This window comes from Paraburkholderia sp. AV2, assembly GCF_054968425.1.
The window spans coordinates 1-115,343 of the sequence record NZ_JBANLK010000002.1; the positions used below are offsets into that span (position 1 = coordinate 1).

Below are 115,343 nucleotides of genomic sequence, written 5' to 3' on the forward strand. Positions count from 1 at the left end.
TGCGCTGCCAGCCGCAGGTAATGGGCGCGTGCCTCGACCAGATGCGCCACGCGGCGCAGGTGCTGCTCGTGGAAGCGAACGCCGTCTCCGACAATCCGCTGATCTTCCCGGACACCGGCGAAGTGCTCTCGGGCGGCAACTTCCACGCCGAGCCGGTAGCGTTCGCCGCCGACAACCTGGCGCTTGCCGCCGCTGAAATCGGCGCGCTGGCCGAACGCCGTATCGCACTGCTGATCGACGCGACGCTCTCGGGCCTGCCGCCGTTCCTCGTGAAGGATGGCGGTGTGAACTCGGGCTTCATGATCGCGCACGTGACGGCGGCCGCGCTCGCCTCGGAAAACAAGACGCTCGCGCATCCGGCTTCGGTCGACTCGCTGCCCACGTCGGCGAACCAGGAGGACCACGTATCCATGGCGACCTTCGCCGCGCGCAAGCTTGCCGACATCGCGGACAACACGGCGAACATCCTCGCGATCGAGTTGCTCGCCGCCGCCCAGGGCGTGGACCTGCGCGCGCCGCACCAGACGAGCCCGGCGCTCGCGCACGTGATGCAGACAGTACGCAGCGAGGTGCCGCATTACGACCTCGACCGCTATTTCGCCCCGGACATCGCGGCCATGACGCGTCTCGTGCAGAACGGCGTGATTGCGGCGCACAGCCCGCTGGCGTTCGAGTCCGAAGCCGCAGCGTGATGGTCGCCGCCATGAAGCAGGCGACGAGGCAACGCGCCGCGCACTTGCCGGGTCATGGTGCCTGAGCGATGAACGCACCCGCGTACCAGGGCATCAAGGACTTCATCCTCACGCGCATCGATGCGGGCGAGTGGAGGGAGGGCGACCAGGTGCCTTCGGAGAACGAACTGGCGCGCGAGTTCAAGGTCGCGCGCATGACCGTGAACCGCGCGCTGCGCGAGCTGACTGCCGAGCAGGTGCTCACGCGCGTGCAGGGCGCGGGCACCTTCGTCGCACGGCCGAAATACGAGTCGACGCTCGTGGCCATCCGCAGTATCTCGGACGAAATTCTCGCGCGTGGCCACCGCTATCGCGCCGAGGTGCTGGAGATCGGCGTGCTGCCCGCCGACGCGGCGCTCGCGGTCGAAACCGGCCTTGCCATGAACGACAGGCTGTACTACTCGCGCGTGCTCCACTTCGAGAACGACGTGGCCGTGCAACTGGAGGAGCGCTGGGTCAATCCAGCGGCGGCGCCCGAGTATGCCGGCCAGGACTTCACGCACATCACGCCGAACCAGTACCTCATGCGCGAGGCGCCGCTGCAGCGCGTGGAGTACCGCATCGAGGCGCTGGTGCCCGACGGCGAAACGCGCACCCGCCTCGCGATGGGCGAGTCCGAGCCCTGCCTCGTGCTGCACCGGCGCACGTGGTCGCGCGGACTGGTGGCGTCGGTGGCGGATCTCTGGCATCCCGGCAGCCGCTACCGGTTCACCGGGCATTTCTAGCCCGGCCGTCGCGCCGCGGCGTTTTTTCCGTCTTTGCGCATTTTCCGTCCCGCTTTCCAGCCTATAAAGCGTGGCATCTTCCTCTTTCTCCGTTTTCCGTGTTTTGCCCCCCCCGGGCACGCAGGTTGCGCGCGGCCTCCTGGAGCGACTAACCTTCAGTCACTGGTCCGGCCGGTCACGCCGGGCCGCACGGCGCGCGTGCGAGAGAGGGAGCGCACGGCTCGCGTGCGAGAGAAGGAACGCACGGCCCGCGTGCGAGAGAGGGAGGATTCGAGCGATGGAAGATACCGGCGCAACGCTCACGCCCATATGGCGTGCGAATCTCGCGCTGCTGACCCGTGAAGTGGGCGCGGCCACGCGGCTTGCGCGAATGATGACGTTTTCCGCCAGTTACATGAAGCTGATCCTGTCGGGACAGCGCGATTTCAGCGGCGAGTTCGTGCGCGGCGTCGAAGCCGTCACGGGCTTGCCCGAGGGATGGATGGACGTGCCGCACGGCGCCGACGAGGTGCCGGAAGTCGCCCGCGAGGCTATCGGCAACGAGACGCCGCACGCCCGTTTTCGCGGCACGGCGCATCCCGTGCGCAAGCCGCCGGTGCTGCGCGCCGAGCCGATCTTCGGCCAGAAGGCGGCGCAGCGGGGCGACGAGCGCGCGGCCGCCGGCCAGCAGCAGGCCGGACGCATGGCGGGCCTGCGCAAGATGCGCGATCTGGCCGCGCAGGACGTGCGCAAGCTCGAACGCTATCTGGGCGCGCCGCCCGTCGAGCCGGCCGTGCTGCGCGCGCGCATCGAGGAAGTGATCGCGGTGATCGAGGCCGACGAGCGCGTGCGCGCCGATCTCGCCGGGCGTCTCGAACAGATCGAAAAGCATCGCGAACTGCTGCTGCGTCACGTGACGAAGCTTTACGCCTTGCTCGTGCGGCTCGGCGAGGATCCGGGAGGCAACCGGCCCTAGCGGTCCTGGGCGCGCACGCCATCCATGCCGTCCACGCTGTCCACGCGCAGTTCGGCGAGGATCTGCCGATGTGCTACAAAGGCAGACATCGCTACCGTTCCCGTGAGGTTGTCTTGCACCTGCGCGCCGCGGCCTTTGCGCTCTGTCTGCTGCTGGCGGGAGGGGCCGCGTATGCCCAGCCGCCGGGCAGCACCGGGCCCGCTCCCACGCCCGGGTCGGCGGAACCTGCCGCCGATGCTGCGGACGTCGCGCCCGCCACGCTCGAGCGCGACGTCCACTTGTTCATCGTGCAAAAGGACGGCTCGGTCGTCGAGCGGGACGACTCGACGATGCGCGCGAACACGACGGCGGGCGTCGACCAGGTGGCGCAGCGCTACGTCTGGTTCAATAAGGATATCGAAACGATTACCGCGCTTTCGGCCGAAACCGTCGATCCGGACGGCACGGCGCATCCGGTTGGCCCCGAGGGCATGCGCGACGTGCAGGAGTCGCGCTCGGCCGGTGCGCCGACCTTCGAGGACGGCGTGCTGCGCACGGTCATCTTCCCCGGCGTGCAGCCGGGCTCGCGCGTGCGCCTCGTCTTCGGCAAGCGGCGCGCGAGGCCGCTGCAGGCGGGCACGTTCTCGTATTTCGTCGAGCCGACGGGCGAGCCCGTGGAATTCCAGCGCCTCGTCTTCGACCTGCCGGCCGACGTGCCACTCTACGCCGACGCGCGCGGCTACGTCGCGCTCCCGCCGGTCACGTCGAACGGGCGCACCCGCTATACGTTCGATTACCGGCACGGAGCCTATGCGCCGCTGGAACCCGGCGCGGTCGCCTATGTGAACTGGGGCGATCGCCTGATGGTTTCGACGGTGCCGGACTTCACGGCCTTCGCCGCGCGTTACCGCGACGCGGCGGCCGACCCCAGCGCGACCGACCCGTCCGTCGCGGCGCTGGCCGCTGCGCTGACGGCGGGCGCGGGCGACGAACGCGAGAAGGCGCGGCGCCTCTACGACTGGGTGCGCTTCAATATCCGCTACGTGGCGCTGTTTCTCGGCGAGACCGAGGCGGTGCCGCATCGCGTAGTGGACATCCTGCGCAACCGTTACGGCGACTGCAAGGACCACGTCGCGGTCTTCACGGCGTTGCTCGCGGCGGCGGGCATACGTTCGGAGGCGGCGCTGCTCAATCTCGGCCCGGTCTATTCGCTGCCCGACGTGCCGGGGTATGGCGCCGATGCGATCAATCACGTGATTACCTGGTTGCCGGACCTTGGCCTTTTTGCGGATACGACCGCGGGCGGGGTCGCGTTCGGCTATCTGCCGGCGGGCGTGATGGACCGTCCGGCGCTGCTCGTGGACGACGGCGTGCTCGTGCGCACGCCCGCGACGCAGTTGCGCGCGCGCAGCGCGAAGCTCGCCGTCGAGGTGGGGCGCGACGGCGACGCCGGGTATCGCTATTACGTCGAGGACGAAGGCGCGGGGGCGGAGCCCGAGCGCAACACGTTTCGCCGCTCGACGCGCCAGACGGCGCAGCAGTTGGCTGCGCAGCGCTTGCGGGCAACAGGCCTTTCCGGCACGGCCCGCATCGGGACCGGACCGCTCGACGCGACGTTTGGCCCGTTTGCGACCACCATCACGGGCACCCTCGATCACGTTGTCTGGCCCGATGGCACGACGGCGCTGCCCGCGCTATCGAGCCTCTCGGGCGGCATCGCCACCCAGGTGGACTACTGGCTCGCCCAGCCGCGCAGAACGCAGCCCTGGGCCTGCGTCGGCGGGGATTTCGACGAAGCGGGGCAGATCGTGCTGCCGGCGACCGTGCGCGTGACCGACGTGCCGGAAGACGTGAGCGTGACGGGCGGCCCGCTCGCCTATACGGCGCATTACCTGTTCGATCCGGGTTCGCGCACGGTGCAGGTCGTGCGCCGTCTTTCGGCGCACTTCGGCCATCAGATGTGCTCGGTCGCCGAGTTCGAGCAGATGCGCGATACGCTGTTGCGCATCGAGCGCGATACGCATGCGCAGATCGTCGTGCGCGCGCGGGACGGCGGGGCGGGGGCCTAACCGCCCTGGGTCGTTACCGGCACCCAGACGCCTTTCTTCACGAGATAAAGCGTGGACGCGCCATTGCGCAGCGAGCCGTCGCGCTCGAAGGCGACATGGCCGGTGACGCCGTCGAAGGCGATCATCTTCAGCGCGCTGCGGTACACGTCGGGCTGTGCCGACCTGGCGAGGACCATGGCATGGATCGCCGCCCACGCGGCATCGTAGCCGAAGGGCGCATAGGCGAGCACGTCGGTGCCGTAGCGGCTCCGGTATTTCTGGGCGAAACGCGGGCCGTCGGGTAACTGCGCGAGCGGCCGGCCGTACTCCCATGACATCGCGCCTTCGGCCGCGGCGCCCGCGTCCTGGATGAAGGCCGAGTTGACCACGCCGCCGCCGCCCACGAACTGCGGCGTCATGCCCAGGGTTTTCATCTGCCGGACGATGGCGGCCGCCTGGTGCGCGAGGCCGCCGAAGTAGACGAGGTCGGCGTCGGTGCGTCGAATCCTTGCGAGCTGCGTCGCGAAGTCGTCGGTATTGCTGGTCGCGAATTCGCGCGCGACGACATTGCCGCCATGCGCGCGCACGGTGCGCTCGAACACGTCGGCCTCGCCCTGACCGAAGGCGCTGCGGTCGTCGATGATGGCGATACGCTTGACCTTCATCGTGTCGACGGCCCATGCGCCCGCAATGCCCGCGTTCTGCGCATCGTTCGAGATCACCATGAACACGTTCGCAAAGCCCTGCGAGGTAAGCGTGGGATTGGTGGCGGCGGGATCGATCATCGGAATGCCCGCGGTCTCGTAGATGCGCGAAGCGGGAATCGCCGTGCCCGAGTTGAAGTGGCCGACCACGGCCGAAACGCCCAGGTTCACGAACTGCGCCGCGGCTTGCATGCCGAGGCGCGGATCGCCCTGGTCGTCGAGCGGCACGAGTTCGAAGTGCGCGGTCTGGTCGCCGATCTTGATACCCTGCGCGTTCGCCTCGTCGAGCGCGAGCTGCACGCCGTTCTCGAGGTCGTGGCCGTAGTTCGCATCGTCGCCTGTCAGTGGCGCGACGAAGCCGATGCGTACGGTGAGCGGCGTAGCCGCGAGGGCGTTGGATATCGCGCCGGGGGCCGTGATCCCTACCGCGACGGATACCGCGGTCGATACCAGGCCGGCGACCACGGCCGCGAGCAGGGTAGCGGCGAGAGTCGGCGGGGCCAGCGGTCTCATCGTGACTCCTTGCGCCGCGAAGGCGCGGTGTGCCCGCACAGGCAGGCCGAACGCCGCGCGGCGCTCAATGGCCGCCCTGCATCTCCAGCAGCGTTTCGCGCAGTTGCATGAGCGGCGCCTTCGTTGCTGCGTCGGCCCAGTCTTCGAGGTCGTCGAGCGCGCGATTGCAGCCGTCGAGCACCACGTCGAGATCGACCGCCACGCCGTTGGCGAGCGCGAAGCGCAGCGTTTCTTCAAACCGCTCGCACTCGTCCTCGCCATAGGCGATGTCGAGGTTGTCGGCGATCGTCTGCGCGATGTCGCTGCGGGCGCGGTCTTCTTCGTCCACGAAATCGATGATGCCGCGCGCCACCTCGGGCGCGTGATAGAGCGCGATGTCGAGCCATTGGGCGGCGTCGAAGTCGCTCTCGTGGCTCTGCGTTTCGAAGTACTCGATCGCTTCCTGTTCGTGCGTTTCGCCGGCGTCGACGGCCAGACAAAGCTGTTCGAAATACTCTTCCTGTTCGCTGCGGATCGGATGGGACATCGGCCATTCTCTTCAATCAATCTGCGCAACGTGCGCGGCCCGCATTATAGGCTGCGCCGGACGTCCTTTCGGGGCATTTCAGGGGGCATCCGCCGCCCAGGCGTCGAACCATTCGCGCGGCCGCGCAATCTGGTCCTGCGCGGCGACGATCTCCAGCTCGTAGCGGCCGGCGTCCCACGTCGCCTTCACGACGGCGTTCACGGCCGCGAGCGTGTGCTCGAAAGCGGGGCGCAGGGTGTCGCCCAGCATCTGCCGCGCGACGAACACGGCGCTCGTCACGTCGCCCACGCCCACGGGCTGGCGCGCGAACGGGTAGAGCGGGCGCTGCGCGACCCATGCTTCGCGCTCGGTCACGACGAGCATGTTGAAGCGGTCGGCGGGGCTGTTGCGGTCCAGCAGATGCTTGACGAGGATCACCTTCGGGCCGCGGCGCAGCAACTGGCGGCACGCCGCGACGGCTTCCTCGACGGTTTCGATCTCGCGGCCCACAAGCCGCTGCAGCTCGCCGTGGTTCGGCATCATCGCGTCGGCCACCCCGGGCATGTGCTTGACAAGAAACTCTTCGATGCCGGGCTCCACGCGGCAGCCGTTGGCCGTGCCCATCACCGGGTCGCAGAAGTAGCGCGCATGCGGATTGGCGGCTTTCACGACGCGCACGATATCGATCACGGCCTCGGCCTGCTCCGGCGTGCCGAGGTAGCCCGAGAGCACGGCGTCGCAGCGCGGCAGCACGCCGATCGCGCCCATGCCCTCCACGAGTTCGACCATCTGCCCGGGGGCGATGGCGCTGCCGGTCCAGTGGCCGTACTGCGTGTGATTGGAGAACTGCACGGTGTCGAGCGGCCAGACATTCACGCCGAGCCGCCGCATCGGGAACACGGCCGCGCTGTTGCCGGCGTGGCCGAACACGACGTGGGACTGGATGCTCAAGACGTTTTTCATGGATCGATCCGCGGTTTCTTATGGCGTCGGGCTGGGTCCGGCGGGATACGGGGCGGGGCATGGGGCAGGGGCATGGGGCGCGCCTCCGCGTGCTCGCACGTGCCCGTGAGGGCGCTGCAGCAACGATAACCGAATTCGGTTCCCCCGGTCGATCACCGCGCGTAGGCGGTGTTGCGCGAAATCGCCAGTCTGCGGGGCGTGCGGGCCCGTCAGGCCAGCTCGCGATAGAGCGCCATGTAGCGCTGTGCGGAGGCGGCCCAGCCGAAGTCCTGCTCCATGCCGCGGCGGCGCGTCTCGCGCCAGTCGCGGCTTCGCGCATAGAGCGCGAAGGCGCGGCGGATCGCGGCCGCCAGCGCGTCGGGCTCGAAGCGCTCGAACACGAAGCCGGTTGCGAGGCCGTCGGCGAGGTTTTCGAGCGAGGCGTCCACGACCGTGTCCGCGAGGCCGCCCACGCGATGCACGAGCGGCAGTGCGCCGTAGGCGAGCGCGTAGAGCTGGGTGAGCCCGCAGGGCTCGAAGCGCGACGGCACGGCCATCACGTCGGCGCCCGCGACGATCGCGTGCGCGAGCGTCTCGTCGAAGCCGAGCTCGACGGCGACGGCATCGGGGTGCTGGCGCGCCGCGCGCGTATAGCCTTGTTCCAGACTCGCGTCGCCGGTGCCGAGCACCACGATCTGGCCGCCGCGCGAGACGATCTCGGGCAGGGCGGCGAGCAGCAGGTCGAGGCCTTTTTGCTCGGTCAGGCGGCTCACCACGCCGAACACGGGTGCGTCGTGCTTCTGCGCGAGCTTCATGCGCACCTGCAGCTCCGCCTTGCAGCGCAGCTTGCCGCTCATGCGCGTGGCCGAGTAGCGTGCCGCGATCGCAGCATCGCTGGCGGGATTCCAGACGGCATAGTCCACCCCGTTGAGGATGCCGACAAGGTCGTGCGCCCGGCCGCGCAGGAGTGCTTCGAGTCCGCCGCCCTGGGCGACGGTCTGGATCTCGCGCGCATAGGTGGGGCTCACGGTCGTGATCTTGTCGGCGTAGTAGAGCCCCGCCTTCAGGAACGAGAGCTGGCCGTAGAACTCCACGCCATGCATGTCGAAGAAGTCCGCCGGCAGGCCGAGGCTGGCGAACTGCTGCGCGGGAAAGATGCCTTGATAGGCGAGGTTGTGAATCGTGAACACCGAGCGCGCCGGCGCCGCCTCGGGCGCAAGGCCGCGCGCGAGCGCCGCCGCCCGCAGGTAGGCCGGCGCGAGGCCCGCATGCCAGTCGTGCGCCTGCACGACACGCGGCGCCCAGTCCGGATCGGCGTGCTGCGCGAGCTGCGCGGCCGCCCAGCCGAGCAGCGCGAAACGCTGGGCGTTGTCGCCCCAGGGAACGTGTTCGCCGTCCAGATACGGGTTGCCGGGCCGTGAGTAGAAGTCGTCGGCGCGGATCATGTAGACGGGCAGGCCGTTCTCCGGCAGGCGTCCCAGTTCCAGTGTCGCTTCGCGGGCGCCGAAGGTGCGGCCAAGGCGCGCGACGGGCCGCAGATCGGCGAGGCCCGCCGCGACCGGCACGAAGCCTGGCAGGAGGAGGCGCGCATCGGCGCCTTGCTCGATCAGCGCAGCCGGCAGCGCGGCCGTCACGTCGGCGAGGCCGCCCGTCTTCAGGAGCGGATAGAGTTCGCTGGCTACATGCAGGACGCGGATGGTCATCGCTCGGGGAACCTCAGGGTGTTGGTCAGCCGTGCACGCGCTCCAGCGCCTCGCGCGTGACGAGCACGACGCCGTTTTCGGTCCGGTAGAAGCGCTCGCCGTCGCGCACCGGGTCTTCGCCGATCACGGTGCCGTCGGGGATCTCGCAGCCGCGGTCCACCACGACCTTGCGCAGGCGGCAGCTCGTGCCCACCGTGACCTGCGGCAACAAGACTGCCTCGGCAATGTTGCAGAAAGACTTCACGACGACATTCGAGGAGAGCACCGAGCGCGAAAGCTGCGATCCCGAGATGACGCTGCCGCCGCAGACGATGAGATTCGTGCCGGAGCCCTGCAGGCCGTTGAGGTCGCGCACGAACTTGGCGGGCGGCAACTGCTCCTGGTAGGTCCAGATGGGCCAGTTGCGGTCGTAGAGGTCGAGCGCGGGGATGGTCGAGGCGAGGTCGAGATTGGCGGCCCAGTAGGCGTCGATCGTGCCCACGTCGCGCCAGTAGGGCTCGGCGGACGGGTCCGAGGTGACGCACGAGAGGCTGAACGGATGGGCGACCGCGAGCCCTTCCGTGACCACGCGCGGAATGATGTCCTTGCCGAAGTCGTGGTCGGTCGCGGACATGGCGATATTTTCTTCGAGCAGCTTGATGAGGTAGGCCGTGTCGAACACATAGATGCCCATGCTGGCGAGGGCGACGTCGGGGTGCCCCGGCATGGCGGGCGGATCGTCGGGTTTCTCGACGAAGCCGATCACGCGGCGCGACTCGTCCACGGCCATCACGCCGAACGCGCGCGCGTCGAGCCGGGGCACCTCGATGCAGCCTACCGTGCACTCGGCGCCGCTTGCCGCGTGGTCGGCCACCATGCGCGTGTAGTCCATCTTGTAGATGTGGTCGCCGGCCAGCACGACCACGTACTTCGGCGAGATCGAGCGGATGATGTCGAGGTTCTGGTAGACGGCGTCGGCCGTGCCGCGGTACCAGTGCGCGCCTTCCACGCGCTGCTGCGCGGGCCACAGGTCGAGGAACTCGTTGAACTCGCCGCGCAGGAAACCCCAGCCGCGCTGCAGATGGCGCAACAGCGAGTGCGCCTTGTACTGAGTGACGACGGCGATGCGCCGTATGCCCGAATTCAGGCAGTTGGAGAGGGCGAAGTCGATGATGCGGTATTTGCCGCCGAAGTGGACGGCCGGTTTGACGCGCTTGTTCGTGAGCGGGCCGAGCCGCGTACCGCGCCCGCCCGCGAGCACGATGGCAAGCGTGGTGCGCTGCAGATCGTTGAGGGTTGCCGGAGTTTCCATGAATGTCTCCATGTCTCTTTGTTTTGCCCCCCGAAAGGGCCGGCCCGGCGCATGGTTTATGAGGTTTGTGACTGCTTGCGCGGCCGGCGTTCTCGTTCGCCTGCATAGACTGTTCTAGCACCGAATCGCGCGCAGTGCGAATGTGGTGCGAATCGCCGCGCGTGCGCGGGTGCAGCAAATGGGCCGTGCGGAGGAGGGGCAGCGTGGCGGCGAGCGTGCCGCATCGCGGCTAGAATCGGCGGCTGGCGTGCTGGCGTGCTGGCGTGCTGGCGTGCTGGCCTGCCCGCGCCGTGTTGACCGATTCGAAGACCGACTGCCTCCCTCGCTCATGATCTTGACCCTCACCCGCAAGCTTTCCCTCTTCGCCATCGCCTGCTGCGCCGCCGCGCTATGCCAAACCGCGCGGGCCGGCGACGAGCCGGCCTTCGGGCCGGAGCTGCAGGGCTTTGCCTACCCGTATACGGTGCAGGACTTCGCGTTCACGTCGCAGGGCCAGGCGTTGCACATGGCCTACATGGACGTGCATCCGGCCACGCCCAACGGCCGCACGGTCGTGCTGCTGCATGGCAAGAACTTTTGCGGCGCGACGTGGGAGCAGACGATCGGCGAGCTCGCGGCCGCCGGCTACCGCGTGATCGCGCCCGACCAGATCGGTTTCTGCAAGTCGAGCAAGCCCGTCGCCTACCAGTTCAGCTTCCAGCAGCTCGCACGCAATACGCATGCGTTGCTCGCTTCGCTCGGCGTCGGGCGGGCGACGATCATCGGCCATTCGACGGGCGGCATGCTGGCGGTGCGCTACGCGCTGATGTACCCGCAGGAGACCGAGCAGCTCGTGCTCGTGAACCCGATCGGCCTCGAAGACTGGAAGGCGCTGGGCGTGCCCGCGCTCTCCGTCGACGACTGGTACGGCCGCGAGCTGAAGACTACCGCCGAAGGCATCCGCCGCTACGAACAGGCCACGTACTACGCGGGACAGTGGCGCCCCGCGTACGAGCCCTGGGTGCAGATGCTGGCGGGCATGTACCGCGGTCCGGGCAAGGCGCAGGTGGCGTGGGATTCGGCGCTGCTCTACGACATGATCTACACGCAGCCGGTGGTCTACGAGTTCGGCCAGTTGCGCATGCCCACGCTGCTTCTCATCGGCGACAAGGACACGACGGCCATCGGCAAGGACGTCGCGCCGCCCGAGGTGCGCGCGAAGATCGGCCACTATCCGGCGCTGGCGAAGGCGGCGCAGCGGGCGATACCGCATGCCACGCTGGTCGAGTTTCCGGATCTGGGCCATGCGCCGCAGATGCAGGACCCGCAGGCTTTCCATGCGGCCTTGCTCGAAGGGCTCGCCGCGTTGCCCGAGCAGCACTGAACGTCGTGCCGGGGGAGGCGGCTGCACGCCCCCGGGCGCTTACTGCGCTGCCGAGAGCGCCTCGCGCACTTCGGCGGCGATCTCGAACGAGCGCAGCCGCGCCGCGTGATCGTACATCTGCGCCGTGACGATGAGCTCGTCCGCGGCGGTCTGCTCGATGACCGAGGCGAGCTGGGCTCGCACGGTCTCGGGCGAGCCCACCGCCGAACAGGCGAGCGCGTGCGCGACGCCCGCGAGTTCGAATTCGGTGGCCTGGATCTTCGTCACGGGCGGCGGCAACTGCCCCGGCGTGCCGCGCCGCAGGTTCACGAACTGCTGCTTGAGCGACGTGAAGAGAAAGCGGGCTTCGTCGTCGGTATCGGCGGCGAAGACATTGACGCCCACGATCGCGTGCGGCCGCGCCAATTGGGCCGAGGGACGGAACTGCGAGCGGTAGACCCGGAGCGCGGTGAGCAGGTGATCGGGGGCGAAATGCGAGGCGAAGGCGAACGGCAGGCCCATGGCCGCCGCCATCTGCGCGCCGAACAGGCTCGATCCGAGGATGTAGAGCGGCACATTCAGCCCCGCCCCGGGCACCGCGCGCACGCGCTGACCCTCCACCGGCGCGGCGAAGTAGCGCTGCAGCTCGGCGACGTCGTCGGGGAACGCATCGGCGCTCGACTGAAGGTCGCGCCGCAGCGCGCGGGCCGTCGTCTGGTCGGTGCCCGGCGCGCGGCCGAGCCCGAGGTCGATGCGGCCCGGATACAACGATTCCAGCGTGCCGAACTGTTCGGCGATCACGAGCGGCGCGTGATTGGGCAGCATGATCCCGCCCGAGCCCACGCGGATCGTTCGCGTGCCGCCCGCCACGTGACCGATCACGACCGAGGTCGCCGCGCTGGCGATGCCCGTCATGTTGTGATGCTCGGCGAGCCAGTAGCGGCGGTAGCCGAGGCGTTCCGCGTGGCGGGCGAGGTCGAGCGTGTTGCGCAGGGCGACGCCGGCGTCGGAACCGGCCGGAACGGGGGAAAGATCGAGAACCGAGAAAGGGATCATGGCGCGTTGGAGGGGGCGGATGGGCTGCAAGCCGGGTGCAAGGTGGGGCCATTGTGCCCATGCGCGCGGCTTTCTGCTGGCGGCGAACCCGAATCCCTGGCGGCCGTGGGGCTATGCCGGCAAGCCTTTGCGGAGCGGCGGAACCGGGATGCATTGCGATATGCATTCTTTTAATCTGCTAAATGCTGACATAAACCTTTAATTCGCTTTCATTAAATTGCGATTGCGTTTTGCTTACCGGGTATTTCGAAACGTAAATCGTGAAGGCAAGCCGCTAAATGCCTGAAATAATGACGGTTCCCGCATTGTCGGAGAGGGCGAAAAGCAGTGTTGCAGTTCGGTTCAAGCAGTTTCAGGAACGAACTGTTACAATTTTACGCGTTCAGGCGGTTGTGCAGTGAAACCGAATGAGCGTCAGTTATTGTCGAAAATGATGCAGCCGGGTTTTGTGCCGCATCATGTCGCGTGGCATTCAGGGTTGATCTTCTGGCGAGGAATCTGCGCTGCAGTTACGATGCGCGGTTGCCATTTTTCCGAACTTCATGGTTGTGCAAATGTTACGAGGCGATCCGGCCGGGCAGGCCGTCGCAGGGATCGGCGCCGGCGCCCGGCAGTCGTGCCGGCAGTTGCGTGCGCGGCGCGGCGCCTCGCCGGAGGTGAGGGCATGACGACGTCGCTCCCGCTGGCCTCCTGGTTCGTCGTCGCGCTGTGCTGCGTGGTCGCGTTTTACGCGGTCTGCGCGGCGCTGACCATGCCGCGTCTTGGTTCGGCCTCGCTCGTGCGCGAGGCGGCGCGGCGCGCGCGCGCGCGCCGGCCTTCCGGCGTGAGCGTGCTCAAGCCGCTGTGCGGCGCCGAACCCCGTCTGTACGAAAACCTCGCCACCTTCTGCGAGCAGCGTCATCCGCGCTTTCAACTGCTGTTCGGCGTCTCGTCGCCCGCCGATCCGGCCATCGCCGTCGTGCAGCGCCTGCAGGCGGCGTATCCGCATTGCGACATCGAACTCGTGATCGACGCGCGCGTCTACGGCAGCAATCTCAAGGTCAGCAACCTGATGAACCTTGCGGCGCGCTCGCGTTACGACGCGCTGATCGTCGCGGACAGCGACATCGCCGTCGAGCCCGACTATCTGGATATCGTCACGGCGCCGCTCGCCGATCCGAAAGTCGGCGTCGTGACCTGCCTTTACCATGCACGCAGCGTCGGCGGCTTCTGGCCGCGTGTGGGCGCGCTCTTCATCAACGAGTGGTTCGCACCCTCGGTGCGCGTCGCGCACACCACGGGCTCGCGCGCGTTCGGTTTCGGCGCGACGCTCGCGCTCTCGCGCGCCACGCTCGAGCGCATTGGCGGCTTCGCGGCGCTCAAGGACTGCCTCGCCGACGACTACATGCTTGCCCGCTACGCGCGCGACCACGGGCTCGCCACGGTGCTCGCGCCGGTCGTGGTCGAAACCGACGTCGTCGAGCCCACTTTCGGTGCGCTCTGGCTGCGCGAAACGCGCTGGCTGCGCACGATCCGCTCGGTCAATCCGGCGGGTTTCGCCTCGCTCCTCATCACTTTCACGTCGCCGTGGCTCCTGCTGGGCGGCGTGTTGTGCGCGCTGCTTGCCTTGGGTGGCCTGCCGATCGGCGCGGGGCTCGCGGGCAGCAGCAGTTCCGCGGCCATACTGGCGGTGCTCGGCGCGAGCACCGCAGGCGGTATCATCGCGCGTGCGCTGTTGCATGCGCGGGGCAGCGCCAGTTGGCGCGTGTTCTGGCGCGATTTACCGCTCGTGCCCTTGCGCGACGGGCTGCTCGCGCTGCAGTGGCTTGCGGCGGCATTCGGCTCGCACGTCGTCTGGCGCGGCGTGCGCGTGCCGGTGGCCAATCCCGAGGCGGGCGAGCCAGGCGTGGGCGCCTCGGCGCGCCGGCCGGCCGTGGAGGTGTCCGATGGCCGCTGAGTTCGAGACTGGGTTCGAGATTGATGGCGCGGGCCGCGAGGGCGGCGCGCGCGACGATTTGTTCATGTTCATTACTTTTTTGCCCGATACAACCCGGGTTGCCGGAGCACTCATCTCATGAAAACGCTGTTTCTGCAGGCCCCGTCCTATGACGGCTTCGACGGTGGCGCCGGTTCGCGCTACCAGGCAAAGCGCGAGATCCGCTCGTTCTGGTATCCGACGTGGCTTGCGCAGCCCGCGGCACTCGTGCCCGACAGCCGCGTGCTGGATGCGCCCGCCGACGGCCTCTCCGTCGAAGCAACGCTCAAGATCGCCGACGACTACGACCTCATCATCATCCACACGAGCACGCCGTCGTTCCCGACCGACGCGCTCTTCGCCGAGGACCTGAAGAAGCGCAAGCCGTCGCTGCTCGTCGGCATGGTGGGGGCCAAGGTGATGGTCGATCCGCACAACTCGCTCACCGCGAGCGAGGCGATCGATTTCGTTTGCCGCGAGGAATTCGACTACACGTGCAAGGAAATCGCCGAAGGCAAGCCGTTCCCCGAGATCAAGGGTTTGAGCTGGCGCGCGAAGGACGGCTCGATCGAGCACAACGAAGCGCGTCCGATCCTCGAGAACATGGACGAACTGCCGTTCGTGGCGCCCATCTACAAGCGCGACCTGAAGATCGACAACTACTTCATCGGCTACCTGAACTTCCCGTACGTCTCGATCTACACGGGTCGCGGTTGCAAGTCGCGCTGCACGTTCTGCCTGTGGCCGCAGACGGTCAGCGGCCACCGCTACCGCACGCGTTCGGTCGAGAACGTGCTTGCGGAAGCGAAGTGGATTCGCGACAACATGCCGGAAGTCAAGGAACTGATGTTCGACGACGACACCTTCACCGACGACCTGCCGCGCGCCGAAGCCATCGCGATCGGTCTGGGCAAGCTCGGCATGACGTGGTCGTGCAACGCCAAGGCCAACGTGCCGTACAAGACGCTCAAGGTCATGAAGGAAAACGGCCTGCGCCTGCTGCTCGTGGGTTTCGAGTCGGGCGACGACCAGATTCTCGTGAACATCAAGAAGGGCGTGCGCACGGACTTCGCGCGCCGCTTCAGCGCGGACTGCAAGAAGCTCGGCATCAAGATCCACGGCACCTTCATCCTGGGCCTGCCGGGCGAAACGCAAGAGACCATCAAGAAGACGATCGAGTACGCGAAGGAAATCAATCCGCACACGATCCAGGTCTCGCTCGCCGCGCCCTATCCGGGCACGACGCTCTACAAGCAGGCTGTCGAGAACGGCTGGATGGAAGAGAACAAGACCATCAATCTCGTGAGCAAGGAAGGCGTGCAGCTCGCGGCGATCGGCTATGCGCATCTGTCGCGCGACGAGATCTATCACCATCTCGAACAGTTCTATCGCCAGTTCTATTTCCGCCCGTCGAAGATCTGGGAAATCGTGCGCGAAATGCTCACGAGCTGGGACATGATGAAGCGCCGCCTGCGCGAAGGCGTGGAGTTCTTCCGCTTCCTGCGCGCCCACGAGGCATGATGGACCGGCCGCCCCGCCACAGTGGGCAAGACCGGCGCGCGCTCATCTTCACCGCCGACGACTTTGGCCTGCACGAGCGGGTCAATGTCGCGGTCGAGCGTGCGCATCGCGAGGGGGTGCTCGATGCCGCGAGCCTGATGGTGGCCGCGCCCGCGGCCGCCGGCGCCGTGGCGTGCGCGCGGCGCCTGCCATCCTTGCGCGTGGGGCTGCATCTGGTGCTGGCCGACGGAGCGGCGATGCTGCCGCGCACGCAGATTCCCGCACTCGTCGATCGGGAAGGGCGCTTCGGCCAGAACATGGCGCTGGACGGCGTGCGCTTTTTCTTCCTGCCGCACGTGCGTGCGCAACTCGCGAAGGAGATTCGCGCGCAGTTCGAAGCGTTCGCGGCGACCGGGCTCGCGCTCGATCACGTGAACACGCACAAGCACTTCCATCTGCATCCCACCGTGCTCTCGCTGATCCTTTCGATCGGCCGCGAGTTTGGCCTGCGTGCCGTGCGCCTGCCGCTGGAGGCCGGCGCGCCCCTCGCGCTCAAGCCCTGGCTCGCGCTCGTGCGCGCCCGCCTCGCGCGCGCGGGCATTGCGCACAACGACTTCGTGGTGGGCATCGCGAAGACGGGCGCGATGGACGAGGCGGTGCTGCTCGACGCCATCGCGAACCTGCCCGAAGCGGGCGTGGGCGAAATCTACTGCCATCCGGCCATCGCGGCTGAAACGGGCGAGGGCGCCATTACGCCTTCCATGCAGACCTATCGCCACGCCGACGAACTGGCGGCCTTGATGTCGCCGCGCGTTGCGCAGGCGCTCGCGGCGGCCCGCGTGCGTCATGGCGGTTTTACGGATGTGTTCTACGGCGGCGAGGCGCAGGCCGGCGCCCACGCGCTCGCGCGGGAGCCGCAGCCGTCATGAAGTGGCTTCAGTGGCTGGGCCTGCCCGTCGGCATCGCGGTTCTGATCGCGCTCGCGATCCACGACGGCGCGCACGACATCGTGCATGCCGTCGGCGTAGCGGGTCCGGCGCTGCTCTGGCTCGTACCGTTTCACGCGCTGCCGCTTTTGCTCGATGCACACGCGTGGCGTTTGCTGCTCGGCAAGCGTCTGCCGCTCGGTTTCCTCTGGTGGATTGCCACCGTGCGCGAGGCCGTCAGTCGCCTCCTGCCCGTGATGGGCGTGGGTGGCGAGGTCGTCGGCATACGGCTGGCGCGCTGGCGCATGCGCGACGGCAGCTTCGTTACCGCCTCGGTGATCGTGGAAGTACTCATCACTATCGCCGTGCAGTACGCGTTCTCGGCGCTCGGCCTCGTGCTGATCGTCGCCGCAACCGGCAACGGCGGGTCGCTCCACACCATCACCACGATCGGCCTTGCGCTCGTGCTCACGATGCCGTTCCCCGTGATCGCCGTCCTCATGCTGCGGCGCGGCGGCGTGTTCCACAAGATCGAGCGCTGGGCCGCCCGCATGTTCGGCGCCGGGCATCCGCTCGTGATCGGCATCGACGGCCAGCAGCTCGACCGCGATCTGGACGCGCTGATGTCTCGCACGGGCCTGATGTTCCGCACTTTTAGCTGGCAGTTGGCCGGCTATATGCTGGGCGCCTTCGAGACCTGGTGGGCGCTGCGGCTTCTGGGTTTTCCGGTGTCGGTCGAGGGGGCGCTCGCTATCGAAGCGCTGACCCAGGCCGTGCGCCACGCGGCCTTCATGGTGCCGGCGGGGCTCGGTATCCAGGAGGCCGCCGTGGTGCTGCTCGCGCAACTCTTCGGCGTGGGCCCCGATGTGGCGTTTTCGCTCGCGCTCGTCAAGCGGATGCGCGAAGTGGTGTTTGGCTGCCTTGCGCTGCTTTCCTGGCAGGGCGCGGAGATCGTGCGCACGCGCCGCTTTCCTGGCCGTGGCGCAGTGTTCGAGCAGGCGAACGACGTCACGGCGCGTGGCACGGTTCGTTCCGGGCAGCACGAAGAGGTTCGCTAAAGGGTACATTGAGGGTACATTGGCGAAATCCTCCGACAAGGCGCGCCTTTCTCCGGTGCGCCTGCGGACCGTTCGTTATCCCGATTCGCAGGACCATGAAACTCAACTTGCAGGCGAGCCGGTTCGCTTTCGCCGCGCTCGCCGTGGCGGCGATGCTTGCGCTCACCGGCTGTAACGACCGCCAGACCGATTCCATGTGGCAGACGCTCAAAGCCTTCTTCGATTCGGTGAAGCCTGATGTGCTGCTGCTCAAGGGCCTCACCCCGGGCGTCTCGACGCTCGATGACGTGCGCCGCCAGATGGGCAGGCCCGAGACCGAGCGCCTCTTCGACAACGGCTCGCGCCGCCTCGAATACCCGCGTGGCCCGCAGGGCCTGAACACCTACATGGTGGACATCGGACCGAACGGACGGCTCGTCGCGATCACTCAGGTCCTCACGGCCGGGAACTTCGCGAAGATCCGCCTCGGCATGTCCGAGGACGAGGTGCGGCAACTGCTCGGCAAGCCCGGGCAGATCGCGGCGTTCCGCCTCAAGAAAGAGACCGTGTGGAGCTGGAAATGGCTCGAAGGCGGAGTCGAGCGGGAGGCGTTCTTCAATGTGCACTTCGGACCGGACGGCCGGGTCGTGACGACCTCGCGCTCGGACGTGAACCGCGGGCACTGAGCGGCGGGAGGCCAGAATCATGCAGCGACGGCGTACTCCTCGTATCGGGCTCGTGCTAGGCGGCGGCGCAGCACGCGGCTGGGCGCATATCGGCGCGATCCGCGCGCTCGAGGAAGCCGGCATCAAGCCCGATGTCGTGTGCGGCACGTCGATCGGCGCGCTGGTTGGCGCGGTTTATGCGAACGGCGATCTCGACTGGCTGGAGGAATGGGTCGGCAAGCTCACGTGGCAGACCGTGGTGCGGCTGCTCGACCTGCGCTTTTCGGGCGGCCTGCTTGGTGGACGCAAGGTGATCGACGTCTTCGCGAACAAGTTCAACGGGTGTGGCATCGAGGAACTGGCGCTGCCGTTCACGGCGATTGCCACCGAACTCGATACCGGCCGCGAGGTATGGCTGCGCGACGGCGCCGTAGCCGAGGCGGTGCGCGCCTCGATTGCGATTCCCGGTCTTTTCACGCCGATCTGGCACGACGGCGTATGGCTCGTGGACGGGGGGCTCAGCAACCCGGTCCCGGTTTCCGCCGCGCGCGCGATGCGCGCCGACTGCGTGATCGCCGTCGACCTCAATCACGACCTCCTGAACGGCCGCGATCTGGGCGGCATGATCGATACCGTGCCGCGCGAGGTTCCTGTGGCGGCCGCCGGTATGCCGCCAGCGAGCGAGGGGGAGGAGGGTCACGAGGCCGATCAAGAGTCGGAACCGCCAGAAGAGGCTGGCCCGCCGTTGGTCCTGCGCCGCAACGGCAAGCCCTTCCCGCGCTGGCTCCAGCCTTCGGCGACGGCCGGCAGCGACGACGTGCGTCTCGCGCCGCCGCCCAGCGCGCGCGTGCCGTCGTTGCTGAGTTCGATTGCGCAGAGCATCGACATCATGCAGGTGCGCATCACGAGGAGCCGTCTCGCGGGCGAGCCCGCCGACGTGCTGATCCAGCCGCGCCTTGGCGGCATGGGCATTTTCGACTTTCACCGCGCGGCGCCTGCCATCGCGGAAGGGCGCGCGGCCGTGCAGTACATGCTGCCGGCGATACGCGCGCAGTTGGGGATGGAGTAAAGCGCGGCGCCTGGGGCGCGCCTCGGGCGTCTCGCCGCTACAGATTTAGAATGCCGGCGACGGCAAACCGGGCTGCTTCCAGTTCTTCTTCTGTCGCCGCCTCGCCCCGGTGACGCCAGATTCGTCCCCTCAGGGACAGCGTGGTGATTTGATCCGCCATCGCGACGCACGGCCTGCTGAGGCCGCTGATCGGGATTTCCGATTCCCAGCCGTGAATGGTGCTGGTAATGGGCAGCCCGATGAAGCGGCTTGTCAGTTCGTTGAATTCGGCGGCCGTGAGCACGAGGGCCGGCCGGTAGCCGTCCTGCTCATTGCCTGCGCCCGGCCCCACGTTGAGCCAAACAATATCGCCTGCATCGGGTGTTCCGTTCTTCATGCGTTCTCACCATGGGTCAAAACGCGTCGGGTCATCGGGACCACCGATTTCGGAGCCCTGCGGTTCGCCGAAGTCGACGAGCGGATGCTGCGCCAGCCGCTTCTCGCGCAATTGCTGCAGATACCGCTCGCGCGAAAAGCGCCGGATTGCCGTATGAGGGCGAATCGTGAGCACACCGTCTTCGACTTCCATTTCGATCTCCTGGCCTTCGGCAAACGCCAGCTTTGCGGCAACGCTGGCCGGGATTCGCACCGCAAGGCTATTTCCCCAACGCTTGAGGGTCTGAATAGACATTTAACATCTCCTTGGGTTTGTCCACCAATCTGCCGAACGGCCTGCCAATACGATGTATCGACGCGTTGATACATGCTGGATCGTACTCTGCCGGCACTCTTGTGTCAACGCGTTGATACATTGCCTGCGGAACGTCCGCGACGGCCCAGCCAGCGCGCGAGGTGCGCCGCACGGCCTATCGAAAAAACGCCTCCAAACTTGCGAAAACGCTCCGCCCGGCGGAGCGGCGTCGCTTCGGCTTTCAATTTCATCGCGCCCGCGAAGACAGGGGCTGCTGTGGCCGCCGGCCCGCATGAGGCAGCGGATGCTGCACTGCAATATTTCAGGTGCCGACGATTGAGCGATCCTTTTTGCCCTGCGACGATCCGCGCACATTCTCCCGGCGCCGCGCACGGCGTGGCCGCCGGGGGAAGCCGACAACGATTTCCCCGGAGACGCGCGTGTTCCTCTACGGCTTTGGCCCGATTCTCCTCGCCGGCACGATCCAGACCGTCGAGCTTTCGCTGCTCTCGCTCGGCGTGGCCGTGCTGCTGGGCCTGATCGGCGCGGCGGCGAAGCTCTCGCCCAACCGGGCGCTCTCGGCGGCGGCGACCGCCTATACCACGCTGATCCGTTCGGTGCCGGACCTCGTGCTGATGCTGCTGCTGTTCTACAGCATCCAGATTGGCGTGAACGAGGCCACCGACGCGCTCGGCATGGCGCAGATCGACATCGACCCGTTCGTGGCCGGCGTGCTGACGCTCGGCTTCATCTACGGCGCGTATTTCACCGAAACCTTCCGGGGCGCCTTCCTCGCCGTGCCGCGCGGCCAACTGGAAGCGGGCTACGCCTACGGCATGAGCGGTGCGCGCGTGTTCGCACGCGTCCTGTTTCCGCAGATGATGCGCTTCGCGCTGCCGGGCATCGGCAACAACTGGCAGGTGCTCGTGAAGGCGACGGCGCTCGTTTCGATCATCGGCCTCGCCGACGTCGTGAAGGCCGCCCAGGACGCGGGCCGCAGCACCTTCAATCTGTTTTTCTTCCTCCTCGTGGCCGCCGCGATCTACCTGGCGATCACGACCGTCTCGAACTTCGCGCTGATCTGGCTCGAACGCCGCTATTCGGCGGGCGTGCGTCACGCGCAACTCTGACGAGCGGGGACCACGCCTCATGAACGAGATCATTCAGCAGTTCGGCAAGGCCTTTCTCTACTGGGACGGCGAACATGTTTCGGGCCTCGCGATGACGCTGTGGCTGCTCGTCGTTTCCGTCGGGTTCGGCTTCGTGTTCTCGGTGCCGCTCGCGGTGGCGCGCGTATCGAAGCGCCGCTGGCTCTCGGTGCCCGTGCGCTTCTACACCTATGTATTCCGCGGCACGCCGCTCTATGTGCAGTTGCTGCTCATCTATACGGGCGTGTACAGTCTCGCCTTCGTGCGCGCCGAGCCGCTGCTCGACGCGTTTTTCCGCAGCGGCCTGAACTGCGCGATCCTCGCGTTCGCGCTCAACACCTGCGCGTACACGACCGAGATTTTCGCCGGCGCGATCCGCGCGACCTCGCACGGCGAGGTGGAAGCCGCGCGTGCCTACGGCATGAGTCCGTTCACGCTGTACTGGCGCGTCGTGCTGCCCTCGGCGCTGCGCCGCGCGCTGCCGCTGTACAGTAACGAAGTGATTCTGATGCTGCATGCCACGACCGTCGCCTTCACCGCCACGGTACCCGACATCCTGAAGGTCGCGCGCGACGCCAACTCGGCAACGTACCGCTCGTTCGAGTCGTTCGGCTTCGCGGCGCTCATCTACTGTGCGGTATCGTTCGTGCTGGTGGCCGCGTTCCGCCGTGCCGAACGCCGCTGGCTCGGCTATCTCGCCGTGCGCAAGCACTGACGCGCTGCTCCACATAGCCCCGAGCCCCACCGGAATCAAGAAGGAGACCCATCTTGTCCCAGACGACGCAAAATGCGCAAAACGTGCAGAACGCAGCCCGCTCCGCGACCGAGGCGAGCACGAGCAAACTGATCGCGCGCGACATCCACAAGCGCTATGGCGACCACGAGGTGCTCAAGGGCGTTTCGCTCGATGCGAAGAAGGGCGACGTGATCAGCATTATCGGCGCGAGCGGCTCGGGCAAGAGCACGTTCCTGCGCTGCATCAATTTCCTCGAGAAGCCGAACGCCGGCGAGATCGTGGTGGACGGCGAGGCCGTGCGCACGAAGGCGGGCCGTGGCGGCGACCTCGAAGTGGCCGATCACAGGCAGCTTCAGCGCATTCGCACGAAGCTCGCAATGGTGTTCCAGCATTTCAATCTCTGGTCGCACATGAACGTGATCGAGAACGTGATCGAGGCGCCCGTGCATGTGCTGGGTGTGCCGCGCCGCGAGGCCGAGGAGCGTGCGCGCGAATACCTCGAAAAAGTGGGTCTCGCGCCGCGCGTGGAGAAGCAGTATCCGTCGCATCTTTCGGGTGGCCAGCAGCAGCGTGTGGCGATTGCGCGCGCGCTGGCGATGCGCCCGGACGTCATGCTGTTCGACGAGCCCACCTCGGCGCTCGACCCCGAACTCGTGGGCGAAGTGCTGAAGGTGATGCAGAAGCTCGCGGAGGAAGGCCGCACCATGATCGTCGTCACGCACGAGATGGGCTTCGCGCGCAACGTCTCGAATCATGTGATGTTCCTGCACCAGGGCCGCACGGAAGAAGAGGGCGCGCCTGCCGACGTGCTCGGCAGCCCGAAGAGCGAACGGCTGCGCCAGTTCCTCTCGGGCAGCCTGAAGTAAGCAGGACCCGCCGCCCGCTGCCCGCCGCAAAGAGGCCTGCATTCCGACGATGATCCGTACCAGCCCCAGCGCGCCCGCGGCGCCGAACGCCGTACCCAACAGCGCCGCGCCCGGCAATCCGCAAGGCGCGGCGCCCGCGCGCGCGGGCCGCACCACGCAGGTGGCGATCGTGGCGCTGCCGCCGGTGTCGATGTCGGGCGTGGGACCCATCGTCGACGCGTTGAGCCTTGCCAACGAGATCGACGGCCGCGCGCTCTACCGCTGGCAGATGCTTTCGTGGAACGGGCGGCCCGTGCCGCTCTCGGGCGGCGCGCAGTGGCCCGCCGACGGCGCTTTCGGCGACGCGCTCGCGTGCGACTGGCTGATCGTCGTGACCGAGCGCTACCAGCAGTTCGCCGACTACCGCCTCTTTCTCGCGAGCCTCGCGCGCGTAGGCCAGCGCACGCCGCTCGTCACGGGCATCCACCACGGCATCTGGTGGCTCGCGATGGCCGGGCAACTGCAGGGCTATCGCGTGGCCGCGAACTGGGAAACGTACCAGCAGTTCGCCGAGCAATTCGAGCGCACCATCGTCACGCAGCACATCTACGAAATCGACCGCGATCGCGCGACCTGCGCGGGCGGTCAGGCAACGCTCGACTTCATGCTGGCGATGATCGGCCGCGACCATGGGCCCGAGCTTGCCGCGCGCATTGCCGACGCGCTTGGCGCGAGCACGCTCAGAAGCGGCGACGAGCGCCAGCGCATTCCTTACGTGACGGCGCCGGGCGAGCGCCATCCGCGCCTGAACGACGCGCTCATGCTCATGGAAGCGAACATCGAGGACCCGCTCACCACCGACGAGATCGCCGGTCTCGTGGGCGTGTCGCGGCGCCAGCTCGAACGGCTCTTTCGCCAGTACCTCGGTGCGATGCCGTCGAAGTACTACCTGGGCCTGCGCCTCGCGAAAGCGCGCTCGCAACTGCAGCGCACGAGCAAGTCGGTCGTGCAGATCAGCCTCGCGTGCGGGTTTTCGTCGGCGGCGCATTTCTCGAATGCCTATCGCGAGCGTTTTGGCGTGACGCCGCGCGAGGATCGCCGCAACTGGATCGAACGCCAGCACGGCGGCGCGGTGGCCGAGCCGCGCGCCGGCGCGCTCGTCGAGCCGCCGGAACCCGCATGAAAGGGCCGGCGCCGCGCACGAACACGTCGGCCTCGAAAGAACGTGTCGCGCATACGCAAGACGTTTGCAGCGCGCTTGCCTACACTGCACCTGTTATCGATGCGCGCACCGCATGCGCGGCGCGTGCTGCCCGAACCCCTGGCTTGCTTTGAGCCTGCCTCGAGACTGAGAGGATCCGCCATGAACGACCAGACTGTGACCCGCAAGACCTTCGACGACGTGATGGTGCCGTGCTTCTCGCCGGCGCCGTTCGTGCCCGACCGCGGCCTCGGCTCGCGCGTATGGGATACCGAAGGCCGCGACTACATCGACTTCGCGGGCGGGATCGCCGTGACGGCCCTCGGCCACGCGCACCCGGAACTGCTGCGCGTGCTGAACGACCAGGGCAGCAAGCTCTGGCACATCGGCAACGGCTACACGAACGAGCCGGTGCTGCGCCTTGCCCGCAAGCTCGAAGCGCTGACTTTCGCCGACCGCGCATTCTTCGCGAATTCGGGCGCCGAGGCCAACGAGGCCGCGCTCAAGCTCGCCCGCCGGGTCGCGTTCGAACGTTTCGGCGAGCAGAAGTTTGAAATCGTTTCGTTCACGCAATCGTTCCACGGCCGCACTTTCTTCACGGTGAGCGTGGGCGGTCAGCCGAAGTATTCGGAAGGTTTCGGGCCGGTGCCGGGCGGCATCCGCCATCTGCCGTACAACGACATCGACGCGGCGCGCGCGGCGATCGGCTCGCAAACCTGCGCGGTGATCGTCGAGCCGGTGCAGGGCGAGGGCGGCGTGATCCCGGCCGATCCGGCTTTCCTGCGCGCGTTGCGCGAGGCCTGCGACGCGCACGGCGCGCTCCTGATTTTCGACGAAGTGCAGACCGGCGTGGGCCGCACGGGCCACTTCTATGCGTACGAAGACACGGGCGTGACGCCCGATATCCTGACGACGGCCAAGGCGCTCGGCAACGGCTTCCCGATCGGTGCGATGCTGACGACCGAAGCGATCGCCGCGCACTTCAAGGTGGGCGTGCACGGCACGACTTACGGCGGCAACCCGCTCGGCGCGGCGATTGCGGGCAAGGTGGTCGATATCGTGAGCGAACCGGCCGTGCTCGCGGGCGTGCGGGCGCGCGGCGAGACGATCCGCGCGAAGCTCGCCGGGCTGCACGAGCGTTTCGACGTGTTTGCCGAGGTGCGCGGCAAGGGCCTTCTGATCGGCGCCGAATTGAACGCGCGCTACGCGGGCCGGGCGAAAGACTTCAACGCGGCGGCGGCCAGCCATGGCGTGATGATGCTGATCGCGGGCCCGGACGTGCTGCGCTTCGCGCCGTCGCTCATCATTCCCGAAGCGGATCTGGCCGAGGGCTTCGTGCGTCTCGAGCAGGCCTTCGAGGACGTCATCGGCGGCTGATCCGCCGACACTCAACCGACACAGGACCGACGATGCTTTTCGTTCGCCCCGCAAGGCTTGCCGACCTCGACGCGATCGCCCGCATGGCGCGTACTGCGCAGCCGGTGCTGCATTCGCTGCCGCATGACCGCGCGGCGCTCGAGGCGCGCATTGCGCTCTCCGAGGATTCGTTTCGCGCCGACGTCGACTTCCCCGGTGAGGAGTTCTATCTTTTCGTGCTGGAAGACCCGGCAACGGGGCGGCTTGTCGGCACGTCGAGCCTCGTGGCGGCGGCGGGCTATTCGGAGCCGTTCTACGCGTTTCGCAACGATGCGCTGATTCACGCCTCGCGCGAACTGCACGTGAACCGCAAGATCCATGCGCTGCAGATGTCGCACGAACTCACCGGCAAGAGCCGTCTGGCGGGCTTTTACATCGACCCCTCGCTGCGCGGCGACGCCGCCGCGCATCTCATGTCGCGCGCTCGCATGATGTACGTGGCGATGAACCGCCGGCGCTTCACGCCCGAGGTGTTCTCGCTGCTGCTCGGCGTGACCGACGAGGCCGGCGTGTCGCCGTTCTGGGAAGCGGTGGGGCGCAAGTTCTTCGGGCGCGATTTCAAGGACATCGAAATGGCCTCCGGCGGGCGCAGCCGCACCTTCATCGCGGAGGTGATGCCGGCGTATCCGATCTACGTGCCGCTGCTGCCCGAAGCCGCGCAGCGCGTGCTGGGGGAGCCGGACCCGAGCGCGCTGCTTGCCTACGAGATTCATCTGGAGGAGGGCTTCGAGCCCGACCGCTATGTCGATATCTTCGACGCGGGCCCCGTGTTGACCGCGCAGGTGGACCGCACGGCTTCAGTGGTCGCCAACGAAAGCCGCACGGTGTGCGAGGCAGCGGAGGGCGCGCCAGGCGCGTCGTGGATGGTCGCGAGCCAGCGTGCGGGCGAATTCCGCTGCGTGCTCGCGAATCTTCCGCCCTTGCCTGAAGGAACGCGAGGCGCGCCGCGCCACGCCGTGCGCGGTGAAGCGCCGCTCGACGCCGCCGCGCGCGCCGCGCTCGGCGTGCAGGACGGCGATAGCGTTTGCTGCGTGCCGCTGTGGCGCGAGACATCGGCAACGGAAGACCAATCGATGGGAGAGTCGCAATGATCGTGGTTCGCGTCGTGCAGACGGGCGATGTGGACGCGCTCGTCGCGCTAGCCCAGGAGACCGGCCCCGGCCTCACCACCTTCAAGCCGGACCGCGACGCGCTGATCGCGCGCATCGCGCGCACGCGGCGCACGCTCGCGAGCGAGGCTGCGCAGGCCGAAGCCGGCTATTTCTTCGTGATGGAAGACACCGCCACCGGCGACGTGGCGGGTGTCTGCGGCATCGAAACGGCGGTGGGCCTGCAGCAGCCGTTCTACAACTACCGCGTGAGCACGGTCGTGCATGCGAGCCAGGATCTCGGCATCTGGACGCGCATGCGCGCGCTCAACATCTCGCACGACCTCACGGGCTATGCCGAGGTCTGCTCGCTGTTCCTCTCGCCGCGCTACCGCACGGGCGGCGTGGGCAGCTTGCTGTCGCGCTCGCGCTTCATGTTCATCGCGCAGTTCCGCGACCGCTTCCCGGAACGCATTTGCGCAGAGCTGCGCGGCCATTTCGACGCGGACGGCACCTCGCCGTTCTGGCGCGCAGTCGGTTCGCACTTCTATCAGATCGACTTCAATGCCGCCGACTACCTGAGCGCGCACGGCCGCAAATCCTTCCTCGCCGAGTTGATGCCGCGCCATCCGGTCTATGTCGAGCTGCTGCCCGACGAGGCACAAGCCGCAGTGGGCCTCACTCATGCCGACACGATTCCCGCGCGCCGCATGCTCGAAGCCGAGGGCCTGCGCTACGAGAATCACGTCGACATCTTCGATGCAGGCCCCGTGCTCGAATGCCATATCGCCGACCTGCGCACGGTGCGCGAGAGCGTGGTGGTGCCTGTCGAGATCGGCACGCTTGAGGTGGGAGTCCAGGATGGACAGGATATAAAGGGCGTGCGCTCACTCGTTTCGAACACGTCGTCCAGCGACTTCCGCGTGGGCTTTGCGCCCGGTACGGTACGCGACGGCGTGTTCACGCTGAACGCCGAGGAAGCGGCGGCGCTGAACGTGGCGGCGGGCGATCCTGTGCGCGTGCTCGGTCCCGCACAAAAGCATCTATAGGAATACTCATGAACGAGCTTTTCATCGATGGGCAATGGTGCGCGGCTTCGGGCCCGGCATTCGCCTCGCGCAACCCGGGCACCGGCGAGACGGTGTGGAGCGGCCAGGCCGCGACCGCGGAAGAGGTAGACCGTGCCGTGAGCGCTGCGCGCCGCGCGTTCGGCGCCTGGTCGCAGACGCCGCTCGAAGCGCGCTGCGAGATCGTGCGCCGCTTCGCCGCGCTCGTCACCGAACGCAAGGAGCAGCTCGCGCAGGCCATCGGCCGCGAGACCGGCAAGCCGCTGTGGGAAGCGCGCACCGAGGCGGCGTCCATGGCCGCGAAGGTCGCGATCTCGATCACGGCCTACGGCGAGCGTACCGGCGAGAAGCGCACGCCGATGGCCGACGGCGTCGCCGTGCTGCGGCACCGTCCGCATGGCGTCGTCGCCGTGTTCGGGCCGTACAACTTCCCGGGGCACCTGCCCAATGGCCATATCGTCCCGGCGCTGATTGCCGGTAACGCCGTGGTGTTCAAGCCGTCCGAGCTTGCGCCCGACGTCGCGCGCGTGACAGTCGAGCTCTGGCGCGAAGCGGGCCTGCCCGCGGGCGTGCTGAACCTCGTGCAGGGCGAGCGCGACACGGGCATCGCGCTCGCGAATCATCGCCAGATCGACGGGCTTTTCTTCACGGGCAGTTCGGACACCGGCACGCTGCTGCACCGGCAGTTCGGCGGCCGGCCCGAGATCGTGCTCGCGCTTGAAATGGGCGGCAACAACCCGCTCGTCGTCGCGCCGGTGGCGGATATCGACGCGGCCGTGCACCATGCGATCCAGTCGGCGTTTCTTTCGGCGGGGCAGCGCTGTACCTGCGCGCGCCGCATTCTCGTGCCGACGGGCGCATTCGGCGATCGTTTCCTCGCGCGTTTCGTCGAGGTGAGCGAGCGCATTGCCGTGGGCGAATACGACGCCGATCCGCAGCCATTCATGGGCGCCGTGATCTCGGCGCGCGCGGCCGCGAAGCTCGTGAGCACGCAGGGCATGCTGATCGAGCGCGGCGCGCGCGCCTTGCTGACGATGGCGCAGCGCGACCCGTCGCTCGGCTTCGTGAGCCCCGCGATTCTCGACGTAACCGGCGTGGCCGATCTGCCCGACGAAGAGCACTTCGGACCACTCGCCCAGGTAACGCGCTACGCGGATTTCGACGAGGCGATCGCGCGGGCGAACGATACGGCCTACGGTCTCTCGGCGGGCCTGCTCGCCGACGACGAAGCGCTCTGGCACCGGTTCGCGCGCGACATCCGCGCAGGCATCGTCAACTGGAACCGTCCCACCAACGGCGCGTCGAGCGGCGCGCCCTTCGGCGGCACGGGCCGCTCCGGCAACCAGCGCCCGAGCGCGTATTACGCGGCCGACTACTGCGCCTACCCGATGGCGTCGGTGGAAAGCGCGCAACTGCAAATGCCCGCGAGCGTTTCGCCGGGCCTGCACTTCTGAAGAGGATCGACGATGCAAACCCTTGAAGCCAACTTCGACGGACTCGTCGGCCCGACCCACAACTATGCCGGCCTGTCGTTCGGCAACGTGGCGTCGCAGAACAACGAGAAGTCCGTTGCGAACCCGAAGGCCGCCGCACGCCAGGGACTCCGAAAGATGAAGCGGCTCGCCGACCTCGGCTTTGCCCAGGGCGTGCTGCCGCCGCAGGAGCGGCCGTCGATCCGCCTCCTGCGCGAGCTCGGCTTCACCGGCAAGGATGCCGAAGCTATCGCGAAGGCCGCGAAGGAGGCGCCCGAACTGCTCGCGGCGGCGAGTTCCGCGTCGGCCATGTGGACGGCAAACGCGGCCACCGTGAGCCCCTCGGCCGACACGCCCGACCGCCGCGTGCATTTCACGCCCGCGAACCTGTGCAGCAAGCTGCATCGCGCCATCGAGCACGAGGCCACGCGCCGCACGCTCGGCGCGATTTTCGCCGATCCGTCGCATTTCGTCGTGCACGACGCGTTGCCGGGCACGCCCGCGCTCGGCGACGAGGGCGCGGCCAACCACACGCGTTTTTGCGCGCAGTATGGCGGGCGCGGCGTGGAGTTCTTCGTCTACGGCCGCAGCGAGTACCGCCGCGGCCCCGAGCCGAAGCGCTTCCCGGCGCGGCAGACCTTCGAGGCGAGCCGCGCAGTCGCGCAGCGCCATGGTCTTGCCGAGGATGCGACCGTGTTCGCGCAGCAGAACCCCGACGTGATCGATGCCGGCGTGTTCCATAACGACGTGATCGCCGTGGGCAACCGCAGCACGCTGTTCTGCCACGAGCTGGCGTTCGTGGAGCAGAAGGCCGTGTACGACGAACTGCGTGGAAAGCTCGCGGCGCACAGCGCGCCGTTCCACGTGATCGAGGTGCCGGATGCGCAGGTGAGCGTGGCGGATGCCGTGTCGTCGTATCTGTTCAACAGCCAGTTGCTGAGCCGCGCGGACGGCACGCAGATCCTCGTGGTGCCGCAGGAATGCCGCGAGAATCCGCGTGTGGCGAACTACCTCGACGAACTCGTTGTGACGAGCGGTCCGATCGACGAAGTGCTCGTGTTCGAGCTGCGCGAGAGCATGAAAAACGGCGGCGGCCCGGCGTGTCTGCGGCTGCGCGTGGCGCTCTCGGAGGCCGAGCGCGCGGCGGTGGCGCCGGGCGTGTGGATCGACGACAAGCTGTTCGCGCGCCTCGACACGTGGATCGAAAAGCATTATCGCGACCGCCTCGCGCCGCACGACCTGACCGATCCGATGCTGCTCGCCGAATCGCGCACGGCGCTCGACGAGCTCACGCAGATCCTCGGACTCGGCTCGCTTTATGACTTCCAGCGCTGATATGCCGCTCGCCGATTTTCTGCGCTACACGCTCGCGGGCGAACGCCCCGCGAGCGACGCCGATGCGCGCGGGACCAGCGCGAGCGGTGCGCGCTGGCAATGGCTCGACGATGGCGTGCTGCAGATCGAGCCGTCACGAGTGGAAGCGGCGACGAGGAGCGTGCTGCTTTCGGCCGGGATTCACGGCGACGAAACCGCGCCGATCGAACTGCTCTCGCAACATGTGGCCGATATCGCGGCGGGGCGCGCGGCGCTTGCGTGCCGTCTGCTGGTGGTGCTGGGCAACGTGGGTGCCATGCGCGAAGCGCGCCGCTATCTCGACGACGATCTGAACCGCCTCTTCGGTGGCCGTCATGCACAGGCAGGGACGAGCGCAGAAGCGCCGCGCGCCGCTGCGCTCGAAATGCATGCACAGCGCTTTTTCACTGCGGCGGCCGACGCGCCGCACGCGCGCTGGCACCTCGACATGCACACGGCGATCCGCGCCTCCGCGTTCGAACAGTTCGCACTGCTGCCGTATATCGGCAATGCGACGAACGCCGCGCTGTCGCGTGCGATGTTCGCGTGGCTCGCCGACGCACGCATCGGCTGTGTGCTGATCCACACGGAAAAGGGCACGACCTATTCGGCGTTCACGGCCGGAACCTGCGGCGCCACGGCCTGCACGCTCGAACTCGGCAAGGTGCAGCCCTTCGGCCAGAACGACCTCGCGCGCTTCGCCAACGCGGATGCAGCCGTGCGCCGCCTCGTGGCGGGCGCGGCACCCGACGCGCATGCGCCGCTGCCGCGCGTCTTTACGGTGATCGGCCAGATCACGAAGCAAAGCGGCGCATTCGAACTGCACGTGGCTGCCGACGTGCCGAATTTCACGCCGTTCGTGCGCGGCACGGTGCTTGCCAACGACGGCGATTATCGCTACGTCGTCGCGCACGACGAAGAGCGCATCGTCTTTCCCAATCCCGCCGTCAAGCCAGGCTTGCGCGCGGGCCTGCTCGTCGTCGAGACGACGGCCGCCACACTCGGCGCGCTTGCCTGAAGCGGCGGCGCGAGCGTGGCGTTCCAGGCGCCGTAGCCGCGCTTGCGCATCCACGACATCCATTTGCAAGTTCGCCCGCGCGCCGCAGCCTCGTGCGCCGACCGACCCCTTGTGCACCCGCTGTACAATTGCGCCCTCGCGGTTGTTGCGGTGCACCACAAAGAGGGCCTCCGTTTGAGCCGCGATATTGGCGCAGCGATCCTGTGCCGGCGCGCCATAGCGCGTCATATCTGACTGGAAAGAGACACATGAAAACGAACTGGAACAAGCTGGCCGCTCTCGCATTCTGCACGGCCGCCACTCTCGCGGCCGGCGCCGCACAGGCCGCCGACATCAAGGAAATCCGCTTCGGCGTGGAGGCGTCTTATGCGCCGTTCGAGTCGAAGTCGCCCGCGGGCGAACTGCAAGGCTTCGATATCGACGTGGGCAACGCGGTTTGCGCGAAGCTCAAGGCGAAGTGCGTGTGGGTGGAGAACTCGTTCGACGGGCTGATTCCGGCCCTCGAGGCGCGCAAGTTCAACGCAATCAACTCGGACATGACGATCACCGAGCAGCGCCGTCAGGCCATCGACTTCACCGACCCGATCTACGCGATCCCGAACCAGATGATCGCGAAGAAGGGCAGCCCGCTTCTGCCGACCGCCGAATCGCTCAAGGGCAAGCATGTGGGCGTGCTGCAGGGCACGATCCAGGAAGCCTACGCGAAGGCGAAGTGGGCGCCGGCGGGCGTCGACGTCGTGCCGTACCAGACCCAGGACCAGATTTACGCCGACCTCGCTTCGGGCCGGCTCGACGCCGCGTTTCAGGACGGCGAGGCTGCCGCGAAGGGCTTCCTGAACCGTCCGCAAGGCGCCGGATTCGCGTTCGCCGGCCCGGCCGTGACCGACGAGAAGCTGCTGGGCTCGGGCGTGGGCTACGGCGTGCGCAAGGGCGACGCGCAGTTGAAAGGCGAGTTGAACGAGGCCATCAAGGAACTGAAGGCGGACGGCACGATCGACCGCCTGGCCGCGAAATACTTCGACGTGAAAGTCGTGCTGAAGTAAGTTCGAGTCGGTACGACCCAGGCAAAATAATCGGCCGGAGCGTATCCGGCCGGTTGTTTTTTCGGCAGATTGATATGGATTCCGAAATGAGTGGCAAGATTTGACCCCTTTGCTCGTACGGTATGGACGGACGCAGCGTCGTCTGCAAAGCGAGAGCGGTGCCGGCCTCGCGTACAGCGAGGCCAAAAATATTGCCGAATCGGCGCGTGCCGACGTATTCCGGTCGTACTGGACAGGATAGAATCGGTAAGGATTTGCCGGGGCGTGTCGCGCAAGGCACGGCACCCTGCATCGACCTTATCAAGAACCAGAAAGAACCAGACGCCACATGCAGCAGCGTGCAGCAGGGCGCTACGCGAGGGACCCCATGAGCTTGAATGCCGCCGATCGGCCACCCATGCCAGGAGCCGCGGGAGACGATTCAGCCGCGAACCGGTACGACATTGACTTTGCCCGCCAACCCTTGCTCGACCGGGATGGCATGTTGTGCGGCTATGAGATGCTGCCGCGCGTGATCGATCGCGGCGACGACCCCGAAGCGCCAGCGGCGGCGGGCTCCGCACTCATCGCAGCGTTCGCGGCGCCGGCGGTGCGCGCGGCGCTGGTGGAACACCCGGGCTGGCTCGACGTGACGCGCGACGCGTTGTTCGACGAGGCCGTGCTGCGCCTGCCGGCCGCCAGAGTGATGTTCGAACTGCCGCTCGATATCGGCGCGGACCCCGCGCTCGTGGCGCGGCTCACGCAACTGCACGGGCGCCGCTACCGGTTCGCGCTCGATCACGTTACCGAGGCGAACGAAGCCTTCGCGAAGCTGCTGCCGTATGTGGAAGCGGTCAAGATCGATCTGCGCCGCATCGAGCCCGTGCTGTTGCCGAAGTTCGCGAGCGTGCTGAAGGCGGCGGGCAAGATTCTGGTGGCGATGGGCGTGGAGAATCAGGCCGATTTCGAACGCGCGCACACGCTCGGCTTCGACCGGTTCCAGGGCTATTTCTTCGCAAAGCCGCAGGGTGGCGGACGCCGCGCGAGCGCGCCGCGCCAGGCGCTCCTGAACCTGCTGCAACTGCTCGCTTCGGAGCCGACCGTCGCGCAGCTCGAAGCCGAGCTGAAGCTGAATCCCGTGCTCGTGATGCATCTGATGCGGCTCGTGAACTCGCCGAGCTTCGGAAGCGGGCACAAGGTGTCCACGCTGCGCGAGGCAATCAACGCGACGGGCACCAACCGCATTGCGCGCTGGACCCAGTTGCTGCTCTACGCGGACGGCCGCAAGGTCTCGCTCGAAGACGATCCGCTGCTGCAGCTCGCGGCCACGCGCGCGCGCTTCATGGAACTCGCGGTGAGCCAGTTGCCGGAGGCCGGGCGCGACGAGCAGGATGCGGCGTTTCTCGCGGGCGTGTTCTCGTTCGTCGATGCCGTGTTCGGCGGCCCGCTTGCCGCGACCGTCGACATGCTCACGCTCGCGCGTCCCATTCGGGCGGCGATCGTGGGTCGCGAGGGTGTGCTGGGCCGGCTGCTCGACGTGATTCAGGCGCTGGAGCGCGGCGACTGGGACGTCGTCGACATGGCCTGCACGCAGCTCGCGCCGCTCGACGCGAGCGCGGTCGCGGCGCTTGCCCTCGCAGCGGGCGAATGGGCGGGCATGGCGGACCGCAATGCCGAGGCGACGGGGCTGGAGCGAATCGACGACTGAGCGCGGGCGGCCGGCCATGCGGCCGCTACGTACGGGCATCAAGACAAAGGGGCGGTGCGATGCACCGCCCCTTTGTCTTTAGCAGACCGCCTGGCTCCGGCCGTTCAAACGTTGGCGGAGCTCGCCGAGAAGAACCGCGCGAGTTCGCGGGCGAGATCGTTGAGCACGCTCATTTCCTTCTGCGAGATGCGCCTCGGCTCCTGATCGAGCAACCAGTCGCCGTAGAGCAGCGCCACGGGCTGATCGCCTTCGGCCGCCACGGGCAGGAGGACGAAGGCGCGCGTGTCGTCAAAGCTCGAGCGGTACCACGCGGGCAGGCGCGAGATCATCTTCGCGTCGCGCGCGTTCTCGATGAAGATGCCGACCGAGTTCGCGATGGCCAGATGGAACACGTCGGGCTGAAATGCCGCGTTGAAATGCAGTTTCGGCAGCTTGCCTTCGACGCCGGGACCGAAGCCGCGCTGCGCCGCGAACATGTTCGCGCCTTCGCGCACGAACACCACCGTGCGCGCGAAGCCGAGGCCCGCGAGCACCGTCTCGTTCGCAAGCGTGAGGGCCGCGCCGAACGGGCTGTCGGGCGGCAATGCGCGCAAATCTTCCACGCCTGCCGCAATGCGTGCCTCCGGATCGAGCGCCTCGCGCGCGATGGCGTCCGCGTTGGCGCGCAGCTCGACGATCTCGCGCATCACGCCGTCGTCGGCCTCCTCGTTGGCCAGTGCGAGACTCATCTGCACGAGCACTTCCGGATCGGTGCCGAGCGCCCGGCCGTAGTAGTTCGCGAGGTCCGCGATATGCGCCTCGCGCATCTCGTCGGTCAGGTCGGGCGTCGTCAGGACGCGCGCCACTTCGGTGGAGTAGTTCGTGATCGCGCGCAGCCACTGCACCTGGCGCGGCTCGTTGCCCTGCGGGTCGAATTCGCCCATGCCTTCGCGGATCATCCCGGGCATGCGCCAGCGCGTCGCGGCTTCCTGGCCGATTTCGTCGAACGTCACGCCGAGCACGGCGATGCAGGCCTCGTCCTCGGCCGCGCCCTCGTCGCACTCGCGCCGTATCTGGTCCCACTCGGCTTCGAGATAGAACACGACGAGCAGCTTGCCCACCTGGCGCATCAGCGTGCAGACCACGGCTTCCTCGCCCGCGCGCAGGTCGCCGCGCTCGGTGAGCTTGCGCGCGACGCAGCCCGAGAGAATGGTGCGATTCAGTTCGAGCTTCGCGTCGATGCGGCGCGGCGCGCTGTGATGGAAATGGTCGACGATCTTCAGACCCACCACGAGATGGCCCACGGCGTCCATGCCGAGCACCATCAGCGCGCGCGTGACGGTGGTGATATTGCCGCCGAACGCCATGTACATGGCCGAGTTTGCGAGGCGCAATACCTTCTGCGTGAGGGCGAAGTCGGACAGCACGACCTGCACGAGCGCGTTGAAATCGTAGTCGTCGTTGGTCATCGCGGCGACCGTGGTGCGCAGCGACTGCGACAGCATGGGAAAATCGCCACGCTCGTTCATGCGTGCCCATAGCCGGTCTAGCAGGACTGCCTTTACCATCTGAACCATGTCAATTCCGCGAACGCCTCGCCTTGTCGGTTGAGCGCATCACTGTACCTCATGAACGTAGAGCGAGCGCGCATTGAACCGCCGCGCCAGCTCCTCGGACGGGAGCGCCTTGCACACGAGCCAACCCTGAATGTGATCGCAGCCCAGCTTCGTGAGCAATTCGCGCTGCGCTTCGGTTTCCACGCCTTCGGCGACGATCTCGAGGTCGAGCGTGCGCGCGAGGCCCACCACGGCGTTCACGATAGCCTGGTCGTTGCGCGACGTGAGCAGGTTCTCGACGAAGCTGCGGTCGATCTTCAGCTTCGAGAGCGGGAAGCGCTGCAGATAAGCAAGACTGGAGTAGCCGGTGCCGAAGTCGTCCACGGCGAAACGGATGCCGAGCCCCGTCAATTCTTCGAGCAACGTTTTGGCATGCTGCGGGTCCTGCATCAGCAGGCTTTCGGTGATCTCGAAGACGAGGCGGCGCGGATCGACGCCGGTGAGCTCGATCGCTTCCTGAACGCTATCCTTGAAACGCGGATTGCGGAACTGCTGCGGCGATACGTTGACCGCGACGTACTGCAATGAAATGCCTTGCTCGTCCCATTGGGTCAATTGCATACAGGCAGCCTTCAATACCCAGTTGCCGAGATAATTGATCAGGCCGACGGATTCCGCAAGCGGAATAAATGTGGAGGGCGGCACGAGACCGTGCACGGGATGCTGCCAGCGGATCAGCGCCTCCACGCCGACCACGCCGCGCGTGGCGCTGCTCGTGATCGGCTGGAAGTGCAGCGAGAACTCGCCGTTGCGCACGCCGTCGTAGAGGTCCGACTCGAGCTTCAGGCGCAGCGCGTCGGCGGGATCGTCGTCGGGCACGTGCAGCATCAGCGTGTTGCCGCCCGCGGCCTTGGCCTGCTGGAGCGCCTGGTCGGCGCGCCGGATGAGCGGTGTCGGGTCCGCGTGAGGCGCCGTGTCGGCCGCGCTTTGGGCCGGATGGAACGCGATGCCGATGCTCGCCGAGAGGTGCACCGGCTGGTTGCGAAACGTGTAGGGCTGCAGGATCGAGGCGAGCAGGCGCCGCGCCAGCGCTTCGGCCGCGACCGGCACTTCGCCCGGATCGCCGTGCGGCTGCGGCGTAATGACGATGGCGAACTCGTCGCTGCCCGTGCGCGCGATCAGCTCGCCCTGCAGCGCGATATGCGTGAGGCGCCGCGCGGTTTCGCGCAGCAGTTCGTCGCCGGCATCGTAGCCGAGCGCACGGTTCACGCGCTGGTAGTCGTCGAGGTCGAGCAGCAGCAGCGCGACCGGCACGCCGTACAGGTCGGCTTCGGCCTGCACGCGTTCGAGCTCGGGCGCGAGCGCCGTCTGGTTGGGCAGGCCCGTCAGCGGATCGTGGTGCAGGGCGTGCGTGAGACGCTGCTGCTCACGCAGCCAGCCCGAAACGTCGAAGCCCGCCACGGCGAAGCCGTCCCTTCCCGCATAGGATGCGCGCTGTACGCGCAGCTCCACGGCGAGCGGATAGGTGAGCGCCTTCACGAGATCGACCGTGTCTTTCTCGACCGCGCCGGTGGTTGCCGCGCGATCGAAGAGGGCGTCGAGCCGTTGCAGATGATCGGGGGCGACGATGTCCTGCAGCGTGGCGCCGAGCAGGAACTCGCGGTGGTAGCCCGCGAAGCGCAGGCTCGCGTCCGAGACGTAGAGAAAGCGCAGGCTGCGGTCGACATGCACGAGGAAGTCCACCGGGCTCGCGGTTTCCTCGAACGAGCGCGAGACCGCGTCCGCGGCGTCGGACGAGGCATGCGCGGCCGGCGCTTCGTGAGAGCGCTGCGGTTGCGGTTCTGGCTCCGGAGGACGGACGGGCGCAGGGCGGGTGACGGGCGCGAGCGGGGCGCGCGAACGACCATCAGGGCCATCGGAGCCGTCGGGGCGACCGGCGAGCGCGCGAATCCGGTCGATGACCGTGCGCATCCAGCCCGGGCGGGGCGCCGTGATCCTGTTCGCTTCCATGTCTATCGCTGACAACCCTGTTCCATACGGCTCATGTGTGGCGTGTGTCTTCGCAGGGCGCCCGAGCCGCGGAGGCCGCGAACCGGCATCCGCCTTCTGGCTGAAGGCGCCCATCAGAGGGAGTTATCGACCGGATGGGGAAAATCTTTAGCGCCTGGAAAGAAAATTCGCCGTGGCGCGCCGCGGCACCGTCCTGGCGCTCCGCTGGCACGCGGATTCGGTTAAAGTGGCGCGGGTCGGCACGCTTGCGTCATGCGCAATGAATAACGGGCGCAGCGACACGGCGCGGCCGGCCGCAGCACCGGTCTTGCGGGACGTCGCGCCGCCGGCCATTCCATCTGTTCGAGTCATACGCCATGTCCGATTCATCGTCAGCGTCCGACAGGGCGGCGATCCCCGCCGCGCGGGGCGCGGGCGGCGGCCCTGTGCCGGCCGCGCAACCGTTCGTCTATCTGGGCCGCCAGCCGATTCTCGATTGCGGCGGCGCGCTGACGGCCTACGAACTGCTGTTCCGCGGCGGCGCGCACAACCGCGCGGACATCGACGACGACGCGCTCGCGACCGCCCAGGTCATGACGCGCACGATGGGACAGCTCGGCGTGCCGGCCGTGCTCGGGCGCCATTACGGCTACGTGAACGTGAGCCGCGAGCTGCTCTTCGACGACATCATCCATCTGCTGCCGCCCGGCCGCTTCGTGCTCGAAGTGCTCGAGCACGTGCGTTTCGACGACGCGCTCATCGAGCGTCTTGCATTGCTGCGCCGCGCGGGCTACCGCATTGCGCTGGACGACGTGAGCGTGATCTCGGAGAACCTGCTGAAGGGGCTGCCCTGCGCGGACATCGTCAAGGTCGACCTCATACAGACCGAGCGCGGCATGCTGCCCGAGATCACCGCGACGATTCGTGCGACAGGCAAGACGCTGATTGCCGAGAAGGTCGAGACGAGCGAGGACTTCGAGCTGGCGCGCTCGCTCGGCTTCGAGCTGTTTCAGGGGTATTTCTTCGCGCGCCCGCAGGTGCTGCGCGCGCCGCGTGTGCGCACGTCGCGCCTCGCGCTCGTGCGCCTGCTCGCGCTCGTGGCGAGCGACGTCGGCGTGGCCGAGCTCGAACGGGAGCTGCGCAACCATCCGGGCGTCGTCGTGCAACTGCTGAGGCTCGTGAATTCGAGCGCCTATGCGCCCGCGCGGCCCATCGCCTCGCTGCGCGAAGCTGTGCTCGCCGCCGGCACGCGCCAGATCGCGCGCTGGGCGCAACTGCTGCTCTATGCGAGCGGACGCGACCTGCCGTGGGGCTCGGACCCGCTCGTACAACTGGCCGGCACGCGCTCGCACTTCATGGAGCTGGCGGCGCGCAGCCTGTATCCGAACAATTCCGACTTTGCCGATGCCGCGTTCATGGCCGGCATTTTTTCCCTCGTGCACGTGCTGGTGGGCTCGACGCCGGCCCATACGCTCGAACGCCTCGGGCTCTCGCCGGCGATCAGCCGGGCCGTGGACGGCCATCACGGCGAGCTGGGCACGCTGCTGCGCATCGCCATGAGCGCCGAGCGGGGCGACCATCAGACGGCGCAGTCGATCGCCGCCGCCGCGGGCGGCGTGTTCGCCTCGCTGACCTTGCCGCTGCTCGCCGAGCTGAACCTGTGGGCGGGCGCCTGGTTCACCGCTTACGCCGACGGCTGAGGCCGGGCGGAGGCGCGTAGAGCGCCCGCCTGCGCCCGCCGCGATTGTATGGTCCAATGACGCCATCGCCGCGCGGCCGCCCGGCCGTGCCCGGGCCGACGAGGCGCGCGGCGAGCCATCGAGAGGAGCATCGACATGAAATCCCGATTCATCGCGGCAGGCGTCGCGGCGTTGCTGTGCGCCGGACTCTCGCTCTACGCACTCACGGCCGACGCGACGCTCAAGCCCGGCGACGCTGCGCCGGACTTCACGACCGAGGCGTCGCTTGGCGGCAAGACCTACACGTACACGCTCGCCGACGAACTGAAGAAGGGGCCGGTGGTGCTCTACTTCTATCCGGCCGCGTTCACGAAAGGCTGTACGATCGAGGCCCACGAGTTTGCCGAAGCCGTGGACGAGTACAAGAAGTACGGCGCGACCGTGATCGGCGTGTCGCACGACAATATCGATACGCTGACGAAGTTTTCGGTGAGCGAATGCCGCAGCAAGTTCCCGGTGGCCGCCGACGAAGACTCGAAGATCATCAAGTCGTATGACGCCGCGATGCCGATGCACGAGTCGATGGCCAACCGCGTGTCCTATGTGATCGCGCCCGACGGCAAGATCATCTACGAGTACACGAGCCTCTCGCCCGACCAGCACGTCGAGAACACGCTGCGCGCCGTGAAGGAGTGGGCCGCGCAGCATCCGAAGCAATAGTTGCCGCGCTGGCCGCGCCGGTTCGTCGCATGCCCATTCTCGTTCTGCTGTTTGCGTTCGCCGCGCTCGTTTACGGCGCGGTGGTGTCGTTTCACGCGCTCGCGCAGCGGTTCGGCATGGATGTCGCGGTGGCCGCGGCGGTGGTCGTTGCCGCCGTGCTCGTGGCGCTTGCCGCCCGGTGGTGGCAGCGCCGCCGCGACGTGGCGCCGAACCTGCGCGGCGACGGCGACTGGACCCACGGCATGTCGGGCGAATGGGGCGCGGTGCGGCTCGCGGCGGGCAAGCGCCTGTGCGAGCTGACGCTCGGCGCGGCGCAGGGCGCCTATATCTTCGCGCACCTGCGCGGCGCGCAGCCGGCGCGCGAGGCGGGGCAATGGCGCGTAGCGCTCGATGTCGCCGATGCGAAGCGCCCTGTCTGGAATGTGCCGATGGCGAGCGAGCGCGAGGCGAGGCGCTGGACGCGGATCTTCACGCTGGCCATGGCGCAGCGGCTTTGAAGAGATGTCGCACTCGAATTGCCCCCCGCTACCGGCCGTCACTCAGCCCCCGCCTCCGCAGGCCGCACCCCCCGGCTTTCCCACCACACCCTCAGCCGGTCCATATACAGATAAACGACCGGCGTCGTATAGAGCGTGAGCATCTGGCTCACGATCAGCCCGCCCACGATCGAAATGCCGAGCGGCGCGCGCAGCTCCGCGCCTTCGCCCGTCCCGAACGCCAGCGGCAGCGCGCCAAGCAGGGCCGCGCACGTCGTCATCATGATCGGCCGAAAGCGCAGGAGGCACGCCTGATGGATCGCGTCGCGCGAGCTCAGGCCTTCGCGCGATGCCGCGATGGCGAAGTCCACCATCATGATCGCGTTCTTCTTGACGATGCCGATCAGCAGGATCACGCCGATCAAGGCGATGATGCTGAACTCCGTCTTGAAGAGCAGCAGCGCAAGCAGCGCGCCCACACCGGCCGAAGGCAGCGTGGAGAGGATCGTGAGCGGATGGATGTAGCTCTCGTAAAGGATGCCGAGCACGATATATACGGCGGCCAGCGCCGCGAGAATCAGGATCGGCTGGTTGTCGAGCGACTGCTGGAACGCCTGCGCCGTGCCCTGGAAGCTGCCATGGATCGTGGCGGGCATGCCGATCTCGCCCATCGTGTCGTAGATGGCCGCGGTGGCGTCCGAAAGCGACTTGCCGGGCGGCAGGTTGAACGAGATCGTCGAGGCGACGAACTGGCTCTGGTGATTGACCGAGAGTGGGGTCGTGCCGGGCCCGAACGAGGCGATGGCCGAAAGCGGAATCATCGTCTCCTGCGCCGTGGAAACCGCTGCGCCCGAAGAAGCGCTCGACTTGCCGCTGGCCGCGAGCGAGTTGATCGCGAGGTTGAGCGCCGAGTCGGCTGCGATGGCGGCTGCGCTTGCCGCCGTGGCTGCGGCCGCGCCGCCCGCGGTCGTGGACGGCGCGCTCACGGTGCCCGCCGTCGCGTTGGTGCTCTGCGAACCGCTGGCGGGACCGCCCGAGGTGCTCACCCAGATCTGGTCGAGCATCTCCGGGCTTTGCCAGTATTGCGGCGCGACTTCCATCACGACGTGGTACTGGTTGAGCGGGTTGTAGATCGTCGAGACCTGGCGCTGGCCGAAGGCGTCGTAGAGCGTGTTGTCGATCTGCGAAGGCGTGATATTCAGGCGCGCGGCGCTCGCGCGGTCGATCGTGACCATCGACTCGAGGCCGCCTTGCTGCTGGTCCGAGTTCACGTCGGCAAGCTCGGGACGCGATTGCAATGCCTCGGTGAGCTTCGGCCCCCACTTGTAGAGGTCTGTCGTGTTGTCGGCGAGCAGCGTGAACTGGTACTGCGCGTTCGACTGCCGGCCGCCCACGCGGATGTCCTGTACGGCCTGCAGAAAGGTGCGCGCGCCCGCCACGCTCGAAAGCGGCCCGCGTAGCTGCGCGATCACCACGTCGGCGGAGAGCTTGCGCTCGCTTTTCGGCTTGAGCGAGACGAACATGAAGCCCGAGTTGGTCGCCCGTCCGCCGGAAAAGCCCGCCACCGAATCCACGGCGGGATTGGACTGCACGATGCGCATCATTTCCGCGAACTTGACCTTCATCGCCTGGAACGAGGTGGCCTGATCGGCGACGATGCCGCCCGTGAGCCGCCCGGTGTCCTGCTGCGGGAAGAAGCCCTTGGGTACGACCACGTAGAGTGCGACGTTCAGCGCGATCGTCGCGACGAGCGTGAGCAGCACGAAAAGTGGATGCGCGAGCGCCCAGCCGAGCGTGTGCTCGTAGCCGCGTTGCAGGGTCATGAAGCCGCGTTCGAGCCACTGCGCGAAGCGGCCCTCGGCCGCTTTCTCGTGCGGCTCGTCGAGCAGGCGCGAGCACATCATCGGCGTGAGCGTGAGCGAGACCAGCAGCGACACCGCAATGGCGAGCGAGAGCGTGAGCGCGAACTCGCGAAAGAGGCGCCCCACGATGCCGCCCATCAGCAGAATGGGCAGGAACACGGCGACGAGCGAGACGCTGATCGAGAGCACCGTGAAGCCCACTTCGCGCGCGCCCAGCAGCGCCGCCTGCAGGCGCGGCACGCCGTTCTCGATGTGGCGCGAGATGTTTTCGAGCACGACGATGGCGTCGTCCACGACGAAGCCTGTCGCGATGGTGAGCGCCATCAGCGAGAGGTTGTCGAGCGAGAAGCCCATCAGGTACATCGCGCCGAAGGTGCCGATGATCGAGATCGGCACCGCGACGCTCGGAATGAGCGTCGCGCGCCAGTTGCGCAGGAACAGGAACACCACCATGACCACGAGCGCCACGGCGATCATGAGCGTGCGCTCGGTGTCCTTGAGCGAGGCGCGGATCGTCACGGAACGGTCGGAGGTGGGAATCACCTCGACGCTGGCGGGCAGCGAGGCCTTCAACTGCGGCAGCATCGCGATCACGCGGTCCACCGTCTCGATGATGTTCGCGCCGGGCTGGCGGTACAGGATCACGAGCACGGAGCGCTTGCCGTTGGCGAGGCCGATGTTGCGCAGGTCCTCCACCGAATCGACCACTTCGCCCAGGTCCGAGAGCTTCACGCCCGCGCCGTTGCGGTAGGCGATGACGAGATCCTTGTACTGGCTCGCCTTGCTCGCCTGGTCGTTGGTGTAGAGCTGGAAGCGCTGCGGGCCGAACTCGATGTCGCCCTTCGGGCTGTTCGCATTGGCCGAGGCAAGCGCCGCGCGCACGTCTTCGAGCCCGATGCCGTAGTGAAAGAGCGCGTGCGGTTCGAGTTCGATGCGCACGGCCGGGTTGGCCGAGCCGCTCACGTCCACTTCGCCCACGCCGTCCACCTGCGAGAGCGACTGCTGCAGGACGGTCGCCGCGGAATCGTAGAGCTGGCCCGCCGTGAGCGTGGGCGAGGTGAGCGCGAGGATCAGGATCGGCGCGTCGGCGGGGTTGACCTTGTGGTAGGTGGGGTTCGAGCGCAGGCTTGCCGGCAGGTCGGCGCGCGCCGCATTGATGGCGGCCTGCACGTCGCGCGCGGCGCCGTCGATGTCGCGGTTCAGGCCGAATTGCAGCGTGATGCGCGTGCTGCCCACTGAGCTTTGGGAGGTCATCTCGGTGACGTCGGCGATGCTGCCGAGGTGGCGTTCGAGCGGGCTCGCCACGCTTGTCGCCACGGTCTCGGGGCTCGCGCCGGGCAGCGTGGCCTGCACGGAGATGGTGGGGAAGTCCACCTGCGGCAGGGGCGCGACGGGCAGCTTCGTGAAGGCGAACACGCCGGCGAGCGCGATGCCGAGCGCGAGCAGCGTGGTAGCGACGGGGCGGGCGATGAACGGACGGGACAGGTTCATCGCGTCACGGCTCCTGGGACGAGGCCGGTGCCGAGGGCGACGAGGGCGAGCCGCCGAAGCGCTGCCTCATGCGCTGCGCGAGCGAGTCGAACGCGAGATAGATCACGGGCGTGGTGAAGAGCGTGAGCGCCTGGCTCACGATCAGGCCGCCCGCGATAGCGATGCCGAGCGGCCGGCGCAGTTCGCTGCCCGCGCCGCTGCCCAGTATGAGCGGCACGGCGCCGAGCAGCGCGGCCATGGTCGTCATCATGATCGGACGGAAGCGCAGCAGGCACGCCTGATAGATCGCCTCGCGCGGCGTCTTGCCTTCGCGCCGCTCGGCGTCCAGCGCGAAGTCGATCATCATGATCGCGTTCTTCTTCACGATGCCGATCAAAAGCACGATGCCGATAATGCCGATGATGTCGAGATCGTGGCCCGTCATGATCAGCGCGAGCAGCGCGCCGATGCCGGCCGAGGGCAGCGTCGAAAGAATCGTGACGGGATGCACGAAGCTCTCGTAAAGCACGCCGAGCACGATATACATCGTCACGATGGCGGCGAGGATCAGGAAGAGCTCGTTCGAGAGCGAGGCCTGGAATGCAAGCGCCGCGCCCTGGAAGCGCGTCTGGAACGAGCCGGGCAGCCCGATGTCGCTCCCGGCCTGCTGGATCGCCTTCACGGCCGCGCCGAGCGAGGCGCCGGGCGCGAGGTTGAACGAGATCGTGGTGGCCGGGAACTGGGAAAGGTGCGTGACGAGGAGCGGCGCCGGGCGCTCGTGGAAACTCGCAATGGCCGAGAGCGGCACCTGGCCCGTCGTCGAGGTCGAGGAGGGCAGGTAGATCGCGTTAAGCGCGTCGGTGTAGTGCTGGAGCTGCGGCTCGGCTTCGAGGATCACGCGGTACTGGTTCGACTGCGTGAAGATGGTGGAGATGATGCGCTGGCCGAACGCGTCGTAGAGCGCGTTATCCACCGTCGCGGGCGTGATGCCGTAGCGCGACGCGCTCGCGCGGTCGATTTCGACATATACCGACTGGCCTTCGTCCTGCAGGTCCGTTGCGACGTCGGCCAGCTCGGGCAACTGTTCGAGCCGGTTCATGAGCTTCGGCACCCAGGTCGTGAAGTCCTCGATGTTCGGCGTGGTCAGCAGGAACTGGTACTGGGTCGGACTTACCGTCGAGTCGATCGTAAGGTCCTGTACGGGCTGCATGTAGAGCGTGGCGCCGGGGAGATGAGCGACGCTCTTCTGCAAGTCGCGGATGATCTCGCTCGCCGTCTCGCTGCGGTCGTCGCGCGGCTTCAGGTTGATCAGCATGCGGCCGCTGTTGAGCGTGATGTTCGTACCGTCCACGCCGATGAACGAGGTGAGGCTTTCCACGTTGTCGTTCTTCAGGATTTCGGCGGCGAGTGCCTGCTGGCGCTCGGCCATCGAGGCATACGAAACCGACTGCGGGGCCTGTGTGATCGCCTGGATGACACCCGTGTCCTGCACGGGGAAGAAGCCCTTGGGCACTACTACGTAGAGCACGCCGGTGAGCACGAACGTGATGGCGAACACGATGAGCGTGAGACGCCGGCGCGCGAGCACCCAGTCGAGCGCGACCCCATAGCGGCCGATCACGTAGTCGAAGAATGCATGCACGCGCGCCTCGAAACGGCGGCTTTCGGCGGGCGGCGGGTTTGGCATGGAGCGCAGCATCTTCGCGCACATCATGGGCACGAGCGTGAGCGAGACCACGGCCGAGATCACGATGGTCACCGCGAGCGTGATGGCGAATTCGTGGAAGAGGCGGCCCACCACGTCGCCCATGAAGAGAAGCGGGATCAGCACCGCGATCAGCGAGACCGTGAGCGAGATGATCGTGAAGCCGATCTGCTTCGAACCCTTTAACGCGGCTTCGAGCGGCGTCTGACCTTCCTCCACGTAGCGCGAGATGTTCTCGATCATCACGATCGCGTCGTCCACCACGAAGCCCGTCGCGATGGTAAGCGCCATCAGCGAGAGATTGTCGAGCGAGAAGCCGCACAGATACATCACCGCGAGCGTGCCGATCAGCGAGAGCGGCACCGAAAGGCTCGGGATTACCGTGGCGTAGAGGTTGCCGAGGAACAGGTACATCACGAGCACGACGAGCACGACCGACATCAGCAGTTCGAACTGCACGTCGCGTACCGAGGCGCGGATCGTCGTGGTGCGGTCGGTGACGATCTGCACGTCGAGCGCCTGGGGCAGCGACTCCTGCAACTGCGGCAGGATCGACTTGATGCTGTCCACCACCTGGATCACGTTCGCGCCCGGCTGGCGCTGCACGTTCAGGATGATCGCGGGTACGCCGTCCACCCACGCGCCGAGCTTCGTGTTTTCGGCGCCCTCCACGATGGTCGCGACGTCGGTGAGCATCACGGGGCGGCCGTTGCGGTAGGCCACCACGGCGCTTTTGTAGGCGTTCGCGTCGGTGAGCTGATCGTTCGCGTTGATCGTGTAGGCGCGCGTGGGGCCGTCGAAGTTGCCCTTCGGCGTATTGACGTTCAGGTTCGAGATGGTCGTGCGCAGGTCGTCCAGATTCAGGCCATAGGCGGCGAGCGCGCGCGGGTTGGCCTGGATGCGGATGGCCGGCCGCTGGCCGCCCGTGATGCTCACGAGGCCCACGCCCGCCACCTGCGAGATTTTCTGGGCGAGGCGAGTGTCGGCGAGATCCTGGATCTGCGTGAGCGGCAGCGTCTTCGAGGTGATCGCGAGCGTGAGGATCGGCGCGTCGGCGGGATTGACCTTGGCGTAGATGGGCGGCGCGGGCAGGTCGGAGGGCAGCAGGTTGCCGGCCGCGTTGATGGCGGCCTGCACCTCCTGCTCCGCCACGTCGAGCGGCAGGTCGAGGCTGAACTGCAGCGTGATGACCGACGAGCCCGCCGAGCTTTGCGAGGACATCTGATTGAGCGACGGCATCTGGCCGAACTGCCGTTCGAGCGGTGCGGTGACCGATGAGGTCATCACGTCCGGGCTCGCGCCCGGATAGAAGGTCTGTACCTGGATGGTCGGATAGTCGACTTCGGGCAGGGCGGAGAGCGGCAGGAAACGCAGCGCGACGAGGCCGACCAGCATGATCGCCGCCATGAACAGCGCGGTGCCGACCGGACGCAGGATGAAGACACGGGACGGATTCATGCGGGCTTACTGGCCTTCCGGCTGCGAAGCGTGCCGGTGATGGCGATGCGCGCCGGAGGCGGCCCATGGGGCAGAGGCTCCCTTTGCGCCCGAGGCATGCTTCGGATGTTCGGCGGGGATCGAGATCTTCGCGCCTTCGCGCAGGCGGTCCGAGCCGTCCGTCACGACGCGCTCGCCGGCTTCGAGCCCGGAGGCGATGCTCGTGCGCTCGCCGTCCACAGGCCCGACCTTCACGAGCCGCACGGTGACGGTGTTGTCGGGCTTCGCCACGTACACGTACTGCCCCTGCGAGCCGTTGAGCACGGCGGCGGTCGGCACGATCACGGCGTTGTGGATCGTGTCGACGGTGAGGCGCGCGTTGACGAACTGGTTAGGGAACAGCATCTGGTCCGGGTTCGCGAAATTTGCGCGCAGCTTGACCGTGCCCGTGGTGGTGTCGATCTGGTTGTCGATGGTCGCGAGCTGGCCGTCTTCCAGCGGCGTCGTGTTGCTGCGGTCGTACGCGGCGACCGGTAATTTCGCGCCCGTGCGCATCTGCTTGAGGATGACCGGCAGGTCGCTTTCCGAGGTCGTGAAGATCACGCTGATAGGCTGCAACTGCGTGAGCACGACGATGCCGTTAGTGTCGCCCGGCGTTACGTAGTTGCCCGGATCGACCTGGCGCAGGCCGACGCGGCCCGAGACCGGCGCCGTGATGCGCGCGTAGATGAGATCGAGCTTGTAGGTGTCGACATTGGCCTGATCCGACTTGACCGTCCCTTCGTACTGCTTGACGAGCGAGGCTTGCGTGTCCACCTGCTGGCTCGCGATCGAGTCCTGCGCGAGCAGTGTCTGGTAGCGCTTGAGGTCGACCCGCGCCGTGGCGAGGAGCGCCTGGTCGCGCACGAGCTGGCCTTCGGCGTTCTCCAGCGAGATCTGCCAGGGGCGCGGATCGATCTGTGCGAGCACGTCGCCCGCTTTCACCATCTGGCCTTCCTGGAAGTTCACGCTCTGCAGCGTGCCGGAGAGCTGCGTGCGCACCGTGATGTCGGCAAGCGGCGTGACCGTGCCGAGGGCCGTGACGACGACGGGCATGTCGCCGTTCGCGGCGGTCGCCACGGTGACGGGCTGCGGCAGGTTCGCCATCGCGCCCGGGCCGCCATGACGCATGTGCCCGCCGCGCGCCGGCTCTGTCGCGACGCTTGCGGGCGCCTTGTTCCACGGTTGCCAGCGCAACAGCACGATGCCCGCGACGACCAGCACGGCGGCGAGCGCGATCAGCTTGCCGCGCGAGCGGGGCGGCCGGGGTGGCCGATGTGGCCGATGTGGCATTTCTTGGCGGGACGATTCCAGCGGCTTTTCTTGTTGGTCCATCGGTCAGGTCGTCTCGGGCTGTCAGGTTGGGCGGCCGGTGCCGCGGGCAGACGTACGGATTGCCGGCGCTACGCGCAATCAATGAAAGGAAATTGTCAGGCTGTACGCCACTCTAGCAAACGCTGGATGCGCGCGGGAGGCGCGGCGGCCGAAAGGCTGCGGCGAGCGGTGGCTGGCTGGCGATGCGTGGATGGCTGGCTGGCGTGGCTGCGCCGCCAAAAATGACACAACGGCCACGATGCTAGTCGGGGCTCCGGATAGCGTCCAGCGCCATTTCTTTCAAAGCATTACCGTCGTAACAGTCCTCGCGGCAGACGAGGCCGAGCGCCGCCCGAGGCCTGCGCGGCCGGCGGAAACGACGTGAATGGCGGTGGCCGGCCAGGTCTTGTCAGCCGCCGCCGGGCAGGCACACGATGCCGCCGATTTCGGCCGCGATCCCCACGAGACATTCGCGCAGCAGTGGCGCGGCATGCGTAACGAGCCATTCGCGCGGGCATTGCTGCGAAGCGCCGCAGCAGTTGATCGCATAGCGCTCGCCATCGGGTGCCGTGAAGGCGCCGGCGATCGCGTTCAGGCCGTCGTGCCAGTCGCCTATCGTCATGGCGTAGCCCCGCCCGGCGGTTTCGGCGACGGCTGCGTCGAGGCGGCTGCCGAAAAGGCCCCAGTCGTTGCCGGCCGCGGCCTGCAGCGCAGCGGTGACCGTGTCGCGCTCGGGTGGCGTGAGAGAGGCGAGCCACGCCCGCCCGACGGCCGTGCGGCTCATTTCGATGCGCGAACCCACGTCGAGCCGCGAAACCAGCACGGCCGAACGCGGACGGATCGCGTCGATTACGGCCATTTCCAGCCGGTCGCGCACGGTCAACTGGACGGAAAGCGCGGTGCGTTCGGCAAGGCGTGTGAGATACGGCCTTGCTCGGGTGCGGATATCGGAGTTGCGCAGGAAGCCGTTGCTCAAATCCAGCACGGCCGAAGTCAGCACGAAGCGCTCGCTGTCCGGCAGGCGCACGAGAAAGCCGGTGCTGACGAGCGTGCCGGTCAGGCGCGAGACCGTTGGTTTGGGAATGCCGGTCAGGTCGGTCAGCTCGCGGTTGGAAAGCGGGGCGTCGGCAGCGGCAATGCAGCGCAGGACGGCGAGACCGCGCGCGAGCGCCGTCACCTCGTCGGCCGCACCGTCTTTGTCGCGAAGCGCCTCGGTGCGCACTCGCGGATCGGTTGCGGAAGTCATCTCAGGTCTATTTGCGTTTTTTTGAAACAGTATTTCAGCAGGTACCGCGACCCTGGAAGTGGGCCGGGACCATTATCGCGCACTTATTACGCACCGGCGCGGTGCAGCAGAAATCGCCTGAGAGATATTAAAAACCGGCTTAAATAGTCAACCGATTCTTAGGGATACGGGCTTTATCGAATGGCGTAATCCGGAGAGATTTTGCTTGACTTAGTCAGCAGCTCAGTAAAAAATGGAACCGCATTTCGACATGACCCCGCGGCACGCGGGTTTTAATGTGCCGCGGCATATGCATTCCGCATAACGCAGTCTGATTCGGGGCGGCGGCGCGAGTCGAAATACCCTCTCTCAGGTTCTAGCACGGCCCTCGGAATGGCTAGAACTTTTAAAGCGTCACGTTCACACGTGGCGCTTTTTTTTTGATATTGGCAGGGTGAAGGGAAAGGAATAGCCGCGGCTGCTCACGCCGGTATGAAATGGCGTTTTACGTTAGCGTTGTTTCAGGGGCTCCGCCCTTTTCTCTGGCCTGGAATCGAAGGCCCCGCGGCAGGCCGTCTCCTCAGACTACCGTTTCCCGTTCGGGCGTGGCCGTGATCTTGTGGATCGACAGATCCGCGCCATTGAACTCTTCCTCCTGGTCGATGCGCAGGCCGACGGTCAGTTTGAGCGCGCCGTACACGATGGTCCCGCCGAGCGTGGCCACCACGATGCCGCCCACGGTCCCGACCACTTGCGCCCAGAAGGACACGCCGCCCATGCCGCCTGCCCAGTGCATGCCGAAGATGCCGGCTGCGATGCCGCCCCAGGCGCCGCACAGGCCGTGCAGAGGCCAGACGCCGAGCACGTCGTCGATGCGCCAGCGGTTCTGCACGCAGGTGAACATCGTCACGAACAGCACGCCCGCTACCGCGCCCGTTACGAGCGCGCCAAGCGGATGCATGAGGTCCGAGCCCGCGCACACGGCCACGAGGCCGGCCAGCGGGCCGTTATAGGTGAAGCCCGGGTCGTTGCGGCCCGCGAGCCAGGCGGAGAGCGTACCGCCCACCATCGCCATGAGCGAGTTGACGGCCACGAGGCCGCTGATCTTGTCGATACTCTGCGCGCTCATCACGTTGAAGCCGAACCAGCCCACCGCGAGCACCCACGCGCCGAGCGCGAGGAACGGAATGTTCGAGGGCGGATGCGCGGCGACGCGTCCGTCGCGTGTGTAGCGCCCGTGTCGCGCGCCGAGCAGGACCACGGCCGGCAGCGCGACCCAGCCGCCGAACGCATGCACGACCACCGACCCCGCGAAGTCGTGGAATGGCGCGCCGAACCAGTGCGTGAGCGCGTCCTGGATGCCGAATCGCCCGTTCCAGACAATGCCCTCGAAGAACGGGTAGATGAAGCCGACGATCACGAAGGTCGCGAAGAGCTGCGGATTGAACTTCGAGCGTTCGGCAATGCCGCCCGAGACGATCGCGGGAATGGCCGCCGCGAAGGTGAGCAGGAAGAAGAAGCGCACGAGGGCATAGCCGTTGTGCTGGGCGAGCACGTCGGCGCTGGCGAAGAACTGCACGCCGTAGGCGATCGTGTAGCCGATGAAGAAGTACGCGATCGTGGAAACCGAGAAGTCCACGAGAATCTTCACGAGCGCGTTGACCTGGTTCTTCTTGCGCACCGTGCCGAGTTCGAGGAACGCGAAGCCCGCGTGCATCGCAAGCACCATGGCGGCGCCCAGCAACAGGAAGAGCGTGTCGGTGCCGGTCTTGAGAGTGTCCATCTTGATGACGTGTCGTGGTTGCCCAAAAAGAGCGCATCCATGAGCAAGATGCGGGCCAGCGGCGCGCCAAAGCGGTGAATCGGGCTCCGCGGCGGATCATTGAGTCGCTTCGTGCCGGTGCGTGCGTGCACCGGGTCGGGAGAAAGGCATCGGCGCAGGGGCGAGTGCGGTGCGTGTGCGATGCTTTCATTTACAGCGTTCTCGCACAATTTGTGTGCTAGTGCTCGAACATGGGGAATGCGAGCGCCAATTCGGGGAGATTTATTTGATTTTGCTTTCTGTTCAAGAGTGATGTCAGCAAGCTGAAACAGAGCGGCGCCGGCGGCCGCGTGCGGCGCGTTTTTATCCGGGGACACGCGGAATGTCCCTCCACGCGCAAACGCCGACATAATGGCTGGATCGATTCACCCCATCGTCCGACCCGCCACTGCATGCGACTAACGACCAAAGGGCTGCTGCTGATCGCGATTCCCGCCGTTTTCGAACTGACGCTGCTGCTCGGCATCGTCAGGGCGCAGAGCGATGCCGAGGCCGCCGAAAGCTGGAGCCAGCACAGCCAGGAGGTGCTGGCCCAGGCGGGGCGGGTGCTGGAGCCCGTGCTGATCGAATCGGTGCAGCTGCGCGGCGCCGTGGCAGCCGGCGATGCGGCATTCACGACGCCGCTGTCCACATGGGTGGAGGTCGACGAGCGTATCGACCAGCTCGTCGACCTCGTTGCCGACAATCCCGGCCAGGTCGAGCGCGCGGTACGCATCCGCCAGGCGGTGCAGAACTACCGGCATTGGTCGGAACGGGTCCAGGATCTGTTGCACGCGAAGCGCAGCGGCGAACTCGTCGACCGCTTCCGCGAACTGACCGATGCCGACGTGCTCGATCGCGTGCGCGCACAGATCACGGCGTTCCAGACCGAGGAGCGCCGGCTCGACGTCCTGCGCGTCACGGCTGCCGAGGAGGCGCGCGCGCAGCAGCAGACGCTCGTGATCACCGCGGTGACCGGTTCGATTGCGTTCGTCGCGCTGGCGGTGTGGCTCTTTACGCGCGGCGTACGCGGACGACTTCTCGCGCTGTCGGACAACGCCAACCGTCTCGCGGGCAACGAGCCGCTGGCGCCGCTTACCGTCGGCAACGACGAGATTGCGCGGCTCGACCTCACGCTCCACCAGATCGGCCAGCGCCTCATCGAGGCCGAACGCGCGCGGCTCGGCTTCCAGGCGGACCTCGCGCGTCGCGCGGAGCAGCTCGCTCAGATCAACGAGAACCTGCGCCAGCAGACCCAGGAAAACGAGATGTTCATTCACAGCGTCTCGCACGATTTGCGCGCGCCGCTCGTGAACCTGCAGGGTTTTTCGCGCGAGCTGAACCATGCCTGCGACGACCTGCGCGCGCTCGTTGCGCGCTCGGCGCTGACGCCCGAGGCGCGCGCCGAGGTGGAGCGGATCGTCGATGCGGACATTGGCGAGGCGCTGCGCTATCTGCAGACGGCCGTGCTGCGGGCTTCGCACATCATCGACGCGCTCTTGCGCCTCGCCCGCGTGGGGCGCGTGGAGTACCGCCGTCAGCGGGTCAACGTGCGGGAGCTCGTGCAGCGCGTGGTGGACGCCATGCACGGGTCGATCCGCGCCCGTGCGGCGACGGTGAGCGTGCGACCGCTGCCCGCGGTGTGGGGCGACCCGACGGCGCTCGAGCAGGTTTTCGCGAACCTGATTGGCAACGCGCTCAACTACCTCGATCCCGCGCGCGAGGGCAAGGTCGAGATCGGGACGGCACCCGCGCCGCCCGGCGTGGAATCGCTGCAGATTTTCTACGTGCGCGATAACGGGCTCGGCATTCCCGAAGTGGCACTGCCGCGTCTTTTTCAGGCATTCCAGCGGATGCACGGCCATATCGCGCCAGGCGAGGGGATCGGGCTTGCGCTTGTTAGGCGCGTCGTCGAACGTCACGGCGGGCGCGTGTGGGTGGAATCGCGCGAGGGCGAGGGCACGACGTTCTATCTTTCGCTGCCCGACGCGCTGGCGCAGGTGCCGCCCGCGCCGGGCGAGGCCGTCATGCCGGCGGCCGCCGGGGGTGGCGAGGCTACCCGCGCGGCCGGTTAGCGCGACAGCCCGTGGCTCGACCTGAAGAGTCGGCGCGCGCGCAGCAGGCGCCGGCCGCGGATCGACCAGACGCTGCCCGCGACGATCAGCATGAGCGCTAAACCCAGCACCGCGCGCGGATCGAGGTGCAGGCCGAACGGCGCGGCGCCCGGCGAGAGGAAGCTTTGCGCGAGCACGAGCAGGGCGCCCCAGAAGGCGATCGCAGCCTGCACGACGAGCCGCGTGCCCGCGCGGTGGCGCATGCGGTCAACGAAAGTCGCACGACGATGCGTGCGCGAGCAAAAAAAAGCGATCGCCAACAGGGCGATCGCGAGAAGCACAATCCAGTCCGTCAGGTCCATCACAACTACTCCTAAAGCAGTTAAGTACTTTAGGCATCTGTGACATCGGACGATATAGGACATGTCTCAAAGAACGGCACGCCCGTCATTCATCGGGGCGTGCGCCGGTGCGGCCAGCGCGCCTTACGGCTCGATGCGGGTGCCGAGCAGCACCAGGAACTGCCGCAGCCACTCCGGATGCGCGGGCCACGCCGGGGCGGTGACGAAGGGCGCGTCGGTCACGGCGCTGTCGATCGGAATGTCGGCGTATTCGCCGCCGGCCAGGCGCACTTCGGGCGCGCAGGCCGGATAGGCCGAAATCCGCCGGCCGCGGATTACCTCGGCGGCGGCAAGGAGCTGCGCGGCGTGACAGATGGCCGCGACTGGCTTGTTCGCGCCCGCGAAGTGGCGTACAAGCTCGATCACCTTGGGATCGAGCCGCAGATATTCGGGCGCGCGGCCGCCGGCGATGGCGAGCGCGTCGTAGGCGGCCGGGTCGATGTCCTCGAAGGTTGCGTTGAGCGTGAACTGGTGGCCCGGTTTCTCCGTGTAGGTTTGGTCGCCCTCGAAGTCGTGGATGGCGGTCTTGATCCGCTCGCCAGCCTTCTTGCCGGGGCACACGGCGTCGACGCGGTGGCCCACGGCCTGCAGTGCCTGGAAGGGCACCATCGTTTCATAGTCCTCGGCAAAGTCGCCGGTGAGGAAAAGGATCTTCTTGACTGCCATTGCACGCCTCCCGTGTTGGATGGTGGAACAGATTGGACCCCAATGCAGTCTACTCCAGCATGATTGACGCTTCTGTTACGCCCCGCCTGCCGCCCGATATCGTCTGGCGCGCCTACCTACCCGGGCGCGACGCCGCGCCGCTCGCGGCGCTCTTTCGCGCGGCGGTGACGACGCTCGCGGCCGCGCGCTACGATGCGGCCCAGCGGGCGGCGTGGGTGTCGTCCGCCGACGATCTTGCGGCGTTCGACGCGAGGCTTGCGCGCGGCACGACGCTCGTCGCGGTCCATGCCAGCGCGAGCGTGGCGTTCGGTCAGCTCTTTCCGGCCGATCACGTCGAGATGCTCTACGTCGCGCCGGATTGGGCGCGGCGCGGCCTCGCTTCGGCGCTGCTCGGACGCCTCGAGGCCGTGGCACGGGGGCAGGGCGCAAACGTACTGAGTGCGCAGGCGAGCGCGCTTGCCCGGCCCGTATTCGAGCGAGCCGGCTTTTCGCTGGTTTCACCTCAGGTAGTGTCGCGCGGCGGCGTATCATTGCCGCGCTTTCAGATGGCCAAGCCGCTCTTTGCGGCCAAACGTTCAGGATGACCATGTCTTTCAGGGTATCGATACACCGGGCCTGCGTGCCCGTTCTGGCCTGTGCGCTGCTCGCGGCGGGCTGCAGCAAGCAGGACGCCAGCGCGCCCGATCTCGCGGGCAAGTCCGCCGACGCCGCGCAGCAGGCGGTGCAGCAGGCGGCCCAGCAGGCCGCCGATCAGGCCAAACAGAAGCTCGACGAGGCCGCGAGCTATGTGAACCAGCAGGTCGACGCCGCGCGCACGGGGGCGCAGCAGCAGATCGACAACGCTTCTTCGCAAACGCAGGACGCGAGCGCGTCGACGGGCCAGCTCGCCTCCGCCGCGCAAGGCCAGTTGAGCGATGCGGCGAGCGACGCCCGGGCCATGCTCGGCCATGCCGCGGCCGCTGCGGGCACCGGGCTGCAACTGACCGGACGCACGCTGCAGCAATGGGCCAGCAGCACCGCGGCGGCCTCGTCGCCGGCGGCGAGCCAGTGAGCACGAACTTGACGTCCGCGATTAATGTAATTACTATGGTTACACTTTTCGATGCAGGCTTCATGGCAGGTTCGGCGTGAACACGAGTAGCCGCTTTGCGTTTGCCGTCCACGTGCTTGCGCTGCTCGCGCAGCAGCAGGGCGCGCCGCTTTCGTCGGAGATCATCGCCGGCAGCGTGAACACGAATCCCGCGCTGATCCGGCGGCTCCTCACGATGCTCGCGAACGCGGGGCTTACGGGTTCGCAGTTGGGCGCGGGCGGCGGGGCGCTGCTGGCGCGCGAGCCCGGGTCGATCACGCTGCTGGACGTGTACCGCGCCGTGGACGACGCGCAGCTTTTCGCCATGCATCGCGAAGAGCCCAATCCGGCCTGCATGGTCGGGCGGCATATCCAGCACACGCTGCGCGGCGTCATCGACGACGCACAGTGCGCGATGGAGGCGTCGCTCGCGGCGCGCACGCTCGCCGATGTCGTCGACGATGTGGAGCGCAGCGAGCGCAGGCTCGAACGGACGCGCGGTACGCGTGGGGCGGCCAGGGCGTGAGGATCATGGACGTCATCGCATCACTCACCGGGGCTATGCCCCGTTTTTTAACGCTTTATATGTAACTACATTGGTTACATAAAACCGTACGACAGGAGTTCAAACATGAGCAAGTCGCTGAATATCGCTCTCTTTGGTGCAACCGGCATGATCGGTTCGCGCATTGCCGCCGAAGCCGCGCGCCGCGGCCACCGCGTGAGCGCCCTCGTGCGCGAGCCGGGCCGCGTGGCGGCGGGGCCGAATGTCGTGGCGTCGAAGGTCGACGTGCTCGACGCAGGTAGCGTGGCCGCCGCAGTGCGCGGTCACGGCGTGGTCGCGAGCGCCTACGCGCCGCCGCACGATCGCGTGGCGGACGTTCTGATCGCGAGCCGTGCGCTTGTCGATGGCGTGCGCGCGGCCGGGCTCAAGCGGCTCGTCGTGGTAGGTGGCGCGGGCTCGCTCGAAATCGGACCCGGCAAGCAGCTCGTCGATTCGGAGAGCTTTCCCGCGGCGTGGAAGGGGATCGCGCTCGCGCATCGCGACGCGTACGACTATTACCGTACCGTCGCCGATCTCGACTGGACGTTCTTCGCGCCTGCCGCGATGATCGCTCCCGGCGAGCGCACGGGCCAGTTCCGCACCGGCGCGACCGCGCTGATCGCCGATACTAAGGGCGAGAGCCGCATTTCGGCGGAAGACTACGCGGTGGCATTCGTCGACGAACTGGAGCAGGGGCGCTTCGTTCGCCAGATCGCCACGGCGGGTTATTGATGCCGTAGCGGGGAGGCACGCCGGCCGCGCGAGGCGCCGCCGGCGTGCCGCGCCGCTTTTCGCCAGGATTCTCGCTGACATTCTGTTACGCGGGCGTGCCGCGCGGGCGGCTCGACTGCCGCTAAACTGGAGCGTCCTGTTCTTGCCTTTGCGACATGAATTCACGCTCCGGACGGGACGGCGCACGGGTCCAGCCGGCGTGCGCCGGGTGGCCCGCGGTTGCTCCCGTTTTTGACCGGCACCCGGCGCAGGCGACACGCTCGCCGCTGAGCCAGGGCTGGCTGACGCTGCTCGCCTGTCTCGTGCTCTGGTGCGCCTGCGTGCCGCTCGCGTTGGCCCAGGCGGTGGTGCCTGCGCCCGCCGCGCCTGTTCTGCCGGCGCTGAAAAGTCTTATCACGGGCCAGCCGGCGGCTGCCTCGGGCGCGTCGGCAGCCGAGGCCGCATCGGCCCCCAGCGCGGCCAGCCAGGCCGAGTTCACCCGCAATCTCGACAGCGTGATCACGACGCTCGACAGCGACCGGCAGCGCAATGCGCTCGTCGCGCAACTGAAAAAGCTGCGCGACGCTTCGCAAAACGTCGCGCCCGCGCCGGCTTCGGGCGCGGCGGGCACGTCGGGGCTGCTCGGCGCGATCGCGTCAGGGCTCTCGTCGGTCGAAGCGGATGCGCGCCGCGGCCGCAGTCCGGTGCACTACTGGGCCGGACGGTTCCGGGCGGCCGGCAACGAGCTGTATGCGCTCGCGGCGGGCGAGGACGAGGAGCGCGCGGGCGGTCTCGTGCTCCACCTGCTTGGCATGCTCGTGGGCTGGGGCGCCTGCGCGCTCGCGCTGCGCTGGCTCGTGCGCCGCGTGCTGCGGCGTTTTTCCGTCGACACCGGGCTGCAGCCCAATCCCACCACCATCGAGCTCGGCGTGTTCGCCCTGCAGCGGGTCGGACCGTTCATCGTCGCCTTCGTGGCGGCGCTCGTCGTCGAACGCGCGTTGTCCCAGTCCGTCGGCCGCACGATCGGCCTCGTCATTGCCTATGCCATTGTCGCGGGCGCGGTGTTTTCGGCCATCTGTCTCATCATGTTCTCGCTGTTCGGGTCGGGGCACCGGCGTGCCGCGGTGCGTGTGCTGATCGCGCGCGGGCGCCGGCTGCTCTTCGCGATCGGCGTGTGCAGCGCGCTCGGCGACGCGGCCACGAATTACGACGTCGCGTATCAGATTGGCATCAACCTGGCCGCGCTTGTCTCGACGTTCGCCAACATGACGGCGGCCGTGCTGACCGCCGTATTCGCCATGACCTTCAGCCGGCCCGTTGCGCATCTGATCCGCAACCGCAGCTACCAGCTGCGCCACGACCACAAGGCGCTCACGGAAATCTTTGACTTGCTGGCCTCGATCTGGCACGTGCCGATGCTGCTGCTCGCGGCCGCATCGATCGTCGCGACCGTGGGGGGGCTCAGCAGCAGCGAGAACGTGCTGCAGATCTCGATCGTCACCGCGCTTCTGCTCGTGCTCGCGTTCTTCCTTTCGGCGGTCGTCCGGCGCCTCACGCGGCCGGATCCCGCGCGCATGCGGCGCCGCTCGCCCTATTTGCGGCGGCTGCTGCGATTTGCGGGCACGCTCGCCATCGTGTTCATCTGGCTCGCGTACTTCGAATCGTGCGCGCGGCTGTGGGACATCTCGCTAGCGCGCATCATCGAGGCGAGCGTCGCCGCGCGAGGCATCGCTCATGCGCTATTCGCAATCGGCGTGACCGTGTTCTTCGCATGGCTCACGTGGATCGTGCTCGATACCGCGATCCTCGAGGCGCTCAATCCGAGCGGTCCGCGCGCCAAGGGCCGCGCGCCCAGCGCACGCGCGCGCACCATGCTGCCGCTCGTGCGCAACGCGCTGCTCGTGACGATCCTCACGATCGCCGGGATCGTCACGGCCGCGAACCTTGGCATCAACGTGACGCCGCTGCTCGCGGGCGCCGGCGTGATCGGTCTCGCGATCGGCTTCGGCGCGCAGTCGCTCGTGAGCGATCTCATCACGGGGCTCTTCATCATCATCGAGGAGACGATTTCGGTGGGCGACTGGATCGATCTCGACAACGGCCATGCGGGCACCGTCGAGCATTTGTCGATCCGCACCGTGCGCCTGCGCGACGGTCAGGGCGCGATACACGCCATTCCGTTCTCCCAGATCAAGATCGTGAAGAACCTCTCGCGCGACTTTGCGTATGCGGTCTTCGAAGTGCGCGTGCCGTTTTCCGTCGAGCTCGATACCGTCACGCGACTGATTCGCGAAGTGGGCGCGGAGCTGGTGGCCGATTTCCGCTACCGGCGCGAGATCCTCGGGCCCGTGGAGGTGTGGGGGCTCGACCGTTTCGAGCCGAACTGGATGGTCGTCAAAGGGCAGATCAAGACGCGGCCGCTCCAGCAGTGGAGCGTGGCGCGCGCGTTCAATGCGCGGCTCAAGCACCGCATGGACGAGGCCGGCATCGACATGCCGGTACCGCAGATGCAGGTGCACATGAGCCCGCGCGGCGCGGACGTTCCGCTGCACGAGGACGATCTTGCGCCGCCTTCGCATGCGGCGGCCTCGAAGGAAGGGGTGCGCGACGCGTCGCACGAACCACGCCCGGCGCCACCGCCCACGGCCAGCCCCGACAGCGCGCCGCCGCAGATTCCGACCGCAGGCAGCCGAGGCTAGTCCTTTTCGGGTCGTTCGGACTGCTTTTCAATCGTTCATGCCGCGGCGGGCAGCAGCGGCAACACGTCGTTGACGTGCGTTCCGATCTACGCGGCGGGTTGGGCGTCAAACAGGACGGGTTCGGCGGGGAGGTTCATCGGTGCAGGGGTGTTCGGCTGCGGATGAACAGGGCGATATCGGTTTGCGTCGGGAGAGAGTTTTCATATAATTCCCCTGTGCTGGCTCCAGATAGAATAAATTTCTACGCAAGGGGAAAGGCGGAAATGGATGTAATCGACAGAAAGCTCGTCGAGTTGTTGCAGCAGGACGCCACGATGCCGGTTGCCGAACTCGCGCAGCGTGTCAATCTTTCGCAAACGCCGTGCTGGAAGCGGGTTCAGCGTCTCAAGGAGACAGGCGTGATTCGCGCCCAGGTGGCGCTGTGCGATCCGAAGAAGCTGGGCGTGGGGACGACCGTGTTCGTAGCGGTGCGCACGAACCAGCACACCGAGGCGTGGGCGCAGAGCTTCACGCGCGCGGTGCAGGACATTCCCGAGATTGTCGAGGCCTACCGCATGAGTGGCGAGACCGATTATCTGTTGCGCGTCGTGGTGTCGGACATCGACGACTATGATCGCGTCTACAAGCAACTGATTCGCGCCGTGCCCCTCTCCGACGTGAGCTCGAGCTTCGCCATGGAGCAACTCAAGTACTCGACGGCCTTACCGGTACGAACCGGCTAAGGCGGCCGCCGCGAAGCAAGCCGCTTGCAAGGCGCCCCGGCGTAGAATGCCCGCTTTGCTCCTCACTTTCCGGCGAACCATGAACGAACCGCGCAAGAAGAATCCCGCCTTTGGCGTTGGCGTGCTCATCGTGGTGGTGGTGCTCTTCGTGATCGGCACCGTGCTGTTCAATGCGATTCGCGGCAAGCGCGAATACGACGAAGCGAATCCGGGCCAGCCGGCGAGCGCCGCAGCGAGCGCGAATGCCTCGCCGCCGGCCGGCACGGGGCAGTAACGTACCTCGCGGTCCTTTACAGCGCTGTACCCGCGCTTGTACCCGCTCTTCCGCTACGCATCGGGCAGCCGGATCACGCTCGCGTCCTTGCGGATGAGCCAGGACGCGGCCAGCATCTGCTTGCATTGATGCGCGAGCAGTTTCAGTTCCTGCGCAAACTCCGAGGACGGCCCCAGCGCGCGCTCGGTCTCGACCACCGCGGTGTCGAGATCGCGCGTGAGCCGTTTCGTGAGGTCGATCTGATCGGCGGGGGCCGGCGTTCCCGATTCGGCAGCGACGAGGTTTTCGTGCACGCATGAGAGGGCCCGTTCGAGCGCATCGGGCGCGGCCGTCTGACCGGGCTTTGCCGAGGCGCGCAAGAGCGGCGCGGCCGCCGTGATCTGCGAGGCGAGCACGTGGCTGCGGATCAGGAGGTCGTTCAGTTCGGCGACGTACTTCTGCGCCGACTTCGGCTCCAGCATCATGCGCTGGAAGGCCTGGCCCAGATTCGCAAACGCCACGTGCACGTTCTTGCGCGCGAGGCGGTAGCGGAAGTCGGCCGGGGGCGCGGCGCCGGCCAGCGCGGGCTCCGCCTGCGTCTGCGCCGCGCGCGTGCCCCGACCCCAACTGGCTTCGAGATACTGGCGCATCGCGCCGATCATGTCGTTCACGAGTTTGCCCATCAGCCGGTATTCCCAGTACGGGAACAGATGGCTCGCGGCGATCGCGATCATGCAGCCCACCATGGTGTCGATGGCGCGCTCGCCGATGATGCGCATGCTGCCGGGCGCAAGCAGATGGAACATCAGCAGGACATAGGCCGAAGTGAAGACGACGCTCGCCGTATAGTTAAAGAGCAGCAGGCTGTAGCTCATCACCATGGCCGCGAACATCGCCACGAGCAGCACGAGCGGGTGCTTCACGAGCAGGATCAGGGCCACGCTTGCCGCGCAGCCGATCAGCGTGCCGACGATACGCTGCGCATTGCGCTGGCGCGTGAGCGAGTAGCCGGGCTTCAGGATGATAATGGTCGTCATCACGATCCAGTAGGCGTTGGTGAGCGGCAGCAGGCGCCCGAGCCAGAAGCCCACGGCCACCGCGATCGTCACGCGCAGCGCATGCCGGAAGCTCGGCGAGGCCATGGTGAGGTTCGAGAAGATTTGCCGGAACGGCACGCGCCGGCTCGTGACGAAACGCTGCAGGGCTTCGTCGAGGCGCAGTTCCGTTTCGGTCGTCGGCGCCTCGCTCGTGAGGCTGCGGCGCATGCGGTCGATCAGGCGCGTCGCGCTCCAGATGCGCCGGAACGACGCCGAGACCGCCGCATAGGCCTCCGGGTCGGTCTTCTGCAGATCGCGCTTCCTGAGCTGTTCGAGCTCGTATTCGATCGCGCGCAGCTCGGCTTTCGCGTTGACGCTCACGCGCGGCGCTTCGTTCTGCAGCACGGCAAGACCAATGTCCTCGAGATCGGCGGCGGCCTTGCGGATCAGGTCGCGATAGAACGCGAGCAGGTCGGAGCCGCCGAAGGTATTGCGCACGAGCGGATAGTCGGTGTGGGCGCCCACGAAAAGCTCGTGCAGATCGACCGTGTTGATGAACAGGTTGAAGTGCATGGCGCGCACCGGGTCGAGCTTGCCGCTCCTGAGCTTCGGCAGGCTGCGCAGCACGATGTCGCGCGCCGCGTCCTGGCGCTCCACCGCGGCGATCTGTTTGGCGACGAGGTTGCGATAGCACTCGTCGAGATCGTTGTCGAGGTCGAAGAACTGGGCGCGCGCGAGCAGGTAGTCGGCGCAGGCGAACACGCTCTCGGCGATCGCCTGCTGCTCGATGCGGTGGAGCATCAACTGGCTCACGAGCGTGGACCAGGCCGTGTACCAGAGGCCGCCCAGCAGGATCCATAACGCGTTGACGAGCGCCTGGTGCGGCGTGAAGTGTTCCTCCAGCGTCATCACCATCATGAACAGCGTCGCGAAGCTGATCTGCGGCCAGCGATTGCCGTACACCACGATCAGCGAGAGCACGAAGGTGAGCGGCACGACGGCGGCCCAGAGCGCGACCGGGTTGACGGTCGCGAGGCCCGTTGCGTAGGCGGCCAGGAAGCCGATCGCGCTGCACGCGAGCATCTCGTTGCGCTTGTACTTCAGCGGACCGGGCATGTCGACCACGCAGGCGCCCAGCGCGCCGGTGGAGAGGGTGAAGCCGAGCTCGCTCTGGTTGAAAACGAACAGGCACAGCACGGCGGGAAGCGAAATGCCGACCGCGATGCGAAGGCCGCCATAGAAGTACTGGCTATAGAGGAATTTGCGGATTTCTACCGAATAGCGCATCGACTGCCGATGTGGTTCAAGAGCGGGCGGCGCGGAAGTGCACCGCGGAATGGCGGTGAGTCTAACTGATTTCGCCAGGGGGTTGAGCGGCCGTGCCGGCGGGGGCTGGCCGGGCGTGATGCGAGCGCTGGCGGCAGGCGCGCTCAGGCCGTCGGATCGCCGAGCAAGCCGCGGGTGCCGTGGATGCGGCGCATGCGTGTGCGATACCAGAAGGTCCAGGCGAGCAGGCCGCCAAATACGCCGTAGCCGATCACCGGCGAGACGACGAGGAAGCGCTCGATGGGCCAGGTGGCGGCGAGCCACGCGCGCAACGCCGCGTCGGCGGTGAGGCCGAGGCCCCAGACGGCCGTGAGCATGCGCATGGCCGAGACGAACTCGCGGCGCTCCTGCCAGAGCTGTTCGAAGCGTGCGACGCCCTCGGGCGTTTCGCGAGCGACGGTCGCGCGCGCGAGGTAGTACACGAGCGGGCGGCGCGCGAGCAGCGAGGCGAGGAAGGTGACGCCGATGGCGCCCGAGGCGAGGCATTCGCGCATCAGCAGCACGCGCGGGCCGCCGCCGAAAGCCATGGCGGCGAGCGAGAGCGCAATGCCGAGCAGCACGATCGCGGCGAGCGCGTCAACGCGCCGAAAGCGCGCAAGCTCGACGATGCTCCAGGCGACCGGCGGAATTGCCGACGCCACGAGGCCGCCCACTTCGCCGTAGTGCGGATGGGCAAGGCGGTACGCGACCCAGGGGAGGAGCAGATTGACCGCCAGTTCGGCGACGAATGCCGGGCGCAGCTTCATGCGATGCGTCCTCGCGTGTCCATGTTGATATGAACCCAGTATGGCCGAACGATGACCGATCGGCAAACGGCGGCGCGAAGCCCATCTGGCGGCCGCCTGTGCGACACTCGCAGATGCTCCGCCCCGCACCCCGGCATGCCTCTTCTAACTGTTTCGCCGTCCGATATGTCCGTCCGCTATCCCGTCGCTCCCCACGAAGTCGAACTGGTCGCCGTGCGTGCGCAAGGCGCGGGCGGCCAGAATGTCAACAAGGTATCGAGCGCGATCCACCTGCGCTTCGATATCCATGCGTCTTCGTTGCCCGACGTGATCAAGATGCGCCTGCTCGCGCTCTCCGACCGGCGCGTGTCGAGCGAAGGCGTGGTCGTCATCAAGTCGCAGGAATACCGGACGCAGGAGCAGAATCGCGCCGCGGCGCTCGCGCGGCTCGACGAACTGATCGACAGCGTGAGCGTGACGCGCAAGGCCCGCGTGCCGACGCGGCCCACGCGGGCGTCGAAGATGAGGCGTCTGGAGGGGAAGGCCCGCCAGGGCGAGGTGAAGGCCGGCCGGCGGCGCCGGCCGGCGGCGCGTGGTCGACTGAGCGAGTGGAGTGAGGCGCGGCGCCGGCGGCCGGGGCGTGCCCCGGCAGAATTCAGTGCGCCGTGTTCGGCACGTCGAGGATCAGGATGATGGTCCAGTCGGCGTCGCCTTCGTGATGGTACTGGCGCTCCGCGACGATGAACGGCTGCTGCTTGCCCTCGGGGCCGAGGAACAGCACGTCGCCTTCCATCGGGAGGCATTCGACCGGCGGCAGTGCGAGGAACGCGTCCTGCTTGCCGCGCGGCATCAATTTTTCGATTTTGCGGGATGCCTCTTCCGTCCATTCGATATCGAGCTGGATGTTGCTCATTCTGTTCTCCGCGCGAGGGGCGCACCGTTGCTGGGTCAATTCGAGGTGCGCGACTTTAGCATACCGCGCGCGACAAAAAGCCGATGCCGGCTACCCGTGCATCAGCTTTCAAAAAGAGGACGGCGCGGCGCTCGCTCGATGCCGCGCGCCGCATTACTGAGCCGGCATGTCCTTGTGGTGATGATGCGGCTTCGCGTGTTCCTTCATGTGCATCGGCGCCGGAGCGGCTTCCTGACGAGATTGCAGTTCCTGCGCGTGCTGTTCGACATCCGCTGCCCGCTGCGGGTCGGTGCTCATCGTGACGCCGTGTTCGTCTTGCGCGTAGGCAGCACCCGTCAGGGCGGAAAGCGAAATCAGGACTGCGAGGGACATTTTTTTCATCATTACCTCCGTGGAAGCGGTTTATGGACCCAGCCGTTGCCTGGCAAGGCAAAACGCAGGCGGAATGGCCATGCCATTCTAAGGAGCAAATATACGCTCCAGATGAGGTTGCGGAGTTGAGGATGCGCAGCGTTACATCTTGTTACGCTGCGCCGTAGCAAACGATGACGTCAAAACCAGCCGATCATGCAATAGACATGGAACTGTGCGATGCCGATCAACTCGTGCAAGGCTATTTGCGCGCTTTCCAGATTGGCGAGGCGCGGCCGCCAGCCGGTGAGCGCAACGCGCGTGCCGGAGACGACCGGCAGCGGGTCGTTGCCGTCGCGCCGGAAATCGAGCAGGGCGCGCGGCATCTGATATGCCGAGGTCACGAGCAGCAGCGTGGTGCCGGCCGCATCGGGCCAGGTCTGGAGCAGGCGCGTTACGTTGCGCGCGTTCTGCCACGTCGTCAGACTGGCGTTTTCCAGCACGAGGTCGCTGCGCGCGACGCCGGCGCGCAACAGATACGGCGCATACGTGTCGGCTTCGGTGGCAGCGTGATGCTGGGGGTTGCCGCCGCTCACGATCACCCGGCAAATGCCGCCCGCCGCGCGGCATCGCGCGTAGAGCGACGCAGCGGTCGCGAGCCGCGGGTAAACGTCCTGCGGCGGCACGAGGACGCCTGCGTCGTTCACATGCGTGCCGCCGCCAAGCACGACAATGGCCGTGTGCGCCCCGAAGGGCCGGGGCAAGGGCTTCGCCGGATCGTAGGGGGTGCGATACGCTGCGGGCTGGGCGAGATCGAGCAGCGGGCCCGTCAGCCAGCCGGAGGCGAGCAGCCAGAAAAAGACGATCGCGCCGGCGGCGACGATCACGCGAGCCCGGCAGCATAAGACGAACAGCGCAAGAAAAGCCGCGAGGAAAACGAATAGAATCAATTTGAATGAGGTAACGTATGATTTCGGGGATAAAGCATCTGCGCACATGCGTTGCGAGCGTGGCGCCGCGCAGTCGTTCCGAAGGCGCTCATCGCGCCTTCACGGGGCCCGGACAAGCTCGCAGTTTCTGCCTGCTTCCGACTGACAGCGAATGCGCATCGACGGCTAGCCGAAGCAGGCTTACCGCTTTGTGACTGAGCGCAGCGGCCTCTCTGGAAGGTCGCATTTTAAGAAAGAAGTGAGATGGCCACGTATTCCAACGAAGCAGTACTCGAAGCGTTGCGGCGGGTGCAGTATCGGCAGGTCCCCTGGGCGCGACGTCCCGAAGTTTTTCAATATCTGCGCGGGCTTGGGCTGATGGAGACGGTGCGGCAACGCACGGTGGCGCCCGCGCCCGGGTTTCACGCGCCCGTCGACATCGCGGTGCTCACCGACCTCGGGCGTGCCGAATTCGCGCGTCTCGCGCGCGACGAGCGCTCGCTCCACTGGGCCGATCATCGCATCGCCAGCTATGCGGCCCAAGGCAGCGTTTCCGAGTCGGACGTACCCGCGCGCCAATAGGTTCACGGCGCGGCCAGGGCGCCGGCTCGGCGCCTCTGTCCGTTCCGGACTGCTTCGGGTCGCTCGACATCAAAAAAAAGCCCGTATCGGACGATACGGGCTTACCGGAATTACTGCTGCCACGCTGTGCTTGATGGCATTAGGTAGACCGGCGCGACGCGCAGGGGTTCCCGTAAAGCATCGGTGTGCGCGTGAGGGTTTACGTCCAGGGCGCGAGGCGCAGGCGTGCTTGCGACCTCTCAACGGCGTGGCGACGCGGGCATGGCTTCGCGCGGCGGCATGGCGCGCTGGCGGGCGTTGTCGGTGATGTCGGCGCGTAGATCGCCGCGCGGCACAGCGGGATTGGCTCCGCCTGGGCGGGGCGCGCGATCGGGCGGCCGGGCGCCAGCGTGGGGCAGGTTCCCGCCGTCGGCGTTATGTTGCGGCGGCTGAGCGGCGGTGACGCCACAGGAGAGTGCGGCAATCAGGGCGAGGGCGGTGAGCGAACCCATGCTGCCCCGAACGAGCAGAGTCATGGATTTCATGGCGGCTTCCCGTCAATACGGGTTCTCGACGTTTGTAGACATGGGTCTACCCTAGCGTCGGCCGCGAAAGCAGGGTGTAAATGTTGGTAAGGAGATGTTTCCCCTGCCTGGGCTATCGCCAATCCGGGAAGAAGAGGCCGGCTCATGCGGGCGGCGCTGGCGCGCTCGCGAAGGTGTCCGGCGTGGCCGGGCGCGCGAGGCGCCCGGCGGGAGAAAGCGGAAAGCCGACGCTCAGGCCATCTTGACCGGCGTGACCGGTGCGCGCCACGACTCCGGATTGGTCCAGAACGCGCCGCGCAGGCGATCGCGGCTCGGCGGTGCGGGCGGCTTGGTGGCCGTCGCGCCAATGCGACCGCGCAGCGAAATCTCGCGGCCGTTCGTGCTCAGGCGTTTCACGATCTCGGCGAGGGTGCCGTCAGCCTGCCACTCGTCGAAACGGCGGCGGCAAGTGGGCGGTGACGGATAGCGGCCCGGCAGCTTGGACCAGCCTTCGCCTGTCGAGAGTACCCACAGTACCGCGTTGACCACCGCACGCGCTTCGACGCGAGGCCGTCCGCGCCGTTCGCTCCGCGCGGGTTCCGCGCAGAACAACGCCTCGACCAGCGCCCATTCGTTATCTCTCAAATCGTCGAACAGCATCATGTCATTCACCTCAGCGAAGCTATCTCCGGTGCGCTGCCCCGCGCTGCGCACTCTTCATGTACGCCCGTCCGGAGGGCGGGGTACCAGGCGGGACCTCGAGGCGGGCTGGATGATTGTGGTTTCCAGTCCGTCCGTCGATCCTGTGCATGCCCTTATGCGAGAAGCGTGCCAATTCGTACGCTTTCGTCTCGGAGCCGCGTGGCATCAGGCCCGCGCGGGTGCTTGCCAGGGGCGTATTCGACTCGAAATCGCATAGAGGGGATATCGGGACAATCACCAATCTTGTGCAAATTGGCTCGCCAGGCGTGCGTTTGCGCCGTATTGCTGCATTGCGGCGAATAATCGCCGCGGCCCGTTTCGGCGATGCAGCGCCCATCTGGCCACGCACAAAGGCGCTGATATAAAATTGCATGAAAAACCATGATTGATGAATTGGACCGATGAATGTGACGCTACGGCAGTTGCGGGTCTTTATCGAAGTGGCGCGGTTGCAGAGCTTCAGTCGCGCCGGCGACGAAATCGGGCTGACCCAGTCGGCGGTGAGCCGCTGCGTGCGCGAGCTCGAGGCGGAGATCGGCGTCAAGCTGGTGGACCGGACGACGCGCGAGGTGCAGTTGACCGACGTCGGCGCCAATCTGATCGCGACGATTCCCCGTCTTATTGGGGACCTCGACGACGCGTTGCGCGAGATTCGCGAGATCGGCGAGCAGCGGCGCGGGCGCGTGGTGGTCGCGGCGAGCCCGACGGTGGCGTGCCGCCTGATGCCCGAGGTGGTCGCCGGATGCTCACGGCAGTTTCCCTATGTCACGCTCGGACTGCGCGACGACGTGCAAAGCGACGTGGTGCGCAAGGTGCGCTCGGGCGAGGTCGATTTCGGCGTGATCATCGGGCCGTTCGCGGCGGAGGACCTCGACACCGAAAAGCTCACGACCGATTCGTTCTGCGTGGTCGTGCGCGGCGACCACGCGCTCGCGGGGCGCGATCGGGTCGGCTGGCGCGAGCTCGACGGCGAACGGCTCGTGATGCTCGACTACGCGTCGGGCAGCCGTCCGCTGATCGATGCCGTGATGGGCGAGCAGGGCGTGCGCGCCTTGGTGGTGCAGGAACTGGGGCATCCGGCGACCGTGTTCGGCCTCGTCGAGGCGGGCGTCGGCATCAGCGTGCTGCCGTGGCTGGCGCTGCCCGTGCCCGCGGGCTCGTCGCTCGTTGCCCGCGCGCTCGTGCCGCGCGCGGAGCGAACCGTCGAGCTCGTGCGGCGGCGCGACCGCTCGCTTTCGCCGGCCGCCGAGGCCGTCTGGGCGCTGATCAGGCAGATCGGCGGCCGCCCGGAGACGCTGGGTTAGCGCCATAACTAGAGCGGTGTGTCGGATGCGGGGCTCGCCATCGTGTCTGTGGCGTGCGCGCTACACTGTGTCTTTTACCCGTTTGCCTAATTCGCGATGAGCCACGCCGCCCCCATTTCGTCCAGCCACCCCACGCCGAACCGGCCCGACCTCGCCAGCGCCCGCGAGGCCGTGCGTGCGTTGCGCTCGTCGCAGATCCGCGAGGTGGCGAATGCGGGCTTTGGCGTGCCGGACGTGTTGCCGTTCTGGTTCGGCGAGTCCGACCGCGTGACGCCGCCTTTCATCCGCGAGGCCGCTGCCGAGGCGCTGGGTCGCGGCGATACGTTCTATACGCATAACCTCGGTATCGCGCCGCTGCGCGAGGCGCTCTCGCGCTACGTGAGCGGCTTGCACGGCGTGACGCCGGCGGAGAACATCGCGGTAACCAGCGCGGGGGTGAACGCGCTGATGCTCGCCGCGCAGCTCGTGACGGGAGCGGGCGAGCGCGCCGTGGCCGTGACGCCGCTGTGGCCCAATCTCGTCGAGATCCCGAAGATACTCGGCGCCTCGGTCGAGACCGTTTCGCTCGTTTACGGCGAGCGCGGCTGGGTGCTCGATCTCGACCGCCTGCTCGCCGCGCTCACGCCGGACACGAAGCTCCTGATGATCAACTCGCCGAACAATCCGACGGGCTGGGTGATGACGCGCGAAGAGCAGCGCGCCGTGCTCGATCATTGCCGCCGTCACGGCATCTGGATCGTCGCCGACGAAGTGTACGAACGTTTGTACTACGAAAGCGAGGGCGAGGCTGGCGGACGGACCGCTCCCTCGTTTCTCGATATCGCATCGCGCGACGAGCGTCTGATCTGCGTGAATTCTTTCTCCAAGGCCTGGCTCATGACGGGCTGGCGCCTCGGCTGGATGGTCGTGCCCCATGGGCTGATGGACGATCTCGGCAAACTGGTCGAATACAACACCTCGTGCGCGCCGTCGTTCGTCCAGCAAGCGGGTATCGCCGCGCTCGAGCACGGCGAGCCTTTCACGCGCGCTCTGGTCGCGGACCTGCGCGCGTCGCGCGATCATCTCGCGGCCGCGCTCGCGCGGCTGCCGGGCGTGGACGTGAAGATCCCGCATGGCGCGATGTACCTGTTTTTCCGGCTGGCCGGCGCGCAGCCGAGCCTCGATCTGTGCAAGGCGCTCGTACGCGACGCGGGTCTCGGGCTCGCGCCCGGCAGCGCCTTCGGCCCCGAAGGCGAAGGTTTCGTGCGCTGGTGCTATGCGTGCGATCCGGCGAGGCTCGACGAGGGCGTGGCGCGTCTCGCCGGCTATCTGGAGGCGCGGACGGCGCGTTGAACGCACGTAATGCACGGCGCATCGGCGGACGGTGAGCGATGGAAAGGCGTCTTTACGCACCCGCCGTTTTTGCGTAATATGGCGCTCAGTCTAGCGGTTCCCTGCGGGAACTTCGCTGCTCCGTCCGGCTGGGTCTGGCTCGATTGCCTGTATTGCGGCCCCCCGGTGCGTGCTCCCATCAATATGACCGATCAGAATCGGGCGAGCGCGTCTCCAGTTCCATATCGTCTTTCGTCTGTCTGATCCGGTTCCTTGAACCTGATTTACCTTACTTAAGGTCTGACCTGGCTGCATGAATACCCAAGAGGCGAAGATCGTCCTCGAGACTGCATTGATCTGCACGCAGGAGCCGCTGAAGGTCGGCGATCTGCGCAAGCTGTTCTCCGATGACATTTCGGCCGACACGGTCCGCCACCTGCTCGAAGACTTGAAACAGGAATGGTCGGGGCGCGGCGTGGAGCTGGTGGGCCTCGCGTCCGGCTGGCGCTTTCAGAGCAAGCCCGCCATGCGGACTTACCTCGACCGCCTGCATCCCGAAAAGCCGCCGCGCTATTCGCGCGCGGTGCTCGAAACGCTCGCGATCATCGCGTACCGGCAGCCGGTCACGCGTGGCGACATCGAGGAAATTCGCGGCGTGACGGTCAATACGCAGGTCGTCAAGCAGCTCGAGGACCGCAGCTGGATCGAGGTGATCGGGCATCGCGACGTGCCGGGCCGTCCGGCGCTTTATGCGACGACGCGGCAGTTTCTCGACGACCTCGGGCTGAAGTCGCTCGACGAGCTGCCGCCGCTCGACGACCCTTCGGCGCAGATGGGCGAGCAGTTGCTCGCGCAGCATGCCATCGAGTTTCCGGACAGCGAGGTGGCCCAACTGCTTGCTGCGCAAGCGGGAGACGAGGCCACGGAGCCGGTCCGCACGGACGCGGCCGAGGCCGTTGAAACCGAAACTGGCGCTATTGAACCGGCGGAACCGTTGGAATCGTTAGAGCCGGCGCTCGACGCAGGCGCGCCGGATGCGGCGGAGCATGAACCGCGCGAAGCGGTTCATGAGGCGCAGGAAACCGGGGAGGCCGCTGAACCGGGCGTATCCGGCGAGCAGGACGCGGCGCAAGCCGAAGAAACCGCCCAGGCCGCTGCCACCACGGTCGAACCCGAGGCCGATGAAGGCAACGAGTCAGACAGGACGGCAGCCGCCCAGGACGACGACGCACGCGACACCAACGTCGCAGGCGCCGAACCCCAACACGAACGACGCGAGGAAGCACCTCGCGCCGGGCAGAGCGAGCCCGCTCATCCAAAGGCGTATTGGCCGTATCCGGTCGCTGCGCCCGAAGGCGACGACTGAACCGGACACGACAGCCGCGACGCGGCACAGGACGACCCCGTCCCAACGGCGGGACTGACGTCGGAGCCGCTCGCCGCGGCGTCTGGCGTAACGAACACACTGACGCGCCTTGCAAGGGGGCGCGCAACCTGACATTTTGAGGTTGTTTTGACTGATATCCACGATACCGATTCGACCGACGCGTCCGAATCCTCGCGCCGCGCGGCATCCGCGCAGGCCGACGAACCGCGTTCCCGCGAAGCCGGCGACGTTCCCGAGGGCGCGCCCGGTAGCGGCGAAGGCGAGGACCGTCCGCGCCGCGGTTTGCGTCGCGGGCCGCGCAGCCTGATCGCGCGCCGCCGCGCGGGTGCGAAGGCCAAGGCCACCGACGAGCCGGGCGCCGCCGCCGAAGACACGCAGGACGGCGAGAACGCCGCGCCGGCACCGCGCCGGGAAGGTGCTCCGAAGAAGCCGGGCCGCCGCAAGGACGCGGGCGCGTCCGGCGCCCAGGGCGAAGCCGCGGCGGCGAAGCCCGCCGGCAAGCGCCAGAAGAACCCGAATCAAGGCCAGGGTCAGCAGGGGCAGGGTCATAAAGGCCAGCCGCGAGCGCAGCAGTCGACGGCCGCCGCCGGCGAGAGCGCGCAGGACGATCTGTTCCTGTACGTGACGTCGCCGGCTTTCGACGCCGACAACGGCGCGGCGGGCTCGGGCGTGCGCGCGCCGATGCTGCGTCGCGGCCGCGTGCAGCAAAAGCGCGTGTTGAGCCCCGACGACGACGCGCCGAAGCTGCACAAGGTGCTCGCCGACGCAGGCATGGGCTCGCGCCGCGATATGGAAGAGCTGATCATTGCGGGACGCGTTTCGGTGAACGGCGAGCCGGCGCACATCGGCCAGCGCATCCTGCCGACCGACCAGGTCCGCGTGAACGGCAAGCCGATCAAGCGCAAGCTGCCGAACAAGCCGCCGCGCGTGCTGCTCTATCACAAGCCGACCGGCGAGATCGTGAGCCATGCCGATCCGGAAGGCCGCGCCTCGGTGTTCGACCGTCTGCCGCCCATGAAGACGGCGAAATGGCTCGCGGTCGGCCGTCTCGACTTCAATACCGAGGGGCTGCTGATGCTGACTACCTCGGGCGATCTGACCAATCGTTTCATGCACCCGCGCTATAGCGTGGAGCGCGAGTACGCCGTGCGTGTGGTCGGGGAGCTGACGGAGGGGAATCGCCAGAAGCTGCTCAAGGGCATCGAGCTCGACGACGGCCCGGCGAACTTCCTGCGCATCCGCGACGGCGGTGGCGAGGGCACGAATCACTGGTATCACGTCGCGCTGGCCGAAGGCCGCAACCGCGAAGTGCGCCGCATGTTCGAGGCGGTCGGCCTGATGGTGAGCCGCCTGATCCGCACGCGCCACGGTCCGATCGCGCTGCCGAAGGGCCTCAAGCGCGGCCGCTGGGAGGAGCTCGACGACAATCAGGTTCGGAGCCTCATGGCCGCGGTCGGGCTCAAGGCGCCGGCCGAGGAGAAGGGCGGCCGTGGCGGCAACGCCCAGGAACGCCGTCAGCCGGACCCGATGCAGACCTCCATGGGCTTCATCAACCGCGAACCGGTGCTGAGCTCGCACGGCGCGATGGCCCAACCGCGCCAGGGGCGGCGCGGCGCTGCCGGTGGCTTCGGCGGCGGGGCGTCGGGCGGCACGGGTGGCTTCGGCGCGGGTTTTGGCGGCGCAGCGGGTGGCGGGCGCAACGGCAATCGTCCCGGTCCCGGCCGCGATGTCGACGGCAACCGGGCTCCGGGCGCCGGCAAGCGTGCGGGCGGGCAGGCCAGCGGCAATCGCCGCGGTCCGGGCGGCAACGGTAATGGCAATGGCAATCGCAGCGCCAATCCCAATGCCAGCGGCAACTGCGCTCCGGGCGGCAACAGCCGTGGCGGACAACGCGGCGCACCGCGCAACCGCACGCGCGGTCACTAAGCGCGGCAAGGCGGTTCGTCGGCATCCTCCTGCAAGGGGCTGACGAAGCTTTGCAAAAGCGTGCGCAAATCCCGCAAGCCCTTTCCGGACAGGCATTTAGCGCCGTCCGGTTTGCGTTGATGTCAAAAAAAGGCTACAATCTCGAAGTCGCTGGGCGTGCGGCTTTGATTTGCGCTCCAGGTCCGACCACCTGGCTATAAAAGAAGATGGGCGTTTCGCCCATTTTTTTTTGGTCCGGCCGCTTGAGGGTACAACGGTGAACGCAAGAGCAATGTAAAGGCGTGCGCAGTTGTAAAGGGAAGCGGCGGGCCATGCAGGGTGCGTCATCCGGGGAGCAGGCAATGTGCAAGAGCGCGCGCTCACCTGGCGCGCGGCCCGCGAACCGGAATGAAACCGGACGACCGAGCGGAATCTCGGGAAGTTGCTGGCCTGCTGCGCGAATATCTGGAGTAGGCATAGTGCAACTGACGGAACTGATTGAAACCACGGTCACCGGGCTCGGTTACGAGCTGGTCGATCTCGAGCGCACCGGGCGCGGCATGCTGACGATCTATATCGATCAGCCCGCGGGGATCGCGATCGAGGATTGCGAGAAGGTCACGCGTCAGCTGCAGCACGTTCTGACCGTCGAGAACATCGACTACGAGCGGCTCGAGGTTTCGTCGCCCGGTCTCGACCGTCCGCTGAAGAAGCTGGCGGACTTCGAACGCTTCGCAGGCAGCGAGGCGGTTATCACGTTGAAAAAGCCATTGGACGGACGGAAATCGTACCGGGGCATCGTGCATGCGCCCGAAGGCGAGACCATCGGTCTGGAATTCGAAGGGAAGGCAGGGCCCGCGATGCTGGATTTCACGCTCGCGGACATCGACAAGGCACGCCTTATCCCCAAAGTTGACTTTAGGAGCCGCAAACAATGAGTCGCGAAGTGTTGATGCTGGTGGACGCGCTGGCACGCGAGAAGAATGTCGACAAGGACGTGGTGTTTGCCGCCCTTGAAGCGGCGCTGGCGTCCGCCTCCAAGAAACTCTTCGACGAAGATGCGGACATCCGCGTGCAGATCGACCGCGAAAGCGGCGAGCACGAGACGTTCCGCCGCTGGCGCGTCGTGCCCGACGAAGCGGGCCTGCAGGAGCCGGATCAGGAGATCCTGCTGTTCGAAGCGCGCGAGCAGAAGCCCGACGCGCAGATCGACGACTTCATCGAGCAGCCGGTGCCTTCGGTCGAGTTCGGCCGCATCGGCGCGCAGGCCGCCAAGCAGGTGATCCTGCAGAAGGTGCGCGACGCCGAGCGCGAGCAGATCCTCAACGATTTCCTCGAGCGCGGCGAAAGCATCATGACCGGCACGGTCAAGCGCATGGACAAGGGCAACTTCATCGTCGAGTCGGGCCGTGTCGAAGCACTCCTGCGCCGCGACCAACTGATTCCGAAGGAAAACCTGCGCGTGGGCGACCGCGTGCGCGCCTGGATCGGCAAGGTCGACCGCACCGCGCGCGGCCCGCAGATCGAGCTCTCGCGCACGGCGCCCGAGTTCCTCATGAAGCTCTTCGAAATGGAAGTGCCGGAGATCGAGCAGGGCCTTCTCGAGATCAAGGCCGCTGCGCGCGATCCGGGCGTGCGCGCCAAGATCGGCGTCGTGGCCTACGACAAGCGCATCGATCCGATCGGCACCTGCGTCGGCATCCGCGGTTCGCGCGTGCAGGCCGTGCGCAACGAGCTCGGTGGCGAAAACGTAGACATCGTGCTATGGTCGGAAGACCCCGCCCAGTTCGTGATCGGCGCGCTCGCGCCGGCAGCCGTGCAGTCCATCGTCGTCGACGAGGAAAAGCACGCGATGGACGTTGTCGTCGACGAAGGCGAGCTTGCCGTCGCCATTGGCCGCAGCGGCCAGAACGTGCGTCTCGCCGGCGAACTCACCGGCTGGCAGATCAACATCATGACGCCGGACGAAAGTGCGCAGAAGCAGAATCAGGAGCGCACCGTGCTGCGCGACCTGTTCATGGCGCGTCTCGACGTTGACGAAGAAGTCGCCGACATCCTCATCGACGAAGGCTTCACGAGCCTCGAAGAGATCGCCTACGTGCCGCTCAACGAAATGCTCGAGATCGAGGCGTTCGACGAGGACACCGTGCACGAGCTGCGCAACCGCGCACGCGATGCGCTGCTCACCCAGGCCATCGCCAACGAAGAGAAGGTGGAAAACGCCGCGCTGGACTTGAAGAGCCTGGACGGCATCGACGCTGACCTGCTTGCGAAGCTGGCGCAGCACGAGATTCATACCCGCGACGAGCTTGCCGAGCTGGCCGTGGACGAGCTCACCGAAATGACGGGGATGGAAGAAGACACCGCGAAAGCGTTGATCATGAAGGCACGTGAACACTGGTTTCAGTAACCTGGCAACAGGTGCGAAGCCGGTGGCGAACGAGCAGGAACCGACCATGACCCACTGAACCTATCGCGGCCGGCACCGCCTTCGAGCGCGTGCCGGGGCCGCATGAACCGATGTCAACCGCAAGGAACCGCTCCTTGCATTAAGAGGAATGAATGGCGAGTAACAACGTAGCCCAATTTGCCGCGGAACTGAAGATGCCTGCAGGCGTGCTGCTGGAGCAACTCCAGGCGGCGGGCGTCACTAAAGCGAGCGAAGCCGACTCCTTGTCCGAAACGGACAAGGCGCGTCTGCTCGACCACTTGCGCAAGTCTCACGGCTCGACTGATGCAGACAAGCGCAAGATCACGCTGACGAAACGGCATACGTCGGAGATCAAGCAGTCCGATTCGACGGGTAAGGCTCGTACCATTCAGGTCGAGGTGCGCAAGAAGCGCACTTTCGTCCGCCGCGACGAGTCCGCCGATCAGGCGGAGACATCGAATCATGCAGCCGACGCAGCCGCTGCCGCCGAAGAGGCGGAGCTGCAGCGCCGCGAGGAAGAAGCGCGCCGCGAGGCCGAGTTGCTCGAGCGCCAGGCTCAGGAGCTGAAGGAGCGCCAGGAGCGGCTCGCGCGTGAAGAGGCCGAGCGCCGCGCACGCGAAGAGGCCGCCGAAGCCGACCGCCGCCGCGCCGAGGAAGAAGCCGCGAAGAAGAAGGTGGTGGCCGAAGCCGCTGCGCGCGAGCTGGCCGACCAGGCGGTTCAGGCGCAGCGCGCCGCTGCTGCCGAGGCACAGGTGAAGCAGCCCGACGAGCAGGAAGAACAACGCGCTGCCGCCGAGCGTGCAGCGCAGCGCGAAGCCGCCCAGAAGGCCGAGGTTGCCGCGCGCGAAGCTGCCGAGAAGGCTCAGAAGGAACAGGAAGAAATCGCTCGTCGCCGCGCGGCGGCGGAAGCCGAAGCGCGCGCGATTCGCGAGATGATGAACACGCCGCGCAAGGCGCAGGTGAAGGCACCCGAGCCGCCCAAGCCCGTGGAGCCGCCCAAGCCCGCCGAAGCGAAAGGTACGCTGCACAAGCCGGCCCGCCCCGAAGGCGCGCCGGCACGTCCGGCTGGGGGGGGCTCAGGTGGCGCGGGCGCTGCGGCGAAGCGTCCGGCCGCGGCGGCCGGTGCTCCGGCTGCGAACGCGAATGCGGGCGCACCGGGCGCCGCCGACCGCAACAAGAAGCCGGGCGCCGGCAAGGGCGGCTGGCAGGACGATGCCGCGAAGCGTCGCGGCATCAAAACGCGTGGCGATTCGTCCGGCGGCGTCGACCGCGGCTGGCGCGGCGGTCCGAAGGGCCGCGGCAAGCACCAGGACAGCGCATCGAGCTTCCAGGCGCCGACCGAGCCGATCGTGCGTGAAGTGCACGTGCCGGAAACTATCACGGTGGCCGATCTCGCGCACAAGATGTCCGTGAAGGCTTCGGAAGTCATCAAGGTGATGATGAAGATGGGCCAGATGGTCACCATCAACCAGATGCTCGACCAGGAAACGGCGATGATCATCGTCGAGGAACTCGGCCACCATGCGGTTGCCGCGAAGCTCGACGATCCGGAAGCGCTGCTGGTCGAAGGTCAGGAAGCCGCGACGGACGCCGAGCAACTGCCGCGTCCGCCGGTCGTCACCGTCATGGGTCACGTCGACCACGGCAAGACGTCGCTCCTCGACTACATCCGCCGCGCGAAGGTTGCGGCGGGCGAAGCGGGCGGCATTACGCAGCACATCGGCGCTTACCACGTCGAAACGCCGCGTGGCGTCATCACGTTCCTCGACACGCCGGGTCACGAGGCCTTCACGGCCATGCGTGCGCGCGGTGCGAAGGCGACCGACATCGTGATTCTCGTGGTCGCGGCCGACGACGGCGTGATGCCGCAGACGAAGGAAGCGATTGCCCACGCGAAGGCGGGCGGCGTGCCGCTCGTCGTGGCGATCAACAAGATCGACAAGCCGGACGCGAACCTCGAGCGCGTGAAGCAGGAGCTCGTTGCGGAAGGCGTGGTGCCGGAAGAGTACGGCGGCGATTCGCCGTTCGTGCCGGTTTCCGCGAAGACGGGTTCGGGTATCGACGACCTGCTCGAGAACGTGCTGCTCCAGGCTGAAGTGCTCGAACTGACGGCGCCGATCGTGGCCCCTGCGAAGGGTCTCGTGATCGAAGCGAAGCTCGACAAGGGTAAGGGTCCGGTCGCAACCGTCCTCGTGCAGTCGGGTACGCTGAACCGCGGCGACGTCGTGCTCGCGGGCAGCGCCTATGGCCGCGTGCGTGCGATGCTCGACGAGACGGGCAAGCCGACGAAGGAAGCGGGTCCGTCGATTCCGGTCGAAATCCAGGGTCTGTCGGAAGTGCCGGCGGCGGGCGAAGAAGTCATCGTGCTGCCCGACGAACGCAAGGCGCGCGAAATCGCGCTGTTCCGTCAAGGCAAGTTCCGCGACGTCAAGCTTGCGAAGCAGCAGGCCGCGAAGCTCGAAAACATGCTCGAGCAGATGGGCGAAGGCGAAGTGCAGAACCTGCCGCTCATCGTCAAGGCCGACGTGCAGGGCTCGCAGGAAGCGCTGGTTCACGCGCTCCTCAAGCTCTCGACCAGCGAAGTGCGCGTGCAGATCGTGCACGGCGCGGTGGGCGGCATCAGCGAAAACGACGTCAACCTCGCGACGGCATCGAAGGCGGTCATCATCGGCTTCAACACGCGCGCCGATGCGCAGGCGCGCAAGCTGGCCGAGGCCAACGGTGTGGATATCCGCTACTACAACATCATCTACGACGCCGTGGATGAGGTGAAGGCGGCGATGTCGGGCATGCTCGCGCCGGAAAAGCGCGAAGTCATCACCGGCATGGTCGAGGTGCGCCAGGTATTCAAGGTGCCGAAGGTTGGCGCGGTGGCCGGCTGTATGGTCACGGACGGTATCGTCAAGCGTTCTTCGTCGGTGCGCGTGCTGCGCAACAACGTGGTCATCCACACTGGCGAACTCGATTCGCTCAAGCGCTTCAAGGACGACGTCAAGGAAGTCAAGCAGGGCTTCGAGTGCGGTATGTCGATCAAGAACTTCAACGACATCGTCGAAGGCGATCAGTTCGAGGTGTTCGAGATCACCGAAGTCGCGCGTACCCTGTAACTTTCAGGCGCTACGCAGTGCGGGCGGGGCGGGCGCTGGCCAGCCCCGCCCGTTTGTTTTTGCAAGAGGGTGGATAAATCATGACCAAAAGACGTGCCTCTCCGAATCGCAACGTGCAGATCGCGGACCAGATCCAGCGCGATCTGTCCGAGCTCGTGTCGCGCGAGGTGAAGGACCCGCGCATCGGACTCGTGACGATCCAGAGCGTCGAGCTGACGCCGGATTACGCGCATGCCAAGGTGTACTTCACGACGCTCACGGGCGATCCGCAGGCAACCCAGGAAGCGCTCAACCACGCGGCGGGCCATCTGCACAATCTGCTTTTCAAGCGTCTGCACATCCATACCGTGCCGACGCTGCACTTCCATTACGACAAGACGGTCGAGCGTGCCGTCGAAATGTCGCGCCTCATCGACGAGGCCAATTCGACGCGCGCCAAGGACGAGTAAGCGCCCGCGCATGACTGCATCCTCCAATCCGGCGCAGCCCAAGGCGGCGGCGCCCAGGCTGCCGCGACGCCTGCTCGACGGCGTGCTGCTGCTCGACAAGCCGCTCGGTCTTTCCAGCAACGACGCGCTGATCCGCGCGAAACGTCTCTTTCGCGTGAAGAAGGCGGGCCATACCGGCACGCTCGATCCGCTCGCTTCGGGCCTGCTGCCGCTGTGCTTCGGCGAAGCCACCAAGTTCTCGCAGGACTTGCTCGACGCCGACAAGACCTACGAAGCGACGATGCGGCTCGGCATTCGGACGGCGACGGGCGACGCCGAGGGCGAAGCGATCGCCACACGCGAAGTGCGTTGCGACGAGGCGGCCGTGCGCGAGGCGATGGCACGCTTCGTCGGCGACATCGTGCAGGTGCCGCCCATGTACTCGGCGCTCAAACGCGACGGCAAGCCGCTCTACGAATATGCGCGCGCGGGCCAGGTGGTCGAGCGCGAGGGTCGCCAGGTGTCGATCCTTGCGCTCGAGATGGCGGCCTGTGCCTTGCCTGACGTGACGTTTCGCGTGACCTGCAGCAAAGGCACTTATGTGCGCACGCTCGCCGAGGATATCGGCGAGGCGCTGGGTTGCGGGGCCCATCTCGTGATGCTGCGGCGCACGGGTGTGGGCGCGCTGACGCTTGCGCGGGCCGTTACGCTCGAAACGCTTGCCACGGCCGACGAAGCCGCGCGCGACGCCTGGCTGCAGCCAGTCGATGCGCTGCTTTCCACTTTCCCTGCCGTGACGTTGTGCGCAGAGGCGTCGCGGCGCTTCACGCATGGCCAGCGTTTGCCGTTGCACGAGTTCGCGGGAGATCGCACCCAGTGGGAAAACGCGGCACGCGTGCGTGTGTACGGTGACGACGGCCGCCTGCTGGGCGTTGCGAAAGCGGCGAATGGGGTGCTTGCGCCGGAGCGCCTCGTCGTGAGTGGCGCCGCGGCTTAAGCCCGTACGGCCGCGGCACCGCCGCACTTTCCAGACTAATGCACGCTACGTCCGTCAGTGCGCCGCCGAAGCCGCCGCGCCCGCGTCCCCGCCGCCTGCGCGTTCGGGCCGCGTGATCCAGATCAACGCGATCAGCACGATGAAGATCACCGACGAAATATAGAAGAGGTCGTTCACGCCGAGCTGGGCGGCCTGCTGGGAGAGCAGGCGGTCGAAGAGCCCGTGCGCCTGGGCCGTGTCGAGCCCAGCCGCGTTCTGCATCTGCTGCATCGACTGGTTGAAGATCGGGTTGGTCGGCGTGGCGACTTCGGTCAACTGCGCATGGTGGAACGTCGTGCGGTGGTCCCATGCGGTTTCGAAGATCGACGTGCCGATGCCGCCGCACATGATCCGCACGAAATTCGAGAGCCCCGAGGCGGCCGGAATCCGGTGGCCGGGCAAGCCCGAGAGCGTGATCGAAACGAGCGGAATGAAGAGCCCCGCCATGCCGATGCCCTGGATCAAGGTCGGCACCGTGAGCGCCCAGGTGTCCACGTCCGTCGTGTAGCGCGAGCGCATCCAGAAGCACAGCGCGAACACCACGAACGCCGCCGTCGCGATGTAGCGCGGGTCCGTGCGCGGCAGGATGCGGCCCGTGATCGGCGAGAGCATGACCGCGAAGAAGCCCACCGGCGCCATCACGAGACCGGCGTTGGTTGCGGTGTAGCCGATGTCGGTCTGCAGCCACAGCGGCAGCAGTACGAGATTGCCGAAATAGAGGCCGTAACCGATCGAAAGCGCGATCGTGCCGCCCGTGAAGTTGCGCCGCGCGAAGAGCGAGAGATCGACGACGGGGTGCTTTTCGGTCAGCTCCCACACCACGAAGAACGCGAACGCGATGATCGCGGTGAGCGCGAGCACGACGACCGTGGTGGAGGAGAACCAGTCGAGGTCCTTGCCCTTGTCGAGCATGACCTGCAGCGAGCCCACCCAGACGATGAGAAGCGCGAGTCCCACGCCGTCGATCGGCGCCTTCTTCAAGACCGAGTCGCGGTGGCGGAAGATCGCCCACGTCGCGAACGCGGCCACGATCCCCACCGGGATGTTCACGTAGAAGATCCACGGCCACGAGATGTTGTCGGAGATCCAGCCGCCGAGAATGGGGCCCGCCACCGGCGCGATCAGCGTGGTCATGGACCACATGGAGAGCGCGATAGGGGCCTTCGCGCGCGGATAGCTCGCGAGCAAGAGCGTTTGCGAGAGCGGGATCATCGGGCCGGCCACGGCGCCCTGCAGCACGCGCGAGGCGAGCAGGAAGGGCAGCGTGGGCGCGAGACCGCACATCCACGACGAGATCACGAAGAGGATGATCGACGCCATGAAGAGGCGCACCTGGCCGATGCGGTCGGTGAGCCAGCCCGTGAGCGGCACCGAGATCGCATTGGCCACGGCGAACGACGTGATGACCCACGTGCCCTGGTCGGACGACACCCCGAGGTCGCCGGAGATCGACGGGATCGAGACGTTGGCGATCGAGGTGTCGAGCACGTTCATGAACACCGCGAGCGACACCGCAATGGTGCCGATCACGAGTTGCGCGCCTTGCAGCGGCGGGTGGACTGCGCCTTGTTGCTCTGCCATTAATTCACTTCTTGTTGTGCGGGGACCGTTACATCAGCTTCGAGGCCGGCTTTGCCGTGTGTGCGTTCGCCGAGGAGACCGTCGCCTTGCCGCTGTCTGCACTGTTGTCTGCGCTCTTGCCCGCGTTTTCCGCGATGATGCGAGCGATCTCGGCATCGGCTTCGTCGCCGTACTTTTCGAACACATTCGTCTGATAGACGGTGTTCAGCACGTTGCCGAGCTGGCTACCCGAATCGTCCTTGATGTCGACGTCGACCTGCATGGAAAGACCAATGCGCAGCGGATGCTTCTGCAGATCGGCCGGATCGAGCGACACGCGCACCGGCAGGCGCTGCACGACCTTGATCCAGTTGCCCGTCGCATTCTGCGCGGGCAGGAGCGAGAACGCCGAGCCGGTGCCCGCCGAGAAGCCCACCACCTTGCCGTGGTAGACCACGGACGAGCCGTACACGTCGGCCGTCATCTCGACCGGCTGGCCGATGCGCATGTGCTTGAGCTGCACTTCCTTGAAGTTCGCGTCCACCCAGATGGCGTTCAGCGGCACCACCGACATCAGCGGCGTGCCCGGCGAGACGCGCTGGCCCACCTGCACCGAACGCTTGGCCACATAGCCCGTCACCGGCGCCGGCAGTGTGTTGCGCGCGTTCGCGAGGTAGGCGTCGCGCACCTTCGCGGCCGCGGCCATCACGTTCGGATGCGACGAGACGGTCGTGTTCGCCGTGAGCGCGCGGTTGGCGGCGAGCTGCTGCTGCGCGGCTTCGAGCGCGGCCTCGGCGCTCTTCACGGCGTCGTTGGCGTGCGAGATTTCTTCCTGCGAGACGGCGCCCGTCTGCGCGACTTCCATGCGGCGGCGCAGATCCTGCTGGGCGCGCGTGAGGTCGGACTGGCGCTGCGCGACCTGTGCTTCGTACTGGCTGTCGTCGGCGAAGAGGCCGCGCACCTGGCGTACCGTCTGCGCGAGATTTGCCTCGGCCTGCTGCAGCGCGATGCGCGAGTCGGCCGGGTCGAGTTCGACGAGCGAGTCGCCGATCTTGACGTTCTGGGTGTCGTCCGCGTTCACGGCGATCACCGTGCCGGTGACCTGCGGCGTGATCTGCACGACGTTGCCGTTCACGTAGGCGTCGTCGGTGCTCTCGGAGAAGCGCGCGACGAGGAAGTAATAGAGGCCGTAGGCAATGGCTGCAATCACGATCACGAGGACGAGCAGCGTCATCATGCGTTTGCGCTTGCTGTTGCTCGAGTTCTGCGGGGCGGCCGCCGGTTGCTGGGGGGTGCTCATGGAAGTGATCTCCAGGTTCTCTCTTGCTGTTCGTTCGATGCCGTGTGGTTCTGCTGCGCTCAGTGCGCCTTTGGTGCGGTCAGTTCGTCGCGCTCGCCGCGGCCGTTGCCGGCTGCTGCACGGGCACCGTCGTGCCGCTCCACGGCGCGCCGTTCGGGCCCTTCGCCTCGCTGCCGACAACGGCCGGCGGCGTCAGGCCCGCGTCCGTTGCGTCGAAGCCGCCGCCGAGCGCCTTGATGAGCGCCATCTGCTCGTCGCGCCGCTGCGCCTTCAGGTCCGTCACCGTCTGTTCCGCGACAAGGCGGTTCTGGTCGGCGCTGAGCACCTGCAACTGTTCCGAGAGGCCCGCCTTGTAGCGGATCACGGCGAGCTGGTACGCCTTCGTGGAGGCGTCGAGCGCGTGCTGCGCGTCGACGAGCTGGCGGTCCGACGAGCGGATCGACGACACCTGGGTCGCGACGTCCTGGAATGCGCCGATGAGCGTCTGGTTGTAGTTGGCCACGTCCAGATCGAAGTCGGCGTAGCGGCTCTTCAACTGCGCGCGCAGGGCGCCCGCATCGAAGATCGGCAGATGGACCGCCGGCCCGAGCTGCGCCTGGCGGCTCGCGACGTTGAGGAATCGGCCCCAGCCGAACGCATCGAACCCGAAGCCCGCCGCGAGGTTCACGTCGGGGTAGAACTCGGCCTTCGCTTCCTTCACGTCGTGCATCTCGGCTTCCACCTGCCAGCGCGCGGCGACGATATCCGGACGGCGCGCGACGAGGTCGGCCGGCAGGTTGTCGGGCAGCGCGACGTCGGCGAGCGGATTGAGCACCGGCTGCGCGATCTGCAGGCCGCGGTCCGGACCCTTGCCGAGCAGGGCGCCCAGCTGGTAGCGCACGGTTTCGATCTGGCCGTCGATCTGCGAGAGATTCGCCTGGCTCGTCGCGATGTTGCCGTTCGCGGTCTCGCGCTCGACGTTGGTGTCGAGGCCCGCCGCCACGCGCCCGTTGGTGATCGTGCCGATGGTCTTGCGGTTGCCGATCTCGCGCGCGGCGATGTCGCGCTGCGCGTAGAGCTGCGCGAGCTGGTTGTAGGTGCGCGCGACCGACGCCGCGAGCGTGATGCGCGCCTGCTGCATGTCGGCCTCGGCGGCCTTCTGCTGGGACACCGCCTGGGCGAGGCGCTGGCGGTTCTTGCCCCAGAGGTCGAGCTCCCACGAAGCGCTTGCGAGCACGTTGTTCTCGCTATACCAGGTACCGCCGTAGGGCGGGGGATAGAGCGAATTGGCCGAGAAGACCTCGCGGTTCCACGAGTAGCTCGCGTTGACCTTCGGGAAGAGCGCGGACTTCGAAGTCTCGATGTACGACGATGCCTTGGCGATGCGCGCCTGCGCTTGCGCGATGGTCGGATTGCCTTCGAGCGCCTCGTCGATGAGCTTCGGCAACTGCGGGTCGCCGAACTGGTTCGCCCAGTCGAGCGTCGGCCACTGGCCGCCTTGCGCCGGGATGCTCTGCGAACTCTCGAACTGTTGCGGCTGGTCCAGCGTCTTGTCGCTCTTGATGCCGGCGTAGTTCGCACATCCCGCGAGCGCCAGCGCCGCGAGCGCCGCCGCCATGGCCGCGGCGGCCCGGCTCGGCGCCGGTCGGATCAGAGCCGCCCGGGTGAGGGATTCGGAATTCATTGCTCGTCTCGATGCGTGAGAAGTGGTGTTGATGCTGGACGATGCAGCTATTTTCTTGTGCGACGCGTTCAAATTTGATTGCCCCGTCATGAATTCGCCGGCGGATTCTGGCTCGGATCGCAGCTGTTAGCGAGTACCCGCCGCAGCATGCTTTTCAGGAATCCGGCTTCTTCCGGCGAGAGCCCGGTCATGAGCTTGTCCGTGATACTAGTGAAGATCGCCGGCATGCGCACAGCGATAGCCAGGCCTTCGGGCGTGAGGGCGAGCCGCACGGCGCGCCGGTCTTCGGAACTGCGCACGCGTTCGAGCAGGCCGCGCTTTTCGAGGCGATCCACTAGCCGGGTCACGGCGCTCGCGTCGATGCCGTACTCGCGTGCGAGCTCGGCGGCGAGCACGCACTTGCCGCTCGCCACCATGAACAGCACGCTCGCCTGCTGGCTCGTGACGCCCAGTTCCGCCACGGTGCGCTGGTTGACCATGTTCAGCATGGTCGATCTCACTCTGGCGATCAGGTAGCCAACGCTTTCGCCGAAGTCGTAATTGCGCACTTCGGGCGGCGCGGGGATCGGGTCCGTCATGATTCGGCTGCGACTGCAATGGTTGATCAGGCAGGGATTATAGGCCGCAGATAGTTGACGCGGCAAGCGTCAATTCTCCGTTTGCTGAATAACCTTTGCTGGCCAGGGTCTTAATCCGGGCGCAGCCGTGTGGGAAAATTCCGGCCCGCACGTGTGTTCCGCGTGTTCCGGTTACATTGCGCAAGACAGCCAGGGGGTATGTCATTCCCGCGTGCTATAATTTCAGGTTCCCAAAAGTGCGCTTTTCTCACGTGCCCTGTCACCGCCGGTTGTACTGCCGGCTATCGGTTATCGGTTATCGGTGGCGGGCGAGCACGGAAACACACGAGAGAGACGCGCACTCAACTGTGTAGCCAGGTTCCTATGTCCCGCGCCCTTCGCAACATCGCCATCATTGCCCACGTCGACCACGGCAAGACCACGCTCGTCGACCAACTGCTGCGCCAGTCCGGCACCTTCCGCGACAACCAGCAGGTCGCCGAACGCGTCATGGACTCGAACGACATCGAAAAAGAGCGCGGGATCACGATTCTCGCGAAGAACTGCGCGGTCGAGTACGAAGGCACCCATATCAACATCGTCGACACCCCGGGCCACGCCGACTTCGGCGGCGAAGTGGAGCGCGTGCTCTCGATGGTCGACTCGGTGCTGCTGCTCGTCGACGCCGTGGAAGGCCCGATGCCGCAAACGCGCTTCGTGACCAAGAAAGCGCTCGCGCTGGGTCTGAAGCCGATCGTGGTCGTCAACAAGATCGACCGTCCGGGCGCCCGTATCGACTGGGTGATCAACCAGACCTTCGACCTGTTCGACAAGCTCGGCGCGACCGAAGAGCAGCTCGACTTCCCGGTGGTCTACGCCTCGGGCCTGAACGGCTATGCGTCGCTCTCCGCCGATGCGCGCGAAGGCGACATGCGCCCGCTGTTCGAGGCGATCCTCGAACACGTGCCGGTGCGCGACGCCGACCCGGAAGGTCCGCTCCAGCTCCAGATCACGTCGCTCGACTACTCGACCTACGTCGGCCGTATCGGCGTGGGCCGCATCAAGCGCGGCCGCATCAAGCCGGGTCAGCCGGTGGCGCTGCGCTTCGGCCCGGAAGGCGACGTGATGAACCGCAAGATCAACCAGGTGCTGTCGTTCAGCGGCCTCGAGCGCGTGCAGGTCGAATCGGCCGAAGCCGGCGACATCGTGCTGATCAACGGCATTGAAGACATCGGCATCGGCGCGACCATCTGCGCGGTCGACACCCCCGAAGCGCTGCCGATGATCACGGTGGACGAGCCCACGCTCACGATGAACTTCCTCGTGAACTCGTCGCCGCTCGCCGGCCGCGAAGGCAAGTTCGTGACGAGCCGCCAGATTCGCGACCGTCTCACGAAGGAGCTGAACCACAACGTCGCGCTGCGCGTGAAGGACACCGGCGACGAAACCACGTTCGAAGTGTCGGGCCGCGGCGAGCTGCACCTCACGATCCTGATCGAAAACATGCGCCGCGAAGGCTACGAGCTGGCCGTGTCGCGTCCGCGCGTGGTGCTGCACGAAGTCGACGGCGTGAAGCACGAGCCGTACGAACTCCTGACGGTGGATGTCGAAGACGCCCACCAGGGCGGCGTGATGGAGGAGCTGGGCCGCCGCAAGGGCGAAATGCTCGACATGGCCTCGGACAGCCGCGGCCGCACGCGTCTGGAGTACAAGATTCCGGCGCGCGGCCTGATCGGCTTTCAGGGCGAGTTCATGACGCTCACGCGCGGCACGGGCCTCATGAGCCACGTGTTCGACGAATACGGTCCGGTCCGCGAAGGCTCGCTCGGCGAGCGCCGCAACGGCGTGCTGATCTCGCAGGACGACGGCGCCGCCGTTGCCTACGCGCTGTGGAAGCTGCAGGATCGCGGCCGCATGTTCGTGAAGCCGGGCGACGCGTTGTACGAAGGCATGATCATCGGCATTCACAGCCGCGACAACGACCTCGTCGTGAACCCGATCAAGGGCAAGCAGCTCACCAACGTGCGCGCCTCGGGCACCGACGAAGCCGTGCGCCTCGTCCCGCCGATCCAGATGTCGCTCGAATACGCCGTCGAATTCATCGACGACGACGAGCTCGTGGAAGTGACGCCGCAATCGATCCGCCTGCGCAAGCGTCACCTGAAGGAGCACGAGCGCCGCCGCGCAAGCCGTGAAGGCGCTGCCGAATAAGTCTCGTTCGAAGATTTCGCGCACCGCAATGCACTGAGGTAAACAAAAAGGCCGCCGCTGTCAGGGCGGCCTTTTTGCATGCGGCGGCCCATGGGGCCGACCCATTGTCCTGCGGTGCGGGAAGAGAGTGTTGCAAACCCCGCAAAAGCCCGTCTAGAAAGGGTTTGCGTGTGGTGTTGTGCCACATTGCATTCTATGGAGAGTATCCGTTCTGTGATATCCTCCGCGGATGCTGTTTTAGGTCCTTCCAAGCAGACTTGATTCGCAATCCGCTAAACGGTCAGGCCGTGGCGCGGAAGGTTGAGTAACCCGCTATTTCTCGAGAAACTCGAAGAAAGGTGAGCGTAAATGTCGGAAACGATGAAGCAATTCCAGCTGAACTCCTATTTGTTCGGCGGCAATGCTCCGTATGTCGAAGAGTTATACGAAGCATATCTTGACAACCCTGCATCCGTTCCGGATACGTGGCGCGAATACTTTGACGCGCTGCAAAACGTGCCGTCGTCGACCGGCACGGCCGACAGCGACGTGGCCCACGGCCCCATCGTCGAGTCGTTTGCCCAGCGCGCCAAGGCCAACGCCTTCATTCCGCGCGGCGGCGGCGAAGACCTCGCCACGGCCCGCAAGCAGGTTTACGTTCAGTCCCTGATTGGCGCCTACCGCTTCCTCGGCTCGCAATGGGCCAATCTCGATCCGCTGAAGCGCCGCGAGCGCCCGGCCATCCCCGAACTCGAGCCTGCGTTCTACGACTTCACCGAAGCCGACATGGACCAGACGTTCAGCGCGACGAACCTGTACTTCGGTTTCGAGCGCGCGTCGCTGCGCGAGATCGTCAAGGCGCTGCGCGACACGTATTGCGGCACGATCGGCGCCGAATACATGTACCTCAGCGACCCGGAGCAGAAGCGCTGGTGGAAGGAAAAGCTCGAATCGATCCGCTCGACCCCGAACTTTTCCGCTGACAAGAAGAAGCACATCCTGCAGCGCCTGACGGCCGCCGAAGGCCTCGAGCGCTTCCTGCACACCAAGTACGTCGGCCAGAAGCGCTTCTCGCTCGAAGGCGGCGAAAGCTTTATCGCCTCGATGGACGAAGTCGTCCGTCACGCGGGCGCTGCGGGCGTGCAGGAAATCATCATCGGCATGGCCCACCGCGGCCGCCTGAACGTGCTGGTCAACACGCTCGGCAAGATGCCGGCCGACCTCTTCGCCGAATTCGAAGGCAAGCACGTGGACGACCTGCCGGCCGGCGACGTGAAGTACCACAAGGGCTTCTCGTCGGACATGGCCACCGAAGGCGGCCCGGTCCACCTCTCGCTCGCGTTCAACCCGTCGCACCTCGAAATCGTCAACCCGGTCGTGGAAGGCTCGGCGAAGGCCCGTATGGACCGCCGCGGCGACGAAGACGGCCTGCAGGTGCTGCCGGTGCAGATCCACGGCGACGCGGCCTTCGCGGGCCAGGGCGTCGTGATGGAAACGCTGAATCTCGCGCAAACGCGCGGTTACGGCACGCACGGCACGCTGCACATCGTCATCAACAACCAGATCGGCTTCACGACGTCGGACCCGCGCGATGCGCGCTCGACGCTCTACTGTACCGACGTGGTCAAGATGATCGAGGCGCCGGTGCTGCACGTGAACGGCGACGATCCCGAAGCCGTCGTGCTCGCCACGCAGATCGCCATCGACTTCCGCATGCAGTTCCACAAGGACGTCGTGGTCGACATCGTCTGCTTCCGCAAGCTGGGCCACAACGAGCAGGACACGCCGGCGGTCACGCAGCCGCTCATGTACAAGAAGATCGCGCAGCACCCGGGCACCCGTGCGCTGTACGCCGAGAAGCTCGTGCAGCAGGGCGTGATCACGGCGGAAGACGGCGACAACTACGTCAAGGCGTACCGCGCCGCGATGGACGAAGGCAACCACACCATCGACCCGGTGCTCTCGAACTACAAGAGCAAGTACGCGGTCGACTGGGTGCCGTTCCTGAACCGCAAGTGGACCGATGCCGCCGACACGGCCGTGCCGCTCGCGGAACTCAAGCGCCTCGGCGAGCGCATCACGACGATCCCGGAGAACTTCAAGGTTCACCCGCTCGTCGAGCGCGTCATCAACGACCGCCGCGCGATGGGCAAGGGCGAAGCGAAGCTCGACTGGGGCATGGGCGAGCACCTCGCGTACGCTTCGCTGGTCGCTTCGGGCTACTCGGTCCGCCTGACCGGCCAGGATTCGGGCCGCGGCACGTTCACGCACCGCCATGCGGTGCTGCACGACCAGAACCGCGAGCGCTGGAACGACGGCACGTACATCCCGCTGCAGAACATCGCCGAAGGTCAGGCGAAGTTCACGGTGATCGACTCGGTGCTGTCCGAAGAAGCCGTGCTCGGTTTCGAATACGGCTACTCGACCGCCGAGCCGAATACGCTCGTCGCGTGGGAAGGCCAGTTCGGCGACTTCGTGAACGGCGCGCAGGTTGTGATCGACCAGTTCATCTCGTCGGGCGAAGTGAAGTGGGGCCGCGTTTCGGGTCTCACGATGCTGCTGCCGCACGGCTATGAAGGCCAGGGTCCGGAGCACTCGTCGGCGCGTATCGAGCGCTTCCTGCAACTGTGCGCCGAGCACAACATGCAGGTCGTGCAGCCGACCACGCCGGCGCAGATCTTCCATCTGCTGCGCCGCCAGATGATTCGCCTTTTCCGCAAGCCGCTCGTCGTCTTCACGCCGAAGTCGCTGCTGCGTCACAAGGAAGCCGTGTCGGATCTCTCGGAGCTCGCGAAGGGTTCGTTCCAGCCGGTGATCGGCGAAGTGGACGAGTCGATCGATCCGAAGAAGGTCAAGCGCGTGCTGGCCTGCTCGGGCCGTGTCTACTACGACCTGATCGCGCATCGCCGCGAAGCGAAGGCGAACGACGTCGCGATCGTCCGTGTCGAGCAGCTCTATCCGTTCGCGCACAAGCAGTTCGAAGCGGAGCTGAAGAAGTACGACAACGCGACGGAAGTGGTCTGGGTGCAGGACGAGCCGCAGAATCAGGGCCCGTGGTTCTACATCGAGCACCACCTGAAGGAAGGCATGAAGGAAGGGCAGAAGCTCGCGTACAGCGGCCGTCCCGCTTCCGCCTCGCCGGCCGTCGGCTACTACGCGAAGCACTACGAGCAGCAGAAGTCGCTGATCGAGGGTGCGTTCGGCCGCCTGAAAGGCGCGCAGGTCGCGAAGTAAGCACAAAGAGCAAATCGAACCGGGAAAGCGTGCCTCGTTAAAGCGCGCTTTCCCGCGCTCAGGTGCGCGACCCCGGTTCGTTACAGATACGTATTCAGGAAAATCACATGGCTATTGTTGAAGTCAAGGTCCCGCAGCTTTCGGAGTCGGTTTCGGAAGCCACGATGCTCCAGTGGAAGAAGAAGCCGGGCGAGGCTGTTGCCCAGGACGAAATCCTCATCGAACTGGAAACGGATAAGGTTGTTCTCGAAGTGCCCGCGCCGTCGGCCGGCGTGCTGGCCGAGATCGTCGCCAACGACGGCGACACCGTCGTCGCCGATCAGGTGATCGCGAAGATCGATACGGAAGCCAAGGCTGGCGCCGCGCCCGCCGCCGCGCCGGCTGCGGCACCTGCCGCTGCTGCCGTCGCCGCGCCGGCCGTCGCCGCAACGGCTTCGAGCAGCACGATTGCTTCGCCCGCCGCCGGGAAGCTGATGGCCGAGAAGGGTCTCACGGGCGCGGATGTCGGCGGCACGGGTCGCGACGGCCGCATCACGAAGCAGGACGTGCTCGGCGCAGGCGCGCCGAAGGCTGCTCCGGCTGCGGCTCCCGCGGCTGCGAAGCCGGCTGCCGCGAAGCCCTCGCTGCCGCAAGTCAACGCGCCGGCATCGGCCGCGAACTGGCTGAACGACCGTCCGGAACAGCGCGTGCCGATGTCGCGTCTGCGTGCGCGTATCGCCGAGCGTCTGCTGGAGTCGCAGCAAACCAACGCCATCCTCACGACGTTCAACGAAGTGAACATGGCGCCGGTCATGGATCTGCGCAACAAGTACAAGGACAAGTTCGAGAAGGAACATGGCGTGAAGCTCGGCTTCATGTCGTTCTTCGTGAAGGCGGCGGTTCACGCGCTGAAGAAGTTCCCGCTCGTGAACGCGTCGATCGACGGTAACGACATCGTCTATCACGGCTACTTCGACATCGGTATCGCCGTCGGCTCGCCGCGCGGTCTGGTGGTGCCGATCCTGCGCAACGCCGACCAGATGAGCCTCGCCGACATCGAGAAGAAGATCGCCGAATTCGGCCAGAAGGCCAAGGACGGCAAGCTCTCGATCGAGGAAATGACGGGCGGTACGTTCTCGATCTCGAACGGCGGCGTGTTCGGCTCGATGCTCTCGACCCCGATCATCAACCCGCCGCAGTCGGCGATCCTCGGCGTGCACGCGACGAAGGAACGCGCGGTGGTCGAGAACGGCCAGATCGTGATCCGTCCCATGAACTACCTCGCGATGTCGTACGACCACCGCATCATCGACGGCCGCGAAGCCGTCCTGTCGCTGGTCGCGATGAAGGATGCGCTGGAAGATCCGGCTCGTCTGCTGCTCGACCTGTAAAAGCCGATCTCATCAAGTATCAAGTCTCACGCTGAGTGCCATGCGCGCGGATTCCGGAAGCCGGGGTCCGCGCGTGGCGCTCACGTATCGAAAGGATGACCATGTCCAAAGAATTTGACGTCGTCGTGATCGGCGCCGGCCCCGGCGGCTATATCGCGGCGATCCGCGCCGCGCAGCTCGGCAAGTCGGTTGCGTGTATCGAGAAGTGGAAGAACCCGGCCGGCACGCTGAAGCTCGGCGGCACCTGCCTGAACGTGGGCTGCATTCCGTCGAAGGCGCTGCTTGCCTCGTCCGAAGAGTTCGAGAACGCGCAGCACCACCTGGCCGACCACGGCATCAACGTGGGCGACGTGAGCATCGACGTTGCGAAGATGCTGGGCCGCAAGGAAGCCATCGTCGAGAAGATGACGAAGGGTATCGAGTTCCTGTTCCGCAAGAACAAGATCACGTGGCTCAAGGGCCACGGCAAGTTCACCGGCAAGACCGACGCTGGCGTGCAGATCGAAGTGAGCGGCGAAGGCGAGACTGAAGTCGTGACGGCGAAGAACGTCATCATCGCGACGGGCTCGAAGGCGCGCCATCTGCCGGGCATTCCGGTCGACAACAAGATCGTCGCCGACAACGAAGGCGCGCTCTCGTTCGACACGGTACCGAAGAAGCTGGCCGTGATCGGCGCCGGCGTGATCGGTCTGGAACTGGGCTCGGTGTGGCGCCGTCTGGGCGCGGAAGTGACCGTGCTCGAAGCGCTGCCGGAATTCCTCGGCGCCGCCGACCAGGCTTTGTCGAAGGAAGCCGCGAAGCTCTTCAAGAAGCAGGGCCTCGACATTCACGTTGGCGTGAAGGTGGGTGAAGTGAAGGCGACGGACAAGAATGTCACCATCAACTACACCGACAAGGACGGCAACGCGCAGGTGCTCGAAGCCGACCGCCTGATCGTTTCGGTCGGCCGCGTGCCGAACACCGACAACCTCGGTCTCGAAGCGATTTGTCTGAAGGCCAACGAGCGCGGCTTCATCGACATCGACGACCACTGCCGCACGGCGCTGCCGAACGTCTACGCGATCGGCGACGTGGTGCGTGGTCCGATGCTCGCGCACAAGGCCGAAGACGAAGGCGTGCTGGTGGCCGAGATCATCGACGGCCAGAAGCCGCACATCGACTACAACTGCATTCCGTGGGTGATCTACACCGAGCCGGAAATCGCATGGGTCGGCAAGACGGAACAGCAGCTCAAGGCCGAAGGCCGCGACATCAAGACGGGCCAGTTCCCGTTCATGGCGAACGGCCGCGCGCTCGGCATCAACAAGGCCGACGGCTTTGTGAAGATGATCGCCGACGCGAAGACCGACGAGCTGCTCGGCGTGCACATCATCTCGGCGAACGCATCGGACCTGATCGCGGAAGCCGTGGTGGCGATGGAATTCAAGGCCGCTGCCGAAGACATCGGCCGCATCTGCCATCCGCACCCGTCGCTGTCCGAAGTCATGCGCGAAGCCGCGCTCGCCACCGACAAGCGCGCGCTGAACATGTAAGCGCCAAGGGCAGGGCGGCCGCTGTCTGGTGGCTGCCCTGCTTCGCAGTACCAGCATCACGTACGGAGGCGGGTGGGCGTTAGCTCCCCCGCCTTTCCTCATTTGCGGCCCAGAAAATGAACGTCACCGAATACTACGAAAACGAACTGCAGAAGCGGGGATACCAGCCCGATACGGCCCAGCGCGCCGCGATCGACCGGCTGCAGCGGTGCTACGACGAATGGGTCGAATACAAGTCGCGTCGCTCGAATGCGATCAAGAAATTCCTGATTCACCCGGACCTGCCGCGCGGCGTCTACATGTGGGGCGGCGTGGGGCGCGGCAAGAGCTTCCTGATGGACAGCTTCTATGCGGTCGTGCCGCTGCAGCGCAAGACGCGCCTGCACTTTCACGAGTTCATGCGCGAAGTGCACCGCGAGCTCGAAGAACTGAAGGGTCAGGCCGATCCGCTCGACGAACTCGCGCGCCGCATTGCGAAGCGCTATCGCCTGATCTGCTTCGACGAATTCCATGTCTCGGACATCGCCGACGCGATGATTCTTTATCGGCTGCTCGATGGGTTGTTCAAGAACGGCGTGCAGTTCGTGATGACTTCCAACTACGATCCCGATCTGCTGTACCCCGACGGCCTGCACCGCGACCGCATGCTGCCCGCGATCGAGCTCATCAAGGAAAAATTGGATGTCCTGAACGTCGATGCCGGCGTCGACTACCGGCAGCGCACGCTCGCCCAGGTCGAGGTCTATCACACGCCGCTCGGTGCCGAAGCCGACCGCGCGTTGCGCCACTCGTTCGCGCAGCTCGCGGCGGTGCCCGACGAGAGCCCGATCCTGCATATCGAAAAACGCGAGCTGAAGGCCTTGCGCAAGGCCGATGGCGTGGTCTGGTTCGATTTCGCGACGCTGTGCGGCGGCCCGCGCTCGCAGAACGATTATCTGGAGCTGGCGAGCCGTTTCCACGCGGTGATCCTTTCCGGCGTGCCGCAGATGACGCCGCGCATGCAGTCCGAAGCGCGCCGCTTCACGTGGCTCATCGACGTGTTCTACGACCACAAGGTGAAGCTGCTGATGTCGGCGGCGGTGCCACCCGAAGAGTTGTATGTCGAAGGCCCGATGGCGAACGAATTTACGCGCACGGTCTCGCGCATCGTCGAGATGCAGTCGAAGGAGTATCTCGAAACGCCGCGCCGCATCGTCGATACGAGCCTGACCTGAGCGCTGTTCCGTCTCGTTCGCCATCGCGAAAAGACGTCGCGGCAGCCTTTTCAAGATTCGGACTCATCCGATAGTCGCCGCTGGGGCAAGTCCCTATCGTTTGTCTGGAACGTTACGGACAAAGGAGAGGACCATGACCCCCTATCGCGATATTACCGAGGAAGAATGGCGCCGCGTCATGCCGCTGCTGCCTGAACTGCGCCCGCGCACCGAGCTGCGCGGGCGGCCGCTGGCCAACACGCGTGCGGTGCTCAACGGCGTGCTCTGGGTGATGTACAGCGGCGCTACGTGGTCGGCCATGCCGCGCCGCTACCCTTCGTATCAAACCTGCCACCGGCGCTTCAAGACCTGGCACGATAACGGCGTGCTCAGGCGCGTGATGGGGGAACTGTTCGGCGAAGAAGGCGTGACGCTGTGCGACACGATCGAGATGCGCATGCGCAAGCATCTGAGCCGTGCAGACAAGCTCGCGCGTCGCGACCCGCCGCCCGCGTTGCTGCCGAAGACCTCGCCGTTCGCGCCGTCGCCCGATGCGGCGCAGCCTTTCTCCTACCAGCGAGCCCTGTATCGCCAGACGGCCTGAGCATGTTGTCCATGGGCCGGGGCGCGGTCCATCAAGATGGGACCGCGCCCCTCGCATTTGTCTGGCCCACATTCGAGCCGCACATCCGTAAACACCCGATTACCTGGTCAATTGCCTGGTAGTGCCATCTACTGCCAGATCGGCGCTCATTGCTGGCGAACCCACGTCTGCGAGCGGCCCAGCAGCGAGATGCCAAGATAGCCGCGCACCACGAGCTTCTGCCCGCCGTCTTCCAGATGCATCTTGCAGCGATATACCTTGCCGTTTTCCGGGTCGAGAATGTGGCCGTTGTCCCAGCCGTCGTCGCTCTTTTTCATGCCATCGATAATCGTCATGCCGAGAATGAGCTGGTCCTTGCGTGCGTCGGTGCATTCGGTACAGCGGCGGTCCGGCTTGTCAGCCGGACCGAGCCCCTTGATGACTTTGCCGCTGAGGTCGCCGCTACCGTCGTCGCTGATCTGGACGAGCGCCTTCGGCTGCCCCGTGTGATCGTCGATGGTCTGCCACACGCCCACCGGTGTGTCGCTCTGTGCATGAGCGGCCATCGCGCCGCCGAAAAGGGTGCTCGCCAGCGCGAGCTGGGTCGCCGCGCGTGCGGCGAATGCAAGGGTGCGTCCGGTGATCCGGTTCATGTGTCGTCCTCCACTGATGATTGTCGTGATCGTGCAGACCGTGCGTGCGCCTTGCCAGCGCGCACGCCGGTGTAGGGCAGGATACGCGAAAGCGCGGCGTTCGTAGGAGAGGAGGGCCTCTAGTCGCCCGAGCGCGCGGTTGTCCAGATCAGTTCAACTGATACGAGAATGTCGCGTTGACGCGCGGACTGCGCGATGCGCTCTCCACGGGCGCATCCGCGAGCGCTTTGGCCACCGAGAGGTCGAGCGTGTAGTACTTGCCGTCCGATATCCGGAAGCCGATCGACGCCGACGAAAGCCTTGACGGCGCGGGCGTGCCCGCATGCAGATAGACGCGCGCCATGTCGAACGAGACATAGGGCGTGATCGTCTGCAGCCACATGTAGGCGGGCCTGAACGGATGGTTCACTTCGAAGGAGAAGCCCCAGCCCGAATCGCCCGATGCTTCGCCGGGCTCGTAGCCTTGCGCAAAATGCTGTGCGCCGAAGGCGATCTCCTCGGACGTGGGCAGCGTCACCGGGCTGTATTGGCCCGTGGCCGCCACCGCCGTGCCGAAGCCGAGCGGCCAGTCGTTGGTTTGCGACACCGTGGCGTCGGTGCGCACGAAGTTCAGCGAGACGGGGTTCTGCACCACGAGCCCCGGTATGTTCGTGTCTACCGACTTCGACGCGCCGAGCACGTCGAAGGCCTTTGCCACGTTGAAGCTCGCCTTGCGCACCTGGCCCGGCTGCACGTCGGTATAGTCGGCCTGCAGTTGCAGCACGCGAACCTGGGAGCGTTCGCCATACTGGGCGCCGTTGATCGTGTTGTGATAGTCGTCCTCGTCGTGGGTCGCATAGACGCTCGCCGTGCCGATCAGGCTGCGCGTGTTGTTCAGCAGCATCGGATACGAGAGCGAGCCCGTCAGCTTGTCGCTGATGACCGTGCGTTCGACATAGGAGGGCAGGCCCGGATTGTCGGTCGGGTTGCCGCGATAGTGCGAGGCATCCACTTTGGCCGTGAGGCCGTCGCTTCCCACCGGCACCGCCGCATGTGCCGCAATGTAGGTGATGTGGTCAGGACCCCTTGGCATCAGTGCGGAGATGCTCAGTTGCTCGCCGAACGGCGTGAGCCCGTTTTCGCTGGCGGTGAGAAGGCCCTGAACGCCGGGCTGATTGGTGTTTACGCCGGCGCTGAAATCGACGGACTTGTGCTGCGTATCGAGTTCGAGCGTCGTCGCGCCGTCGGTATTGCTGGGCGGCGGCACGTTGGCCGAGACCTTGAGGCCGGGCAACAAGCCGAGCACGTTGATGTAGCGCTGGAACGTGGCCGTGCGCAGCGGCCGGTCATCGACGATATGCGCCGCGATCGCCCGGATCTTGCCTTCCAGCGCACCGGGCTTGCCGGTGATCTTCACGTCGGCCACGTAGCCCTCCACGACCACGATGCGCACGACGCCATTGGCGAAGTCCTGTGCAGGTATGAACGCGAACGAGAGCGCATAGCCACGCGACTGATACAGCTTCGTCACGCCGTTCGCCGTCTCGATCAGCTTGCCGATCGTGATGTCGTGATTCGCAAGGGGTGCGAAGCGTTGAGCGACCTCGTCGAACGGGATCGACTTCACGCCCTCGACCTTGAACGTCGTGGGCGTGAGATGCGTGGCGAGCAACTGCTGCAATTGCGGCGTCTGCTGCTGCACGTTCACGGTCACGTTCGGCGCCTTTTGCGGCGCGTTGACCTGCGGCAGCGCGTCGAGCGGATTCCCGCCGAGCGGGTTTCCGCCCGGCGCCGGCCGGCTCTGCGCGACTGCAACCCCCGTAAGGCTGCTCGCCGCCGCCCCCGCAGCGGCGAGCATGACCCATCCTGCAACTGCGCCTCTCATTTCACTGCCCTCTAGCTTATCGGGCGGCACGCGTCGTTGATTGTTTGTGTCCGACGCGTGCCGTCTCTTTGTGCCGCCTTCGTGGGCGGTCTGTGGCTCCCTGACGCCTGTGTTTTTATTCCTGCGGTCTTGCGACTACGTTCCTGCCAGGCTGTGCGCGCGCAACTTTCCGGTCCGAATGTCGCGTCGTCGCGTTGCGTATCTTGCCCGATGATTTTGCGTTCGGCTATGGCAGCTTCTTGAGCAGGCCACCTAACAGACCCCCTGAACTGCTTGAGCTACCCGAGGTGCCGGACGTGCCGCCCGCCGTCGAACCGAGCGTGCCCGTGACCGTGCCGACAAGGGCCGTCACCGGCTGCAGCAGGGCAGTGGCGCCGGCGCTACCGGTCGTGGGCGAGGTGAGCGAGGCGAGCGCGCCCGTGGCCGCCGGGCTGCCGGCGCTGCCAGTCGTCGTGCCCGCTAGCAGGGCGCCGACCACCGGCACGCCCGCGATTGTGCCGCTGAGCGGGGTGGCCGAGAGGATGCTGTTGAGCGGCGTGTTCGTCAGCACGCCTCCGAGCGGCGTGCCCGAAAGCACACCCGTGAGCGAGCCGACCGGCAGGTTGCCGAGCGGCGAACTGCCGAGGCCGAGGCTGGCGAGCGTGGCCTTGAGCGGGCCGAGCGGCCCGCTCGCTGCGGCGCCGGTCGGTGGACCGCTTAGTACAGCGTAATTGCTGCTGCCGACCAGGCTCACGATCAAGCCGGGAATTGGCGCAGCGCCGTTAGGCCCGTTCGGGTTGACGAGGCCGCCCGCGTTCGTCACGGTGTTGCCGAGCGAGGCGACGAGCGTGCCGACGTCGGCGCCGAGCGGGTTGTTCGTGGCGGCGCTGGCCGCGCTGCCGAGGGTCGTGCCGGCCGTCGAGACTGCGCCGCCCAGCTTGGCGAGCACGCCCGAAAGCGGCACGCCGAGGCCTGTGGTCGTCCCCACCTGCTGCGTGACGAGACCGGCGGTGAGCACGATCGGCGTGATGGCCGTGCTGATGGGTTGCGTGACCTGCTGCACGGGGGCCGAGGAGAGCACGTTGCCAAGGACCGCGCCGCCCGCGTTGACGGTGTTCGCCGTCGTGGCGAGTACGCCCGCCACCGGCGACGTGACGGGAGCGAGCGGCGAGAGCGGGCCGCTGCCGAGACCGCTCACGGTCGACGAAAGGCCGTTGACGACACCGCTCGTTGAGCTCACCACGCTGCCCAGGCCGGCGACCGTGGCGCCCACGGGATTCGTGCTCGACCCGGTCTGACCGACACCGCCCGCGAGGTCGTTGGCGAGCGCGTTGACCACGCCGCCGGTGCTCGCGACCGTGCTGCCGAGGCCCGAGGTGACGCCGCTCGCGCCGGGTAGGGGCGTGGAGCTGATGGTGTTGCCGAGATCGGTGGCGGTCTTGGCGACCGAGGTCAGCGCGCCGCTCGTCCCGGTTGTGCCGCTGGATGTCGTCGAGCCCCCGCCGCCCGAGTTCGTGCCGCTGCCGCCGCCCGTCGAGCCGGTCGTGGTGCCGCCACCCGTGCCGCTGGTGCCGCCCGTGCCGGTCGCCCCGCTGGCCGCGTTGTTGGGCGGCGTATAGCTGCTGCCGCCGCAGGCCGCGAGCGAGCAGGCCACGGCACAGGCGAGCGCGGTGAGGCGCAGGCCGCGCACGAGCGTCTGGGTCTGTTCGTTGAAAACCGCCGTTGCGCTGGTGGACATGACGGTGTCTCCTCGTCTGAAAGAGTGGTTCGAATGCGCTTACTTTTTGGCGCCGAGCAGGCCGCCAACGAGCGAGGTCAAGCCGGCGAGCGGGCCCGTCGTGCTGCTGCCGCTCGTTCCGCCGCTCGAGGATGCGAGCGAGAGGCCAGGTGTGGTGCTGCCGGTGCTCGTGCCGTGCGATCCCGAGGTCCCGGCGCCCGCACCGGCCACCGCGCCGACGCCGACTCCCACGCCGACGCCGCCCGCCGCGCCGGTGACCGTGCTGGTCAGGGTCGAGACGAGGTTCGTTACGGGTGCGAGCGGATTGCTGCCGCTGCTGCCGGAACCGCCGGTTATGCCGCCAAGAAGGCTCGTTACGGGTGCGAGCGGGCCGCTGCCCGAACTGCCGGAGCCACCGGTCGCGCCACCCAGGAGGCTCGTGACCGGGGCAAGCGGATTGCTGCCGGAGCTGCCGCCCGTCAGCAGTCCGCCCGCCGAGGCGACCGTCTTGCCCGTATCGGCGACGAGCGTGCCGACGCCGGTCGTGACCGGATTCGTGCCGCCGCCGGTCTGCGCGACGAGGGCGCCGCCCTTCTGGAGTCCGCCGCCGATCGCTTGCAGCAGGCCATTGACCGGCGCGCCGACGCCCGTTGCGTTGCCAAGCGTTTGCGTGGTGGCAGCGAGCACCGAGGTGATCGGCGTGATGGCCGAGCTGAGCTGCTGCGTGACCTGTTGGACCGGCCCTTGCGAAAGGACCGACGTGAGTGTTTGACCGCCGGTGGTGAGCGCCGAGCCCAGCGTGCCGACGGCGCCGCCGACGGGCGTCGTGAGCGCGGCGAGCGGCGCGAGCGGGCCGCTGCCGAGGCTCGTGACGAGTTGACCGGCGTTCGTGACGGCCTTGCCGACATCGCTCACGGCGCCGCCTGTGCTGGCGAGCGTGGTGTCGACCGGATTGCTGCTGGCGCCGATCTGGCCGAGGCCTTGCGAGACGCCCGTGCCGAGCGTCGAGACAGCCGAACCGACGTTCTGCACGATGCCGCCGGCAGCGCTCGTGGTCGCGGAGCTGACACCCGGCACCGACTGCGAGGCGATCAACGTGCCGAGACCCGTCGCCGTCGAGCCGGCGGCGTTCACGACATTGCCGGCGGCGTTTGCGACCTGGCCCACGGCGTTGGCGGCGACGGTCGAACCGCCGCCGCCTCCCGAACCGTTGCCGTTGCCATTGCCGTTACTGCCGGTCGTGGTGCCGCCCCCGGTCCCCCCTCCGTTGTTCGAGCCGCTACCGCTACCGCTGCCGCTGTCGCCGGTGGTCGTGCCGCCGCCGCCGCTGCCTGTACCGCTGCCGTTGCTGCCGGTTGTGGTGCCTGCGCCGCTGCTGTCGCCGCTTCCTCCCGAGCCACTGGAGCCGCTCGTGGACAGCGTGCCGCCGCCGCTACCCGTGCCCGTGCCGCTGCTGAGCGTGCCGGAACCGCCGCACGCGCTCAACGAAAGCATGGCAGCGGTGGTGGCCGCGACAAGCGTCAAGCGTGCGGCGTTGCCGATCGTGTTCTGATTCATGATGCCCTCGTCTCGTGTGGTATCTGCTTGTGTCGTTTGTCTGGACTACGCGTCCTTATCTGCAACAGATGTGCCAGGCAGCGACGAGGGGTATGGCGTGCAGGAAACCGCTCGCTAGAGGGGTTTTTCAAATCAAGGCGTGCCAAGCATCCGGCCGTGTCTTTCGTCGAATGAATCGTTTGCGCAGGTGTCGCGAGACCTCGTGCCGGCAAGCGTTACGTCACGTAACGCCGGCATGGGAGCGTTACGGAACAGGGCGTAACACGATGACTTTCTAGTCCTGAATAGTGTTGTCATGGTTTGTCCGGGCTAAACAACACAACGCCTATGCCGATAATGAAAATACGAGAGGGCGATTGCGCAACGATGTTTGTTACGCTATAAAAGCCGCACAAGGAGCACTGAACGCATGCATCAAGAGGGATGTGTATGCGATTTGGGCCAACGTTAGCGAGCTGTAATAAAGGCTCGCGCGCAGCCGGACCGGATGCGCAGGCGACTATTCACGATACGGGCAAGGCTTTGTGAAGCCGGCGCAGGACAACGTGAAAGCGAAATAAGAGAGAGGGCCGAAATGAACAAACTGTTCAAACAATTCATCAAGTCGGAAGACGGGGTTACCGCGCTGGAATATGGGCTGATTGCGGGAGTGATCGCGCTGGCGATTCTGACTGCGGTCACGAACCTGGGCGCCGAGCTGAACACCGTGTTCACCAACATCTACGCGAGCTTGTCGAAGACCGTTGGCGGCTAAGCCGACGTCGCTCTTTGCCCTATTCGTAGTAGTCCGTAGCGAAGCAGAAACTCTGCTTTTCACTCGCTCCGTTCCTGTGGTGCGTGCGGATTGCTGTGCGCGAATTCCGGCTATGACACTCACCCTACTCAGCGACCTCGTGTTCGGCGTCTGGGCGGTGGCGGTCGCGATCGGCGATTGCCGCTCGCGCCGCGTGCCCAACGCCCTCGTCGTGGCCGGTCTGTGCGCTGCGCTTGCCGCGTCGGTGCTCCACGCCGGTCCGGCGCGCATCGACGTCGCACAAGCCCTTGGCGCTGCCGTGGTCGGCCTCGCCGCGCTCATGCCGTTCTTTGTGCTCGGTGTGATGGGGGCGGGCGACGTCAAGGTGTTCGCCGTGCTTGGTGCATGGTGTGGGCTGCATCTGTTGCCGGGTCTCTGGATCGCAGCGAGCATTGCTGCGGGCGTGCACGCAGCAGCGACGCTGCTTGTGCTTCGTCGTCGCAGTAGCGCTGCGCGTTATCAAGGAGTGCAGATATTTATGGTGGGCGGGCGTCGCGGTACACCATACGCCGCCTGCCTGACGGTGTCGGCCGTCGCGTGGCTCGCATGGCAGTTCGCGCTGGGAGGTATCCGATGAGCCGGGTCACGGGCAAGCCCACGCGTCGCGCGATGCAGCGCGGTACCGCCGCAGTCGAATTTGCGATCGTGTTCCCGGTGTTCTTCCTCGTGCTGTACGCGATCATCACGTACAGCATGGTGTTCCTCACGCAGCAGAGCCTGACAGCAGCAGCGGAAGAGGGTGCGCGTGCCGCGCTCGTCTGGCAGAGCGCGACGAGCGATGGCACGGCCCTGAGCGAGCGTGCCGCGCAGGCGTGCAGTCGCGCGACGACCGTCGTGAGCTGGCTACCCGTCACGGCGACCTGTACGAATGCGATCAGTGCATCGCCGTCGGGTTGCACGAACAACCCCGCCATGGACTGCATCCAGGTGACGCTGACTTATGCATACGGGGCGAATCCGCTCGTGCCGATATTGCCTCTTCTGAGCATCGCTATACCGCAGTCGCTCACCGGCCAGGCCACCGTGCAGCTCGACCCGGAGAACCTGCTCTGATGTGCGTCCATACCTCTCTATCCGTAATCGCGCCGCTCCAGCGGAGCCAGGGTGACCGTTCATGGCGAATCTGACCAAAATCGTCGCGGGCCTGCTGATTGCCGGCGCTCTCGTGCTCGGCGCGTTTGCTTTCATGCTGGCGCGCCGCGCACCTCCGGCGCCCGTCGTACCGCCCGTTTCGTCGGCTGTCCAGATGCTCACGCCGGTCGTCGTCGCCACGCGCACGCTGCCCGCGGGTCAGCCGATTTCCGCCGATGCGCTGCGCGTACAGGCCTTGCCCATTCATCCCGAAGGCGCGTTTAACGACAAGGCGCTGATCGCCGGCCGCGTGCCGCTTACCGAGATCGCGGCGGACGCGCCCGTGCTCGACACGCAACTGTCGTCGAGCCTCGCGGCCAGCATCCAGCCTGGCGAGCGCGCGGTGGCGGTGCGTGTAGACGAGGTCAACGCGGTGGGCTACGAGCTGAAGCCCGGCAATTACGTCGATGTGTTCTTCACGCTGCGCCGCGATGGTGCGGTGAGCGGTGGCGAAGTGGGGCGCACCCAGGCGCGCCTCCTCGTCTCGAAGGCGCGCGTGCTGGTCTTCGGCAATCCCGCCGACGCAACGCCGCCGGGCGGCAATCCGCAACGCACGAGCGGCTTCGGTACGCAGAACATGGCGCCGCGTACCGCCGTGCTCGCGGTACCGGTGACCGAGGTGGACAAGCTGGCCCTCGCCCAAAGCCAGGGACAACTGATTTTGGCGCTGCGCAATCCGACCGACGACGACACAGTCGATCCTTCGGCGTTCGCAACGTCTCCGGGCGTGATCAAGGTCGTGTCGCACGACGCGCCGCAAGGCTCGACGCGCGCGGCGGAGGGCGTGGCGCTCGATCAGCTCGCCGGCGGCAGTGCGCCGCGCGAGGCAGCGGCAGCAACACATCGCAACGCGCCGGCGGCGCGCGGCGGCATCGAAGTAATACGGGGCGGGCGAGCGGAAACGGTTGCCTGGTAATGTGCCGCACAGGCGCGGCGGGTTTGTGGCAAGCAAAACAATATGACGATGACGAGGAAACTCGCAGTGGCCCTCGCGGCATCCGCGTGCGCCGGGCTTCTCACGCTCGCGCTTGCGACGGTGCCCGCGCGCGCTGCGCCGGGTGCGCAAGCGGGAGCGGCGGCGGGATCGGCGGAACTGCCGCAGGCGGTCGAACTCACGGTGGGCGAGCAGCGCACGCTGCCGGTTTCGGGCGCATTGCGGCGCATCGCCGTGGGCGATCCGTCGATCGCGGACGTGATGATCGTGCGCGGCGACCGGCGTGGCGGCGTGCTGCTGGTGGGCAAGGCGCCGGGCACGACGAACGTGATGCTGTGGGACGGCGGCGATACGGTGAGCACGATCACGGTCAACGTGACGACGAGCGCCGCACGCGCGTTGCTCGGTCCGGATACGCCGGCGGTGAAGACGCTGAACGGCACGGCGATCATCACGGGCGAAGCGGCGACGATGGAGGCTCACCAGCGCGCGGTGGTCGCGGCCGAGGGCGCGCTCGGCAAGGATGCGAAGCCGGACAGCGTGCTCGACGCGTCGAATGTCGCGACGCGTGCGGTGGTTCAGGTGGATGTGCGCGTGGTGGAGTTCAGCCGGTCGGTGCTCAAGCAGATCGGCTTCAACTTCTTCCGCCAGAACAATGGTTTTTCGTTCGGCTCGTTCGGACCTTCGTCGCTGTCGTCCGGCGCGAACAATACGGCGGTGGGCACCGCGCTCACGGGCATCACGCCGATCTCGTCGGCGTTCAATCTCGTGTTTTCGTCGGCTTCGCATGGGCTGTTCTCGGATCTGAGCCTCATGGAGACGAACAACCTCGCGCGCGTGCTGGCCGAGCCGACGCTCGTGGCGCTCTCGGGGCAGAACGCGAGCTTTCTCGCGGGCGGGGAAATTCCCGTGCCGGTGCCGCAGGCGCTCGGTGCGACATCGATCGAATACAAGCCGTACGGCATCGGGCTCACGCTCACGCCCACCGTGCTCTCGCCGCAGCGTATCGCGCTGAAGGTCGCGCCCGAGGCGAGCCAGCTCGACTACACGAACGCCGTGACGATCAGCGGCGTTTCGGTGCCGGCGATCACGACGCGCCGCGCGGAAACGACCGTCGAGCTGGGTGATGGCGAGAGCTTCGTGATTGGCGGCCTGATCGATCGCGAGACGTCGTCGAACGTCAACAAGGTGCCGCTCCTTGGCGACTTGCCGGTGATCGGCACGTTCTTCAAGCAATTGCAGTATCAGCAGACCGACAACGAACTGGTGATCATCGTGACGCCGCATCTGGTTTCGCCGCTCGCGAAGAACGCCATGCTGCCCGCCACGCCTGGTGAGCAGTCCGAACAGCGTGATGGACCGGTCTGGCGCGCGTTGCTGGGCGGCGCGGCCTCGCGCGATCCGGTACCGGGATTTTCGCCGTGAGCGCGCCGAGGCAGCCTACGGCGCAGCGGAAAAAATGGGAGAGCAGTCATGAACGCGAGAGCGCACTTGCAGACTGACCGTACGGTCGCGGATTCCTTCGTGTTCGCATCGCCGGACGAAGCGCACGCACGCTGGGTTGCCCGCTCGATCGGGGCGGCCGGCAAGATGGAAGCCGTGGCGCTCGATCCGGCGCAGGTGACGCAGCGCATTGCGATGCACATGCCCTCGCTTCTGCTCGTGGACTTCTCGGCGGGACGCGGCGCGGCGGCGAGCGCGGTGGCGGCAGCCGCGCACGCGGCGTTTCCGGGGCTGCAGGTCATTGCAGTGGGCACGCTCGCCGAACCCGAGAGCGCGCTCGCGGCATTGCGCGCGGGCGTGCGCGATTTCGTCGACATGGCGGCCGACGGCGGCGACGCGCTGCGCATCGTGCGCCAGGTGCTCGACAACCGCGTCGAGCCGGTGAGCCGCCACGGCCACCTCACGGTGCTGCTGGGCGCGCGCGCGGGCATGGGCGTGACGACGCTCGCGGCGAACCTCGGCGCGCTGCTTGCGCACAAAGGCGCCGCCATCAACCGCCACACGGCGCTTCTCGACCTCGGTCTGCCGGCCGGCGACGGCGCGTTGCTGCTGAACGCGGGCAACGGCTTCTCGTTCGTCGACGCCGTGCGCAACCTGCGCCGCTTCGACCAGACCTTCGTGCACACGGCGCTCGCGCGCCACGAGAGCGGGCTGGCGCTGACGACCCTGCCTGCCGATCTCGGCGCGCTGCGCGAGGTTTCGTATCAGTCCTCGGCGGCGTTGCTCACGCGGCTGCGCGCGTTCTTCGACCATCAACTGGTCGACCTCGGCGGCTTTTCGAATATGGAGTTCATCGCGAACGTAGTGCAGGCCGCCGACGACACCTGGCTCGTCTGCGACCAGAGCGTCGCCTCGATCGTTTCGGCGGCGCGTCAGCTCGACGCGTTGCGCGAGGGCGGCGTGGACCTCGCTCACGTGCAGCTCGTGCTCAACCAGTACGAAGCGGAGCTCGATCTCTCCGCCGCGCAGATCGCTTCGCGCCTTGGCATTGAACTTGCGGGGGTATTGCCGTCGCGACGCGTGGCGCTGTGCCAGGCGGCCAATCGCGGCAAGCTGCTCGCCGAAACGGCGCCGCGCGATCCCTACGTGCGCGCGCTCGAAGCGCTCGCCGCGCAGCTCGATGGTCAGCGGCCGCGCGCGGCGAGAAAGCTCGAGGCGCTGCGCCGCTTTCTCCCACACTCTTCGAAGCGGTCGTAGATCATGGCGGATAACATCGAATTTGCCGACGACTCTCCTCTGTTCGCGCAGAGCCAGCAGTTTCAGGACGTCAAGAACGCGGCCCACGAGCATCTGCTCACACGCATCGAAGAGCTGGGCGCCGAATTCGGCCGCTGGTCGCGCCACGCGATCAACCAGTTCGTCGACCTGGAGATGGACAGCTTCGTCCGGCTGCGTCATATCCCGATCAACGAAAGCGAGGTGCGGATCATCGCCGAGGCGTTGACGAAGGAACTCGCGGGCTTCGGGCCGATCGAGGATCTGCTTGCGGATCCCGCCGTCGAGGACATCCTCGTGAACGGCTATAGCGACGTCTACGTGTCGCGTCACGGCATCCTCGCGAAGATTCCGGTGCGTTTCTCCGACAACGCGCATCTGCTGCGCATCGTGCGTCGCATCCTCGCGCCGATCGGGCGGCGTCTCGACGAATCGAATCCGATGGTCGATGCGCGCCTGCCCGACGGCGGACGCATCAATGTCGTGATCGAGCCGCTTTCGCTGGCGGGTCCGATCGTCTCGATCCGCAAGTTCCGCAAGGATCCGCTGCGGCCCGACGATCTGCTCGGCAACGGTACGTTTGGGGTGGAGATCGGGGCGCTCTTCGAAGCGGCGGTGCAGGCTCGCTGCAACATCCTCGTTTCGGGCGGCACGAGTTCGGGCAAGACGTCGCTGCTCAATGCGCTGGCGTTTCACATCCCCGACGTGGAGCGCGTGGTGACGATCGAAGACACCGCGGAGCTTTCGCTGAACCACCCGCATGTGGTGCGGCTGGAGAGCCGGCCGGGCGGCTTCGACGGCGCGGGCGTGGTGAGCATCCGCGATCTGCTGCGCAACACGCTGCGCATGCGGCCGGACCGCATCATCGTCGGCGAAGTGCGCGGCGGCGAGGTGCTGGAAATGCTGCAGGCGATGAACACGGGCCACGACGGATCGATGGCCACCGTGCACGCGAGCTCGCCGCGCGAGTGCCTGTATCGCCTCGAAATGCTTGCGGGGTTCGCGGGCTTTCAGGGCACCGAATCGAGCCTGCGCCGGCAGATCGCGAATGCGGTCGACTTCATCGTGCAGATCGGCCGGCTCTCGAACGGGCGCCGGAGAATTCTTTCGGTAACCGAAGTAACGGGGCTGTCCGACAACATCATCGCGACGCAGGAGTTGTACCGCTACGAGCCGGTGACCACCCCCGAGGGCGAGGAGATCGACCGCTGGGACTCGCTCGGCATCCATCCGCATTCGCCCAAGCTTGCGCGTTTCCGGCAGACCTTGAGCGCGGCTGCCTTCGGCATGGGCGGGCGCGACGGGGGCTTCAATGTCTAGCGTGCTGGCCGTCGTCGCCGCGCTTGCGCTGCTGTTCGCAGCGTCGGGGCTCATGCTCTGGCACCGCGCGCAGACGCGGGTCGCGCGCGAGCGCGTGACCCGCTTCGTCGAAAGCCGGGTGTCGGCGGCGGGCTATGGCGCCGCCGTGCCCGTTCACGCGGGATCCGGCACGAAGAACGCGGAAGGGGCGACGGCATTTGCGCCGTCGCGCCCGGGTGCGCGCGCGGCGAATGCACCCAATGGACCCAACGCATCGAACGCATCGAACGCCCAGACGCCCACCCGCGCCGCGGCGGACCCGGATAGCTGGCGTGCACGTGCCGCGACGGCCTTCGAACACGCGATGAGCCGCGCCGGGATCGCCAACGCACGCAAGCCCGCATTGCTCATCGCGTTCGCAACGCTGACGGCGTGCCTGTGGGCTGGACTACTCGGCGGCGCGCTCGCCGCGCTAACCGTGCTGGCAATGATCGGCGTGCTCGTGGCGTTTGTACTTTCGTTGCGCATGCAACGGCGCCGTGCGAGGCTGGTCGCGCAGCTCCCCTCATTTCTCGACGGTATCGTCCGTCTCGTGGTGCTCGGCAACAGCGTGCCGGCCGCGTTCCAGGCCGCGCTTCAGACCACCGAGATGCCGCTGCGCGAGTGTCTCGAACGCGTCTCGCGCATGCTGCGTACCGGCGTCGAGATCGATCGCGCGCTGCATCAGGTCGCCCAGGTCTATCACGCAAACGAGCTCGATCTGGTGGGCGCGGTGCTGCGCCTGTCGGTCCGTTACGGCGGGCGCGCCGACGTCATGCTCGAACGCATGGCGACCTTCATGCGCGATCTCGATCAGGCGCAGCGCGAACTCGTGGCGATGTCGGCGGAAACGCGCATGTCCGCATGGGTACTGGCACTGCTGCCCGTTGGCATCGTCGGCTTTCTCATCCTCGTCAACCCGAAGTATTTCGCGGCGATGTGGTACGACGATGGCGGCCGTCATCTTGTCTATGGTGCGCTCGTGCTGCAGGCGGTGGGCGCGTATCTGCTGTATCGGCTCACCCGGCTGAGGAGCTCGCCATGAACGCAGGACGGCTCGGCGTGCTCGCGCTACTGCTGGCGGCGCTCGGTTTTGCGCTGCTGGCAGGGCAGGCGCTAAGCCGCATTGCCGCTGCGCGGCGCAGCGCGCGCACGCTCGAGCAGCGCTTCGCGAGCTATGGGGCCGAAGCGGCCGTGGCCGATGCGCGCGCGGCGGCGTCGAACCGGGCCGACGCCGGTGGTGGCGCAGGCGGCGCTGCGGGCGGCGCAAAGATCGGCTTCGGCGCGGCGACGCAAGGGATAGGGGCGGGCGTTAATGCGGTGTCCCAGGCAAGTGCGGCGGGTTCTGCCGCGGAAGCCGCGGGCCGGTCGGCAGGCTCGCAGCCGGCGCGCGCAACCGGGCTCAAGGGTTTCGTCGAAGCGTTCGCCGAACGGGGCGCGCGCTGGCTCGATACGCCGGCGGGCCGGCTCATCGTGGCCGAAGAAGACCGGCGTGTGCTGGATCGCTGCGGCTATGTCGACGCGCGCTCGCGCGGGCTTTTTCTCGTCGCACGCGTTGCCTGCGCGGCGGGGGGCGGCGCTGTCGGCGCGTGGCTTGCCACGTCGCACAATCCGGCCGGCCATCCGCTCGTGTTCATGGGCGTGGCCGCCGTCGCGGGCTTCATGCTGCCCAAGCTCTGGCTGGCAAGGCGCGTACGCGCGCGAATCGAATCCGTCGCAAACGAGCTGCCGATGTTCGTCGATCTGCTGCGCCTGCTTCAGGGAGTGGGTCTCTCGCTCGACCAGAGCCTGCAGGTCATGGTGAACGAATTCCGCCGCGTGCTGCCCGTGCTTGCGGGCGAGATGGAGATCGCGCAGCGCCAGTTCGTCGCGGGTCGTACGCGCGAGCAATCGCTGCATCGCATGGCGTCGATCTATGAGAACGAGGACTTGCGCGCCGTGATCCGTTTGATCATTCAGGTCGACCGCCACGGCGGCGCGGTCCAGGAGCCGCTCAGGCAATTCGGCGAGCGCCTGCGCGAAGTGCGCCGCGCGTCGCTGCGCGAGCGCATCGGCCGGCTCACCGTCAAGATGACCGGCGTGATGGTGCTCACGCTCTTGCCTGCGCTGCTGATCGTCACGGCGGGGCCCGGCTTGATCGCGGTGATGCGCGCGCTCGCCTCGCATCGTTGAGAGCCGGCCATGAAATTCGCTCACGAGGACATCATGAATCACATCGTTACGCGTCGAGCGCCGGCTGCGCGCGGCGCGCTTGCCGCCGCGGCATGCATGGCGCTTGTGGTACTCGCTGCCTGTGCGTCGAAGGAACAGGGCTACGGCGTGGGGCCGCAGGCCCAGGCCGAACTGCAGATGCGCGACGCCACGCGCGACCCGGCGCCCGATACGCCGGGCATGTACCTGGGGCTCATCCAGCGCATGCAGGCCGAGGGGCTCTATTACGCATCGCTCGCGCATATCGACGCGTACGAGCATCAATACGGCGCGAGCCCGGAGTCGATCGTGCTGCGCGCCGATGCGTTGCGCGCGACGGGGCAGTCGGCAGCGAGCGCCACGGCCTACATGCAGTTGCTGACGACGCCGTTCGCGGCGCGCGGCCATCGCGGCCTGGGTCTGCTCGCGGGCGCGGCCGGCGATTTTTCGAAGGCGGCCAGCGAACTGGCGGAGGCGTCGCGGCTGGAGCCCACCGATGCCACGACGCTCTCCGATCTCGGCTACGCGCTGCTGCGCGAGGGCGAGGTGGCGGCGGCGCGCGTGCCGCTGCTGAAGGCCGTCGAGCTCGATACGCATAACCCGAAGATCGTCGCCAATGTCGCGCTGTATTTCGTGGCGAGCGGCGATGCGGCAAGCGCGCAGGCCCTGATGGCGCAGGAGGGTCTCGCGCCGGCGGCGCGCGCGGCGATCGAGCGCGACGCGCAAAACGTCGCGCAGGCTCAGCACGCGCGCGAGATGGCACACGCGCGCGCGGCATTGGCGAGCGCGGCGATGCCCGCGCCGACGGCGGCAATGGCAAGTACACAGTCGGGCTGGCCGGGCGGGGAGGCGCAGCCGCGGCTCGTCGAGCGCTCTGCTCAATGACGTGCAATGACTCGCCAGGGCAGGCGGAACACGGGGAGCGATATGAAGAAGACGAATAACCGTAGCGGAAGCAGCGGCGGAAACGGCGGCGGAAACCGCGGCACGCGCAGGCAACTCGCGGCGCTCGCGCTTTGCGCGCTGCTAGCGCCGCAGGCCCATGCGCAGGCAACTGACGCCGCGCCGAACAGCGAGATCGGTCATTCGGCGAGCGCGTGGCTCGAACTCCAGCGCAGCAACGCGCAGGCCGCCCCGGCGCTGCCTATGCTGGGCGCGGAGGCAGGCCTCGCCTGGCGGCGCTACCTGAAGTCGTTCGATACGGAGATTCCGGCCTCGTTCGGCTCCTCGGTCGACACGGGACAGAGCCAGGCCAATATGGCCAATACGCCGGCGACTTCGGGCGGCTCGAACTGAGATGGATGCGCGCGAGCCCCTGCCGGTGCGCGCCGGCGCAGACGCAAGGCGGCCGCTGTTGCGGCGGCGCGCTCGCGCGCGTATGCCTGCGAGACGGGCGCGCGGCTCGATTGCGAGCATCGCGGCCCTCGCGCTCGTCGTGGCGGTGGCGGCGCTCGGGGTGCTCGATGTCGCCAACTTCTATCTCGCACGCCGCTCGCTGCAGAACGTCGCGGACCTCGCCGCGCTGGCCGCCGTGCAGCAGATGGACGACGCGTGCCAGCAACCGCCCATCACGGCAGCGGCGAATGCGGCGAGCAACGGATTCACCGTTTCGTCCACGCAGACGCTGTCGACCGTCTGCGGACGGTGGGATTCGAGCGGCAGCGGTATGGCGTTTACGCAGGCCTCCAATCCGCCCACTGCGGCCCAGTTGCCGCTCAATGGCGCGGAGGTGACGGTCACGCGCCTCGTGCCGTACTTCTTTGTCGGGCCGGCGCACGAGGTTTCGGCCGTAGCGACCGCCCAGGCCACGAATACGGACTCTTTCTCGCTCTCGACGACGCTGGTGCAGGCGGATCTGCTCAACGGGTTGCTGAGCGGCCTGCTCGGCACGAGCGTCAACCTGTCGCTGGCCTCCTGGAGTGGCCTGGCAAATACGACCATCAGCCTCGGCGATCTGGTGGCGCAGGCCAACGCGGGTACCGTGGATGGCCTGCTCAACACGAACGTCACGGTCGCGCAGCTCGCCCAACTCATGGCCAATGTGCTGCAGAAGCAAGCCGTCACGGACGCGAATGCGTCCGCCGCACTCGGCGCGCTGAACACGATTCTCTCCGCGAACATTCCCGGCACCACCAGCTTTGCGCTTGGCAATCGGCCGAATGCTCCCGGGCTGCTTTCGCTCGGGCTCGCCGATTCGAATGCCGCGCTCGACGCGACGATCTCGCCGCTGCAGGCACTCATCGTCGGCGCGGAGATCGCGCAGACCGGGCAGCCGCCGATCGGCCTGAACGTCAACCTGAACAACCTGACCGGCGGCCTCGGCACGCTGCCCGCGAGCCTGCAGTTAGCCGTGCAGATAGTCGAGCCGCCTTCGATCGGGGTCGGCCAGCCGGGCTACATTCCCGGCACGACGACGTGGCGCACCGTCGCGAGCACCGCGCAAATTCTCGTACTGCTCAATGTCGGGCTCGGCACATCGAGCCTGACCGTCAACATTCCGATCCTCGGCTCGCTCATCAACTTTCTGACGCAAGCCGTGGATGTGTCGGTTCAACTGCCGGTCTATCTCACGGTGGCTCCCGCCCAGGCATGGCTGACGTCGATCCAGTGCGCACCGACCGCGGCGGCGAGTGTCATCAATATCGGCGCCCAGACCGGTCTCCTCAACCTCTGCATCGGGCAGGCGCCCACGGGCCTGAACTCCACGCAGGCTTTCAGCTGCGGCACGCCCGCCACGATTGCGAACGTTGCGCTGGCGGGCCAGCCGGTCGCGACCGTAACGGCTGCCTTGCCGCTTGAGGCCTCGGTGCCGGCCGCCGATGCGGTCACGTTATCGTTCGACGGCAACGGTAATCCGCTCGGCAGCAACAGCACCAACGCGAACCAGCTTGGCCCGCTGCTTTCCGCCACGCTGTCGGACACGAGCCAGGCGCTGCTGCAGGGCAACGCGTTGAATGTCTCGCTGCTCGGCAGCCAGAGCATTCCGGCGGGTCCGCTCGTCGGCTTCGTCGGCAGCGTGCTCACCACCTTGCTTACCCCCGTGCTCGACACGCTCAGCACCGCGCTGATCGCCCCGCTTCTGCAACTGCTCGGCGTTCAGGTGGGGGTCGCCACCGTGACGCCGAGCCCCGCTGTCTGCGGCGTCGCGCAACTCGTCAAATAGAGCCACACGATGCGAACCACCACCCCCATCGAGGAACTCGATCTCTACGTCTGGGAGGGCAAGGCCGACATCGTCGAGCGCGTCGGGCGCTGCATGGCCAGTCTCGACGTCGACGTGATCCGCGCCGACGACACGGTCATCTCGCCGCAGCGGCTCGCCGCGCGCGCGTCCATTGCCGTGGTCAGCGTGAGCGTGATCGACACCGGTGCGCTCGTGCTGCGCGACTGGCAGGCTACCCACGGCATGCCCGTGATCTGGGTGGGCGCGGCGCCGCGCGACAATGACCCGGCCATGTACCCGGCGGAGTACTCGTACATCCTGCCGCTCGACTTCACCTGCGCCGAGCTTCGCGGGCTCGTCTCGAAGCTCGTGATCCAGTTGCGCGCGCATTCGGCGCAAACGGCGGGCGCCGACGTGCTCGTCGCCGAATCGGAATCGATGCACGCGCTAATGAAGGAAGTCGAGACCTTCGCCGACTGCGAGACGAGCGTGCTCGTGCACGGCGAGACCGGCACGGGCAAGGAGCGCGTGGCCGAGCTGCTGCATCGCAAGAACGCGCGCTACGGCCAGGGCCCGTTCGTCGCCGTGAACTGCGGCGCGATTCCCGACGGTCTTTTCGAATCGCTCTTCTTCGGCCATGCAAAAGGCTCGTTTACCGGCGCGGCGGTTGCGCACAAGGGCTACTTCGAGCAAGCCGACGGCGGCACGCTTTTCCTCGACGAAATCGGCGACCTGCCGCTCTACCAGCAGGTCAAGCTGCTGCGTGTACTGGAGGACGGCACGGTCACGCGCATCGGTTCGGCCACGCCCGTGAAGGTGGATTTCCGGCTCGTCGCGGCCACCAACCGGCAGTTGCCGAATCTCGTGAAGGAGGGCACGTTCCGCGCCGATCTCTACTACCGGCTCGCGGTGATCGAACTGATCGTGCCGTCGCTCGAGGAGCGCGGGGCCGTGGACAAGATCGCGCTCTTCAAGGCGTTCGTGGCGATCGTGGTGGGCAAGGAGCGGCTCGCCACGCTGCCCGAGCTGCCGTACTGGCTTGCCGATTCGGTTGCGGCAATGCGCTTTCCGGGCAACGTGCGCGAGTTGCGCAACCTGGCCGAGCGCATTGGGGTCACGGTGCGCCAGACGGGCAGTTGGGACGCGCCGCGCCTGCGCCGGCTGCTGGCGGGCGCGCTTGGGGTACAGCCGGCCGCAGCGGAGGCCGGGCTGCCGGTGATCGATCGCAGCAAATGGGACATGGCCGAGCGCAGCCGGTTGCTGGCGGCGCTGGATCAGAACGGCTGGCGGCGCAAGGATACGGCCCAGTTCCTCGGCATCAGCCGCAAGGTGCTGTGGGAAAAGATACGCAAGTACCAAATTTTCGACGAGGAGCCCGAAACCCGGG

General features: G+C 66.8%; 95 protein-coding genes and 2 pseudogenes (1 of these 97 running past the window's edge). 65 read left to right on the forward strand and 32 right to left on the reverse strand.

Going from position 1 to position 115,343, the window contains the following annotated elements; genetic code table 11:
* The 4 genes from V8683_RS01780 to V8683_RS01795 form a co-directional block, all read left to right on the forward strand.
* Positions 1-692 (forward strand): aromatic amino acid lyase (locus tag V8683_RS01780; protein WP_462880603.1); only part of this gene is annotated, 692 nt, incomplete at its 5' end.
* Between the two features lie 68 nt (positions 693-760).
* Positions 761-1,456 (forward strand): histidine utilization repressor, encoded by a 696-nt coding sequence (gene hutC, locus V8683_RS01785; RefSeq protein WP_411189126.1) that lies wholly within the window; start codon positions 761-763, stop codon positions 1,454-1,456.
* Positions 1,457-1,733: 277 nt separating this feature from the next.
* Entirely contained in the window at positions 1,734-2,411 is a 678-nt protein-coding gene (locus tag V8683_RS01790; protein WP_411189127.1) for a hypothetical protein, read from the forward strand.
* A gap of 68 nt (positions 2,412-2,479) precedes the next feature.
* Positions 2,480-4,459 (forward strand): DUF3857 domain-containing transglutaminase family protein, encoded by a 1,980-nt coding sequence (locus V8683_RS01795; RefSeq protein WP_411189128.1) that lies wholly within the window; start codon positions 2,480-2,482, stop codon positions 4,457-4,459.
* Here V8683_RS01795 and V8683_RS01800 read toward each other — a convergent pair.
* The 5 genes from V8683_RS01800 to glgC form a co-directional block, all read right to left on the reverse strand.
* Positions 4,456-5,655 (reverse strand): branched-chain amino acid ABC transporter substrate-binding protein, encoded by a 1,200-nt coding sequence (locus V8683_RS01800; RefSeq protein WP_411189129.1) that lies wholly within the window; start codon positions 5,653-5,655, stop codon positions 4,456-4,458. The two genes, V8683_RS01795 and V8683_RS01800, sit on opposite strands and share 4 nt — an antisense overlap.
* A gap of 64 nt (positions 5,656-5,719) precedes the next feature.
* Positions 5,720-6,181 carry a hypothetical protein gene (locus V8683_RS01805; RefSeq protein ID WP_411189130.1) on the reverse strand — a complete coding sequence of 154 codons (462 nt, stop codon included), beginning with the start codon at positions 6,179-6,181 and terminating at the stop codon, positions 5,720-5,722.
* Positions 6,182-6,259: 78 nt separating this feature from the next.
* Positions 6,260-7,123 carry a pyridoxal kinase PdxY gene (gene pdxY, locus V8683_RS01810; protein WP_411189131.1) on the reverse strand — a complete coding sequence of 288 codons (864 nt, stop codon included), beginning with the start codon at positions 7,121-7,123 and terminating at the stop codon, positions 6,260-6,262.
* A 209-nt stretch (positions 7,124-7,332) separates the two neighbouring features.
* The gene (glgA, locus tag V8683_RS01815; protein ID WP_411189132.1) at positions 7,333-8,805 is read right to left on the reverse strand and encodes a glycogen synthase GlgA; all 1,473 of its coding nucleotides are present in this window, start codon (positions 8,803-8,805) and stop codon (positions 7,333-7,335) included.
* Positions 8,806-8,830: 25 nt separating this feature from the next.
* Entirely contained in the window at positions 8,831-10,096 is a 1,266-nt protein-coding gene (gene glgC / locus V8683_RS01820) for a glucose-1-phosphate adenylyltransferase (protein WP_411189133.1), read from the reverse strand.
* 328 nt (positions 10,097-10,424) lie between these two features.
* Between glgC and V8683_RS01825 the strand changes: the two genes are divergently transcribed.
* On the forward strand, positions 10,425-11,459 hold the full coding sequence (locus tag V8683_RS01825; RefSeq protein ID WP_411189134.1) for an alpha/beta fold hydrolase: 1,035 nt from the start codon (positions 10,425-10,427) through the stop codon (positions 11,457-11,459).
* A gap of 39 nt (positions 11,460-11,498) precedes the next feature.
* On the opposite strand, the gene V8683_RS01830 is transcribed toward V8683_RS01825, so the two are convergent.
* Positions 11,499-12,494 (reverse strand): LLM class flavin-dependent oxidoreductase, encoded by a 996-nt coding sequence (locus V8683_RS01830; RefSeq protein ID WP_411189135.1) that lies wholly within the window; start codon positions 12,492-12,494, stop codon positions 11,499-11,501.
* Positions 12,495-13,158: 664 nt separating this feature from the next.
* Here V8683_RS01830 and hpnI point away from each other — a divergent pair.
* The 7 genes from hpnI (at position 13,159) to V8683_RS01865 (ending at position 19,645) form a co-directional block, all read left to right on the forward strand.
* Positions 13,159-14,430: a bacteriohopanetetrol glucosamine biosynthesis glycosyltransferase HpnI gene (gene hpnI / locus V8683_RS01835; protein ID WP_411189136.1), complete on the forward strand. Its 1,272-nt coding sequence runs from the start codon at positions 13,159-13,161 to the stop codon at positions 14,428-14,430.
* A complete protein-coding gene (locus tag V8683_RS01840) occupies positions 14,420-14,551 on the forward strand; it encodes a hypothetical protein (protein ID WP_411189137.1) in 132 nt (43 codons plus the stop codon). The genes hpnI and V8683_RS01840 overlap by 11 nt, the downstream gene beginning before the upstream one ends.
* Positions 14,548-15,969 carry a hopanoid biosynthesis associated radical SAM protein HpnJ gene (hpnJ, locus tag V8683_RS01845; RefSeq protein ID WP_411189138.1) on the forward strand — a complete coding sequence of 474 codons (1,422 nt, stop codon included), beginning with the start codon at positions 14,548-14,550 and terminating at the stop codon, positions 15,967-15,969. The genes V8683_RS01840 and hpnJ overlap by 4 nt, the downstream gene beginning before the upstream one ends.
* The gene (gene hpnK, locus V8683_RS01850) at positions 15,969-16,877 is read left to right on the forward strand and encodes a hopanoid biosynthesis-associated protein HpnK (protein ID WP_411189139.1); all 909 of its coding nucleotides are present in this window, start codon (positions 15,969-15,971) and stop codon (positions 16,875-16,877) included. The genes hpnJ and hpnK overlap by 1 nt, the downstream gene beginning before the upstream one ends.
* Positions 16,874-17,932 carry a lysylphosphatidylglycerol synthase domain-containing protein gene (locus V8683_RS01855; protein ID WP_411189140.1) on the forward strand — a complete coding sequence of 353 codons (1,059 nt, stop codon included), beginning with the start codon at positions 16,874-16,876 and terminating at the stop codon, positions 17,930-17,932. The genes hpnK and V8683_RS01855 overlap by 4 nt, the downstream gene beginning before the upstream one ends.
* A gap of 95 nt (positions 17,933-18,027) precedes the next feature.
* Entirely contained in the window at positions 18,028-18,597 is a 570-nt protein-coding gene (locus V8683_RS01860) for a hypothetical protein (RefSeq protein ID WP_411189141.1), read from the forward strand.
* 16 nt (positions 18,598-18,613) lie between these two features.
* On the forward strand, positions 18,614-19,645 hold the full coding sequence (locus V8683_RS01865) for a patatin-like phospholipase family protein (RefSeq protein ID WP_411190519.1): 1,032 nt from the start codon (positions 18,614-18,616) through the stop codon (positions 19,643-19,645).
* A gap of 37 nt (positions 19,646-19,682) precedes the next feature.
* Here V8683_RS01865 and V8683_RS01870 read toward each other — a convergent pair whose 3' ends face one another.
* Both V8683_RS01870 and V8683_RS01875 read right to left on the reverse strand, forming a co-directional pair.
* On the reverse strand, positions 19,683-20,021 hold the full coding sequence (locus tag V8683_RS01870) for a type II toxin-antitoxin system PemK/MazF family toxin (protein WP_411189142.1): 339 nt from the start codon (positions 20,019-20,021) through the stop codon (positions 19,683-19,685).
* A gap of 6 nt (positions 20,022-20,027) precedes the next feature.
* Positions 20,028-20,315 carry an AbrB/MazE/SpoVT family DNA-binding domain-containing protein gene (locus V8683_RS01875; protein ID WP_027796462.1) on the reverse strand — a complete coding sequence of 96 codons (288 nt, stop codon included), beginning with the start codon at positions 20,313-20,315 and terminating at the stop codon, positions 20,028-20,030.
* Between the two features lie 440 nt (positions 20,316-20,755).
* On the opposite strand from V8683_RS01875, the gene V8683_RS01880 reads away from it, so the two are divergent.
* The 12 genes from V8683_RS01880 to V8683_RS01935 all read left to right on the forward strand — a co-directional run bounded on the left by V8683_RS01880 (position 20,756) and on the right by V8683_RS01935 (position 34,389).
* On the forward strand, positions 20,756-21,445 hold the full coding sequence (locus tag V8683_RS01880) for an ABC transporter permease (RefSeq protein ID WP_411189143.1): 690 nt from the start codon (positions 20,756-20,758) through the stop codon (positions 21,443-21,445).
* 19 nt (positions 21,446-21,464) lie between these two features.
* Positions 21,465-22,178: an ABC transporter permease gene (locus V8683_RS01885; RefSeq protein ID WP_411189144.1), complete on the forward strand. Its 714-nt coding sequence runs from the start codon at positions 21,465-21,467 to the stop codon at positions 22,176-22,178.
* Between the two features lie 83 nt (positions 22,179-22,261).
* Positions 22,262-23,065, forward strand: a complete 804-nt coding sequence (locus V8683_RS01890; protein ID WP_411190520.1) for an ABC transporter ATP-binding protein — start codon at positions 22,262-22,264, stop codon at positions 23,063-23,065.
* 49 nt (positions 23,066-23,114) lie between these two features.
* Entirely contained in the window at positions 23,115-24,227 is a 1,113-nt protein-coding gene (locus V8683_RS01895; RefSeq protein WP_411189145.1) for a GlxA family transcriptional regulator, read from the forward strand.
* A gap of 180 nt (positions 24,228-24,407) precedes the next feature.
* Positions 24,408-25,622: an aspartate aminotransferase family protein gene (locus tag V8683_RS01900; RefSeq protein WP_411189146.1), complete on the forward strand. Its 1,215-nt coding sequence runs from the start codon at positions 24,408-24,410 to the stop codon at positions 25,620-25,622.
* A gap of 32 nt (positions 25,623-25,654) precedes the next feature.
* Complete coding sequence (gene aruF / locus V8683_RS01905; protein ID WP_411189147.1) at positions 25,655-26,752, forward strand: arginine/ornithine succinyltransferase subunit alpha; 1,098 nt, start codon at positions 25,655-25,657, stop codon at positions 26,750-26,752.
* Positions 26,749-27,798, forward strand: coding sequence for an arginine N-succinyltransferase (gene astA, locus V8683_RS01910; RefSeq protein ID WP_411189148.1), 1,050 nt, complete (start codon positions 26,749-26,751; stop codon positions 27,796-27,798). The genes aruF and astA overlap by 4 nt, the downstream gene beginning before the upstream one ends.
* An 8-nt stretch (positions 27,799-27,806) precedes the next feature.
* Positions 27,807-29,270: a succinylglutamate-semialdehyde dehydrogenase gene (gene astD / locus V8683_RS01915; protein WP_411189149.1), complete on the forward strand. Its 1,464-nt coding sequence runs from the start codon at positions 27,807-27,809 to the stop codon at positions 29,268-29,270.
* 12 nt (positions 29,271-29,282) lie between these two features.
* Entirely contained in the window at positions 29,283-30,623 is a 1,341-nt protein-coding gene (gene astB, locus V8683_RS01920) for an N-succinylarginine dihydrolase (RefSeq protein ID WP_411189150.1), read from the forward strand.
* Positions 30,607-31,659 carry a succinylglutamate desuccinylase gene (gene astE / locus V8683_RS01925; RefSeq protein ID WP_411189151.1) on the forward strand — a complete coding sequence of 351 codons (1,053 nt, stop codon included), beginning with the start codon at positions 30,607-30,609 and terminating at the stop codon, positions 31,657-31,659. The genes astB and astE overlap by 17 nt, the downstream gene beginning before the upstream one ends.
* 248 nt (positions 31,660-31,907) lie before the next feature.
* The gene (locus V8683_RS01930) at positions 31,908-32,702 is read left to right on the forward strand and encodes an ABC transporter substrate-binding protein (protein WP_411189152.1); all 795 of its coding nucleotides are present in this window, start codon (positions 31,908-31,910) and stop codon (positions 32,700-32,702) included.
* A gap of 367 nt (positions 32,703-33,069) precedes the next feature.
* Positions 33,070-34,389, forward strand: coding sequence for an EAL and HDOD domain-containing protein (locus V8683_RS01935; protein WP_411189153.1), 1,320 nt, complete (start codon positions 33,070-33,072; stop codon positions 34,387-34,389).
* Positions 34,390-34,493: 104 nt separating this feature from the next.
* Here V8683_RS01935 and V8683_RS01940 read toward each other — a convergent pair whose 3' ends face one another.
* Together V8683_RS01940 and V8683_RS01945 are read right to left on the reverse strand one after the other, a co-directional pair.
* Positions 34,494-35,936 (reverse strand): HDOD domain-containing protein, encoded by a 1,443-nt coding sequence (locus V8683_RS01940; protein WP_411190521.1) that lies wholly within the window; start codon positions 35,934-35,936, stop codon positions 34,494-34,496.
* Between the two features lie 48 nt (positions 35,937-35,984).
* Positions 35,985-37,934 carry a putative bifunctional diguanylate cyclase/phosphodiesterase gene (locus tag V8683_RS01945; RefSeq protein WP_411189154.1) on the reverse strand — a complete coding sequence of 650 codons (1,950 nt, stop codon included), beginning with the start codon at positions 37,932-37,934 and terminating at the stop codon, positions 35,985-35,987.
* Positions 37,935-38,290: 356 nt separating this feature from the next.
* Between V8683_RS01945 and V8683_RS01950 the strand changes: the two genes are divergently transcribed.
* The 3 genes from V8683_RS01950 (at position 38,291) to V8683_RS01960 (ending at position 40,809) form a co-directional block, all read left to right on the forward strand.
* Complete coding sequence (locus tag V8683_RS01950) at positions 38,291-39,613, forward strand: EAL and HDOD domain-containing protein (protein ID WP_411189155.1); 1,323 nt, start codon at positions 38,291-38,293, stop codon at positions 39,611-39,613.
* 135 nt (positions 39,614-39,748) lie between these two features.
* Complete coding sequence (locus V8683_RS01955) at positions 39,749-40,312, forward strand: peroxiredoxin (protein WP_411189156.1); 564 nt, start codon at positions 39,749-39,751, stop codon at positions 40,310-40,312.
* 29 nt (positions 40,313-40,341) lie between these two features.
* Entirely contained in the window at positions 40,342-40,809 is a 468-nt protein-coding gene (locus tag V8683_RS01960; RefSeq protein ID WP_411189157.1) for a hypothetical protein, read from the forward strand.
* Between the two features lie 38 nt (positions 40,810-40,847).
* Here the strand turns inward: V8683_RS01960 and V8683_RS01965 are convergent, their stop codons facing one another.
* From V8683_RS01965 to V8683_RS01985, 5 genes are all read right to left on the reverse strand, one after another.
* Positions 40,848-44,141 carry an efflux RND transporter permease subunit gene (locus V8683_RS01965; RefSeq protein WP_411189158.1) on the reverse strand — a complete coding sequence of 1,098 codons (3,294 nt, stop codon included), beginning with the start codon at positions 44,139-44,141 and terminating at the stop codon, positions 40,848-40,850.
* A gap of 4 nt (positions 44,142-44,145) precedes the next feature.
* Complete coding sequence (locus tag V8683_RS01970) at positions 44,146-47,283, reverse strand: MdtB/MuxB family multidrug efflux RND transporter permease subunit (RefSeq protein WP_411189159.1); 3,138 nt, start codon at positions 47,281-47,283, stop codon at positions 44,146-44,148.
* A gap of 6 nt (positions 47,284-47,289) precedes the next feature.
* Positions 47,290-48,636: an MdtA/MuxA family multidrug efflux RND transporter periplasmic adaptor subunit gene (locus V8683_RS01975; RefSeq protein WP_411189160.1), complete on the reverse strand. Its 1,347-nt coding sequence runs from the start codon at positions 48,634-48,636 to the stop codon at positions 47,290-47,292.
* Positions 48,637-49,024: 388 nt separating this feature from the next.
* Positions 49,025-49,861 (reverse strand): IclR family transcriptional regulator, encoded by an 837-nt coding sequence (locus tag V8683_RS01980; RefSeq protein WP_411189161.1) that lies wholly within the window; start codon positions 49,859-49,861, stop codon positions 49,025-49,027.
* Positions 49,862-50,420: 559 nt separating this feature from the next.
* Entirely contained in the window at positions 50,421-51,623 is a 1,203-nt protein-coding gene (locus tag V8683_RS01985; protein WP_411189162.1) for an ammonium transporter, read from the reverse strand.
* A 431-nt stretch (positions 51,624-52,054) separates the two neighbouring features.
* On the opposite strand from V8683_RS01985, the gene V8683_RS01990 reads away from it, so the two are divergent.
* Positions 52,055-53,716 (forward strand): sensor histidine kinase, encoded by a 1,662-nt coding sequence (locus V8683_RS01990; protein ID WP_411189163.1) that lies wholly within the window; start codon positions 52,055-52,057, stop codon positions 53,714-53,716.
* Here the strand turns inward: V8683_RS01990 and V8683_RS01995 are convergent.
* Together V8683_RS01995 and V8683_RS02000 are read right to left on the reverse strand one after the other, a co-directional pair.
* Positions 53,713-54,057 (reverse strand): hypothetical protein, encoded by a 345-nt coding sequence (locus tag V8683_RS01995; RefSeq protein ID WP_411189164.1) that lies wholly within the window; start codon positions 54,055-54,057, stop codon positions 53,713-53,715. The genes V8683_RS01990 and V8683_RS01995 overlap by 4 nt on opposite strands.
* A gap of 123 nt (positions 54,058-54,180) precedes the next feature.
* A complete protein-coding gene (locus tag V8683_RS02000; RefSeq protein ID WP_411189165.1) occupies positions 54,181-54,762 on the reverse strand; it encodes a DJ-1/PfpI family protein in 582 nt (193 codons plus the stop codon).
* A 59-nt stretch (positions 54,763-54,821) separates the two neighbouring features.
* Between V8683_RS02000 and V8683_RS02005 the strand changes: the two genes are divergently transcribed.
* The 7 genes from V8683_RS02005 to V8683_RS02035 all read left to right on the forward strand — a co-directional run bounded on the left by V8683_RS02005 (position 54,822) and on the right by V8683_RS02035 (position 60,781).
* A complete protein-coding gene (locus tag V8683_RS02005; protein WP_411189166.1) occupies positions 54,822-55,346 on the forward strand; it encodes a GNAT family N-acetyltransferase in 525 nt (174 codons plus the stop codon).
* A 2-nt stretch (positions 55,347-55,348) separates the two neighbouring features.
* Positions 55,349-55,813 carry a hypothetical protein gene (locus V8683_RS02010; protein WP_411189167.1) on the forward strand — a complete coding sequence of 155 codons (465 nt, stop codon included), beginning with the start codon at positions 55,349-55,351 and terminating at the stop codon, positions 55,811-55,813.
* 76 nt (positions 55,814-55,889) lie between these two features.
* A complete protein-coding gene (locus V8683_RS02015; protein ID WP_411189168.1) occupies positions 55,890-56,357 on the forward strand; it encodes an Rrf2 family transcriptional regulator in 468 nt (155 codons plus the stop codon).
* A gap of 105 nt (positions 56,358-56,462) precedes the next feature.
* Positions 56,463-57,107, forward strand: coding sequence for an NAD(P)-dependent oxidoreductase (locus V8683_RS02020; RefSeq protein ID WP_411189169.1), 645 nt, complete (start codon positions 56,463-56,465; stop codon positions 57,105-57,107).
* A 155-nt stretch (positions 57,108-57,262) separates the two neighbouring features.
* Entirely contained in the window at positions 57,263-59,785 is a 2,523-nt protein-coding gene (locus V8683_RS02025) for a mechanosensitive ion channel family protein (protein WP_411189170.1), read from the forward strand.
* Between the two features lie 263 nt (positions 59,786-60,048).
* Positions 60,049-60,507, forward strand: a complete 459-nt coding sequence (locus V8683_RS02030; RefSeq protein ID WP_411189171.1) for an Lrp/AsnC family transcriptional regulator — start codon at positions 60,049-60,051, stop codon at positions 60,505-60,507.
* A 79-nt stretch (positions 60,508-60,586) separates the two neighbouring features.
* Positions 60,587-60,781, forward strand: a complete 195-nt coding sequence (locus V8683_RS02035; RefSeq protein WP_411189172.1) for a hypothetical protein — start codon at positions 60,587-60,589, stop codon at positions 60,779-60,781.
* Positions 60,782-60,834: 53 nt separating this feature from the next.
* Here the strand turns inward: V8683_RS02035 and V8683_RS02040 are convergent, their stop codons facing one another.
* On the reverse strand, positions 60,835-63,084 hold the full coding sequence (locus V8683_RS02040; RefSeq protein WP_411189173.1) for an FUSC family protein: 2,250 nt from the start codon (positions 63,082-63,084) through the stop codon (positions 60,835-60,837).
* 143 nt (positions 63,085-63,227) lie between these two features.
* Positions 63,228-63,869 carry a VC0807 family protein gene (locus V8683_RS02045; protein ID WP_411189174.1) on the reverse strand — a complete coding sequence of 214 codons (642 nt, stop codon included), beginning with the start codon at positions 63,867-63,869 and terminating at the stop codon, positions 63,228-63,230.
* Positions 63,870-64,034: 165 nt separating this feature from the next.
* On the opposite strand from V8683_RS02045, the pseudogene arfB reads away from it, so the two are divergent.
* Positions 64,035-64,427, forward strand: a pseudogene (arfB, locus tag V8683_RS02050) (alternative ribosome rescue aminoacyl-tRNA hydrolase ArfB); the annotation flags it as partial.
* Between the two features lie 76 nt (positions 64,428-64,503).
* On the opposite strand, the gene V8683_RS02055 reads toward arfB, so the two are convergent.
* The 3 genes from V8683_RS02055 to V8683_RS02065 form a co-directional block, all read right to left on the reverse strand.
* Entirely contained in the window at positions 64,504-64,761 is a 258-nt protein-coding gene (locus V8683_RS02055; RefSeq protein WP_411189175.1) for a DNA-binding protein, read from the reverse strand.
* A gap of 153 nt (positions 64,762-64,914) precedes the next feature.
* Entirely contained in the window at positions 64,915-65,142 is a 228-nt protein-coding gene (locus V8683_RS02060) for a hypothetical protein (RefSeq protein ID WP_411189176.1), read from the reverse strand.
* Positions 65,143-65,312: 170 nt separating this feature from the next.
* On the reverse strand, positions 65,313-66,062 hold the full coding sequence (locus V8683_RS02065) for a YdcF family protein (protein ID WP_411189177.1): 750 nt from the start codon (positions 66,060-66,062) through the stop codon (positions 65,313-65,315).
* A 243-nt stretch (positions 66,063-66,305) separates the two neighbouring features.
* Here V8683_RS02065 and V8683_RS02070 point away from each other — a divergent pair, with 243 nt between their 5' ends.
* The gene (locus tag V8683_RS02070; RefSeq protein WP_411189178.1) at positions 66,306-66,623 is read left to right on the forward strand and encodes a hypothetical protein; all 318 of its coding nucleotides are present in this window, start codon (positions 66,306-66,308) and stop codon (positions 66,621-66,623) included.
* Between the two features lie 239 nt (positions 66,624-66,862).
* Here V8683_RS02070 and V8683_RS02075 read toward each other — a convergent pair whose 3' ends face one another.
* Together V8683_RS02075 and V8683_RS02080 are read right to left on the reverse strand one after the other, a co-directional pair.
* Complete coding sequence (locus V8683_RS02075; protein ID WP_411189179.1) at positions 66,863-67,147, reverse strand: hypothetical protein; 285 nt, start codon at positions 67,145-67,147, stop codon at positions 66,863-66,865.
* A gap of 252 nt (positions 67,148-67,399) precedes the next feature.
* Positions 67,400-67,786 (reverse strand): annotated as a pseudogene (locus V8683_RS02080) (transposase); the annotation flags it as partial.
* Positions 67,787-68,229: 443 nt separating this feature from the next.
* Here V8683_RS02080 and V8683_RS02085 point away from each other — a divergent pair.
* The 9 genes from V8683_RS02085 to truB all read left to right on the forward strand — a co-directional run bounded on the left by V8683_RS02085 (position 68,230) and on the right by truB (position 80,698).
* Complete coding sequence (locus V8683_RS02085; protein WP_411189180.1) at positions 68,230-69,132, forward strand: LysR family transcriptional regulator; 903 nt, start codon at positions 68,230-68,232, stop codon at positions 69,130-69,132.
* A gap of 96 nt (positions 69,133-69,228) precedes the next feature.
* On the forward strand, positions 69,229-70,464 hold the full coding sequence (locus V8683_RS02090; protein WP_411189181.1) for a pyridoxal phosphate-dependent aminotransferase: 1,236 nt from the start codon (positions 69,229-69,231) through the stop codon (positions 70,462-70,464).
* Between the two features lie 292 nt (positions 70,465-70,756).
* Positions 70,757-71,809 (forward strand): SMC-Scp complex subunit ScpB, encoded by a 1,053-nt coding sequence (gene scpB, locus V8683_RS02095; RefSeq protein WP_411189182.1) that lies wholly within the window; start codon positions 70,757-70,759, stop codon positions 71,807-71,809.
* Positions 71,810-71,956: 147 nt separating this feature from the next.
* The gene (gene rluB / locus V8683_RS02100; RefSeq protein ID WP_411189183.1) at positions 71,957-73,756 is read left to right on the forward strand and encodes a 23S rRNA pseudouridine(2605) synthase RluB; all 1,800 of its coding nucleotides are present in this window, start codon (positions 71,957-71,959) and stop codon (positions 73,754-73,756) included.
* Between the two features lie 458 nt (positions 73,757-74,214).
* On the forward strand, positions 74,215-74,673 hold the full coding sequence (rimP, locus tag V8683_RS02105) for a ribosome maturation factor RimP (protein ID WP_411189184.1): 459 nt from the start codon (positions 74,215-74,217) through the stop codon (positions 74,671-74,673).
* Positions 74,670-76,145, forward strand: a complete 1,476-nt coding sequence (nusA, locus tag V8683_RS02110; RefSeq protein WP_411189185.1) for a transcription termination factor NusA — start codon at positions 74,670-74,672, stop codon at positions 76,143-76,145. Before rimP ends, nusA begins: the two co-directional genes overlap by 4 nt.
* A 152-nt stretch (positions 76,146-76,297) precedes the next feature.
* On the forward strand, positions 76,298-79,273 hold the full coding sequence (gene infB / locus V8683_RS02115) for a translation initiation factor IF-2 (protein ID WP_411189186.1): 2,976 nt from the start codon (positions 76,298-76,300) through the stop codon (positions 79,271-79,273).
* Between the two features lie 80 nt (positions 79,274-79,353).
* Complete coding sequence (gene rbfA / locus V8683_RS02120) at positions 79,354-79,722, forward strand: 30S ribosome-binding factor RbfA (RefSeq protein WP_411189187.1); 369 nt, start codon at positions 79,354-79,356, stop codon at positions 79,720-79,722.
* 10 nt (positions 79,723-79,732) lie between these two features.
* Positions 79,733-80,698 (forward strand): tRNA pseudouridine(55) synthase TruB, encoded by a 966-nt coding sequence (truB, locus tag V8683_RS02125; RefSeq protein WP_411189188.1) that lies wholly within the window; start codon positions 79,733-79,735, stop codon positions 80,696-80,698.
* 54 nt (positions 80,699-80,752) lie between these two features.
* Here the strand turns inward: truB and V8683_RS02130 are convergent, their stop codons facing one another.
* The 4 genes from V8683_RS02130 to V8683_RS02145 all read right to left on the reverse strand — a co-directional run bounded on the left by V8683_RS02130 (position 80,753) and on the right by V8683_RS02145 (position 85,838).
* Entirely contained in the window at positions 80,753-82,318 is a 1,566-nt protein-coding gene (locus tag V8683_RS02130; RefSeq protein ID WP_411189189.1) for a DHA2 family efflux MFS transporter permease subunit, read from the reverse strand.
* A 28-nt stretch (positions 82,319-82,346) separates the two neighbouring features.
* Positions 82,347-83,597: an EmrA/EmrK family multidrug efflux transporter periplasmic adaptor subunit gene (locus V8683_RS02135; protein WP_411189190.1), complete on the reverse strand. Its 1,251-nt coding sequence runs from the start codon at positions 83,595-83,597 to the stop codon at positions 82,347-82,349.
* 79 nt (positions 83,598-83,676) lie between these two features.
* The gene (locus tag V8683_RS02140) at positions 83,677-85,260 is read right to left on the reverse strand and encodes an efflux transporter outer membrane subunit (protein ID WP_411189191.1); all 1,584 of its coding nucleotides are present in this window, start codon (positions 85,258-85,260) and stop codon (positions 83,677-83,679) included.
* 86 nt (positions 85,261-85,346) lie between these two features.
* Positions 85,347-85,838 (reverse strand): MarR family winged helix-turn-helix transcriptional regulator, encoded by a 492-nt coding sequence (locus V8683_RS02145; RefSeq protein WP_411189192.1) that lies wholly within the window; start codon positions 85,836-85,838, stop codon positions 85,347-85,349.
* A 363-nt stretch (positions 85,839-86,201) separates the two neighbouring features.
* Between V8683_RS02145 and typA the strand changes: the two genes are divergently transcribed.
* The 6 genes from typA (at position 86,202) to V8683_RS02175 (ending at position 95,940) form a co-directional block, all read left to right on the forward strand.
* Positions 86,202-88,028 (forward strand): translational GTPase TypA, encoded by a 1,827-nt coding sequence (gene typA, locus V8683_RS02150; RefSeq protein WP_411189193.1) that lies wholly within the window; start codon positions 86,202-86,204, stop codon positions 88,026-88,028.
* A gap of 348 nt (positions 88,029-88,376) precedes the next feature.
* Positions 88,377-91,241, forward strand: coding sequence for a 2-oxoglutarate dehydrogenase E1 component (locus V8683_RS02155; protein ID WP_411189194.1), 2,865 nt, complete (start codon positions 88,377-88,379; stop codon positions 91,239-91,241).
* Positions 91,242-91,348: 107 nt separating this feature from the next.
* Positions 91,349-92,611: a 2-oxoglutarate dehydrogenase complex dihydrolipoyllysine-residue succinyltransferase gene (gene odhB, locus V8683_RS02160; RefSeq protein WP_411189195.1), complete on the forward strand. Its 1,263-nt coding sequence runs from the start codon at positions 91,349-91,351 to the stop codon at positions 92,609-92,611.
* A gap of 101 nt (positions 92,612-92,712) precedes the next feature.
* The gene (gene lpdA / locus V8683_RS02165; RefSeq protein ID WP_411189196.1) at positions 92,713-94,143 is read left to right on the forward strand and encodes a dihydrolipoyl dehydrogenase; all 1,431 of its coding nucleotides are present in this window, start codon (positions 92,713-92,715) and stop codon (positions 94,141-94,143) included.
* Positions 94,144-94,259: 116 nt separating this feature from the next.
* Entirely contained in the window at positions 94,260-95,357 is a 1,098-nt protein-coding gene (zapE, locus tag V8683_RS02170; RefSeq protein WP_411189197.1) for a cell division protein ZapE, read from the forward strand.
* Between the two features lie 133 nt (positions 95,358-95,490).
* Positions 95,491-95,940, forward strand: a complete 450-nt coding sequence (locus tag V8683_RS02175; RefSeq protein WP_411189198.1) for a transposase — start codon at positions 95,491-95,493, stop codon at positions 95,938-95,940.
* Positions 95,941-96,086: 146 nt separating this feature from the next.
* Here the strand turns inward: V8683_RS02175 and V8683_RS02180 are convergent, their stop codons facing one another.
* The 4 genes from V8683_RS02180 to V8683_RS02195 all read right to left on the reverse strand — a co-directional run bounded on the left by V8683_RS02180 (position 96,087) and on the right by V8683_RS02195 (position 101,689).
* Positions 96,087-96,572 (reverse strand): DUF2147 domain-containing protein, encoded by a 486-nt coding sequence (locus tag V8683_RS02180; RefSeq protein ID WP_411189199.1) that lies wholly within the window; start codon positions 96,570-96,572, stop codon positions 96,087-96,089.
* A 148-nt stretch (positions 96,573-96,720) separates the two neighbouring features.
* A complete protein-coding gene (locus V8683_RS02185; protein WP_411189200.1) occupies positions 96,721-98,409 on the reverse strand; it encodes a ShlB/FhaC/HecB family hemolysin secretion/activation protein in 1,689 nt (562 codons plus the stop codon).
* Positions 98,410-98,662: 253 nt separating this feature from the next.
* Positions 98,663-100,153, reverse strand: coding sequence for a collagen-like triple helix repeat-containing protein (locus tag V8683_RS02190; protein ID WP_411189201.1), 1,491 nt, complete (start codon positions 100,151-100,153; stop codon positions 98,663-98,665).
* A 39-nt stretch (positions 100,154-100,192) separates the two neighbouring features.
* On the reverse strand, positions 100,193-101,689 hold the full coding sequence (locus V8683_RS02195; protein WP_411189202.1) for a collagen-like triple helix repeat-containing protein: 1,497 nt from the start codon (positions 101,687-101,689) through the stop codon (positions 100,193-100,195).
* Between the two features lie 574 nt (positions 101,690-102,263).
* On the opposite strand from V8683_RS02195, the gene V8683_RS02200 reads away from it, so the two are divergent.
* From V8683_RS02200 to V8683_RS02260, 13 genes are all read left to right on the forward strand, one after another.
* Complete coding sequence (locus V8683_RS02200; protein ID WP_411189203.1) at positions 102,264-102,443, forward strand: Flp family type IVb pilin; 180 nt, start codon at positions 102,264-102,266, stop codon at positions 102,441-102,443.
* A 112-nt stretch (positions 102,444-102,555) separates the two neighbouring features.
* Complete coding sequence (locus tag V8683_RS02205; protein ID WP_411189204.1) at positions 102,556-103,059, forward strand: A24 family peptidase; 504 nt, start codon at positions 102,556-102,558, stop codon at positions 103,057-103,059.
* Positions 103,056-103,535 (forward strand): TadE/TadG family type IV pilus assembly protein, encoded by a 480-nt coding sequence (locus tag V8683_RS02210; protein ID WP_411189205.1) that lies wholly within the window; start codon positions 103,056-103,058, stop codon positions 103,533-103,535. Before V8683_RS02205 ends, V8683_RS02210 begins: the two co-directional genes overlap by 4 nt.
* A 61-nt stretch (positions 103,536-103,596) precedes the next feature.
* On the forward strand, positions 103,597-104,529 hold the full coding sequence (gene cpaB / locus V8683_RS02215; RefSeq protein WP_411189206.1) for a Flp pilus assembly protein CpaB: 933 nt from the start codon (positions 103,597-103,599) through the stop codon (positions 104,527-104,529).
* Positions 104,530-104,577: 48 nt separating this feature from the next.
* Positions 104,578-105,972: a type II and III secretion system protein family protein gene (locus V8683_RS02220; protein WP_411189207.1), complete on the forward strand. Its 1,395-nt coding sequence runs from the start codon at positions 104,578-104,580 to the stop codon at positions 105,970-105,972.
* Positions 105,973-106,020: 48 nt separating this feature from the next.
* Positions 106,021-107,247: a P-loop NTPase family protein gene (locus V8683_RS02225; RefSeq protein ID WP_411189208.1), complete on the forward strand. Its 1,227-nt coding sequence runs from the start codon at positions 106,021-106,023 to the stop codon at positions 107,245-107,247.
* A 3-nt stretch (positions 107,248-107,250) separates the two neighbouring features.
* Complete coding sequence (locus V8683_RS02230; protein WP_411189209.1) at positions 107,251-108,585, forward strand: CpaF family protein; 1,335 nt, start codon at positions 107,251-107,253, stop codon at positions 108,583-108,585.
* Positions 108,578-109,648 carry a type II secretion system F family protein gene (locus V8683_RS02235; protein ID WP_411189210.1) on the forward strand — a complete coding sequence of 357 codons (1,071 nt, stop codon included), beginning with the start codon at positions 108,578-108,580 and terminating at the stop codon, positions 109,646-109,648. Before V8683_RS02230 ends, V8683_RS02235 begins: the two co-directional genes overlap by 8 nt.
* Complete coding sequence (locus tag V8683_RS02240) at positions 109,645-110,775, forward strand: type II secretion system F family protein (protein ID WP_411189211.1); 1,131 nt, start codon at positions 109,645-109,647, stop codon at positions 110,773-110,775. The genes V8683_RS02235 and V8683_RS02240 overlap by 4 nt, the downstream gene beginning before the upstream one ends.
* Positions 110,776-110,784: 9 nt before the next feature.
* Positions 110,785-111,678 carry a tetratricopeptide repeat protein gene (locus tag V8683_RS02245; protein WP_411189212.1) on the forward strand — a complete coding sequence of 298 codons (894 nt, stop codon included), beginning with the start codon at positions 110,785-110,787 and terminating at the stop codon, positions 111,676-111,678.
* 42 nt (positions 111,679-111,720) lie between these two features.
* The gene (locus V8683_RS02250; RefSeq protein WP_411189213.1) at positions 111,721-112,089 is read left to right on the forward strand and encodes a DUF3613 domain-containing protein; all 369 of its coding nucleotides are present in this window, start codon (positions 111,721-111,723) and stop codon (positions 112,087-112,089) included.
* Positions 112,090-112,171: 82 nt separating this feature from the next.
* The gene (locus tag V8683_RS02255; protein ID WP_411189214.1) at positions 112,172-113,956 is read left to right on the forward strand and encodes a pilus assembly protein TadG-related protein; all 1,785 of its coding nucleotides are present in this window, start codon (positions 112,172-112,174) and stop codon (positions 113,954-113,956) included.
* 9 nt (positions 113,957-113,965) lie between these two features.
* On the forward strand, positions 113,966-115,343 hold the 5' portion of the coding sequence (locus V8683_RS02260) for a sigma 54-interacting transcriptional regulator (RefSeq protein ID WP_411189215.1). Its footprint extends 11 nt past the window's final position; 1,378 of the gene's 1,389 nt are visible here — the first part of the coding sequence; its start codon is at positions 113,966-113,968; the stop codon falls past the right edge of the window.

What these genes read in the sequence shown, in the direction of transcription:
- astE (WP_411189151.1), top strand. Translation starts at nt 30,607, where the DNA reads ATGACTTCCAGCGCTGATATGCCGCTCGCCGATTTTCTGCGCTACACG.
- V8683_RS02190 (WP_411189201.1), bottom strand. Translation starts at nt 100,153, where the DNA reads ATGTCCACCAGCGCAACGGCGGTTTTCAACGAACAGACCCAGACGCTC.
- glgA (WP_411189132.1), bottom strand. Translation starts at nt 8,805, where the DNA reads ATGACCATCCGCGTCCTGCATGTAGCCAGCGAACTCTATCCGCTCCTG.
- lpdA (WP_411189196.1), top strand. Translation starts at nt 92,713, where the DNA reads ATGTCCAAAGAATTTGACGTCGTCGTGATCGGCGCCGGCCCCGGCGGC.
- V8683_RS02220 (WP_411189207.1), top strand. Translation starts at nt 104,578, where the DNA reads ATGACGAGGAAACTCGCAGTGGCCCTCGCGGCATCCGCGTGCGCCGGG.
- V8683_RS02060 (WP_411189176.1), bottom strand. Translation starts at nt 65,142, where the DNA reads ATGAAAAAAATGTCCCTCGCAGTCCTGATTTCGCTTTCCGCCCTGACG.
- V8683_RS02145 (WP_411189192.1), bottom strand. Translation starts at nt 85,838, where the DNA reads ATGACGGACCCGATCCCCGCGCCGCCCGAAGTGCGCAATTACGACTTC.
- hutC (WP_411189126.1), top strand. Translation starts at nt 761, where the DNA reads ATGAACGCACCCGCGTACCAGGGCATCAAGGACTTCATCCTCACGCGC.
- V8683_RS02035 (WP_411189172.1), top strand. Translation starts at nt 60,587, where the DNA reads ATGAACGAACCGCGCAAGAAGAATCCCGCCTTTGGCGTTGGCGTGCTC.
- V8683_RS01900 (WP_411189146.1), top strand. Translation starts at nt 24,408, where the DNA reads ATGAACGACCAGACTGTGACCCGCAAGACCTTCGACGACGTGATGGTG.
- V8683_RS02085 (WP_411189180.1), top strand. Translation starts at nt 68,230, where the DNA reads ATGAATGTGACGCTACGGCAGTTGCGGGTCTTTATCGAAGTGGCGCGG.
- V8683_RS01825 (WP_411189134.1), top strand. Translation starts at nt 10,425, where the DNA reads ATGATCTTGACCCTCACCCGCAAGCTTTCCCTCTTCGCCATCGCCTGC.
- V8683_RS02045 (WP_411189174.1), bottom strand. Translation starts at nt 63,869, where the DNA reads ATGAAGCTGCGCCCGGCATTCGTCGCCGAACTGGCGGTCAATCTGCTC.
- V8683_RS01940 (WP_411190521.1), bottom strand. Translation starts at nt 35,936, where the DNA reads ATGGTAAAGGCAGTCCTGCTAGACCGGCTATGGGCACGCATGAACGAG.
- nusA (WP_411189185.1), top strand. Translation starts at nt 74,670, where the DNA reads ATGAGTCGCGAAGTGTTGATGCTGGTGGACGCGCTGGCACGCGAGAAG.
- hpnI (WP_411189136.1), top strand. Translation starts at nt 13,159, where the DNA reads ATGACGACGTCGCTCCCGCTGGCCTCCTGGTTCGTCGTCGCGCTGTGC.
- V8683_RS02200 (WP_411189203.1), top strand. Translation starts at nt 102,264, where the DNA reads ATGAACAAACTGTTCAAACAATTCATCAAGTCGGAAGACGGGGTTACC.
- odhB (WP_411189195.1), top strand. Translation starts at nt 91,349, where the DNA reads ATGGCTATTGTTGAAGTCAAGGTCCCGCAGCTTTCGGAGTCGGTTTCG.
- truB (WP_411189188.1), top strand. Translation starts at nt 79,733, where the DNA reads ATGACTGCATCCTCCAATCCGGCGCAGCCCAAGGCGGCGGCGCCCAGG.
- glgC (WP_411189133.1), bottom strand. Translation starts at nt 10,096, where the DNA reads ATGGAAACTCCGGCAACCCTCAACGATCTGCAGCGCACCACGCTTGCC.
- V8683_RS02130 (WP_411189189.1), bottom strand. Translation starts at nt 82,318, where the DNA reads ATGGCAGAGCAACAAGGCGCAGTCCACCCGCCGCTGCAAGGCGCGCAA.
- V8683_RS01885 (WP_411189144.1), top strand. Translation starts at nt 21,465, where the DNA reads ATGAACGAGATCATTCAGCAGTTCGGCAAGGCCTTTCTCTACTGGGAC.
- hpnK (WP_411189139.1), top strand. Translation starts at nt 15,969, where the DNA reads ATGGACCGGCCGCCCCGCCACAGTGGGCAAGACCGGCGCGCGCTCATC.
- aruF (WP_411189147.1), top strand. Translation starts at nt 25,655, where the DNA reads ATGCTTTTCGTTCGCCCCGCAAGGCTTGCCGACCTCGACGCGATCGCC.
- V8683_RS02250 (WP_411189213.1), top strand. Translation starts at nt 111,721, where the DNA reads ATGAAGAAGACGAATAACCGTAGCGGAAGCAGCGGCGGAAACGGCGGC.
- V8683_RS01840 (WP_411189137.1), top strand. Translation starts at nt 14,420, where the DNA reads ATGGCCGCTGAGTTCGAGACTGGGTTCGAGATTGATGGCGCGGGCCGC.
- V8683_RS02010 (WP_411189167.1), top strand. Translation starts at nt 55,349, where the DNA reads ATGTCTTTCAGGGTATCGATACACCGGGCCTGCGTGCCCGTTCTGGCC.
- V8683_RS01985 (WP_411189162.1), bottom strand. Translation starts at nt 51,623, where the DNA reads ATGGACACTCTCAAGACCGGCACCGACACGCTCTTCCTGTTGCTGGGC.
- V8683_RS02235 (WP_411189210.1), top strand. Translation starts at nt 108,578, where the DNA reads ATGTCTAGCGTGCTGGCCGTCGTCGCCGCGCTTGCGCTGCTGTTCGCA.
- V8683_RS02155 (WP_411189194.1), top strand. Translation starts at nt 88,377, where the DNA reads ATGTCGGAAACGATGAAGCAATTCCAGCTGAACTCCTATTTGTTCGGC.
- V8683_RS01855 (WP_411189140.1), top strand. Translation starts at nt 16,874, where the DNA reads ATGAAGTGGCTTCAGTGGCTGGGCCTGCCCGTCGGCATCGCGGTTCTG.
- astD (WP_411189149.1), top strand. Translation starts at nt 27,807, where the DNA reads ATGAACGAGCTTTTCATCGATGGGCAATGGTGCGCGGCTTCGGGCCCG.
- V8683_RS01970 (WP_411189159.1), bottom strand. Translation starts at nt 47,283, where the DNA reads ATGAATCCGTCCCGTGTCTTCATCCTGCGTCCGGTCGGCACCGCGCTG.
- V8683_RS01990 (WP_411189163.1), top strand. Translation starts at nt 52,055, where the DNA reads ATGCGACTAACGACCAAAGGGCTGCTGCTGATCGCGATTCCCGCCGTT.
- infB (WP_411189186.1), top strand. Translation starts at nt 76,298, where the DNA reads ATGGCGAGTAACAACGTAGCCCAATTTGCCGCGGAACTGAAGATGCCT.
- V8683_RS02140 (WP_411189191.1), bottom strand. Translation starts at nt 85,260, where the DNA reads ATGAATTCCGAATCCCTCACCCGGGCGGCTCTGATCCGACCGGCGCCG.
- V8683_RS02225 (WP_411189208.1), top strand. Translation starts at nt 106,021, where the DNA reads ATGAACGCGAGAGCGCACTTGCAGACTGACCGTACGGTCGCGGATTCC.
- V8683_RS02240 (WP_411189211.1), top strand. Translation starts at nt 109,645, where the DNA reads ATGAACGCAGGACGGCTCGGCGTGCTCGCGCTACTGCTGGCGGCGCTC.
- scpB (WP_411189182.1), top strand. Translation starts at nt 70,757, where the DNA reads ATGAATACCCAAGAGGCGAAGATCGTCCTCGAGACTGCATTGATCTGC.
- V8683_RS01800 (WP_411189129.1), bottom strand. Translation starts at nt 5,655, where the DNA reads ATGAGACCGCTGGCCCCGCCGACTCTCGCCGCTACCCTGCTCGCGGCC.
- V8683_RS01860 (WP_411189141.1), top strand. Translation starts at nt 18,028, where the DNA reads ATGAAACTCAACTTGCAGGCGAGCCGGTTCGCTTTCGCCGCGCTCGCC.
- V8683_RS01995 (WP_411189164.1), bottom strand. Translation starts at nt 54,057, where the DNA reads ATGGACCTGACGGACTGGATTGTGCTTCTCGCGATCGCCCTGTTGGCG.
- V8683_RS01930 (WP_411189152.1), top strand. Translation starts at nt 31,908, where the DNA reads ATGAAAACGAACTGGAACAAGCTGGCCGCTCTCGCATTCTGCACGGCC.
- V8683_RS01870 (WP_411189142.1), bottom strand. Translation starts at nt 20,021, where the DNA reads ATGAAGAACGGAACACCCGATGCAGGCGATATTGTTTGGCTCAACGTG.
- V8683_RS01965 (WP_411189158.1), bottom strand. Translation starts at nt 44,141, where the DNA reads ATGAACCTGTCCCGTCCGTTCATCGCCCGCCCCGTCGCTACCACGCTG.
- V8683_RS02055 (WP_411189175.1), bottom strand. Translation starts at nt 64,761, where the DNA reads ATGAGCAACATCCAGCTCGATATCGAATGGACGGAAGAGGCATCCCGC.
- V8683_RS01955 (WP_411189156.1), top strand. Translation starts at nt 39,749, where the DNA reads ATGAAATCCCGATTCATCGCGGCAGGCGTCGCGGCGTTGCTGTGCGCC.
- V8683_RS02075 (WP_411189179.1), bottom strand. Translation starts at nt 67,147, where the DNA reads ATGAAATCCATGACTCTGCTCGTTCGGGGCAGCATGGGTTCGCTCACC.
- astB (WP_411189150.1), top strand. Translation starts at nt 29,283, where the DNA reads ATGCAAACCCTTGAAGCCAACTTCGACGGACTCGTCGGCCCGACCCAC.
- V8683_RS02185 (WP_411189200.1), bottom strand. Translation starts at nt 98,409, where the DNA reads ATGCTCGCCGCTGCGGGGGCGGCGGCGAGCAGCCTTACGGGGGTTGCA.
- V8683_RS02210 (WP_411189205.1), top strand. Translation starts at nt 103,056, where the DNA reads ATGAGCCGGGTCACGGGCAAGCCCACGCGTCGCGCGATGCAGCGCGGT.
- V8683_RS02180 (WP_411189199.1), bottom strand. Translation starts at nt 96,572, where the DNA reads ATGAACCGGATCACCGGACGCACCCTTGCATTCGCCGCACGCGCGGCG.
- V8683_RS02040 (WP_411189173.1), bottom strand. Translation starts at nt 63,084, where the DNA reads ATGCGCTATTCGGTAGAAATCCGCAAATTCCTCTATAGCCAGTACTTC.
- V8683_RS01875 (WP_027796462.1), bottom strand. Translation starts at nt 20,315, where the DNA reads ATGTCTATTCAGACCCTCAAGCGTTGGGGAAATAGCCTTGCGGTGCGA.
- V8683_RS01805 (WP_411189130.1), bottom strand. Translation starts at nt 6,181, where the DNA reads ATGTCCCATCCGATCCGCAGCGAACAGGAAGAGTATTTCGAACAGCTT.
- V8683_RS02175 (WP_411189198.1), top strand. Translation starts at nt 95,491, where the DNA reads ATGACCCCCTATCGCGATATTACCGAGGAAGAATGGCGCCGCGTCATG.
- V8683_RS02230 (WP_411189209.1), top strand. Translation starts at nt 107,251, where the DNA reads ATGGCGGATAACATCGAATTTGCCGACGACTCTCCTCTGTTCGCGCAG.
- rbfA (WP_411189187.1), top strand. Translation starts at nt 79,354, where the DNA reads ATGACCAAAAGACGTGCCTCTCCGAATCGCAACGTGCAGATCGCGGAC.
- cpaB (WP_411189206.1), top strand. Translation starts at nt 103,597, where the DNA reads ATGGCGAATCTGACCAAAATCGTCGCGGGCCTGCTGATTGCCGGCGCT.
- astA (WP_411189148.1), top strand. Translation starts at nt 26,749, where the DNA reads ATGATCGTGGTTCGCGTCGTGCAGACGGGCGATGTGGACGCGCTCGTC.
- V8683_RS02000 (WP_411189165.1), bottom strand. Translation starts at nt 54,762, where the DNA reads ATGGCAGTCAAGAAGATCCTTTTCCTCACCGGCGACTTTGCCGAGGAC.
- V8683_RS02205 (WP_411189204.1), top strand. Translation starts at nt 102,556, where the DNA reads ATGACACTCACCCTACTCAGCGACCTCGTGTTCGGCGTCTGGGCGGTG.
- pdxY (WP_411189131.1), bottom strand. Translation starts at nt 7,123, where the DNA reads ATGAAAAACGTCTTGAGCATCCAGTCCCACGTCGTGTTCGGCCACGCC.
- zapE (WP_411189197.1), top strand. Translation starts at nt 94,260, where the DNA reads ATGAACGTCACCGAATACTACGAAAACGAACTGCAGAAGCGGGGATAC.
- V8683_RS02195 (WP_411189202.1), bottom strand. Translation starts at nt 101,689, where the DNA reads ATGAATCAGAACACGATCGGCAACGCCGCACGCTTGACGCTTGTCGCG.
- V8683_RS02090 (WP_411189181.1), top strand. Translation starts at nt 69,229, where the DNA reads ATGAGCCACGCCGCCCCCATTTCGTCCAGCCACCCCACGCCGAACCGG.
- V8683_RS01830 (WP_411189135.1), bottom strand. Translation starts at nt 12,494, where the DNA reads ATGATCCCTTTCTCGGTTCTCGATCTTTCCCCCGTTCCGGCCGGTTCC.
- V8683_RS02245 (WP_411189212.1), top strand. Translation starts at nt 110,785, where the DNA reads ATGAAATTCGCTCACGAGGACATCATGAATCACATCGTTACGCGTCGA.
- V8683_RS02030 (WP_411189171.1), top strand. Translation starts at nt 60,049, where the DNA reads ATGGATGTAATCGACAGAAAGCTCGTCGAGTTGTTGCAGCAGGACGCC.
- V8683_RS02070 (WP_411189178.1), top strand. Translation starts at nt 66,306, where the DNA reads ATGGCCACGTATTCCAACGAAGCAGTACTCGAAGCGTTGCGGCGGGTG.
- V8683_RS01895 (WP_411189145.1), top strand. Translation starts at nt 23,115, where the DNA reads ATGATCCGTACCAGCCCCAGCGCGCCCGCGGCGCCGAACGCCGTACCC.
- V8683_RS02025 (WP_411189170.1), top strand. Translation starts at nt 57,263, where the DNA reads ATGAATTCACGCTCCGGACGGGACGGCGCACGGGTCCAGCCGGCGTGC.
- V8683_RS02255 (WP_411189214.1), top strand. Translation starts at nt 112,172, where the DNA reads ATGCCTGCGAGACGGGCGCGCGGCTCGATTGCGAGCATCGCGGCCCTC.
- V8683_RS01790 (WP_411189127.1), top strand. Translation starts at nt 1,734, where the DNA reads ATGGAAGATACCGGCGCAACGCTCACGCCCATATGGCGTGCGAATCTC.
- V8683_RS01975 (WP_411189160.1), bottom strand. Translation starts at nt 48,636, where the DNA reads ATGGACCAACAAGAAAAGCCGCTGGAATCGTCCCGCCAAGAAATGCCA.
- V8683_RS02135 (WP_411189190.1), bottom strand. Translation starts at nt 83,597, where the DNA reads ATGAGCACCCCCCAGCAACCGGCGGCCGCCCCGCAGAACTCGAGCAAC.
- V8683_RS02020 (WP_411189169.1), top strand. Translation starts at nt 56,463, where the DNA reads ATGAGCAAGTCGCTGAATATCGCTCTCTTTGGTGCAACCGGCATGATC.
- V8683_RS01950 (WP_411189155.1), top strand. Translation starts at nt 38,291, where the DNA reads ATGTCCGATTCATCGTCAGCGTCCGACAGGGCGGCGATCCCCGCCGCG.
- V8683_RS01935 (WP_411189153.1), top strand. Translation starts at nt 33,070, where the DNA reads ATGAGCTTGAATGCCGCCGATCGGCCACCCATGCCAGGAGCCGCGGGA.
- V8683_RS01980 (WP_411189161.1), bottom strand. Translation starts at nt 49,861, where the DNA reads ATGACTTCCGCAACCGATCCGCGAGTGCGCACCGAGGCGCTTCGCGAC.
- V8683_RS01960 (WP_411189157.1), top strand. Translation starts at nt 40,342, where the DNA reads ATGCCCATTCTCGTTCTGCTGTTTGCGTTCGCCGCGCTCGTTTACGGC.
- V8683_RS01945 (WP_411189154.1), bottom strand. Translation starts at nt 37,934, where the DNA reads ATGGAAGCGAACAGGATCACGGCGCCCCGCCCGGGCTGGATGCGCACG.
- hpnJ (WP_411189138.1), top strand. Translation starts at nt 14,548, where the DNA reads ATGAAAACGCTGTTTCTGCAGGCCCCGTCCTATGACGGCTTCGACGGT.
- V8683_RS01795 (WP_411189128.1), top strand. Translation starts at nt 2,480, where the DNA reads ATGTGCTACAAAGGCAGACATCGCTACCGTTCCCGTGAGGTTGTCTTG.
- typA (WP_411189193.1), top strand. Translation starts at nt 86,202, where the DNA reads ATGTCCCGCGCCCTTCGCAACATCGCCATCATTGCCCACGTCGACCAC.
- V8683_RS02005 (WP_411189166.1), top strand. Translation starts at nt 54,822, where the DNA reads ATGATTGACGCTTCTGTTACGCCCCGCCTGCCGCCCGATATCGTCTGG.